Here is a 115,343-nt window from a genome sequence, read left to right as displayed (position 1 = left end):
CATCCGCTCCAGCACGTGCAGGCGCATCTGGCGCAGCCGCTCACGGTCGTGGGTCAGCCATTCGTCCGCCCAGTCCGGCAGCAGGTCCGCGCCGGTGCCCTCCGGGGACCAGGCCGCGGCCGGATCGGCCTCCCCGCCCCGGAACACCCGTAGCGCGTGGTCTACCAGCACGGCCACGTCCACGTCGGCGCGCGCGTGCAGGGCGACCTGGGCGCCGGAGCTGACCACCAGCCGCGGCGCGGCCTGGTTGACCCGCCAGATCGCGGTCCGCAGCCGCGCGAGGGCCCGGTGCTCCTCGGTCTCCGGCCACAGGGTCCCCGCGAGACGGCTCCGGCTGAGGCGTCCGCGCAGGGCGAGCACGGCGACGAGGCGCTGTGCTCCGGCGGGGAGTTCCACATCGCGGCCGTCGCGGCCGTCGCGGGTGAGCCGGAACCCGCCGAGGAGCTGGAGGGCGAGGCGCGGTGGCTCCGGCGGGGCGGACAGGGCGGTAGGGACGGGCGGGGCGGGCGGTAAGGGCTGTTCCGGAAGCGCCGACCGTTGCGCCGGGATGTCTGCTGTACCACCTCTGAGGACGGACATGGTTCCCCCAAACCGGGCACGTCGTACGGGTGCCGCATTCCCTTCATGAGGATGCCCGGTTTGTTAAGGGATGCCAAGGGATAGGTGGGGACGCCCGGTTCGGGGTGGGACTCCGGCCTGTCCGGCGCTCCAGGAGGCCGCGCGCAGGCCGGAACGGGACCCGGGGGCGCGGGCTCCCGGGCGCGGGAGGGAAAGGGCCGGAAAGCGCCCGCCCTCAGCCCCCCACCGCCGGCCCGCCCGCGTTCCCCCCCGGCGTCTCACCCCCGGACACCGCCCCCGCGCGTCCCACCGATTCCGTCAGCCAGCTCGGCGGTCCTCCGGCGTCGACGGCCGCGCCGGGGTCCGGTGACTCGCCGCCGGTGGGCGCCGCCGCCCCCGCGTCACCGCCCGCCGCCGTCGCCGGGGACCGCTCGGCCCCCGCCGGGGACGTGACCGCGACCGCCGCCTCGCCGTCCGCGACCGTGATCGTGACCTTCATGCCCGACTCCCTAATTGAGGACCGCGAAGCGGCCTTCGAACTGCAACTGGGCGCTGCTGAGGTTCCGCACCGTGAGCCAGTACGTCACCAGCGTCCCGGAGGCGCGCTCGACCTGGGTCTCCCATTCGAGCTGCGGTGCCCCCGGCTGCGGGCTCGTGGGCATGAAGTACCAGATGACGTGCCATTCCTGCGGCCAGCTGTGGGTGAACCAGCGGCCGGTCTGGCCCGGGGCCAGGGTTCCGGTGAACTGCGTGCCTACGCGCATGCCTGTCTCCTCTCACCAGCCGAGGACCGCGAACCGGGCCTCGAAGTCGACCGGGTCGGTCACGAGGTTGGTCACGTCGATCCAGTACGTCGCGAAGCCGTCGCTCGCCCGCTCGACCCGTACCTTCCAGCGGACCTGCGGGGCACCGGGGCGCGGACTGGTCGGCACGACCGTCCACACCACGTGCCAGTGGGCCGGCCAGCTGTGCGTGAACCAGCGGCCCGTCCGGCCGCCGGGCAGCGTGGCGCGGAACTGCACGCCCACCCACGTGGCCGTCTGGAGGGCCGCGGGGATCAGCTGCCGGAGGTTCGGCCGGTTGCCGATGCGCTGCGTGGCCGGCCGGCCCGGGGCGTCCTGCTGCGGCGAGCCCGTGGCCCGGAGCAGCTGCCGTGAGCGCGCGGGCGACAGCGGGATCCTGCCGTTCGCCCGCAGCACGCCCTGCGTGGCCGCCAGGGCCCCCACGACGATGGGGGAGGCGCTGGACGTGCCGCTGAACCGGTCGGTGTACCAGAGGTCCTGGCTCGTACCGCCCTGGAGGTCGCCGTAGCCGGTGGTGGTCACCTCGCGGCCCCAGCCCTGGGCGTCCACGCAGGCCCCGAAGTTGGAGAAGTCGAGCCGGGACCTGTCCGGCCCGTGGTCCGCCCCGTGGGTCCCCGGAGGCGGGGCCCCCGCGCCGACGATCACGGCTCCGGCGTCCAGCGCGGTGCGCCGGAAGGGGTTGCGCCACCAGGCGGGGAAGCCGGGCTGCGGGGTGTCGTAGGCGGGGTGGTCCAGGTCCTCCGCGCCGTTGCCCGCGGCCTCGACGACCGTGATGCCCCGGTCGACGGCGTAGCGGATCGCCAGGTAGTCGTCCGGCCACCACTCGACGGCGATGAAGCCCTGCTGGCCGGCGCCCGTGGCCCGGGGGCCCGGCCGGTGGATCTCCAGCAGGATGATGTCGCCCGGGCCGAGCCGGTCGGCCGCGTTGCGGATCGCGGTCGCCGTCGGGATCGAGAACGCCGAGGCGCTCGTCACCGCGTCCGGCGAGATCCCGGTGACCCCGAAGGCGTTGACGTCGCCGCCGATCTCCCCGAGCACCGCGGTGCCGTGGTTCACGAAGCCGGTGTCCGTGCTGCCGGTGCCCGAGACGATGCCGCCCTGGTTCCGCAGCAGGTCCTCGTGGGTGAAGCGCCAGCCCCACTCGCAGTCGATCACCCGGACCCCCGCGCCCCGGCCGCCCGGCAGCGTCCAGGCGTAACGGGCGTCGACCCCGCCCGGCGCGGCGTCCAGATAGCCCTGGCGGGCGGTGAAGTCCGGGGTGACGGGCGGGGCGTCGGCCACGTCCGGGGCCATGTCGTTGAGGACGGCGGCCGGGTCGGCGCCGCCGGGGCCGCCCTGCCGGCCCACCGTGCCGCCGGCCTTCCGGACGGCCTTCTTCACCGCCTTCTTCGCCGTCTTCGCGGCCTGCCGCGGCACCGTCTTCCGCTCCGCCCGCTGGACCGCCAGGTCCACTCCGGGCTTGACGTACGCGGCCTCGACGGCGTCCGAGGAGCGGAGCCGCTCGGCCAGCTCCTCCAGCCGGTCGGCCGGGGCGTCCACGTGGTAGAAGAGCGCCATCGTGTCGAGGGTCCGCCGGGCGGCGTCGTCGGCGGCCGGGCCGCCCGTCGCGACGGCACCGTCGGCGCCGCCTGTGCCGTCCGCGCCGCCCGCGCCGTCCGAGGGCGCGCGCGCCGCCCGCCGGTCCACGCCGAAGAGCGGCGTGATGACGACGTCGGACTCGGCCGCGACCGCGTCGAGGGCGCCCACCGCGACGTCCGCGTCCGCGGTCGCGCCGCTCGCCGTGATCCGCACCCCGGCGCCGGGGCGGGTCACGCACACCAACTCGGGCCGCCCGAAGAGCGATTCGGGCGGTGGCGGCGAGCCGCCGGAACTCTCCGCACCTGAGGACTGGGGCACGGCACTCTCCTCACCGCGTGAAGGGACTGCGTCACGGCAGGCCCGCCTGGGGTTTCACATAGGCGGCCGCGACGTCCGGACGGGCGCGCAGTGCCTCGGCGACCGACTCGGCGTCCACCCCGGCGGGCACGTCGACCGTGCGCCACACGAGGGCCTCCGGGTCGCCCGCGCCGGGGTGCAGGGGACGTGAGGCCAGCCCGAACCGCCGCCGCAGACAGCCGTCGACGCCGTCCCCGGCACCCTCGGTGCCGCCGGACGCCGGGCCGTCGGCCGAGGGACCGCGCGACGGCGTACGAAGCTGGACCACGACCTCGGCCATCGGGATACCTCCGACACCCCCGACCCCACGGCTGCCGCCGGATCACTGGGCCCGGCCGACGTTAGTGAAACCGACGTCACCGGCCCGTCACGGCGGCGTCACGGGGCCGCCGCGCGGCGGGGCGCCCGCCCCCGGCGCCCGGCCGCGTGCCGCCCGCCCGGCGGACGGGGCCCCGGGCGTGGGCGCCCCGCTCGCCAGCCCCTCCCACGCGGCCGCCTGTGGCCGGGGTCCCCGGCGCGTCACCCCGTACCCGATCGCCCCGGGCGTGGGCGTGCGGCAGGGGCGCCCGCCCCTGCCGCGCCGCCGCAGTGCCGCCTGCCGCCCGCCCGGCGGCCGCGGGCCCCCGGGCGTGGGTGCGTGGCCACGCGCCCGCCCCTGCCGCCCTGCCGCCCGCCCGCGGCCGGCCCCCGGCCCGTCACCGCGTACCCCGCCGCCCCGCCCGCCCGGCAGGGCGCCGGCATGCCGTCACGCCCCGACCGCTCTCACACCGGCCGGAACCACACCGTCGCCAGCGGCGGCAGCGTCACCGTGACGCTCGCCGGCCGGCCGTGGCTGCGCACCGCCTCCGTCTTCACCGGGTCCGGATGGGTCACGCCGCCACCGCCGTACCGCTCGGCGTCCGTGTTCAGGTACTCGCCCCACGCGGTGTACCGGGCCGGCACCCCCAGCGTGTACCCGTGCCGGACCACCGGCGAGAAATTGCTGACGGCGAGCAGCGGCGAGCCCTCCGCGTCGTAGCGCAGGAAGGCGAAGACGTTGTCCTCGCTCGCGTCGCCGTCCACCCACTCGAAGCCCTCGGGCACGGTGTCCCGCTGCCACAGCGCGGGCTCGGCGCGGTAGGCCGCGTTGAGGTCGCGGACCAGGTCGCGCACGCCCCGGTGGTCGGCCTCGGCGGAGTACGAGGGGTCCAGCAGCCACCAGTCGGGGCCGTGGCTCTCGGACCACTCCGCCCCCTGCGCGAACTCCTGTCCCATGAAGAGGAGTTGCTTGCCCGGGTGCGCCCACATGAAGCCCAGGTACGCGCGGTGGGTGGCGCGCCGCTGCCACCAGTCGCCCGGCATCTTGGAGACCAGGGAGCGCTTGCCGTGCACCACCTCGTCGTGCGAGATGGGCAGCACGTAGTTCTCGCTGTACGCGTAGATCATGGAGAAGGTCATCTCACCGTGGTGGTACTTCCGGTGGACCGGCTCCTTGGAGACGTAGACCAGCGAGTCGTGCATCCAGCCCATGTTCCACTTCAGCCCGAAGCCCAGGCCGCCGAAGCCCCCGGGGCCCACGTGGTGGGTGGCGCGGGTGACGCCGTCCCAGGCGGTGGACTCCTCGGCGATCGTGACCACGCCGGGGCAGCGGCGGTAGACGGTGGCGTTCATCTCCTGGAGGAACGCCACCGCGTCGAGGTTCTCCCGGCCGCCGTGGACGTTCGGCGTCCACTGCCCCGGCTCGCGGGAGTAGTCGAGGTAGAGCATCGACGCCACGGCGTCCACGCGCAGCCCGTCGATGTGGAACTCCTGGCACCAGTGGACGGCGTTGGCCACCAGGAAGTTACGGACCTCCGTGCGGCCGTAGTCGAACTCCAGCGTCCCCCAGTCCGGGTGGGCGGCCCGCCGCGGGTCCTCCGGCTCGTACAGCGGCCGGCCGTCGAACTCCGCCAGCGCCCAGTCGTCCCGGGGGAAGTGCGCCGGCACCCAGTCCATCAGCACCCCGATGCCGGCCGCGTGCAGCGCGTCCACCAGGTACCGGAAGTCGTCGGGAGTGCCGAGGCGCGCGGTCGGCGCGTAGAAGCCGGTGACCTGGTAGCCCCACGAGCCGCCGAAGGGGTGCTCGGCGACCGGCATCAGCTCGACGTGGGTGAACCCCAGGTCCTTGACGTACGCGGGGAGCTGGTCGGCGAGCTGCCGGTAGCTGAGGCCGGGGCGCCACGACGGCAGGTGCACCTCGTAGACGGAGAAGGGCGCCTCGTGCACGGGCGTGGCCGACCGGCGCGCCATCCACTCCTCGTCCCGCCAGACGTGGTGCGTGACGTCCACGATCGACGCGGTGGCCGGGGGCGCCTCGGTGCGGCGGGCCATCGGGTCCGCGCGCAGGGTGTACGAGCCGTCGGGGCGGGTGATCTGGAACTTGTACAGCGCGCCCTCGCCGATGCCCGGCAGGAACAGCTCCCACACCCCGGACGCGCCCAGGGACCGCATCGGGTGGCCCGTGGCGTCCCAGTAGTTGAAGTCGCCGGCCACGCGCACGCCCCGGGCGTTGGGCGCCCAGACCGTGAACCGGGTGCCGGGCACGCCGCCGTGCGTCATGGGCACCGCGCCGAGCGCCCGCCACAGCTCCTCGTGGCGGCCCTCGCGGACGAGGTGCAGGTCCAGGTCGCCGAGGGCGGGCAGGAAGCGGTACGGGTCCTGGAGCTCCAGCTCCGCGTCGTCGTACGTCACCAGGAGCCGGTAGTCGGGGATCTCGCGCAGCGGGAGCACCCCCGCGAAGAGGCCGTCCCCCTCGTCGTACAGCTCGGCCCGCAGGCCGGCGCCGGTGACCGCCACCGAGCGGGCGAACGGGCGCAGGGCCCGGAACGCCACCCCGCCGGGGACGGGGTGCGCGCCGAGCAGCGCGTGCGGGTCGTGGTGGGATCCGCCCAGCAGCCGCCCGCGCTCCTCGTCGCCGAGCGGCTCGGCGGGCCGCACGCCGCGCCGGGCCGCGGGCGCCGGGCGGCGCGGGCCGGTGGCGCCGGAGGGCCCGGCGGGGGAGCCGCCGTGCCTGTCGCCGGCCGGACCGGGTGCGTTCGGGCTCGCGCCCGGTGGAACCGCCGCTGGATCCGCCGCCGAGGGCCCGCCGCCCGCCCGCGGGCCCTCGGGCGCGATCCCGCCCGGGTCGGTTTCCCGCTCCGCCGGATCGAGGGCTACGGCGCCGCCGGGCCGGTCCCCGTCCTGGCCCCCGGCCCGGGGCCCGGCGGCCGGCGGGGTGGCCGGCGACGGGCCGTCACCGGCGCCGGGCTCCCGTGCCGCGCCGTCGTCTCCCGGCCCCGGGGACGGCGCGGCCCGCCGGGTCCGCGCCCCCTCCGGGAGGAAGGTCGCGGGGATCCCGGCCGGGCCGCCGGGAGGTTCGGCGCCGGGCTCGTGCGGCGGTCGGCTGGACGGCGGTCGAGCGGTCACGGGGCGGTCCTCCTCGCGGCCCCGGCCGGTGACCGGGGAGTCGTGTCTGGTGCGGGTCGACGGTTCACGTGGGTTCCTCGGGGCCCGGCGGCCCCGGGGGGCCGGGGGTGCTTCCGGGGCGGGCCGCGCCGTCCGCGCCGGGGCCGTGCCGGTACGTCACGGCGGCCGCCCGCGCGGCGGCGCCCGTGCCGGGCGCCCGGGCGGTGGACGGTCCCGGCCCGTCCCGTTCGTCCACGGCCCGGGGGTCCGCGAGCCGGCGGATCGCGGACATGGGGACCGGGAGCCAGTCGGGGCGGTGCCGGGCCTCGTAGAGGACCTCGTAGACGGCCTTGTCGGTCTCGTGGGCGCGCAGCAGCTGTGGGTCCTCGCGAGGGTCCTCGCGCACCCCGGCGTAGCCCTCGCAGAACGCGGCGCGGGCCCGGGCCGACCAGGTGGTGGCGGTCGCCCGGCCGACCGCCGCGGCGTAGTCGAAGGAGCGCAGCATGCCGGCCACGTCCCGGGCCGCGGGCTGCGGGCGGCAGCGCTCGGCCAGCGGGCGGGCGGGTTCGCCCTCGAAGTCGATGAGCGCCCAGCGGCCGTCCCGCGCCGTGCGCAGCGCCTGCCCCAGGTGCAGGTCGCCGTGGATGCGCTGGGCGCGCCAGGTGCGGCCCGCCCGGCCGAGCGCCGCCAGTTCGTCGTAGGCGCAGCGCAGCGCGGCCCGGTAGGGGCGCAGGGCGGGGACGGCGTCGGCCGCGGCGTCCAGCCGCCGGGCCATCGAGGCGGCCAGGTGTTCGAGCTGGGGGCGGCGCAGGACGACCGTGGGGAGCGCCTCGGCGAGCGCGCCGTGCACCTCGGCGGTGGCGTGGCCGAGGGCGCGCGCGGAGGCGGTGAAGTCGGCCCGTACCGCCAGCGCGCTGAGGGCCAGTTGCCAGCCGTCGGCGGAGCCCGGCAGGTAGGGCTGGAGCACGCCGAGGGTCATGGGCCCCGCGTCGCTGCCGGGCAGCTCGGCCTCGAACCAGGCGGCGGGCGGCGGCACCCGGTCGCAGGGGGTGCCGGCGAGCGCGAGGGGCAGTTCCAGATCGGGGTTGGTGCCGGGGCAGACGCGGCGGAAGAGCTTGAGGATATACGTTTCGCCGTAGACGACGGAGGAGTTGGACTGCTCGGCGCTGAGCATCCGCGGTGCCAGTCCGGCGGCGATGACGGCGCCCTCCTCGCGGGTGAAGCGCAGCGGCCCCAGCCGGCCGGGCACCCGCAGCCGCTCCAGGAGCAGGGCGGCCAGCCGGGGGTCGGCGAGGCCCTCGTAGACGGCGCGGCCGCGCAGCGGGCCGCCGGTGGGCCGGCCGATGAGGGCGGGGGCCAGGTGCGGCGGCAGGACGTCGTGGACGCCGAGGAGCAGTTGGTAGCAGTCGTCGGTACCCGCGTGCACGGCGGGGCCGCCGGCCGCCGTGGCTCCCGTGGGGCCCGTGTGGCCGGTGGGGGAGCCGGGCTGCTGGGCCCGGACGAGGACGTGGAGCAGGCCCGGCGCGGAGCCCCCGGCGGAGTGGGGGAGCAGCTCGGTGGCCGCGACGAGGGTGAACCCGGTGATCGGGCGGCCCTTTCCCGCGAACCACCGCTGACACGGCAGCCACTCGGACAGCAGCGGCACCAGCGAGCCGAGCAGCCCCGGCCCCTCGGCGTCCGGCCGGGGCGCGGCCGTGCCCGACCCGGCGCGGACCGAGGACAGCAGCGGTCCGGGGGGCGTCCCCCGGCGGGCGGTTTCCCGGCGGGACGGTGCAGCGTCCGACATGGCGTCGCGTCCTTTCCCCGGGCACACGACAGGTAGGGCAAAGTGTCCCGGATTGCGGCTTTGACCGGTGCGCGGTGCGGGACGTGTCGGGCGAGGATCGTCCGTACGGTCAGCCCCAGCGGCCTCTGCATGCGGTACGTGCGATGCGTGCGGTGCTAGCGGTGCGTGCGGAGGGCGGTCTGTGCGGCCGCCGCGGCGGATTCGAGCGATGGCGATCCGGTCGGCCCGGCCCGTGCGTAGTAGTGAGGGTTCCCAGGGTTCGGAAGGGAAAACCGCCCGTGCGCGGCCGATCGGGACGCGCACGGGGTCCGGCTCTCAGTGCCCGGCCGGCGGCGGCGCGCCGTGGCGCAGCCGGAACCAGTAGAAGCCGTGGCCGGCCAGGGTGAGCAGATAGGGCAGCTCGCCGATGGCCGGGAAGCGCACTCCACCGATGAGCTCGACCGGGTGGCGGCCGCTGAACATCTGGAGGTCGAGCTCGGTCGGCTGTGCGAAACGGGAGAAATTGTTCACACACAGGACCAGGTCGTCGTCCCGCTGCCCCGGCACGCGGACCTCGCGCAGGAAGGCGAGCACGGCGGGGTTGCTGGAGGCCAGCTCGGTGTACGAGCCGAGTCCGAAGGCGGGGTTCTGCTTCCGGATCTCGATCATGCGGCGCGTCCAGTGCAGCAGCGAGGAGGGGCTGCTCATGGCGGCTTCGACGTTGGTGACCTGATAGCCGTAGACCGGGTCCATGATGGTCGGCAGATACAGCCGGCCGGGGTCACAGGAGGAGAAGCCGGCGTTCCGGTCGGGCGTCCACTGCATCGGGGTGCGCACCCCGTCGCGGTCGCCCAGCCAGATGTTGTCGCCCATCCCGATCTCGTCGCCGTAGTAGAGGATCGGCGAGCCGGGCAGCGACAGCAGGAGCGCGGTGAACAGCTCGATCTGATTGCGGTCGTTGTCGAGCAGCGGGGCCAGGCGGCGCCGGATGCCGATGTTGGCGCGCATCCGCGGGTCCTTGGCGTACTCCGCGTACATGTAGTCGCGCTCTTCGTCCGTGACCATCTCGAGCGTGAGCTCGTCGTGGTTGCGCAGGAAGACGCCCCACTGGCAGCCGGACGGGATGGCCGGGGTCTTGGCCAGGATCTCCGAGACCGGATAGCGGGACTCCCGCCGGACGGCCATGAAGATGCGCGGCATCACGGGGAAGTGGAACGCCATATGGCATTCGTCGCCGCCCGCGGCGTAGTCGCCGAAGTAGTCGACGACGTCCTCGGGCCACTGGTTGGCCTCGGCCAGCAGCACGGTGTCCGGGTAGTGGGCGTCGATCTCGGCCCGGACGCGCTTGAGGAACTCGTGGCTGCGCGGGAGGTTCTCGCAGTTGGTGCCCTCCTCGGCGAAGAGGTACGGCACCGCGTCGAGCCGGAAGCCGTCGATGCCGAGGTCCAGCCAGAACCGGAGGGCGGCCAGGATCTCCTCCTGCACGGCCGGGTTCTCGTAGTTCAGGTCCGGCTGGTGGGAGAAGAAGCGGTGCCAGAAGTACTGCTTGCGGACCGGGTCGAAGGTCCAGTTCGAGGACTCGGTGTCCACGAAGATGATCCGCGCGTCCTGGTACTGCTTGTCGTCGTCGGCCCAGACGTAGTAGTCGCCGTACGGGCCGTCGGGGTCGGTGCGGGACTGCTGGAACCATTCGTGCTGATCGCTCGTATGGTTCATGACAAAGTCGATGATGACGCGCATGCCCCGCTGGTGCGCCGCGTCCACGAACTCCACGAAGTCGGCGAGGTCGCCGAACTCCGGAAGCACCGCGGTGTAGTCGGAGACGTCGTAGCCGCCGTCGCGCAGCGGGGACTGGAAGAACGGCGGCAGCCAGAGGCAGTCGACGCCCAGCCACTGAAGGTAGTCCAGCTTGGCCGTCAGACCCTTGAGGTCGCCGATGCCGTCGCCGTCGCTGTCCTGGAAGGACCGCACGAGCACTTCGTAGAAGACGGCGCGCTTGAACCAGTCGGGATCCAGGTCCTTGGCGGGGGTGTCCTCGAACGTGTCGTGGACGGGCTCATTGACGATCATGGTGTGGGTGACCCTCCGATCGGTGAGGACGGTCGCAGCGAGAACACGTGCGCGGGCGCGAGGGAACGGCCCGGCTCGAGGCGCACATAGTTGTCCCTGCCCCAGTGATAGGTCTCTCCGGTGAGCTCGTCGCGCACCGGGACGGACTCGTGCCAATCGAGGCCGAGTTCCGGCATGTTCAACGAGACCGTGGCCTCCTGGGTGTGGTGGGGGTCGAGGTTGACGACCATGAGGACGCACGAGCCGCCGGCCCGCTTGGAGTAGGCGATGACGGCGTCGTTGTCGGCGTCGTGGAAGCGCAGGTTGCGCAGCCGGCGCAGGGCTGGCTGACGCCGCCGCAGCCGGTTCAGGAGCGTCAGCAGCGGGGCCAGGCTGGTGCCCGCCCGCTCGGCCGCCGCCCAGTCCCTCGGGCGCAGCTGGTACTTCTCGGAGTCCAGGTACTCCTCGCTGCCCGGCCGCACGGGGGTGTTCTCGCACAGCTCGTAGCCGGCGTAGACGCCCCAGGAGGGGGAGAGCGTGGCGGCGAGCACGGCCCGGATCTCGAACGCCGCCCGGCCGCCTTCCTGGAGATAGGCGTGCAGGATGTCGGGGGTGTTGACGAAGAGGTTGGGGCGCATGGAGGCGGCCGCCTCGCCCGCCAGCTCGGTGAGGTAGTCGGTGAGTTCCCGCTTGCCGTTGCGCCAGGTGAAGTAGGTGTAGGACTGCTGGAAGCCGACCGCGCCGAGGGTGCGCATCATCGCGGGCCTGGTGAACGCCTCGGCGAGCAGGACCACGTCCGGGTCGGTGCGGCCCAGCTCGGCGATGACCTTCTCCCAGAAGACCACCGGCTTGGTGTGCGGATTGTCGACCCGGAAGATCCGCACGCCGTGGCCCATCCAGAAGCGCATCACCCGCAGCGTCTCCCGGACGATTCCGTCGAAGTCCTCGTCGAAGGCCAGGGGGTAGATGTCCTGGTACTTCTTCGGCGGGTTCTCGGCGTGGGCGATGGTCCCGTCGGCGCGGTGGTGGAACCACTCGGGGTGCTTGTGCACCCAGGGGTGCTCCGGGGAACACTGGAGCGCGAGGTCCAGCGCCACCTCCATCCGCAGCTCGCGCGCCCGCGCCACGAAGTGGTCGAAGTCCTCGAAGGTGCCGAGGTCCGGATGGAGCGCGTCGTGGCCGCCGTCCGCGGAGCCGATAGCCCAGGGGCTGCCGACGTCGTACGGGCCCGCTGTCAGGGAGTTGTTGGGGCCCTTGCGGAAGGCGGTGCCGATGGGGTGCACCGGGGGCAGGTAGACGACGTCGAAGCCCATCGCCGCGATCGCCGGCAGCCGTTCCGCCGCCGTGCGGAACGTACCGCTGACGGGCGGGCCGTCCGGTGGCAGCAGCGCGCCCTCGGAGCGGGGGAACAGCTCGTACCAGGAGCCGAAGAGGGCCCGCTCGCGCTCCACGAGCACCGGCACCGGGCGGCTGGTGGTGACCAGCTCGCGCAGCGGATGGGCGGCCAGGGCGGCCGAGACGGCGGGCGCGAGGGCCGCGGCGTACCGGGCGGCGGCCGGGCGGCCGGTGTCCCGCAGCGCGTCGACCGCCGCGAGCACGACCTCACGGCCCTCGTTCTTGGGCACCCCGGCGGCGGCCCGCTCATGGAGCAGGGCGCCCTCCTCCAGGACCAGTTCGGTGTCGATGCCCGCCGGGATCTTGATGCCCGCCTGGTGCCGCCAGCTCGCCACCGGGTCGCCCCACGCCTCCACCGCGTACGTCCAGCGGCCCTCGGTGCCGGGCGTCACCTCCGCGCCCCACCGGTCGGTGCCGGGCGAGAGCTCCCGCATCGGCGTCCAGGGGCCGCACCGGCCCGCGGGATCGCGCAGGACCACATTGGCGCCCAGCGCGTCGTGCCCCTCGCGGAACACCGTGGCGGTGACCTGGAAGGTCTCACCGGCCACCGCTTTGACGGGCCTGCGACCGCAGTCCACGAGCGGGCCGAGGTCCAGGACGGGGATGCGACCGATCATGGGATCACCTGGAGGTTCGACGGAATCGGGCGGCCTTACGGGTTCGGTTCTTTCTATCTGCTCCGTCGGCGGCCGGCCGGGTGCGGGCATGACCGCTCCGGTCCGCGTTCACCCGGGTGGGTGCGGAAGAAATGCGGAGACGACGGGACCGTGCGACGGGGGCGAGGGCGGAGGAGGCGATACGGCTGGCGCGTGACTTCCCTGCATACCGATGGAGCTTTCCCACCGGTCCCGGCCGGGCATGCCCGCCCCGGAGGAACTACCGGTGCGTAGTTCCCCTGGCACCGTGTGGGGAGGACGGACGGCACTCCGTCACCCGTATGAAGTCTCCTCGTTGAGCCGATCGTGTGCAATGAGCGAAAAGGGGGTAAGCGGCGGCCGGACGGGGTAACGCCCGCCCTGATCCGCCGCGGAAGGCCGTAGTACCGTCCGGCCGCCCGTGACCCGCGCGTACGCGTGGCGTATTTCCGGGTCGCCCCGCTGCATCAGCCGGTGATCCCCCGGGAGCGGTCCGCACCCATGCGCGGTCCACCATGCGGACGCGGAATGGCCGTCTCCGAGACCGACGCGGCCAGCAGCCGCAGCGCCGCCTCCGACGGGGAACCCGGCTCCGCGCTGAAGGCCAGCAGCCGCTGGCCGTCCGTGTCCGGCAGCCGCATCATCTCGAACTGGAGGGACATCGACCCCACCAGCGGATGGTGGAAGACCTTCGTCCCCGAGGTGCAGTCCCGCACCGGATGCCGCGCCCACAGCGCCGCGAACTCCTCGCTGCGCATGGAGAGTTCGCCGATCAGCTCCGCCAGCCGCCGGTCCTCCGGGCGGGCGCCCGCCGCCAGCCGCAGCGCGGCGACCGCCCGCTTGGCCTCCTCCTCCCACCGCGGGTAGAGCTCCCGCGCGTGGCTGTCCAGGAAGAGGATCCGCTGGGTGTTCGGCCGCTCCTCCGGACGGTCGGGCCCACCGGCGTCGAGGTGGCCCGCCATCAGGGCGTGGCCCAGCGGGTTCCAGGCCAGTACGTCGTGGCGCAGGTCCAGCACCATCGCCGGCGTGCCCATCGCCGCCACCAGCTGCCGCACCCCCGCCCCCGCGCTCTGCGGCCGTGCGCCGGCCCGCCGGCCCGTCCGGCCCGTCCGGCCCGGCCGGGCCAGGTTCCGCAGGTGCGCGTGCTCGTCCGGGGTCAGCCGCAGCGCCCGCGCCAGGGCGTCCAGCACGCCGTCCGAGGCGTTCCCCGACTGCCCCTGCTCCAGCCTGGTGTAGTACGCCACGCTCACCCCGGCGAGCTGTGCCAGCTCCTCGCGCCGCAGCCCCGGCACGCGCCGGCTCCTCCCGTACGCCACCAGGCCCACGTCCTCCGGCTGGAGGCGGGCCCGGCGCGTACGGAGGAAATCTCCCAACTCAGCAGGTGTGTCCATGCGCCCCAGTCAACATCAGGGGGCGCGGCGTCCGCCTGCCCCTGCCAGGGTCAGGCAGTTGCGTCCAACACGCGGAAACCGGAGCCGCCGCGCCGCTACCTTCGTGAGGGTGAAGGCCATTCGTCGATTCAGTGTGCGTCCCGTCCTTCCGGAGCCCCTACGACCGCTCAGTGAGCTGGCGCGCAATCTGCGCTGGTCCTGGCACCCCGAGACCCGTGAGCTCTTCCAGGCCGTCGACCCCGAGGGCTGGCGGGCCGCCGCCGGCGACCCGCTGCGGCTGCTGGGCGCCGTGCCCGCCACCCGGCTGGCAGCCCTCGCCGAGGACCGCCGCTTCCGGCGGCGGCTCGCCGCGGCCTCCGACGACCTGCACGACTATCTGACCGGCCGGCGCTGGTACCAGGAACAGCCCGAGGGGCTGCCCGCCGCCGTCGCCTACTTCTCGCCGGAGTTCGGCATCACCGCCGCCCTCCCGCAGTACAGCGGCGGACTCGGCATCCTCGCCGGCGACCACCTGAAGTCCGCGAGCGACCTCGGCGTCCCCCTCATCGGCGTCGGGCTGCTCTACCGCCACGGCTACTTCCGCCAGTCCCTCTCCCGCGAGGGCTGGCAGCAGGAGCACTACCCCCTGCTCGACCCCAACGAGCTCCCGCTCACCATGCTCCGCGAGCCCGACGGCACCCCCAGCCGCGTCACCCTCGCCCTCCCCGGCGGCCGCTCGCTGCTCGCCTACATCTGGCAGGCCCGCGTCGGCCGGGTGCCGCTGCTGCTCCTCGACTCCGACGTCGAGGAGAACGCCCCCGGCGAGCGCGAGGTCACCGACCGGCTCTACGGGGGCGGCGGCGAGCACCGGCTGCTCCAGGAGATGCTCCTGGGCATCGGCGGGGTGCGCGCCGTGCGCACGTACTGCCGGCTGACCGGCCACCCCGAACCCGAGGTGTTCCACACCAACGAGGGCCACGCCGGCTTCCTCGGCCTGGAGCGCATCCGCGAACTCGTGGAGCGCGGGGCGGACTTCGACGGCGCACTGGAGTGCGTACGGGCCGGCGCCGTCTTCACCACGCACACCCCCGTGCCCGCCGGCATCGACCGCTTCGACCGCGAGCTCGTCGCCCGGCACTTCGGGCACACCGGGGAGCTCCCCGGCATCGATGTCGAGCGGGTGCTCGAACTGGGCCTGGAGAGCTACCCCGGCGGCGAGCCCAACCTCTTCAACATGGCCGTGATGGGCCTGCGCCTCGCCCAGCGGGCCAATGGCGTCTCCACCCTGCACGGCCAGGTCAGCAGGCAGATGTTCGCCGGCCTGTGGCCGGGCTTCGACCCCGAGGAGGTGCCGATCACCTCCGTCACCAACGGGGTGCACGCCCCCACCTGGGTCGCCCCCGAGGTGCTCCGGCTCGGCGCCCGGCAGATCGGCGCCGGCCGCGCCGAGGACGCCCTGACCGTCGGCGGCTCGCAGCGCTGGGACGCCGTCGCCGACATCTCCGACGCCGACATCTGGGAGCTCCGCCGCACCCTGCGCGAGCAGCTGGTGGAGGAGGTCCGCGAGCGGCTGCGCGCCTCCTGGCGCGAGCGCGGGGCGGGCACCGCCGAGCTCGGCTGGATCGACGGCGTGCTCGACCCCGACGTCCTCACCATCGGCTTCGCCCGCCGCGTGCCGTCCTACAAACGGCTCACCCTCATGCTCCGCGACCGCGACCGGCTGATGGAGCTGCTGCTCCACCCCGAGCGGCCGGTCCAGATCGTCGTCGCGGGCAAGGCCCACCCGGCGGACGACAGCGGCAAGCGGCTGGTCCAGGAGCTCGTGCGGTTCGCCGACGACCCGCGCGTACGCCACCGCGTCGTCTTCCTGCCCGACTACGGCATGGCCATGGCGCAGAAGCTCTACCCGGGCTGCGACGTCTGGCTGAACAACCCGCTGCGTCCGCTGGAGGCGTGCGGCACCTCGGGCATGAAGGCCGCGCTCAACGGCTGTCTCAACCTCTCGGTGCTCGACGGCTGGTGGGACGAGTGGTTCGAGCCCGACTTCGGCTGGGCGATCCCCACCGCCGACGGTACGGCCACGGACGAGGACCGCCGTGACGACCTGGAGGCCGCGGCCCTCTACGACCTGCTGGCCGAGCGGGTCGCCCCGCGCTTCTACGACCGCGGGACGGGCGGCCTGCCCGGGCGCTGGATCGAGATGGTCCGCCGGACCCTGGCCACCCTGGGACCCAAGGTGCTCGCCGGGCGGATGGTGCGCGAGTATGTGGACCGGCTGTACACCCCCGCGGCCGAGGCCCAGCGGGCGCTGAACCCGGACGCGGCCCGGGAGCTGGCGGCCTGGAAGACCCGGGTGCGGGACGCCTGGCCGGGTGTCGCCGTGGACCATGTGGAGGCGGTGGCGGACACGGCCCTGAACGGCACGGCCGAGCTGGGCGCCACGGTCTCGCTGCGGGTGAGCGTGACGCTCGGCGCCCTGGACCCGGCGGACGTCGAGGTCCAGGCCGTGGCCGGCCGGGTCGACCCCTCCGACCGCCTCAGCCGCACCAGCACCTTCCCGCTCAAGCCCACCGCGGGCCCGGGCACCGACGGCCGCCGGATCTACGAGGGCCCGCTCACCCTCGACCGCACCGGGCCCTTCGGCTACACCGTCCGGATCCTGCCCGCGCACCGGCTGCTGGCGAGCGGCGCGGAGCTGGGGCTGGTCACGCTGCCGTCGGAGGCCGCGGACCGGGCGTCGGGGGTGCTGCTGCGCTGACGGGGGCGCCGTCCGGGACGTAGTGAGGCGCCGTCCGGGGGAGGTGGACTCACCCCGGACGGCGCCTGGTTCATGCGGTGCCGTGCGGTGGCCGGCCGGTGGGGGCACCGGACCGGTCAGCGGTACAGCGCGGCGTGGTCGTCCACGTCGGCCGGTTCCCGCGGGTCGCTCAGAAGCTCAGCTTCCAGCTGTTGACGGTGCCGTCGTCGCCGGAGTAGACGTCCTGGACCTGGAGCTTCCAGGTGCCGCTCGCGGAGGCGCCGGTGGCGTCGACGGTGTAGGTCTCCTTGACGTCCTCGGCGGAGTCCCACGGGTCGGAGGCCTTGAGCTGCCAGGACTTGCCGTCCGGGGCCACCAGGTCGATCTTGAGGTCACCGCGGTAGGTGTGCGTGATGTTCACGTCCACCTTCAGCGCCGAGGAGCCGTTGCCGCTGCGGGTCACGACGATCGGCGAGGTGACCGCGTCGCTCGCGTCCGGGATCGCCACCGGGGTGGTGTTCTCGAAGACGCTGCCGCCACCCGTGGTGTTCACGGTCCACTTGAAGGAGGACGTGCCGGTCTGGCCGGCCGAGTCCTTCACCGTCACGGTCACGTTGCTGGTGCCGGTGGCCGTCGGGGTGCCGGAGATCAGACCGGTCGAGGCGTTGATCGACAGGCCGGCGGGCAGGCCCGTGGCCGCGTAGGTCAGCGCGCCGGAGCTGGAGCTCGACGCCTTGATCTGGAGCTGTACGGCGGTGTTCACGATGCTGGTCTGGTCGCCGGGCGCGGTGACCGAGACACCGGTGGTGGCCCGGCTGCCGACGTTGATCGCGGCCCATGCGTTGGCGGTGTTGTTGTACGTCTCGCTGCCGACGCCGAAGAGCTCACCGGCGGCCCACAGCGTGGCGTCGCGCGCGCCCGCGTAGTTGGTGTTGGACTGCATCCGCTGGGTCAGCGCCTTGAACCAGATCTTGGCGGCGTTGTCCCGGCCGATGCCGGTCACGGGCTTGCCGTCGGAGGTCGGGGAGTCGTAGGAGACCCCGTTGACGACCTTCTGGCCGCTGCCCTCGGAGGCCAGGTAGAACCAGTGGTTGGCCGGGCCCGACGAGTAGTGCACGTCGATGGAGCCGATGCCCGAGTACCAGGCGTCCTTGGAACGGCTGTCCTTGCTGGGCTTGTCCATGTAGCGCAGCGGGGTGCCGTTGCTGTTGATGTCGATCTTCTCGCCGACCAGGTAGTCGCCCTTGTCGGTGGGGTTCTCGGCCCAGAACTCCACGGCGGCGGCGAAGATGTCCGAGGTGGCCTCGTTGAGACCGCCGGACTCACCGCTGTAGGTGAGGTTCGCGGTGGCCGAGGTGACGCCGTGCGTCATCTCGTGCGCGGCCACGTCGATCGAGGTCAGCGGCTTGGCGTTGCCGCTGCCGTCGCCGTACGTCATGCAGAAGCAGGTGTCCTGCCAGAACGCGTTCACATAGGCGTTGCCGTAGTGGACCCGGCTGTACGCGCCCTTGCCGTCGCCCTTGATGCCGCTGCGCCCGTGGACGTTCTTGTAGTAGTCCCAGGTGAGCTGTGCGCCGTAGTGGGCGTCGACGCCCGCCGTGGCCGGGTCGCTGGTGGTGCCGTTGCCCCAGACGTCGTCGGCGTCGGTGAAGAGCGTGCCGGTGCCGGACGTGCCGCGGTTGAGGTTGTAGGTCTTGTGGCCGCCGCGCGTGGGGTCGTTGAGCTGGAACGACGGGGCGGACCCCGAGGTGCCGATGGTGACCTTGCCGCTGTACTGGCTGTTGCCCACGCCCTGCTTGACGCCCTGGAACTCGAAGAGCTTCTTGCCGCTCCGCGCGTCCGTGATGACGTGCAGCTCGTTCGGGGTGCCGTCGTGCTGGAGGCCGCCGACCACGGTCTCGTAGGCGAGGACGGGCGTGCCGTTCGCCGCCCAGATCACCTTGCGGGGCGCCCGCTCCGCCTTGGTGGCCTTCGAGCCCTGCGCCTGAGCGGCCTTGACCGCGTCCTTCTCGGCGGTGCCGGCGGCGAACGAGGCGCTGGTCGTCGGGACCGCGAGGCGCGCCTTGGTCGCCTTGGCGACGGTCTTGGGGGTGCCGCCCTTGGTGGCGTCGACGACGAGGTCGCCGCCGAGGACCGGCAGGCCGTCGTAGGTGCGCTCGTAGCGGGTGTGCAGCGTGCCGTCGGCGTCCTTGCTGACGTCCCGGACGACCAGCCGCTCCTTGGCGCCGAGGCCCAGGGTCTTCGCGGTCGTCGCCTTCGTGGCGTTCGCGTCGCGTATCAGCTCGGCGCGCTGCGAGGGGGTGAGCTTGACGGGCAGGGCGCCCGGGTCGGCCTTGGCGACGAGGGTGCGGCCGGTGTCCTTCGCGTCGGTGCGGGCGGTGGCGGAACCGGTCTGCACGCCGACGGCCAGCATCGCCGTCACGGCGACCAGCGCGCCGGTGGCGACTGCGCGCCGATGGGGGGTGGGTCTCACGCTGACTCCTTCTGCGGTGACCACGGTGGGCGTGGCCTGAGGCGGCCGGGCGGCGAACTGGCCGTCCGGGCAGAGCGAGGCAGAACACGTGGAACGTCCCCGGACACGGTGGGCCGCCCGGTGCTGTCGGGCACTCGGGAGCGGCCGGCGTGAGCGGGGGGTGTGGGGGCCGGGGTACGGGCCGAGACGGCGGAGCCCAGAGCGCGCGGCGGAGCCGAAACAGCGAAGCCGATAAGGAGATATGGAGGTAGGCCGGCGCCCGGCAGTGGTGCCGTGGGGAAGCCGTGCGTCGGTGGAGGGAAGAGTGCCACCGCGGGCATGTACGTGTCAGGAGTGCGGCGGCAAGTTGGCCAAAATCCGTCCGTTGACGAAAGAACGTGGTCCGCATAGCGGTGCACGGCCCCTCGGGGCGGTCACGGTCGCCGCCGCCAGCGCGTACCCGGGGTCGCGGGGGGAAGGTGTGAGTCCCCTTCGTGGCACGGGCGCCGGGGAGGACGGAACCGCTGTTCGACCGGAAATGGTGTGGTCCAATGACGGCTTCCCGGGCCGGGTGGCGCGGTCACCACAGGGGCCGGGCGCGGCCCCGGACCGGCGGGCGACCCGGGTGCGGGCGGGAGGGCCGAGCGGGTGCGGCGGGAGGCCCCACCGCCCCCGCGTGCCTCGGCATGCCCCTTCCGGCAGCGCTGACACCGTGATCCGGGGCCCCGGAAATCAGACCAGGCTGTCCCGCCAGGCGCGGTGCAGCTCCGCGAAGCGGCCCGTCCCCGCGATGAGCTCGGCCGGGGTGCCGTCCTCCACGATCCGGCCGTCCGCCATCACCAGCACCCGGTCCGCGATCTCCACGGTCGACAGCCGGTGGGCGATGACCACGGCCGTCCGCCCGCGCAGCACCGTGCCCATGGCCCGCTGGACGGCCCGCTCGCCCGGGACGTCCAGCGAGGACGTGGCCTCGTCGAGGATGAGGACCGCCGGGTCGGCGAGCAGGGCCCGCGCGAAGCCGACGAGCTGCCGCTGACCCGCCGAGATCCGCCCACCGCGCTTGCGGACGTCCGTGTCGTAGCCGTCCGGCAGGGCCGTGATGAAGTCGTGCGCGCCGATCGCCCGGGCCGCCCGCTCCATCTCCTCACGGGTGGCCCCGGGACGGCCGATGGCGATGTTGTCGGCGACCGTGCCGGAGAAGAGGAACGACTCCTGCGTCACCATCACCACCCCGCGCCGCAGCTCCGGCCCGGCCAGCTCGCGCAGCGGAACGCCGTCCAGCCGGACCTCGCCCTCGGTCGGGTCGTAGAAGCGCGAAAGGAGCTTGGCGAGCGTGGACTTCCCCGCGCCCGTCGAGCCCACCACGGCCACCGTCTGCCCGGCGGGCAGCGTCAGGTCGAAGCGGGGCAGCACCTCGCCGCCCGTGCGGTAGGCGAACCGCACCCCGTCGAAGACCACCTCGCGGCCCGGGCCGCCGCCCGTCCGCTCCGGCAGCGGCCGCGGCTCCCGGGGCTCGGGGACCGACGGCCGCTGGGCCAGCAGACCCGCGATCTTCTCCAGGGACGCGGCCGCGGACTGGTAGGAGTTGAGGAACATCGCGAGCCGGTCGATCGGGTCGTACAGCCGGCGCAGGTACAGCACCGAGGCCGCCAGCGCGCCCAGCGCGAGCTCGCCGTCCGCCACCCGGTAGGCGCCCCACAGCACGATCCCCGCGAGCGCGGTGTTGGCCACCAGCCGTGACGTCACCACATAGCGGGCCATCTCCAGCATCGCCGCGCCGTTGGCCTTCAGGTGCCGGGCGTTGAGCGCGTCGAAGTCCTTCTCGTTGGCCCGCTCGCGGCGGAACGCCTGGACCGGCCGGATGCCGTTCATCGTCTCGGTGAACTTCACGATCACCGACGCGACCGCCGTGGACCGCTCCCGGTAGACCAGCATCGAGCGGCGCCGGTAGGAGCGCACCAGCAGATACAGCGGCGCGAAGGAGAGCACGGCCGCGCCACCGACGCCCCAGTCCAGGTACAGCAGCACCGCGGAGACGTAGACCACCGACAGGGCGATGCCGATCAGCTCCTGGAGGCCCTCGTTCAGCAGCTCGCGGATGGACTCGACGTCCGTGGTCGCCCGGGAGATCAGCCGGCCCGAGGTGTAGCGGTCGTGGAAGTCGACGCTGAGCGACTGGGCGTGGCGGAAGATCCGGCCGCGCAGGTCCAGCAGGACGTCCTGGCCGACGCGCGCGGTGATCCGGACGAAGGCGAACTGGAGCAGCCCGGAGGCCAGCGCGGAGACCAGATAGGCGGCGCCGATCAGCGTGAGCGGACCGTGGTCGCCCCGGCGGACGGCGGGCACGCCGCGGTCGATGGCGAACGCGACGAGCAGCGGCCCGGCCTGCACGGCGGCCTGCTGGAGCAGCAGCACCACGACGGCGATCCGCACCGGCCACCGGGCGGGCGCGAGCAGCGAGCGCAGCAGGGCGAGGGAGGCGCCCTTCGGCGCGGGCAGCACGTCCTTGTCGAAGGGATCGGAGGAGCCCGTGGAGTCCGTGGAGTCCGCGGAGTCCGTGGGGCCGGCGGGGTCTCCGGGACGGGGGGTGCCGGCCGGGCCGGAGGCGGTCCGGCCCGCGGCCGGTTCCTCCTCGGCGGTCCGTTGATCGGGGGCGCTGGTCGTCATCGGGTCCGCCCTTCCTCGCCGCGGGGCTCGCCGGACATCAGGGCGGCGTACTCGCGGTTGCCGTGGAGCAGTTCGTGGTGGGTGCCGACGGCGGTGACACGGCCCCCGGAGAGCAGCGCCACCCGGTCGGCCAGCAGGACCGTGGACGGGCGGTGGGCGACGATCAGCGCGGTGGTCGTCGCCAGCACCTTCCGCAGGGCCGCCTCCACCATGGCCTCGGTGTGCACGTCCAGGGCGGACAGCGGATCGTCGAGGACCAGGAAGCGGGGCTCGCCGACGACGGCGCGGGCCAGCGCCAGCCGCTGCCGCTGGCCGCCCGACAGGCTGAGGCCCTGCTCCCCGACCTGGGTCGCCGTCCCGTCCGGAAGGTCGTGCGCGAAGTCGGCCTGGGCCACGGCCAGTGCCCGTACGAGCTCGGGCTCGCCGGCCCCCTCGGCGCCCATCAGGACGTTCTCGGCGACGGTGGCGGAGAAGAGCGTGGGGTCCTCGAAGGCGACCGAGACCAGCCGCCGCAGCCGTTCGCGGGGCAGCGCGGCGATGTCCTGGCCGTCCAGGGTGATCCGCCCGGCCGTCGCCTCGTGGAGCCGGGGAATGAGCGCGGTGAGCGTCGTCTTGCCGCTGCCCGTGGTGCCGACGAGCGCCATGGTCTCGCCGGGCCGGATGTGCAGATCGACGCCCCGCAGCACGGGCGGCGCGTCCGCCGGGGCGTCGGGATAGCGGAACTCCACGCCCTCCAGGCGCAGTCCCGCCGCCTCGTCGCCCCAGGCGTCCGCTGCCTTCGCGGTCCCCGCACCGGCCTTCCCGGCCGCCGCCCGCGGCGCCGGCACCGACGCCGGCTCACCCGCGGGCGGCCGGGAGTCCATCACCTCGAAGAAGCGGTCCGCGGCCGTCGCCGACTCATTGGTGATCGCCAGCAGGAAGCCCATCGACTCCACCGGCCACCGCAGCGCCAGCGCCGTCGACAGGAACGCCACCAGCGTGCCCGCCGACAGATCGCCGTCGGCGACCCGCATCACGCCCAGCACCAGCGCCGCCCCGAGGGCCAGCTCCGGCAGGATCATGATCACCGCCCACACCGCCCCCAGCAGGCCCGCCTTGCGCAGCTCCGTGTCGCGCACCCCGCCGGCGAGCGCCGCGAACGCCCGCTCCTGGCCGCGGTGGCGGCCGAAGCCCTTGACGACGCGGATGCCGAGGACGCTCTCCTCGACGACCGTCGTCAGATCGCCGGTTCGGTCCTGTGCCGTGCGCGCCGCCTGGGAGTAGCGCTCCTCGAAATACCGGCACAGCACGATCAGCGGCACCACCGGGGCCAGCAGGACCAGCCCCAGCGTCCACTCCTGCGTCAGCAGGATGAGGAAACCGGCCACGATGGTCACGCCGTTGACCAGCAGGAAGGTCAGCGGGAACGCGAGGAAGATGCGCAGCAGCATCAGATCCGTCGTGGCCCGGGACAGCAGCTGACCCGAGGGCCAGCGGTCGTGGAAGGAGACGGGCAGCCGCTGGAGGTGGCGGTAGAGCGACGCCCTCATGTCCGCCTCGACCCGTGCCAGCGGCCGCGCCGTCAGCGCCCGGCGCGCCCAGAACAGCGACGCCTCCGCGCTCCCGAGCACCAGCAGCACCAGACCGCCCAGCCACACCCCGGAGGGTTCGCGGTCGGCGACCGGGCCGTCCACCATCCACTTGAGGGCCAGCGGGATGACCAGGGACATCAAGGACCCCAGGACCGCCATCAGGGCGGCCGCCAGCAAGCGGCCCCGCACCGGCCGGACATACGGCCACAGACGGAGCAGTGAACGGACGGTCGAGCGGCGCCGGGGCCGGGCGGGGTCTCCTCGGGTCTCAGTCATCAGGAGCGAGACTACGGTTCACCACTGACACCGTTCACTCGTTTTTCGGGCCCGGAACCTCCGTTACGGGGATCGCCGTTCCCCGGCTCCGCGCCCGCAGCAGCAGGACCGAGCGGGCCCGCACGGCGACGGGCGAGCCCGCGGCCCGCCGGTCGCCCGGGGCCGCGTCCTGCTTCTCCAGGGCGGTGTTCACCAGGAGTTCGTAGGTGTCCGCCCACGGCGGCCCGGGGAGAGTGAAGCGCACGGGCCCCTCGCCGGCGTGCAGCACCGCGAGGAAGCTGTCGTCCGTGACGGGCTCGCCCTGAGGGCCGCGCTCGCTGATGTCACGGCCGGAGAGGTACATCCCGAGGGTGGCCTTGGGGGCGTACCAGTCGTCGCGCGTCATCTCCGTGCCCTCCGCCGTGAACCACGCCAGGTCCCGCAGGCCGTCCGCCCCCTGCGGGCGGCCGGAGAAGAACGCCCGGCTGCGCAGCACCGGGTGGGCGCGGCGCAGCGCGAGCAGCCGGCCGGCCAGGTCCCGCAGCGCCCGCCAGCCCGGGTCCTCCAGCAGCGACCAGTCGACCCAGCTGGTGGCGTTGTCCTGGCAGTAGGCGTTGTTGTTGCCGCCCTGGGTGCGGCCCATCTCGTCGCCCGCGACCAGCATCGGCACGCCCGTCGACAGCAGCAGGGTGGTCAGCAGGTTCCGCAGCTGCCGCCGCCGCAGGGCCAGGACGCCCGGGTCGTCGGTCGGGCCCTCCGCGCCGCAGTTCCAGGAGCGGTTGTCGCCGGTGCCGTCGCGGTTGCCCTCGCCGTTGGCCTCGTTGTGCTTCTGTTCGTAGCTCACCAGGTCGCGCAGGGTGAATCCGTCGTGCGCGGTGACGAAGTTGACGGAGGCGTAGGGGCGGCGGCCGCCCCAGGCGTAGAGGTCGCTGGAGCCCGAGAGGCGGTAGCCGAGGTCGCGCACGTCCGGCAGGGCGCCGCGCCAGAAGTCCCGTACCGCGTCCCGGTAGCGGTCGTTCCACTCCGTCCAGAGCGGGGGGAAGGCGCCCACCTGGTAGCCGCCCGAGCCCACGTCCCACGGCTCGGCGATGAGCTTGACCCGGCGCAGCACCGGGTCCTGGGCGATGACCGCGAGGAACGGCGAGAGCATGTCGACGTCGTGCATGGAGCGGGCCAGGGCCGCCGCCAGGTCGAAGCGGAAGCCGTCGACGCCCATCTCCGTCACCCAGTACCGCAGCGAGTCGGTGATCAGCCGCAGGACGTTCGGCTGCACCACGTGGAGGGTGTTGCCGCAGCCGGTGTAGTCGGCGTAGCGGCGGGCGTCGCCCTGGAGGCGGTAGTAGCGGCGGTTGTCGACGCCGCGCAGCGAGAGCGTGGGGCCCAGCTCGCCGCCCTCCGCCGTGTGGTTGTAGACGACGTCGAGGATGACCTCGATGCCGGCCGCGTGCAGGGCCCGGACCATCCGCTTGAACTCGCCGACCTGCGGGCCCCGGGTGCCCGAGGCGGCGTAGCCGGCGTGCGGCGCGAAGTAGCCGATGGAGTTGTAACCCCAGTAGTTGCGCAGGCCCCGCCTCAGCAGGTGGTCCTCGTGGGCGAACTGATGGACCGGCAGCAGCTCCACCGCCGTCACGCCCAGCCGCGCCAGGTGCTCCACGGCCGCCGGGTGCGCGAGCCCGGCGTATGTGCCGCGCAGGTTCTCCGGTATGCCGGGGTGGCGCATGGTGAAGCCGCGGACGTGCAGTTCGTAGATGACCGAGTCGGCCCAGGGGGTCTTCGGACGCCGGTCGTCCGCCCAGTCGTCGCCGTCCGCGACGACCACGCCCTTGGGGACGTACGGCGCGGAGTCGCGCTCGTCGCGGACGGTGTCGGCGACGTGCTGCTGCGGCCAGTCGCGGACGTGGCCGTACACCTCGGGCGGCAGGGTGAAATCGCCGTCGACCGCGCGGGCGTACGGGTCCAGGAGCAGCTTGGAGGGGTTCCAGCGGGCGCCGGTCCACGGGTCCCAGCGGCCGTGGACGCGGTAGCCGTAGCGGCGGCCGGGGCGGACGCCGGGGACGAAGCCGTGCCATATCTCGTGGGTCAGCTCGGTGAGGAGGTGGCGGGTCTCGCGCTCCCGGCGGCGGGGGCCGCCCTCGCCACCGGTGCCGGGGCGGGCGCCGGAGCCGTCCGGGGCGTCCGGGCCGCCCGGGCGGCTGTCCGCCTCCTCGTCGGCGTCGTCGAAGAGACAGAGCTCCACGGCCTCGGCGCCGCCGGCCCACAGGGCGAAGTTCGTCCCCGCCACCCCGTCGGCGCCCGTCCTGAAGCGGGCGCCGAGCGGTTCGGAGCTGCCCGGCCACACCGCGGCGGGCGGCACCCCCGCCCGGCCGGCCCGGGGGGCCCGGGGCCGGCCGTTGGCCGCGGCCGTCACGGCCGCCGTGGCCGGGCCGGTGCCGCCGCCGGCCGTACGGGGCCGCTCCGGGGCGCGCCCGAACCCGTCGTCCTGTTCCGCCTCTTGCTCGGGTGCGCTCGACACGTCTTCGCCTCCGGCGGCTCTCGGCCGGCACGCCGGGCACCCGGCTTCCCGTACCGGGCGTCGGCGGTCCAGTCCTTCCCCCAGTTCTGCCCACATCCACGGGCGCGCTCACACATGTGATCGGGCCCGCCGCGCGGGCGCGCGGGCCGGTGCCGCCGACCCGACCCCCGGTGTCAGGCCCGTGGTTGGCCGGATTAAGATGCCTCACTCCGGCCACCGGCCGCACCTCATGCGCGCGGAGCGCGTCACCGTCCCCAGGGCCGTCGCCGAGCTATCCCATTCGGGACCGAACGGTGACATTCCCCAGGGGCCGAGCTGTCCCTGGCATGTGGTTATCTATCGCCGAAGCGCGAGCCGCGCTCTGGGGGCTCCGCTTGGCCGCGGGCCGTGCGAGGGGAGACGAACCGTAGTGAACGTGCAGCCGACATCGAGAGGGCGCGCGGGCCGCAAGGGCCTGTCGGCGCTGCTGCTCGGAATGGTGTTGCTGCTGGTCAGCGCCTGTGGTGGCGATGACGAAGGCAAGAAGAAGGGCGAGAAGGTCGTCGACGACGGCAAGCCCTCGAAGGCCGTCGTGGAGATCGCCCCGAAGGACGGCGCGAAGGACGTCGAGACGAGCGGCAAGCTCAAGGTCACCGCGGCCCAGGGCAAGCTGACGTCCGTCAAGGTCGCCGACGGCAAGGGCAGGACCGTCGAGGGCAGGATAACCGGGGGCGGTTCGGCCTGGGAGCCGACCGCCCATCTGGCGGCCTCCGCGAAGTACACGGTGGACGCGCTGGCCAAGGACGAGGACGGCCGCACGTCGGCCAAGCACGCGTCGTTCACGACGCTCACCCCGCAGAACACTTTCGTCGGCTACTTCACGCCGGAGGACGGCGAGACCGTCGGCGTCGGAATGCCCGTATCGATTACTTTCAGCCGCGGCATCACCGACCCGAAGGCCGTCGAGCGGGCCATCAAGGTGACCGCCGAGCCGGCCGTTCCGGTCAAGGCGCACTGGTTCGGCAACGACCGCGTCGACATCCGTCCCGAGAAGTACTGGGCCGCAGGGACCAAGGTGAAGGTCGATCTGAACCTCGACGGCGTCCAGGGCCGCGAGGGCGTGTACGGCTCGCAGACGAAGACCGTGAAGTTCACGGTCGGCCGCAGCCAGGTCAGCACGGTCGACGCCAAGTCCCACCAGATGACGGTGGAGCGGGACGGCAAGGTCATCAGGACCATCCCGATATCCGCCGGCGCCCCCGCCAACCCCACGTACAACGGCCAGATGGTCATCAGCGAGAAGCACGACGTGACGCGCATGAACGGCGCCACCGTCGGCTTCACCAAGGGCGACGGCAAGGGCGAGTACGACATCCCGGACGTGCCGCACGCGATGCGCCTCTCCACCTCCGGCACCTTCCTGCACGGCAACTACTGGTCCGGTTCGTCCACCTTCGGCTCGGAGAACGCCAGCCACGGCTGTGTGGGCCTGGAGGACCAGCGCGGCGGCGGCGACCCGAACACCCCGGCCGCCTGGTTCTACAAGAACTCCCTCGTCGGTGACGTCGTGGTCGTCAAGAACTCCGACGACAAGACGATCCAGCCGGAGAACGGCCTCAACGGCTGGAACATGCCGTGGTCCGAGTGGGGCAAGAGCACCCCCGCGGCCGGCTGACGACCCGTTCCCGTACGGCCCGCGGCCCGGAGCACTTGTGACCGAGTGCACCGGGCCGCGGGCCGTTAACCGGGATTAACCTGTTGTCATGACTGTGCATCTTGAGGTTTCCGAGGGTGTCGGCACGCTCCGTCTGGACCGGCCGCCGATGAACGCCCTCGACATCTCCACGCAGGACAGGATCCGCGAGCTCGCCGAGGAGGCGACCCGCCGCGAGGACGTCCGCGCCGTGGTGCTCTGGGGCGGCGAGAAGGTCTTCGCGGCCGGTGCGGACATCAAGGAGATGCGGGACATGGACCACGCCGCCATGGTGGCGCGGTCCCGCGGTCTCCAGGACTCCTTCACCGCCGTCGCCCGGATCCCCAAGCCCGTCGTCGCGGCCGTCGCCGGCTACGCCCTGGGCGGCGGCTGCGAGCTCGCGCTCTGCGCCGACTTCCGGATCGCCGCCGACAACGCCAAGCTCGGCCAGCCGGAGATCCTGCTGGGCCTCATCCCGGGCGCGGGCGGCACCCAGCGGCTGGCCCGGCTCGTCGGCCCGTCCAAGGCCAAGGACCTCATCTTCACCGGACGCCAGGTCAAGGCGGACGAGGCGCTGGCCCTCGGCCTCGTCGACCGGGTCGTACCGGCGGCGGAGGTCTACGAGCGGGCGCTCGAGTGGGCCACCAGGCTCGCCGCCGGGCCCGCGCTGGCGCTGCGCGCCGCCAAGGAGGCGGTGGACACCGGCCTGGAGACCGACATCGACACCGGACTCGCCATCGAACGCAACTGGTTCGCGGGGCTGTTCGCGACCGAGGACCGGGAGATCGGCATGCGGAGCTTCGTCGAGGACGGGCCGGGCAAGGCCAAGTTCGTCCGGCCGTCCGCCGGTTGACGGGCCCCCGCCCCGGCCCGGCGGCGCCCGGGCCGGGGCGGGTCCTGCGCGGGGTTGCCCCTTGTGGGGGAATTCCCGGACGGGCGGGCCTGTCCGCGCGGGCCTGTGGGGCCGCTCCGGGCGATCATTCTTACGGGGGCGGTCGCCGCAGGTCAGTATCGATTTTCCGGGCAACTGCCTGCCCATGGCATATGTCGTCCCGGCCCCTTGGAGGGCGGGATTCCGCTCAATCGAATCCCCCCGTTCCAGCCCATGACGTCTTTACGGCGGCCATGATGGGTGACATGGCGGGCCTGGATGGAACGGAGCAGCCGCGACAGCGGGGCGGGGCGGCCGCGGTGCGGTGGTCACCGGTAGTGGACGGCGAACCGGCGCTCAAGTCGTTCGACCTGTTCGGTAACCCCGCGCTCGGGGAGGTCCGGCTGCCCTCGCGCCCTCAGTCGGCCGTGGCCGCGCGCCGGCTGACGCAGGCGGTGGTGCAGCGGCAGTGGGGCCTCTCGGCCCAACTCACCGAGCACGCCGTCCTGCTGGTCTCCGAGCTCGTGGGCAACGCCGTCCGCCACACCGGGGCCCGGTTCTTCGGCCTGCGGATGCTGCGCCGCCGCGGCTGGCTCCGGATGGAGGTCCGGGACCCCTCCCGCGGGCTGCCGTGCCTGATGCCCGTCCATGAGATGGACACCAGCGGGCGGGGCCTGTTCCTGGTGGACAAGCTCTCGGACCGGTGGGGCGTGGACCTGCTGGCGCGGGGCAAGACGACCTGGTTCGAGATGCGGGTCGCGGACCGCTGACGGACTCCGGTGGTGAGCCTCGCCGACTCACTACGGCGACGGGCCCCGGTGACAGGCTCCGGCCGGGGAAAACGAAGAGGCCCCCATGCGTCGGAGTGCGACGGGCCGGGGGCCTCTTCGTGTCCGCCGCGGAGAATGGGGTGTGTTCCACGGCGGGATGCGCGACCTGGCCCGGGTCAAGGGAGGGTCGACGCGTCGACTATGACAGACGGCTCCGTTCCAGCCAAAGCGGCTATCACGTCATATTCGGGCAATCCGGATAAGCATTCTCGGTAATCCAAGGTGAGATGAGACACCTGCCTTGTAAACCATGAATGAACCAGCAGTAACTCCTATTTTTATGCGGAGTCCGTGTCGGTGCTCGCGGGCGTGGGCATTCTGGAGTGTCATGTCCCGGACCACCCTGGAGGGCCGTCTTGGAAGAGAACCCCGCCGCCGTGTATCCGCCCACCCACTGGATACCGGCGGACAGCGCCAACTACACGGTCTCCGGCCGCCCGGCCGCGTACCCGGTCGATCTCGTGGTGATCCATCTGACCCAGGAGACGTTCCCCGACGCGATGCGGATCTTCCAGGACCCGGCGGCCAAGGTCTCCGCGCACTACATGGTCGCCTCCGCCGACGGCTACATCGGCCAGTTCGTCCGGGAGAAGGACATCGCCTGGCACGCCGGCAACTGGAACCGCAACACCCGCAGCATCGGCATCGAGCACGAGGGCTGGATCGACCGGCCCGAATACCTCACGGACGTCCTCTACCGCGCGTCGGCGCGGCTGACCGCCGCCGTCTGCGACCGCTACGGCATCCCCAAGGACCGTACGCACATCATCGGCCACGACGAAGTCCCCGGATCCACCCATACCGACCCCGGTCCGTACTGGGACTGGGACCGCTATCTCAAGCTGGTGAGCGACGGCCGCTAATCTGTGCCGGTCACACCAGCACACAAGGGGAGGCCCACATGGCCGACATCGCCGACATCGAGGCGCGCAAGGCCGAGGCGCGGAAGGCTTTCGAGCGGTTCGACGTGGACGGGGACGGCCTGATCACGGCCGCCGAGTACAAGAGCGTGATGGCTCAGCTCGGCGACTTCCAGGTCACCGAGACGGTGGCCCAGGCCATCATCAACAAGAAGGACGGCAACGGCGACGGCGTGCTGTCCTTCGACGAGTTCTGGGCGTCCCTCAACGACTGACCCGGCCCCGGCGCGGCGGCCGGGTCAGCGCCAGCCCCTGCGCTGCGCGCCGGCCCGGCGCCGCCGGTCGTTGCACAGCAGACACCGGCCCCAGCCCGGGGGCAGCGGGTCCTCCGTGTCGCCGTAGAGCGGATCGACGGCTCCCTTGGGGTGCTCGGCGCATCCGGTGGCCGTCGCGCCGGCCCCCAGGGCATTGGCCGCGGCCAGCGCCCGGCGCAGGGCGTCGGCGAGCTGATCGGCCTCATGGGCCGCCGGTGCGGCGTCGAGAGCGAAGGCGATGTCCGAGGCGGTGTTGAGCGCGCTCTGGAGTTCGCGCAGGTCTGCGTAACTCATGCTCGTGAGCGTAACCGCCGGCACTGACAACGCCGCCCCCGGCCGGTGTACGGTCGGCGCCATGCCCGCCGCCGCGCCCGCCGCGTACCTCGCCGTGACGACCACGACCGACAGCGAGGAGCGCGCCCGGCTCCTCGCCACCACCGCCGTCGAGCGCCGCCTCGCCGCGTGCGCGCAGATCGACGGACCGATCACCAGCCACTACCACTGGCGGGGCAAGGTCGCGTGCGATACGGAGTGGCGGGTGCTGTACAAGACGACGGGGGAGCGGTACGCGGAGCTGGAAGCGCACATCAAGGGTGCGCATGGGTACGCGACGCCGGAGGTCATCGCCACGCCGATCGTGGCGGGGAGTGACGAGTACTTGGCGTGGGTGCGGGCGGAGACGACGGCGGAGGGGTGAGCGGTAGGGGGGCGGGGGTGCCGCTGCGCGGGGCTTTGTCCCCAGCACCGCCCCTTCCCGAAACCGGGCGAATTCAGCCCGGCCGGCGCTTGAGGCCACCGCGCGTCAGCGCGGAAAGGGGGCCCGGGGGCGAAGCCCCCGGTTTCGGGAAGGGGCGGGTAGGGGACAAAGCCCCGCGCAGCGGCACCCCCCCGGCTCAGACCGCGCCGATCCACCATCTCTGCGCCCCAGAACCCCCGTCACGACCGTCCCGCACCCCCTCCCCCCACGCACCCCGCCGCGCGACCTGCTCCCACACCCGCCCATCCGCCTCCGCCACGACCTTCACCCGGCCGCCACCACTCCCGCTCACCCGCTCCACCCGGAAGCGCTGCGCCGCCGAGTCCGCGTCGCACAGGGACGTCACCAGCAGCCCGCCCCGTCGCTCGACGCAGCGGTAGGGCTCGGCGACGGACTGGTACTGGCGGGTGTCCGGGCTGTAGCGCCAGGACTGGCGGTACGCCGGGGCGTCCTCGCAGGGCTGGAGGGCCACGAGCCAGGGCCGTGAGGTGCCGCGCGGGTCGCGGTACGCCGAGCCCTCGGCCGTGAGGCAGCCGCCGTACGCGGCGCTGTGGATCCGTACGGCGGACGCCGGTGCGGGGGCGTCCGCCACGGCGGCGGGGGAGGCGAGGCCGAGGGCGGCGACGGCGGTGCCGAGGAAGGCGACGGTGGAACGCAGGGGACGGCTCATGGCGGGAACTCCTCGGATCAGGGGGACGACGAGGAACTGCGAGAGGGCGTTGACATTACTGACGGCGTCAGGGTGCTGACACGCTGTTTCCGGCCATGGTCATCTGCCGGTGAAACCGCTGGTCGGACGGGATATCCTCACCGAAACTTTACGAAATACGAATAAAGGACGGTAAGGGCCTTGAAGGCGATACGTAAGACCGTCGTGGCGGCCACCGGCGTCGCGCTCGCCCTGAGCCTCGCCGCGTGCGGCGGCGGTGACGGCGGGAACACCTCGGACGGTTCCGGCGCAGGCGACAGCGCGGGGCGGAAGGACGACGGCGCGGACAAGGCGCTCAAGTCGGCGGATCCGGTGACGGCCCTCAAGGCCGCCGCGGCCAACGGCGCGCGGCAGAACACCTACCGTGCCAAGGGGACGCTGAAGGACGAGCAGGGCGACTCCGTCACCGAGGGCGCCTTCCAGGTGAAGCCGCACGCCTCCGACATGAAGGAGACCGGCCGGAAGACGGCCGAGGCGCCCGACGGCGTCACCCACGTCATCGCGGTGGGCGACAAGATGTACTTCAACTCGCCCATGGTCCCCGGCAAGAAGTGGTGGGCCTTCGGCGTCGGCGGCGCGAAGGACACCGACCCGTCGGAGCCCTTCGTCCGGATGGCGGCCACCCTCACGACCGCCAAGGACCTCCGGCACGCCGGTGTCGAGACGGTCGGCGGCCGCCGCGTGGCCCACTACCAGGGCACGGTCGTCGTGTCGGAGCTCGCCGCGTACAAGGGCGACGCGATGAAGGAGAACGACCGCGACTTCACCGTGAACGCCTGGAAGGAGAAGGGCCTGGAGAAGATCGCCCTCGACGTCTGGGTCGACAAGGACGGTGTGATCGCCAAGACCCGGGAGGCCGGCAAGGGCTCCAAGGGCGAGTACGCCGCGGCCGACGAGTACAGCGACTTCGGCGCCGACCTGAAGATCCAGCCGCCGCCGGCCGCGGAGACCGCGACCGAGAAGGAGGCCATGGAGGCCCAGGCGAAGAAGAACAAGTAGCGGGAGCGCGCGCGAGGCGGACGGCCTCCGGGCCCCGGGCGTGCGCGTCACCGTGTCGCCCACACGCCGAGTGCGGCCCGGGGCCTCCACCCTCACCGCACACGCGCGGAGGGCGGGCGCCGGGTCCCGGCGCCCGCCCTCCGGCGGTGTGGATCAGTACGCGTACGCGCTCAGCACTCGATGACGTTGACCGCGAGACCGCCCCGCGCCGTCTCCTTGTACTTGACCTTCATGTCCGCGCCCGTCTCCTTCATGGTCTTGATGACCTTGTCCAGGGAGACGTGGTGGCGGCCGTCGCCGCGCAGGGCCATCCGGGCCGCGGTGACGGCCTTGGCCGCGGCCATGCCGTTGCGCTCGATGCACGGGATCTGCACCAGGCCGCCGACCGGGTCGCAGGTGAGGCCCAGGTTGTGCTCCATGCCGATCTCGGCGGCGTTCTCGACCTGCTCGGGGGAGCCGCCGAGGACCTCGGCGAGGCCGCCGGAGGCCATCGAGCAGGCGGAGCCGACCTCGCCCTGGCAGCCGACCTCGGCGCCGGAGATGGAGGCGTTCTCCTTGAAGAGCATGCCGATCGCGCCCGCGGCGAGGAGGAAGCGGACGATGCCCTCCTCGTCCGCGCCGGGCACGAAGTTCATGTAGTAGTGCAGCACGGCCGGGATGATGCCCGCGGCGCCGTTGGTCGGGGCCGTCACGACGCGGCCGCCCGCGGCGTTCTCCTCGTTGACCGCCATGGCGTAGATCGTGATCCACTCCATCGCACGGGCCTGCGGGTCGCCCTCGGCGCGCAGCTGGCGGGCGGTGTTCGCGGCGCGGCGGCGGACCTTGAGACCGCCCGGCAGGATGCCCTCGCGGGACAGGCCGCGCGAGACGCACGCCTGCATGACGCGCCAGATCTCCAGGAGGCCCTCGCGGATCTCCGTCTCCGTGCGCCAGGCCTTCTCGTTCTCCAGCATCAGGGCCGAGATCGACAGGCCCGTCTCGCGGGAGAGGCGGAGCAGCTCGTCACCGGTGCGGAAGGGGTACTTCAGCACGGTGTCGTCGAGGACGATCCGGTCCTCGCCCACCGCGTCCTCGTCGACGACGAAGCCGCCGCCGACCGAGTAGTAGGTCTTCTCCAGCAGGGGCGCGCCGTCCTCGTCGTAGGCGAAGAGGGTCATGCCGTTGGCGTGGTACGGCAGGGAGCGGCGGCGGTGCAGGATCAGCTGCGTCGACTCGTCGAAGTCGATCTCGTGGGTGGAGCCGATCTCCGCGCCGAGCAGCCGCAGCCGCTTCGTCGCACGGATCCGCTCGACCTCGTCGTCCGCGGTCTCCACGTCGACGGTGCGCGGGGAGTGGCCCTCCAGGCCGAGCAGGACGGCCTTGGGCGTGCCGTGGCCGTGGCCGGTGGCGCCGAGGGAGCCGAAGAGCTCGGCGCGCACGGAGGTGGTGTGGGCCAGGAGGCCCTCGTTCTTCAGACGGCGCGTGAACATCAGCGCGGCCCGCATGGGACCGACCGTGTGGGAGCTGGACGGGCCTATGCCGATCGAGAAGAGATCGAATACGGAGATGGCCACGGTGGCTGCTCCCTCTGGTCGGTGGTACGGGGGTGACGCGTCGGTGATGCGGGGGTGACGCAGGGGTACTGCGGTGCTGACGTGGTTCGGGGCACCGGGCTCACCTTCCAGTGTGCCCAGTGCCCCGAACCAACGGGTGAATCCGGTGCCGCTCTGTTACTTCAGACCGGCGTACAGCGGGTGCTTGTCCGCCAGGGCGGTGACGCGGCCGCGCAGCGCCGCCACGTCGTAGGACGGCTTCAGCGCCTCGGCGATGATGTCCGCGACCTCACGGAAGTCCTCGGCCTGGAAGCCGCGGGTGGCCAGCGCCGGCGTGCCGATCCGCAGACCCGAGGTGACCATCGGCGGTCGCGGGTCGTTCGGGATGGCGTTGCGGTTGACCGTGATGCCGACCTCGTGGAGGCGGTCCTCGGCCTGCTGACCGTCAAGCTCGGAGTTGCGCAGGTCCACGAGGACCAGGTGCACGTCCGTGCCGCCGGAGAGGACGGAGACGCCCGCCTCGGCCACGTCCGGCTGCACCAGGCGCTCCGCGAGGAGCCTGGCGCCCTCCAGCGTACGCTGCTGGCGCTCCTTGAACTCCTCGCTGGCCGCGACCTTGAAGGAAACGGCCTTGGCGGCGATCACATGCTCCAGCGGACCACCCTGCTGACCGGGGAAGACGGCAGAGTTGATCTTCTTGGCGAGCTCCGCCGTGGAGAGGATCACACCACCGCGCGGGCCGCCCAGCGTCTTGTGGGTGGTCGTGGTGACGACGTGGGCGTGCGGCACCGGGTTGGGGTGCAGACCCGCGGCGACGAGGCCCGCGAAGTGGGCCATGTCGACCATGAGGTACGCGCCGACCTCGTCCGCGATGCGGCGGAAGGCCGCGAAGTCCAGCTGACGCGGGTACGCCGACCAGCCGGCGATGATCAGCTTCGGGCGGTGCTCCTTGGCGAGGCGCTCGACCTCGTCCATGTCGACCACGCTGGTCTGCTCGTCGACGTGGTACGCGACCACGTTGTAGAGCTTCCCGGAGAAGTTGATCTTCATGCCGTGGGTCAGGTGACCGCCGTGGGCGAGGTTCAGGCCCAGGATGGTGTCGCCGGGCTTGATCAGCGCGAACATCGCGGCGGCGTTGGCCTGCGCACCGGAGTGCGGCTGGACGTTCGCGGCCTCGGCGCCGAAGAGCGCCTTGATCCGGTCGATGGCGATCTGCTCGACGACGTCGACGTGCTCGCAGCCACCGTAGTAGCGGCGGCCCGGGTAGCCCTCGGCGTACTTGTTGGTGAGGACCGAGCCCTGGGCCTCCATGACGGCGACCGGAGCGAAGTTCTCCGACGCGATCATTTCGAGGGTGGACTGCTGGCGGTGGAGTTCGGCGTCGACTGCGGCGGCGACGTCGGGGTCGAGCTCATGGAGGGAGCTGTTCAGAAGCGACATGAGTTCTTCCTGGACTTCCTGGGCGGAGGAGGGCGGGATCAGCCTGCGGTGAAGGCGGTGTACTCGTCGGCCGACATCAGCTCGTCCGGCTCGTCCGTGATCTTCACCTTGAACAGCCAGCCGCCCTCGAAGGGGGCGGAGTTCACCAGCGAGGGGTCGTCCACGACGTCCTGGTTGGCCTCGGTGACCTCACCGGTCACCGGTGCGAACAGGTCGCTGACCGACTTGGTCGACTCCAGCTCGCCACAGGACTCGCCCGCGGTGACCGTGTCGCCGACCGCCGGGAGCTGGGCGAAGACCACGTCACCGAGCGAGCTCGCCGCGAACTCGGTGATTCCGACCGTCGCCACGCCGTCCTCGGCGGCCGACAGCCACTCGTGCTCCTTGCTGTAGCGCAGCTGCTGGGGGTTGCTCATGGCTTGATTCTCCTGGATGCGCGTGGGTGCTTGTGCAACGGGTCTTGACAGGTGGGACGGAAGGGGTCAGCGCTCGCGCTTGTAGAAGGGCAGGGCGACGACCTCGTAAGGCTCATGGCTGCCGCGAATGTCCACGGACACACCCTTTGTACCGGGCGCGGCGTGCGCGGCGTCGACATACGCGATGGCGATCGGCTTGCCGAGGGTGGGGGAGGGGGCGCCGGACGTGACCTCGCCCACCACCGCGCCGTCCGCGACCACGGAGAACCCCGCGCGCGGCACCCGGCGGCCCTCGGCGATCAGTCCGACCAGCTTGCGCGGCGGGGCGGTCGCGGCGCGCTCGGCGGCGGCCGCGAGGGCCTCCCGGCCGACGAAGTCGCCGTCGTTCGTGGTCTTGTCGAACTTCACCACCCGGCCCAGGCCCGCGTCGAAGGGCGTGGTCGCGGTCGTCAGCTCGTGCCCGTACAGCGGCATGCCCGCCTCCAGGCGCAGCGTGTCGCGGCAGGAGAGGCCGCAGGGCACCAGGCCCGCGCCGGTGCCGGCGTCGGTCAGCGCCCGCCACAGCCGCTCGGCGTCGCCCGGCGCGACGAACAGCTCGAAGCCGTCCTCGCCGGTGTAACCCGTACGGGCGATCAGCGCCGGGACGCCCGCGACGGTGCCCGGCAGGCCCGCGTAGTACTTCAGCCCGTCCAGGTCGGCGTCGGTGAGGGACTTCAGGATGCCCGGGGCCTCGGGGCCCTGGACGGCGAGCAGCGCGTAGTTCTCCCGGTCGTCGCGCACCTCGGTCTCGAAGCCGGCGGCGCGCTCGGTCAGGGCGTCCAGCACCACCTGGGCGTTGGAGGCGTTGGCGACGACCATGTACTCCTGCTCGGCCAGCCGGTAGACGATCAGGTCGTCCAGGATGCCGCCGCCGGCCTCGCAGATCATGGTGTAGCGGGCGCGGCCGACGGCCAGCGCGGAGAGGTTGCCGACGAGCGCGAAGTCGAGGGCCTGGCCGGCCTGCGGGCCGGTGAGGGTGATCTCGCCCATGTGGGAGAGGTCGAAGAGGCCGGCGCGGGTGCGGACCGCGACGTGCTCGTCACGCTCGCTGCCGTACCGCAGGGGCATGTCCCAGCCGGCGAAGTCGGTCATGGTGGCGCCGAGCGTGCGGTGCAGCGCGTCGAGGGCCGTACGGCGAGGGGCGTCGGTCATGGTGTGGGCTCCCAGGCATGGCGGTGAGGACGTCCTCCCCATCTGTCATCGGAACCTGAGAGGTTCACCGGAGCCGCGTCGACACGCGGGGCCCCGGCTTGCACCTTGGGTGGGGCCGCACACGGCGGCCCGCTTTTCAGATCTGCCTCACCCACGCGGTACGGGGCCTGAGAGATTCAAGGGAGGAACTTGCTCCTTCGGCGTCCAGCACGGGACGGCTGGAACTCTCCCGCGCGGATTCGAGCGGCCGGTATGCAGTTGGTATGCGCTTGGCGCGCACATCATTGCATGGACCGGCCCGCGAAAGACTGCTCACGGCCCTCTTAATTGCATTACCTTTTCTTTACATTTCGTGGGTAGGGGGCAGGGACCGGACCGGGGGAGGGCGAACGTCATGGGGACGCGGGGCGCTGGAGTGAGACGGGCGGAGCCCGCGCCACGGGGCTGTCCGGCGCGCGACGGACGGGACGACCCGGGCGGTCCCGGCGGCCGGGCCGGGGTGCTCGATCTGCGCGACGGCGCGGGCCGGGCGGAGCTGCGCTTCCCCCCGGGCGACGTGCTGATCGTCTCCGGCCTGCCGGGCAGCGGGAAGTCCACGCTGATCCGGCGCGTGGTGCCACCGCTCGACGACCGGGGCGGCCTGGTGTGGTGCGTCGACTCCCAGGACTCCCGCGAGCGGCTGGAGCGCAGGCTGCCCGGCCGGCTGCCGTACGGGCTCTACCGCCCCGTCGCCCGCCTCGCCCACTACGCGGCCCTGCGCCGCGCCCTCCGCTCCGGCTCCAGCGCCGTCGTCCACGACTGCGGTGAGCGCGGCTGGGTGCGCCGCTGGCTGGCCCGGGACGCGCGGCGGCGCGGCCGCGCCGTCCACCTCCTGCTGCTGGACGTCGCCCCCGGTACGGCCCTCGCCGGCCAGGCCGCCCGCGGCCGCCGGGTCTCCCCGCGCGCCTTCGGCCGCCACCGGAGGGCGATGTCCCGCCTGGTGGCGGAGGCGGCGGCGGGCCGGCTGCCGTGGGGGACGGCGTCCGCGGTGGTGCTCGACCGGGAGGCGGCGGACACGCTGCGACGGATCGCGTTCGAGGAGGTTCGCCCTTTTCCGGAGGGAGCGGGCTGAGGGAGCCCCCTGGGATGCCGCCGGAAGGTCCCGGTGGCGGCGCGCAACCGATCACGCCCCGTGGACGTCCTCGCCTGCGGCGGCGGCGACCACGGCACTCCCGTTAAAGTGCGCTTGCGGCCCGCACAAGACGTGGCGAGACGGTGGTTGAACGGCGTTGGAAGAGATGAGCATCCCCCAGCAGTACGACGGCACCCATGGCGGCACCCCGGCCGGCACCCCCGGCGGAGCCCCGAGCGGCGGCACCCACCCCGGGTGGCCCGCCAACGAGCTCGAAGCGGTGCTAGCCGCCTCCCTCGGCGTCCCCGACGCCGGCCCCCGCATCGTCGAGGTGCTCGGCCGCAGCCAGGTCTGGGTCCCGCTGCCCAACGGCGGCGGCCCCGCCAGCCCCGACCTCGACCTGCCGACCGTGGAGCTCGACGGCGCGGCGTTCGTCCCGGTCTTCAGCTCCGAGGGCGAGTTCCTGCGGGTCGCCGGGGACCGGATGTCCTTCGCCGTGGCCCCGGCCGTCGAGTTCGCCCGCGGCCTGCCGCCGCAGGTCGGCATCGTCGTCAACCCCGAGGGCGCCGTCGGCGTGCCCCTCCCGCCGCCCGCCGTCGCCGCGCTCTGCCGGGCCGGCCGCACCCCCTTGGACGGGCATGGCGGAGGGGCCACCGGCGGCCGGGTCCGCCTCTTCGAGCCCGACTGGCAGGACGAGCCCACCGCCTTCCTCGCCGCCGCCGGCCTGGAGTTCGCCGCCGCCCGGGTCGTCCGGACCGCGCGTCGCGCCCTCGCCAGCGTCGAGGGCGGCGCCCCGGCCCTCTTCGTCGGCGTCGAGCTCGACCTGCCCGACCCGGGCAGCCGCGGCGCCGTCATGGACGCCCTCGGCCGCGCCCTCGGCGCCGTGCCCGTGCCCTGGCCCGTCCAGCTCGTCTTCCTCGACGTGGCGCAGGACCCGGTCACCGACCGGATGCGCTCCCGGATCCGCCCGTTCTACGACCGTGACCTGTGACTCCTCTCCTGCTCGCCGCCGCGGGCTCGTAAGCTGGTTGGATGACCGCAGGGGGTGCGTCGGCGTGCCCCGCTGCGGTGGAGAGACGGCCGAGAGAAGAGGCGGACCCAGGTGAGCGCGGGCGCGGAGAGCGGCGTGGAGCAGATGCTGCGCCAAGTGGCGCCCGGCCGGTACGACGCGTACGAGGGCCTGCTGAGGGCCCTCGCCGAGGGCACCGTCTGGATGCTGCTCTGGCACGGGCAGTCCGGAGCGCCCGACGCCCAGTACGGCAACATGGAGGTCGACGGCCTCGGCTACGCCCCGTGCGTGACCTCCGCGCAGGAGCTCGCCGCCAGCGGCTGGAACCGCGCCCATGAGGTGATCTCCGGCCACGCCGTCGCCACCTCCCTCTACCCCGGCCGCTGGGGCCTGTGGCTCAACCCGCACGCCCCCGGCGGCGGCGTCGGCGTGCCCTGGCTCGACCTGCGGCGGATCGCCGCCGGCATGGACCGGCTGCCGGCCGGCCCGCTCCTGCTGAGCGAGCCCGCGATAGAGATCCCGCAGTTCTACGCCCTGCTCGGGCAGAACGCCCACCGCACGCCCGCGGTCCGGGCGCTGCGCCGCGCCTGGGTGCAGCCCTCCCTGGGCAGCCCGTACCTGGCGATCGGGCTCGACCTCTACGACACCTCCCCGGCCGCCGTGGAATCGGTGCGGTCGATGATGCGGCAGTCGGTCGGCGCGGTGCCGGAGGGGCTGCCGGTGTCCACGGTCGCGATGTCCGACGAGCACGACCCCGTCGCGATGTGGATGCGCGCCAACGCCCGCCCCTTCTTCGACCGCGACGCCTACGGCGGCGGCGCGCCCGCCCCGGCGGCCGGCTACGGCTACCCACCCCAGGGCGGCGGCCGCACCGGCGCGTACTGACCGGCGCGTATCCGCCGTCCACCCTCCGTCCACGGAGCGTCAGGGGCGCGGCGGCGGCCCGGAAAAGGCTCGCCGGGGGCTCGGCAGCGGCTCGTCGGGGCTTCGGCAGCGGCTCGTCGGGGGCTCGGTGGCGGCTCGTCAGCGGCCGGTCCGGGGCCGGTCGGGGGCCCGTCGGCCGGCCCGCCGACGGATCCGCGCTGTCCAGATAACGGAAGCCCTCTCCGCACATCACGGTTGCGCATCCTTTGTGAATGAGGGCTGGCGGGTGATCGCGGGGCCGTTGAAGACTCCCGCCCACAAGGACCTCCGGTCCTCTGTACGACCTGCTCCGCGTGTACGCACCGCACCATCGCACCTTTCGCACCAGTGATGTGAACCAGTCGCATGCGCGCTGGGCGTCGGGCCGGCCAGCACCGGCCGAGAGGGGTCCTCCAGACGATGACGGCACCACTGCACGACACGGGCGCGGAGACCGCGGCCGTCGATGTCACCGCCGGCGCCCCGGCCGAGGCCATCGAGGGCCGCTCCCCCTGGCGCATCGCCTGGATCCGCCTCAAGCGCGACAAGCTGGCGCTGGCCGGCGGGGTCGTCGTCCTGCTGCTGATCCTGGTCGCGGTCTTCGCGCCGCTGATCGTGAGCGTCCTCGGGCACCCGCCGAACGAGTTCCACGAGGAGGAGATCGACCCGCTGTTCAGCGTGCCCAAGGGCTCCTGGGGCGGCATCAACTCGGACTTCCTCCTGGGCGTCGAACCACGCAACGGGCGCGACGTGTTCAGCCGCATCGTCTACGGGGCGCGGGTCTCGCTGCTCGTCGCCTTCCTCGCGGCGGTCGTCGCGGTCGTCCTGGGCACGCTGTTCGGGATCGTCGCGGGCTTCTTCGGGGGCTGGGTGGACACGGTCGTCAGCCGCCTCATGGACCTGCTGCTGGCCTTCCCCCAGCTGCTCTTCATCATCGCGCTGGTCTCCGTCGTCCCCGACTCCCTCTGGGGGCTGACGGGTTCGGGCGTCCGCATGGGGGTGCTGATCGTGGTGATCGGCTTCTTCGGCTGGCCCTACATCGGGCGCATCGTGCGCGGCCAGACGCTCTCGCTCAGAGAGCGGGAGTACGTGGAGGCCGCGCGCAGCCTGGGCGCCGGGCGGGGCTACATCCTGCTCCGGGAGCTGCTGCCCAACCTGGTCGCGCCGATCACCGTCTACACCACGCTGATGATCCCCACCAATGTGCTCACCGAGGCCGCCCTCAGCTTCCTCGGTACGGGCGTCAAGCCGCCCACGGCCTCCTGGGGCGACATGCTCTCCCGGGCCGTCGACCACTACGAGGCCGACCCGCTGTTCATGATCATCCCGGGTCTCGCCATCTTCGTCACCGTCCTGGCGTTCAACCTCTTCGGTGACGGGGTGCGGGACGCCCTGGACCCCAAGGGCTCCCGTTAGTCACGCCCGTAACACGCCCTGAACTCCCCCGTATGAGAGTGCCCCTGTCGATCCGTCAGGAGGCCGTCTACCGAACCGCCGGCCCGTTCCCCGGGCGGCGTCGATCACGGAGGTCGCTGCATCGTGACAACCCAGAGAACTTCGAGGCGGAGGGCGGCCGCAGGGGCGGCCCTCGTGGTCGCGGCCCTGGTCTCCACCGCGGCCTGCGGCGGTGGCGGCGGCAAGGACGACGGCGGCGGCGACGGCAAGGCCGCGGGATTCAACGCGGGCATCGGCAAGGTGGCCTCGCCCTCGGACAAGGAGGGCGGCGAGCTGAAGTTCATCGGCACGCAGGACGCCGACTCCTGGGACCCGCAGCGCGGTTACTACGGATTCATGTGGGACTTCGCCCGCTACTACACCCGCACCCTGGTCACCGCCAAGGCCGCCCCCGGCCCGGAGAGCACCACGGTGGTGCCGGACATGGCCACCGACACCGGCAAGATCTCGGACGACAAGAAGACCTACACCTTCACCCTCCGCCCCGGTCTGACCTGGGAGGACGGGCAGCCCATCACCGCCCAGCACATCAAGTACGGCATCGAGCGCACCTGGGCCACGGACAAGATCTCCGGCGGCCCCACCTGGCTGATGCAGGTCCTGGACCCGGACAAGGAGTACAAGGGCCCGTACAAGGACCAGAGCAAGGACAAGCTGGGCCTGAAGGCGATCGAGACGCCCGACGAGAAGACGATCGTCTTCAAACTGCCCAAACCCAACGGCGACTTCCTCCAGATGCTGGCGCTGCCCGCGGCCGCCCCGGTGCGCCCGGACAAGGACACCGCGGAGCGCTACGGCCTCAAGCCGTTCTCCAGCGGCCCGTACAAGTTCGTCTCGTACGGTCCGAACAAGGGCCTGGAGCTGGTCCGCAACGACAAGTGGGACAAGGCCTCCGACCCGGTCCGCAAGGCCCTGCCGGACAAGATCTCCCTCACCCTGATCACCAACGCCGAGGACATGGACAGCCGGCTGCTCGCCGGTGACTACGACCTCGACATCAACGCGACGGGCATGGGCTCGGCGGGCCGCCAGAAGGCCCTCAAGGCCCACAAGGGCAACGTCGACAACCCGCAGACCGGATTCATCCGCTACGCGGCCTTCCCCAAGACCGTGGCGCCGTTCGACAACGAGCACTGCCGCAAGGCGGTCATCTACGGCGCGGACCACACCTCGCTCCAGACCGCGCGCGGCGGCCCCCAGGCGGGCGGTGACATCGGCCTCAGCATGCTGCCGCCGGCCGTCGTGGGCTTCGACGAGTCCTACGACCCGTACAAGCTCAAGCAGGGCAAGCCCGACATCGCCAAGGCCAAGGAGGAGCTGAAGGCCTGCGGCAAGCCGAACGGCTTCTCGACCACGATCGCGGTCCGCAACAACAAGCTCGCCGAGGTGGCCACCGCCGAGTCCCTCCAGGCGTCCCTGAAGGCCATCGGCATCGAGGCGCAGATCGACAAGTACGACGGCGCCCAGTCCACCGGCATCATCGGCTCGCCGCAGAACGTCAAGGCCAAGAACTACGGGATCATCATCATGGGCTGGGGCGCCGACTTCGCCAGCGGCCAGGGCTTCCTCCAGCCGATCGCGGACGGCCGCTTCATTCAGCAGAGCGGCAACCAGAACTACCCCGAGCTCAACGACCCCGCGATCAACAAGCTCTTCGACGACGCCATCGCCGAGATCGACCCGGCCAAGGCCGGAAAAATCTTCCAGGAGGCCAACAAGAAGGTCATGGAGGGCGCCTGGTACCTGCCCTTCACCTACGAGAAGAACATCATCTGGCGCAGCTCGCGACTGACCAACGTCTACACGGCCGACGCCTGGAACGGCCGTTACGACTACGCCTCGCTGGGTGTCGTCAAATGACCGTCCGTCCGCTCCGCCGGCGCGCCCGCCGCTAGGCCCGAAGGGCAGGTGATGGCCGAGCGCGGCGGCCGGGGAGCCCCTCACCGGGAGGCTCCCCGGCCGCCGCCGGGCCGACCGCTGTGTTCGCATACATCGTCAGGCGACTGTTCGCCGCCATCGTGATGCTGCTCGTCGTCATCCTCGTGACCTTCGGCATCTTCTTCGCGATCCCGAAGTTCACCGGGACCGACCCCGCGCTGATGTACGTCGGCAAACAGGCGGACCCGGAGGCCATCGAGGGCATCCGGCAGAAGCTGGGCCTCGGCAAACCCATCCTCGGCCAGTTCTGGGACTTCGTCTCCGGACTCTTCGCCGGCCGTGACTACAGCGGCGGCGGCACGAGCGCCCACTGCCCGGCCCCCTGCTTCGGCTACTCCTTCAAGCACGACCTGCCCATCTGGCCCGAGCTCAAGGACAAGCTGCCCGTCACCCTGACGCTCGCGGGCGGCGCCTGTGTGCTCTGGGTCATCGGCGGCGTCCTCACCGGGGTCGTCTCCGCCCTCAAGCGCGGCACCCTGTGGGACCGCACCGCGATGACCGTGGCGCTGGCCGGCGTCTCGCTGCCGATCTACTTCACGGCGCTGCTCTCCCTCGCCGTCTTCAAGTACCAGCTCGGCTGGGCCGAGAGCGCCGGCACCGCGTTCGGCGACGACCCGGTGGGGTGGTTCCGGGGGATGATCCTGCCCTGGGTCACCCTCGCCTTCCTCTACGCGGCGATGTACGCCCGCCTCACCCGGGCCACCATGCTGGAGGTCCTCGGGGAGGACTACATCCGCACCGCCCGCGCCAAGGGACTGCGGGAGCCGGTGGTCATCGGCAAGCACGCGATGCGCTCCACCATGACCCCGATCCTCACCATCCTCGGCATGGACCTGGGCGCGCTGGTCGGCGGCGCGATCCTCACCGAGACCGCCTTCAGCATCAAGGGTCTCGGCGCGGCGGCGGTCACCGCGATCAACGAGCGGGACCTGCCGATGATCCTCGGCGTCACCCTGATCACGGCCTCCGCCGTCGTGTTCGCCAACGTCGTCGTGGACCTGCTGTACGCCGTGATCGACCCGCGAGTGAGGCTCTCATGACCGACCTGCACAAGACGGGGGCCGTCGGCGAGCCCGTACGCCCGGACACCGCGCCGCCCACCGCCTACCTCGACGTACGCGACCTGCGCATCCACTTCCCCACCGACGACGGCCTGGTGAAGTCCGTCGACGGGCTCTCCTTCCGGCTGGAGCGGGGGAAGACCCTCGGCATCGTCGGGGAGTCCGGCTCCGGGAAGTCCGTCACCTCGCTCGGCATCATGGGCCTGCACACCGTCGGCCAGTACGGGCGCGGCAAGGCCCGGATCTCCGGGGAGATCTGGCTGAACGGCAAGGAGCTGATGACCGCCGACCCGGACGAGGTGCGGCGGCTGCGCGGCCGCGAGATGGCGATGATCTTCCAGGACCCGCTGTCGGCCATGCACCCGTACTTCACCGTCGGCCACCAGATCGTCGAGGCGTACCGCGTCCACAACGACGTCGACAAGAAGACCGGGCGCAAGCGCGCCGTCGAGCTCCTGGACCGGGTCGGCATCCCCCAGCCCGACCGGCGCGTGGACGACTACCCGCACCAGTTCTCCGGCGGTATGCGCCAGCGCGCGATGATCGCGATGGCACTGGTCAACAACCCCGACCTGCTCATCGCGGACGAGCCGACCACCGCCCTGGACGTCACCGTGCAGGCGCAGATCCTCGACCTGATCCGTGACCTTCAGAAAGAGTTCGGCTCGGCGGTCATCGTCATCACCCACGACCTGGGCGTCGTCGCCGAGCTCGCCGACGACATCCTGGTGATGTACGGCGGCCGGTGCGTCGAACGCGGCCCGGCGGAGCAGGTCTTCCACACCCCGCAGCACCCCTACACCTGGGGGCTGCTCGGCTCCATGCCGCGGATCGACCGGGAGCAGACCGAGCGGCTGATCCCGGTCAAGGGCTCCCCGCCCAGCCTGATCAACGTCCCGTCCGGCTGCGCCTTCAACCCGCGCTGCCCGTACGCCGACGTCCCCGCGGACGGCATCACCCGCACCGAGCGCCCCGAGCTGCGGCCCGTCGCCGGCGCCGAGGGCGGCCGGCACCACTCCGCCTGCCATATGTCCCAGGAGGAGCGGACCCGCATCTGGACCGAAGAGATCGCGCCCAAGCTGTGAAGGACCACGAGATGAGCATCCCCGGACAGCAGGCGCCCGGCGGGCCGGAGCCGATCCTCAAGGTGAAGGGCCTGGTCAAGCACTTCCCGATCACCAAGGGGCTGCTCCGCCGGCAGATCGGCGCGGTGCAGGCCGTGGACGGCCTCACCTTCGACGTCCTGGCGGGGGAGACCCTGGGCGTGGTGGGGGAGTCCGGCTGCGGCAAGTCCACCATGGGCCGGCTGATCACCCGGCTGCTGGAGCCCACCGGCGGGACCGTGGAGTTCCAGGGCAAGGACATCACCCACCTCGGGGTGGCGGGCATGCGCCCGATGCGCCGCGACGTACAGATGATCTTCCAGGACCCGTACTCCTCGCTGAACCCCCGGCACACCGTCGGCACCATCGTCGGCGCGCCCTTCCGGCTCCAGCGGATCACGCCCGAGGGCGGGGTGAAGAAGGAGGTCCAGCGGCTGCTGGGACTGGTCGGCCTCAACCCGGAGCACTACAACCGCTACCCGCACGAGTTCTCCGGCGGCCAGCGGCAGCGCATCGGCATCGCCCGGGCGCTCGCCCTCAAGCCGAAACTGGTGGTCGCGGACGAGCCCGTCTCCGCGCTCGACGTGTCGATCCAGGCGCAGGTGGTCAACCTGCTGGACGACCTCCAGACCGAACTGGGCCTGACCTACGTGATCATCGCCCACGACCTGTCGGTCATCCGCCATGTCTCGGACCGGATCGCGGTGATGTACCTGGGCAAACTGGTGGAACTGACCGACCGCTCGTCCCTCTACACACGGCCCATGCACCCGTACACCAAGGCGCTGCTGTCGGCGGTGCCGGTGCCGGACCCGGGACGGCGTATCAAGCGGGAACGCATCCTGCTCAAGGGCGACGTGCCCTCGCCGATCTCCCCGCCGTCCGGCTGCCGCTTCCACACCCGGTGCTGGAAGGCGACGGAGGTGTGCAAGGCGCAGGAGCCGCCGCTGGTGGCGCTGGAGCCGGGGCACCAGGTGGCCTGCCACCACCCGGAGTCCGTACCGGAGCCGGTGGCGGCCGTGTCCACGGTCTGAGCGCCTGTCCGAGTGTGTGTGCGGGACGAGTAAGAATGTCGCGTGCTCACCGATCTGTTCAGTCCCTCCGTCCAGCACTCGCTGGACCTCGCCGGGATCTTCGTCTTCGCGATCTCCGGCGCCCTCCTCGCCGTCCGCAAGAATTTCGACGTCTTCGGCATGGCGGTGCTGGCGGAGGTCACGGCGCTGGGCGGAGGTCTCCTGCGGGACCTGATCATCGGTGCGGTGCCGCCCGCCGCCTTCACCGACCTCGGCTACTTCCTGACCCCGCTGTTCGCCACGCTGATCGTCTTCTTCCTGCACCCGGAGGTCGAGCGCATCACCAAGGCGGTGGGGGTCTTCGACGCGGCGGGGCTCGGGCTGTTCTGCGTGGCCGGCACGGTCAAGGCGTACGAGCACGGGCTCGGCCTCACCTTCGCCGCCACGCTGGGCCTGGCCACGGCCGTCGGCGGCGGTGTGCTGCGCGACATCCTCGCCCACGAGGTGCCCTCGCTGCTGCGCTGGGACCGCGACCTCTACGCGGTGCCGGCCATGGTGGGTTCGGCGATGGCCGCGCTGCTGATCCACTTCGAATCGCTCGACGGGACGACGATCGTGGCCCCGGTGCTCACGGCGTTCGTGCTGCGGCTGATGGCGATGAAGTTCCACTGGCGGGCGCCGCGGGCGTGGCACCGGCGGAGTGCGGCGACGGAGGAGGTCTGAGGGGCGTCCGGGGTGCGCGGGGGTGCGCTCGGGGTGTGTGGGAGCGGTGCTGTCGCAGTGCCTGTCGAACCCGCCTGTTGAACCTTCATGAACACCGCGCGAAAAGCCTACCCATGAGTAACTTTCCGGTGTAGCGTCGGATCATGGCACAGGCAACCATCGGTAACAGCGAGTTCGACCGGGACACCGCCCTCCGTCCGCGGATGCCCGGCGAGGGCGACGGCGCGGCCCCCGGCACCGCCGTGTACGACGTGGATCTCTCCGAGGGATGGACCATCCTCGGCGCCGTCAACGGCGGCTACCTCCTGTCCGTACTGGGCCGCGCCCTGGGCGACGCCCTGCCGCACCCGGACCCCTTCACGATCACCGCGCACTACCTGACGACCTCCCGGTCCGGGCCCGCCGTGGTCCGCACACAGATGGCCCGCACCGGCCGCAGGCTCTCCACGGGCCAGGCGAGCCTGTTCCAGTTCGCCGAGGACGGCACCGAGGTCGAGCGGATCAGGGTCCTCGCGACCTACGGCGACCTGGACGCGCTGACGGACGACGTCCGCACCACGGCCAAGCCGCCCGCCATGCCGCCCCTGGAGCACTGCCTCGGCTCCGACGCCGTCCCGCCCCACCTGATCAGCGAACTGACCGGCCGCCTCGACCTCCGCCTCGACCCCGCCACGGCGAACTGGATCAAGGGTGAGCCCAGCGGCCGGGGCGAGACCCGCGGCTGGTTCGGCCTCGCCGACGGGCGGCCCGCCGACGCGCTGTCCCTGCTGCTGGCCGTCGACGCGCTGCCGCCGACCACCTTCGAGATGGGCCTGCCCGGCTGGGTCCCGACCGTCGAACTCACGGCCCACATCCGCCGCCGTCCGGCGCCGGGGCCGCTGCGGGTCACGGTGACCACGCGGAATCTGGCGGGCGGGTTTCTGGAGGAGGACGTGGAGGTCTGGGACACGGAGGATCGGCTGGTGGCGCAGGCTCGGCAGCTGGCGGTGACTCCGCGGGGGTAGGGGGCGGGGGTGGGTGCGGGTGGGGTGGCCGGTGCGGGTGGGTGCCGCTGCGCGGGGCTTTGTCCCCTACCCGCCCCTTCCCGTAACCGGGGGCTTCGCCCCCAGGCCCCCGTTCCGCGCTTCGCGCGGTGGCCTCAAACGCCGGCCGGGCTGAAAATCAGCCCGTCCGGCGATTGAGGACCGGGGTCCGGGGCGGAGTCCCGGTTGGGGAAGGGGCGGGGTGGGGAACAAGCCCGCCGCAGGCGCCCCCTCCCGGCACGCACCACCCCCGTTCAGACCTCGCGCCCCAGCCACCCCGCCAGCCGGTCGTACGCGTCCGCCCCCGCCGGCACGGGCCGCACCGCCTCGAACGGCACCCCCTCACCCCGCCGTCCCGCCGGAAGGAACCGCTCCGCCCAGCCCAGCATGAGCTCCGCGAGCTCCTGGTCCAGCGGGAGCGGATGGCCCAGGGCCCGGGAGAGGTCCCAGGTGTGGGTGACGGTCTCCAGCACCATCCCCGACGTCAGATAGACCGCGCCCGGGAACTCTCCCCACTCCACCTTCACCGTCCGCGCCAGCTTCGCGTCGTCCGCCCATGCCGCGACCAGCCGCGCGCGGGCCTCCTCGTAGGCGGCGGACCAGCCGTCGTCCGCCACGCCCTCCGGCGGCCCGCTCCACTCGACCGTGCCCGTCTCGCCCAGCTCCGCGCCGTCGTGCGCACCCGCCACGAGGTGGCCGAGCAGGGCGCGGACGTCGAACTCGGTACAGGGGGTCGGGTCGCCGAGCCGGTCCGCGGGCACGACCGCGACGAGTCCGGCCAGCTGGGCGACGGCGCGGTCGAGGAGCGGGCGGGGGTCGGCGGTGACGCCGGTCGTGACGTCGGTCGTGGCGCTCATGGGGATCTCCAGATGAGGGTGCGGGACGGAAGGGGAGCGGGAACCGTCTCCGGCTCCCGGCGTGTGCCGAGCGTCCCGCCCTAACCTGACAACGGCCGTCAGGTTTTCCCGAGTCCTTCCCGGGCGCTTCCCGGGTGCGTCCCGGGCCATCCTTGGCGGGTGAAATCCGACCGCCTGCTGTCGATACTGCTGCTCCTCCAGACCCGGGGCCGGGTCACCGCGACCGAGCTCGCCGAGCGCCTCGACGTCTCCGTACGCACCATCTACCGCGACATCGAATCCCTCTCCACGGCCGGCGTGCCGGTCTACGCCGAGCGGGGCCGGCACGGCGGCCTCGCGCTGCTCCCCGGCTTCCGCACGGACGTCACCGGCCTGACGGCCGACGAGGCGCGGGCCCTGTTCGTCCTCGCCTCGCGGAGCGCGCACGCCGACCTGGGGCTCGACGGGGCCCTCGGCTCCGCCCTGCGCAAGGTCATGGCCGCGCTGCCCGCACCGCACCGCCCGGCCGCCGAGGCCACCAGCCGGCGCATCCTCGTCGACCCCGTCCGCTGGCTTACCGGCCCGCCCGCCGAGGTCCGGCTGGACGAGCTGAACGCCGCCGTCTTCGCCGACCGGCGGCTGCGGCTGCGCTACCGCCACGGTGGCGAGAGCGAGCCGAAGACCTACACCGTCGATCCGTACGGGCTCGTGGCCAAGGCCGGTGTCTGGTACCTGGTCGCCGACCGGCGCGCACGGCCGCAGCTCTTCCGCGCCGACCGGGTGGCCGCCGTGAAGGTCACCGAGGAGCCCGTACGCCACCGGGCGGGCGTGGAGCTGGCGGACGCGTGGGAGGTACTGCGGCGGCAGGTCGAGCGGCGCCCAGCGGAGTTCCGGGTGACGGTGGCGGTGCGGCGGGCCCGGCTCGGCATGTTCCTCCGCCTCCTCGGCCACCAGGTCGCCGGACCGCCCTCGGACGGTGATCCGGCCACGGTCGAACTCCTCCTGCAGGAGGGCCGGGCGGCGCGGCAGCTGCTGTCCTTCGGCCCGGATGTGGAGGTTCTCCGGCCGGAGTCCGTGCGGGAGGACCTCGCGGGGGTGGCGAGGCGGACGGCGGAGCTGTACGGCGGGGGTGGGGGTCGGGCGTGAACGGTGGGGGCCGCTGCGCGGGGCTTCTTCCCCACCCCGCCCCTTCCCGACCCGGGGCTCCTCCCCGGACCCCGGTCCTCAAACTCCCCCGGCTACCTCCCCCAGCTACCGCTGGGGGTGCCCCCAGGAGGTGCCCCCAGACGGGCTGAATCGTTGCCCGGAACCGGGCGAGAAGGCCCCCGGGCAGAGGGGAGGCCGCCTTGATACGGGGGAAAGTCGCCCTCGGGCAGGGGCGAGATCAAGCCCGGCCGGGGGCACCCCCAGCGGTAGCCGGGGGAGTTCGAGGCCACCGCGCGGTAGCGCGGAACGGGGCCCGGGGACCTCCCCGCCACGCGGCGGAGCCGCACATCGGATGCAGCGGGAAGGGGCGGGGCCGGGGAAAGGCGGCCGCGAGGGCACGGCCGCGGACACCGCCCCCGTTCCCCCGCAGACCGGGAACACCCGCTACACCCCCGCCCCCCAGCTCGTAGAATCGTGCGCACCATGGCCTACCTCGACCACGCCGCCACCACCCCGATGCTTCCGGAGGCGGTGCAGGCGATGACCGCCCAGCTCGCCCTCACCGGAAACGCCTCGTCGCTGCACGCCGCGGGCCGGCGTGCCCGCCGCACCGTCGAGGAGTCGCGCGAATCGCTCGCGGCGGCGCTCGGCGCCCGGCCCAGCGAAGTGGTGTTCACCTCGGGTGGCACCGAAGCCGACAACCTCGCCGTCAAGGGCCTGTTCTGGGCCCGCCGGGACGCCGATCCGGCCCGTACGCGCGTCCTCGCCTCCCCCGTGGAGCACCACGCCGTCCTCGACGCCGTGCACTGGCTCGGCGAGCACGAGGGGGCGACCGTCGAGTACCTCCCGGTCGACTCCTACGGCCGGGTGCACGCGGACGCCCTGCGGGAGGCGATCGCCCGCAACCCCGACGACGTCGCCCTCGTCACGGTGATGTGGGCGAACAACGAGATCGGCACGATCATGCCGGTCCGCGAACTGGCCGGGGTCGCCGCGGAGTTCGGCATACCCGTGCACGCCGACGCGGTGCAGGCGTTCGGCCAGCTCGACCTCGACTTCGCGGCCTCGGGCCTCGCCGCCATGACCGTCAGCGGCCACAAGGTCGGCGGCCCCTACGGCATCGGGGCCCTGCTGCTGGGCCGCCAGTACACGCCCGTACCCGTGCAGCACGGCGGCGGGCAGGAGCGGCACGTGCGCTCCGGGACGCTCGACGTGCCGGCCGTCGCCGCGTTCGCGGTGGCGGGCGCCCTCGCCGCCGAGCGCCGGGAGGAGCACGCCCGGGAGGTCGGCGCCCTGCGCGACGAGCTGATCGAGACGGTCCTCGCGGCCGTCCCGGACGCCGTCCTCGGCGGCGACCCCGACCCGGCGGGCCGGCTGCCCGCCAACGCCCACTTCTCCTTCCCCGGCTGCGAGGGCGACTCCCTGCTGCTCCTGCTGGACGCCCGGGGCATCGAGTGCTCCACGGGCTCCGCCTGCACGGCGGGCGTCGCCCAGCCCAGCCACGTCGTCCTCGCCACGGGCACGGACCCGGACCTGGCCCGCGGCACCCTGCGCTTCTCCTTCGGGCACACGTCCTCGCGCGCGGACGTAAGGGCGGTGGCCGACGCGATCGGCCCGGTGGTCGAGCGGGCGCGCTCGGCGGGCCTGAGCTAGCTCGGCGGGGGGCGGGCGCGAGCCGGCCCGGCGGGGGAGCGAGCCTGAGCCCGCCCGCGGGGAGCGCGCGACCGCTCGAAATCAAGCCTGGCCGGCGTTTGAGGCCACCGCGCGGAGCGCGGAAAGGGGGCCCGGGGGCTCGCCCCCGGTTCCGGGAAGGGGCGGGTAGGGGACAAGGCCCCGCGCAGCGGCACCCCCACCGGCCGCCCCCACCACCCCCGCCCCCACACCCCGTACCCTGGTATCGCTATGACTGATTCCCTCGGCTTCCCCGGTGCCCCCGACCCCACGGCCCCCCGCAAGGGACTGCGCGTCCTCGCCGCCATGTCCGGCGGCGTCGACTCCGCCGTCGCCGCGGCCCGCGCCGCCGAAGCCGGGCACGACGTGACGGGCGTGCACCTCGCGCTCTCCGCGAACCCGCAGTCCTTCCGCACGGGCGCCCGCGGCTGCTGCACCATCGAGGACTCGCGCGACGCCCGCCGCGCCGCCGACGTGATCGGGATCCCCTTCTACGTCTGGGACCTCGCCGAGCGCTTCCGCGAGGACGTCGTCGACGACTTCGTCGCGGAGTACGAGGCGGGCCGCACCCCCAACCCCTGCCTCCGCTGCAACGAGAAGATCAAGTTCGCGGCGCTGCTGGACAAGGCGCTCGCGCTGGGCTTCGACGCGGTCTGCACGGGGCACTACGCGACGGTGGTCCTCAAGGGCGACGGCAGCCGTGAGCTGCACCGCGCCAGCGACATGGCGAAGGACCAGTCGTACGTCCTCGGCGTGCTGGACGAGAAGCAGCTCGCCCACGCGATGTTCCCCCTGGGTGACACGCTCACCACCAAGGAGGAGATCCGGGCGGAGGCGGAGCGGCGCGGCCTGGCCGTCGCCAAGAAGCCGGACAGCCACGACATCTGCTTCATCGCGGACGGCGACACCCAGGGCTTCCTGGCGTCCCGGCTGGGCAAGGCGGAGGGCGACATCGTCGACGAGTCCGGCGCCAAGGTGGGCACGCACGAGGGCGCGTACGGCTTCACCATCGGCCAGCGCAAGGGCCTGCGCATCGGGCACCCGGCCCCGGACGGCAAGCCGCGCTACGTCCTGGACATCTCCCCGGTGAACAACACCGTGACGGTCGGCCCGGTGGAGGCCCTGGACGTCATCGCGTTGACCGCGATCAAGCCTCGCTGGTGCGGCGTGGCCCCGGCCGGCCCCGGCACGTACACCGCGCAGCTGCGCGCCCACGGCGGCGAGACGGAGGTCTCGGCCGAACTGACCGGCGGCGAGCTCCGGGTGTCCTTCGCCGAGCCGGTCCGCGGCGTGGCCCCCGGCCAGGCCATCGTGCTCTACGACGGCACCCGCGTGGTCGGCTCGGCCACGATCGCGACCACGGAGCGGGCCGCCGCGCGCACGCCGCAGAGCGCCTGAGGCGCGGCCTCCGTATGACGCACCGCACCCGCCGGGCAGGCCGCCCGGCGGGTGCGTCGTCTCTCGGGGCGCGTGGCGCGCGCGGCGCGGTCGTCAGCGGCCGTTGATCGTCCGCGTGACGTTCGTGACCTCGCACTTGCCGCCGCTGGTCGGGCCGCCCGCCTTGGGGACGTACGGGGTCGACACGTCGAGGTTGCTGGTCTTACCCGGGCCGACCCACATGATCGACGGGTTGCGGGTGGACAGGAGCGCGCCGTCCGGGCCGGTGAACTTCACCGTGAGGCGGTAGTCGTAGGTCAGCGTCGAGCTGCTGTTGGTGGCGCTCAGCTTCGCCGTGATGCCGAGGCGGTCGGTGTACGCACAGTCGACGATCTTGATGTCCCGCATGGCGCTGTTGCGGCTGCCGCTGCCGCCGGACGAGCCCAGCGTGGAGGAGCCGCCGGAGGTCGTGGAGTCGCCGCTGGTGCCGGAGGTGGTGCCGCTGGTCGTGCCCGAGCTCGTCGTGCCGCCGGTGGTCGAGCCGCCGAAGGTGCCGCCGGTGCTGTCACCGCTGGTGCCCCCGGACGTGCTGCCGCCGGAGCCGGAGGAAGAGCTGCTGCCGTGGCTGGAACCGCCGCCACAGCTGCCGCCGTGGCTGCCGCGGGCACCGGTGAGAGCGACGACTGCAATGGCGAATACCGCGGCGGCGCGGACATGACGAAGCTTCACGCTGAAGAACTCCCCCGAGAAGTGGCTTGAATTCATGCTCGCTTGACGAGCGCACGTCAGGCTAACAACGGCTTTACAAGCCGCCAAACCAGGCCGCTGTCTGTGACGAACCCGCAACCGAACGGGGCCCTAACCCTGACAGCAGAACACCCAAAACCGGCCAGATGGGGGCGGTGGTGGTGACGGCGTACGGTGACCCGTATGAACATCACCGTCTTCTGCTCCGCCGCCGACCTCGACGACCGCTACACCGTCCCCGCCCGCGAGTTCGCGACGCTCCTCGGCCGGGGCGGGCACACCATGGTCTGGGGCGGATCCGAGTCCGGGCTGATGAAGGTGATGGCCGACGGCGTGCAGGACGGCGGCGGCCGGCTGGTCGGCGTGTCCGTCGAGTTCCTCGCGGCGAAGGCCCGCCGGGGCGCCGACGAGATGGTGATCACCAGGGATCTCGCCGAGCGGAAGGCGCAGTTGCTCGCGCGCGGCGACGCCGTCGTCATCATGGTCGGCGGCACGGGCACGCTGGACGAGGCGACGGAGATCCTGGAGCTGAAGAAGCACGGGATGCACGCCAAGCCCGTGGTCCTGCTGAACACCGCCGGGTTCTACGACGGGCTCAAGCGGCAGTTCCAGCGCATGGAGGCGGAGGGCTTCCTGCCGCTTCCCCTCACCGACCTGGTGTTCTTCGCCGAGGACGGGGTGGGCGCCCTGGCCTACCTGGAGGAGTCGGCCGGAGTGCGGTAGGGCAAGGTGGGGGTATGGCAACACACCTGATCACCGGCGCCGGCTCGGGCATCGGCGAGGCCGTCGCGGACCACCTGCTCGCGCGCGGCGACGAGCTCTACCTCTTCGCGCGCGACGCCGGCCGGGCCAAGGAGCTCGCGGCCCGGTTCCCCGGCGCCCGTACGCTCGTCGCCGACCTCGGCAACCCCGACCGGATCGCCTGGGCCCTGAGCCAGCAGACCCTGCCCGACCACGTCGACTCGCTGCTGCACATCGCGGGCGTGTGCGACCTCGGCCACATCGGCGAGCTGACCACCCGCGCCTGGAACCGCACGCTCGCCGCCAACCTCATCGCCCCCGCCGAGCTCACGCGTCTCTTCCTGCCGCAGCTGCGGGTCGCGCAGGGGCACGTCGTCTTCGTCAACTCCGGCGCAGGCATGCACGCCCACGCCAACTGGGGCGTGTACGCGGCGAGCAAGCACGGCCTGAAGGCCGTCGCGGACTCGCTGCGCGCCGAGGAGCACGCCAATGGCGTCCGTGTCACCAGCGTCTACCCGGGCCGCACGGCCACGCCGATGCAGGCGAAGGTGCACCAGCAGGAGGGCAAGGAGTACGACGCCTCGCGGTGGATCGACCCCGAGTCGGTCGCCAAGACCATCCTGCTCTCGCTCGACCTGCCGCGCGACGCGGAGATCAACGACCTGACGGTCCGCCCCGGCCGCTGAGGCGGGGAGAGGGAGCGGCCCCCGTCTCGTACTCTTCCTGGGTGAGCGAGAAGAGCAACGTGAGCTGGGGCGCGGGGGCCGCCACCGGGATCGGTTCGATGCCCGGCGGTGACGCCCGCGAGGCCGTGAAGACCGTCACGGGGTCGCTGGAGGCCCTGCCGTACCTCCCGGAGCTGCCCGCCCGCGGGCCCGGCGCGGACATGATCGGACGGACCGCCGGGATGCTGGTGGACGTCTTCGCCCGCGTCGAGCCCAGCGGCTGGCGGATCGGCGACCGGCCGGGCCGCGACACCAAGCGGGCCCGCTCCTGGCTGGGCGAGGACCTCGACGCCCTGGAGGAGTTCACCCAGGGGTACGAGGGCGCGCTCAAGGTCTCGGCCGTCGGTCCCTGGACGCTGGCCGCCGCCCTGGAGCTGCGCGGCGGCGAGGCGGCGCTCGGCGACCCCGGGGCCTGCCGGGATCTGACCGCCTCCCTCGCCGAAGGGCTGCGCGAACACCTCGCCGACGTACGGCGCCGGGTGCCCGGCGCCACGGTGGTGCTCCAGCTGGACGAGCCGTCGCTGACCGCCGTGCTGACCGGCCGGGTGCGCACCGCCAGCGGCTACCGCACCTACCGGGCCGTCGACCGCGCCGTCGTCGAGGGCGCCCTGCGCGACCTGGCGGCCGTGGCGCGCGAGGCCACCGGCGCGTCCCCCGTCGTGCATTCGTGCGCCCCCGGTGTGCCCTTCGCGCTGCTGCGCCGCGCCGGAGTCCAGGGCGTCTCCTTCGACTTCTCGCTGTTCACCGAGCGTGAGGAAGAGGCGGTCGGAGAGGCCGTGGAGGCGGGCACCAAACTGTTCGTCGGTGTGGTGCCCGGTGTGGACGGCCCATTGTCAGACCCTGCCGGTAGCGTCATGGGTGTCAGGACGCTGTGGCGCAGGCTGGGGCTGTCGCCGGGGACCCTCGCGGAGTCCGTGGTGATCACCCCCGCGTGCGGGCTCGCGGGCGCTTCGCCCGCGTATGCCCGTACGGCCCTCGCCCACTGCGCCCGGGCGGCGAGATCGCTCGCGGACAACCCTGAGTGACGGCGCTCACGGGCCCGCCCATGGAACAACGGGAGGACGAGACGGTGGCTGGCGGACAGCACGGCGACGAGAAGCTCGCGGCGGAGGCCGCGCTTGCCGGAGCACCCGCGGAGGTGCGGGAGCAGCACGCGCGGCTCGCCGAGCAGATCGAGGAGCACCGCTTCCGGTACTACGTCAAGGACGCCCCGGTCGTCAGCGACACCGAGTTCGACCAGCTGCTGCGCTCCCTGGAGGCGCTGGAGGAGGAGTATCCGCAGCTGCGCACCCCGGACTCGCCCACCCAGAAGGTCGCGGGGGCCTATGAGACGGAGTTCACGGCGGTCGAGCACCGCGAGCGCATGCTCTCCCTCGACAACGCCTTCGACGACGAGGAGCTCACCGCCTGGGCCGAGCGCGTCGCCAAGGATGTCGGCGAGGGCTCCGCGTACCACTTCCTGTGCGAGCTCAAGGTCGACGGCCTCGCCGTCAACCTGACCTACGAGCACGGCCGGCTCACCCGCGCCGCCACCCGGGGCGACGGCCGCACCGGCGAGGACATCACGCCCAACGTCCGGACGATCGCCGAGATCCCGGACCGGCTCCAGGGCGACCGGATCCCGGAGCTCGTCGAGATCCGCGGCGAGGTCTACTTCCCGATGGAGAAGTTCGAGGCGCTCAACGCCTCCCTGGTGGAGGCCGGCAAGCCCCCCTTCGCCAACCCGCGGAACGCGGCGGCCGGTTCGCTCCGCCAGAAGGACCCCAGGGTCACCGCCACCCGCCCGCTGCACATGGTGGTGCACGGCATCGGCGCCCGCGAGGGCTTCGCCATCGAGCGCCAGTCGCAGGCGTACGACCTGCTCCGCGAGTGGGGCCTGCCGACGGCCGCGCACAACCGCGTCGTCGCGTCCCTGGCGGACGTCCGGGAGTTCATCGCCCACTACGGCGACCCCGCCGTCCGGCACTCCATGGAGCACGAGATCGACGGCGTCGTCGTCAAGCTCGACGAGATCCCCCTCCAGGGGCGCCTCGGCTCCACCTCCCGCGCGCCGCGCTGGGCCATCGCCTGGAAGTACGCCCCGGAGGAGGTCAACACCAAGCTGGTCGACATCCGCGTGGGCGTCGGCCGCACCGGCCGCGTCACGCCGTACGCGGTGGTCGAGCCGGTCACGGTCGCCGGCTCCGAGGTCGAGTTCGCCACCCTGCACAACCAGGAGGTCGTCAAGGCCAAGGGCGTCTTCATCGGGGACACCGTCGTACTGCGCAAGGCGGGCGACGTCATCCCCGAGATCCTGGGCCCGGTGGCCGACCTGCGGGACGGCACGGAGCGGGAGTTCGTGATGCCCGCGGAGTGCCCCGAGTGCCGCACGCCGCTGCGGCCCATGAAGGAGGGCGACATCGACCTCCGCTGCCCCAACGCCCGCGCCTGCCCCGCCCAGATCCGCGAGCGCCTCTTCTACCTCGCCGGCCGCCAGTGCCTCGACATCGAGAACCTCGGCTACGTGGCCGCCACGGCGCTCACCCAGCCCCTGGAGCCCGCCGAGCCGCCGCTGCGGGACGAGGGCGACCTGTTCGGCATGACCATCGAACAGCTGCTGCCCATCAAGTCCCACGTCGTGGACCCGGACTCCGGCCTGCCCAAGCGCGACCCGAAGACGGGGGAGGAGAAGGTCGTCACCTTCTTCGCCAACCAGAAGGGCGAGCCGAAGAAGAACGCCCTGGCCATGCTGGAGAACATCGGGGCGGCCCGGCAGCGCCCCCTCGCCCGGATCATCAACGGCCTGTCCATCCGCCACGTGGGCCCCGTCTCGGCCGCCGTCCTCGCCCGCGAGTTCCGCTCCGTCGACCGCATCGCGGAGGCGAGCGAGGAGGAGCTGGCCGCCGTCGAGGGCGTCGGCCCGATCGTCGCCGCCGCCGTCAAGGAATGGTTCGCCGAGGACTGGCACCGCGAGATCATCGAGAAGTGGCGCGCCGCCGGCGTCCGGATGGAGGAGGAGGCCGCGGAGGACGCGGGCCCGCGCCCCCTCGCCGGCCTGACGGTCGTCGTCACCGGCACGCTCGCCTCGCACACCCGCGACGGCGCCAAGGAGGCCCTCCAGAGCCAGGGCGCCAAGGTGACCGGCTCGGTGTCCAAGAAGACGGACTTCGTGATCGTCGGCGACAACCCCGGCTCGAAGTTCGACAAGGCGATGGCGCTGAAGGTCCCGGTCCTGGAGGAGGACGGCTTCGCCGTGCTCCTCGCCGAGGGGCCCGAGGCGGCCCGCGAGGCGGCCGTGGCACAGCCGTGAGCCGAGCGGCACGTGGCGGGGGGAGGGGAGCGGGCCCTCCGGAAGCTCCGGTCCGGCGGCTCCCCTCCGGCACCCCCGCCCCCTCCCCGCACCCCCGCGGCCCCCGCACCGGAACAGCGCGCCACGGCCACTCGAACCCAGGTCGCCACCCCGCCGGAGTAATGCCCGCATAGTCAGTGGGCATTACCCCTACAGCGCTTACCAGATGGCTACAAGAGGCCGTATCCCAATCGGGCAACCGCTGCCGATCGCTGCCCGTCGTAGCCTTCTGCGGCCTACTGTTGAGATGTGCGCCTGCCGTGGCGCGGGCACCGCCGGCTGTGAGAGGGACGGGCATGAAACCCACCGACAGCGCCGAACCGGTATCTCGGCTGCGCCGGGTCCCTCCGCCCGCGCTGCCGACCGTCTGCGTCACCGTGGCCGCGGTCGCCCTGGCGGCCGGTATCTGCCGTGTCCTCGGCGCGGGCCACGCCGTGTTCCCCCGGCACACCGTCGGCTGGGCCCTCGCCACCCTCACCGCCCTGATCGTCGCCCACCTCGTCGCCCTCGGGCGGGACCGCTGGTGGGGCGGCACGGGCTCGGGAGCCGCGCTCACCCTCGCCGTCCTGCTGCTCTACGGCTGGCTGCCCGCCGTCCTGATCAGCATGGCCGTGGTGCTGCTCGTCGCCACCGCGCGCCGCCACCGATGGCGGCAGGCGTTACTCCACGGCGCCGTCGACATCCTCGGCATCGGGGCCGCGGGCCTGGCCCTCGCCGCCTGCGGGGTCGTCGCCACCGTCGAGCACCCCTGGCTGCCCGACACCTGGCCGCTCACCGCCATCCCCAAGATCGCCCTGGCCGCGTTCATGTACCTGGCCGTCACCCGGGCCCTGCTCTGGTACTCCATGGCCCCGCGCACCGGCCTCACCAGCATCGCCCGCACCGCGCTCGTCCGGCAGGCCCTGGTCGGCGGCGCCCTGCTCGGCATCGCCCCGCTGATCGCCGTCGTCGCCGACCACGCGCCGCTGCTGCTGCCGCTCTTCGCCGTCCCGCTGATCGCCCTCGACTCCACGCTGTGGATCGCCCGCGCCCGCGCCGAGGAGCAGCTCCGGGACCCGCTCACCGGGCTGCCCAACCGCCAGTGGCTGCTGGAGCGCACCTGGACCGCGCTCGACGAGGCCGAGCGGGCCGGGTCCCGGTCCGCGCTCGTCCTGATAGACCTCGACCGCTTCCGGTCCGTCAACGACACCCTCGGCCACCTCGCCGGGGACCGGCTGCTCCTCCAGATAGCCGAACGCCTCCGCCTCGCCCTGCCGCGCGACGCGGAGGCGGCCCGGCTCGGCGGCGACGAGTTCGCGGTGCTGCTCCCCGTCGCCGACTCCCTCACCAGCGCCCAGCGCGTGGCGCGTTCGCTCGTCGCCGCCCTCGGCTCCCCCCTCGACCTGGACGGGCTCACCCTCGTCCTGGAGGCCAGCGCCGGTGTCGCCGTCTACCCCGACCACGCGCTCGACGCGGAGGGCCTGCTCCGCCGCGCGGACGTGGCGATGTACCAGGCCAAGCGCGACCGCAGCGGCGTCGAGGTCTACGAGGCCCGCCGCGACGGCAACACCCCCGACCGGCTGGGCCTGTTGGGCGACCTGCGCCGCGCGCTCGACGCGGGCGACGTGGAGCTGCACTACCAGCCGAAGGTCGGCTTCGACGGCCATGTGGAGGGCCTGGAGGCGCTGGTCCGCTGGGTGCACCCCGAGCGGGGCCGGGTCTCGCCGGACGAGTTCATCGCGATAGCCGAGTCCTCCGGACTGATGCCGCGGCTGACCGAGTACGTCCTGGAGACGGCGCTCGGCCAGGTCGCGAAGTGGCGGGCGATGGGCCTGGAGGTGCCGGTGGCCGTCAACGTCTCGCCCCGCGACGTTCACACCCCCGGGTTCGCGGGTTCGGTCGCGGCCCGGCTCGCCCGCCACGGGGTCCCGCCGGGGGCGCTCCAGCTGGAGATAACGGAGCACGTCCTCCTGGAGGACCCGCAGCGCGCCGCGGACACGCTCGCCGGGCTGACCGGGCACGGCGTGAAGATGTCCCTGGACGACTTCGGCACGGGCTACTCCTCGCTCGTGCACCTGCGCCGCCTCCCGGTGAGCGAGCTGAAGATCGACCGCTCCTTCGTGGCCCGCCTCGCCATCGACAACGAGGACGCGGAGATCGTCCGCTGCACGCTGGACCTCGCACACTCGCTGGGCCTGCTCGTCGTCGCGGAGGGCGTCGAGGACGACGAGACCTGGGAGCGCCTGCGCGACCTGGGCTGCGACGCCGTCCAGGGCTGGCTGGTCGCCGCCGCGATGCCGCCGGACGAGACGACGGCGTGGCTCCGCCTGCGCGGGGAGAGCGGCTGGCACCGCGAGGCCGACCGCGTCCCGGCGGCGCAGCCGGCGGACCGGCCGGTGCTCCAGCCGTCGGAGGAGGAAGCGGATCAGCCGGTGACGTGACCTTGTCCGGGGCGGGGTGGGTGACGGGTGTCCGGGCGTTCCGGCGGGCTCGCGTTCCGGCGGGCTTTTCCCCAGCCCCGCCCCTTCCCGAAACCGGGGAGGCCCCCGGGCCCCCGGTTCCGCGCTGACGCGCGGTGGCCTCAAACGCCGGCCGGGCTGGATTTTCGCCCGGTCCGGGCTCGCCTTTCCGCCCGTGCCGGGCGACAACTCAGCCCGTCCGGCGTTTGAGGACCGGGGTCCGGGGCGGAGCCCCGGTTCGGGAAGGGGCGGGGCTGGGGAAAGGCCGCCCGCGGGGCGCGCCCGGGAGCCCGCCGCCGGCCGCCGAGGCCCCCGCCGCGCACCCCCATGCCGGACCGGAAGGAAAGCGTTTCGCGGGCACATGCCGCGGCGCCATAGGATTGGGCGCACAACCCGCCCAGAAACCGTCACGAACCCTGAGGATCGCCGCATGCCTGGCATCACGCGCGAGGAGGTCGCCCACCTCGCCCGGCTGGCACGTCTGGAGCTCAAGGACGAAGAGCTCGACCACTTCGCCGGACAGCTCGACGACATCATCGGCGCGGTCGCCCGCGTCTCCGAGGTCGCCGACCAGGACGTACCGCCGACGTCCCACCCGCTGCCGCTGACCAACGTCATGCGCCCGGACGAGATCCGTCCGTCGCTGACCCCGCAGGAGGCGCTCTCCGGCGCCCCGGCCCAGGAGCAGCAGCGTTTCAAGGTGCCGCAGATCCTGGGGGAGGACTGACCATGACTGACCTGATCAAGCTGACCGCGGCCGAGATCGCCGCGAAGATCGCCTCGGGCGAGGTCACCGCCGTCCAGGTGACCGAGGCCCACCTGGCCCGTATCGAGGCCGTCGACGAGAAGGTCAACGCCTTCCTGCACGTCGACCGCGAGGGCGCCCTCGCGCAGGCCCGCGCCGTCGACGAGAAGCGCGCCCGCGGCGAGAAGCTCGGCCCGCTGGCCGGCGTCCCGCTCGCGCTCAAGGACATCTTCACCACCAAGGGGATCCCGACCACCGTCGGTTCCAAGATCCTCGAAGGCTGGATCCCGCCGTACGACGCGACGCTGACCCGCCGGCTCAAGGAAGCCGACGTCGTCATCCTCGGCAAGACCAACATGGACGAGTTCGCCATGGGGTCCTCGACCGAGAACAGCGCCTACGGCCCCACCGGCAACCCCTGGGACCTGACCAAGATCCCCGGCGGTTCCGGAGGCGGCTCCTCCGCCGCCCTGGCGTCGTACGAGGCCCCCCTGGCCATCGGCACGGACACCGGCGGTTCCATCCGCCAGCCCGCCGCCGTCACCGGCACCGTCGGCGTCAAGCCGACCTACGGCGCGGTCTCCCGCTACGGCATGGTCGCCTTCTCGTCCTCCCTCGACCAGGGCGGTCCCTGCGCCCGTACGGTCCTGGACGCGGCCCTGCTGCACGAGGTCATCGCCGGCCACGACCCGCTGGACTCCACCTCCATCGACGCCCCGGTCCCGCCGGTCGTCGAGGCGGCCCGGAACGGCGACGTCAAGGGCATGCGCGTCGGCGTCGTCAAGCAGTTCCGCGGCGAGGGCTACCAGGCCGGTGTCCTCCAGCGCTTCGACGAGTCCGTCGAGCTGCTCAAGGAGCTCGGTGCCGAGGTCGTCGAGGTGGACTGCCCCTCCTTCGACCTCGCCCTGGCCGCGTACTACCTGATCGCGCCGTCCGAGTGCTCCTCCAACCTGGCCCGCTTCGACGCCATGCGCTACGGCCTGCGGGTCGGCGACGACGGCACGAAGTCCGCCGAGGAGGTCACCGCGCTCACCCGCGAGGCCGGCTTCGGCGACGAGGTCAAGCGCCGTGTGATCCTCGGTACGTACGCCCTGAGCTCCGGCTACTACGACGCGTACTACGGCTCCGCGCAGAAGGTCCGCACCCTCATCACGCGGGACTTCGAGAAGGCGTTCGGCGAGGGCGGTGTCGACGTGCTGATCTCGCCGACCACGCCCACCACGGCGTTCCCGATCGGCGAGCGCGCGGACGACCCGATGGCGATGTACCTCGCCGACCTGTGCACCATCCCGACCAACCTGGCCGGCAACGCCGCCATGTCGCTGCCCTGCGGCCTGGCGCCCGAGGACGGCATGCCGGTCGGTCTGCAGATCATCGCGCCCGCCATGGCCGACGACCGGCTCTACCGGGTGGGCGCCGCGGTCGAGGCCGCGTTCAACGCCCGTTGGGGACACGCTCTGCTGGAGGAGGCACCCGCACTGTGAGCGACGCACATGCGGCCGCCGGGTCGCAGATCACCCTGATTGCCGCACCTCTGCGCCGCGTGGGCGGAGATGGGGGCACCTCCCAGGCCGTTCAGGCTCTGGGGGAGAACGAGGAGGCAGAGTGAGCAAGCTGGAGAAGGCCAAGGGCTTCAAGAAGTCCAAGCCCGGTACCTACCTGTCCATCGGCACCACGCTGTTCGGCGCGGTGAGTGTCATCAAGCAGGCGAAGAAGGCCCGCGGCGAGAGCGACACGCTCCAGCTCGTGGACGCCGTCGTCTCCGCCGCCGCCATCGCCACCGGTGTCGCCCTGCTCGTGCGTGAGCTGCGCCGGATGAGCAGCGACGACGTCCTCGCGGACTGAAGGGTTATTTTCCGTGACCGTCACTGAACTGGTGTCGTACGAGGACGCGCTGGCTTCCTACGACCCCGTCATGGGCCTTGAGGTCCATGTCGAGCTCGGCACCAAGACCAAGATGTTCTGCGGGTGCTCCACGGAGCTGGGCGCCGAGCCCAACTCGCAGACCTGCCCCACCTGCCTCGGCCTGCCCGGCTCGCTGCCGGTCGTCAACGCGGTCGGCGTCGAGTCGGCCGTGAAGATCGGTCTCGCGCTGCACTGCGAGATCGCCGAGTGGTGTCGCTTCGCCCGGAAGAACTACTTCTATCCGGACATGCCGAAGAACTTCCAGACCTCCCAGTACGACGAGCCCATCGCCTTCAACGGCTACCTCGACGTGCAGCTGGAGGACGGCGAGGTCTTCCGCGTGGAGATCGAGCGCGCCCACATGGAGGAGGACACCGGCAAGTCCACCCACGTGGGTGGCGCGACCGGCCGCATCCACGGCGCCTCGCACTCCCTGCTGGACTACAACCGCGCGGGCATCCCGCTCATCGAGATCGTCACCAAGCCGATCGAGGGCGCGGGCGAGCGGGCCCCCGAGGTCGCCAAGGCGTACGTCGCCGAGCTGCGCGAGCTCATCAAGGCGCTCGGCGTCTCCGAGGCCCGCATGGAGCAGGGCCAGATGCGCTGCGACGTGAACCTCTCCCTGCGCCCGAACGGGACCAAGGAGTTCGGTACCCGCTCGGAGACGAAGAACGTCAACTCCCTGCGCTCCGTCGAGCGCGCGGCGCGCTTCGAGATCCAGCGGCACGCGGCGGTGCTGTCCTCCGGCGGCACGATCGTGCAGGAGACCCGGCACTTCCACGAGGAGGACGGGTCGACCACGGCGGGTCGCATCAAGGACAACGCCGAGGACTACCGCTACTTCCCCGAGCCGGACCTGGTGCCGGTCGCTCCCGCCCGGGAGTGGGTGGAGGAGCTCCGCAAGGAGCTGCCCGAGCTGCCGCGCGTGCGCCGCAACCGGCTCCGCGAGGAGTGGGGCGTCTCCGAGCACGACATGCAGTCGATCCTCAACGCCGGTGCCGTCGACCTGATCGTCGCCACGATCGACGCGGGTGCCGACGCGGCCTCCGCCCGTAAGTGGTGGATGGGCGAGCTGGCCCGCCGGGCCAACGAGGCCGGTACGGACCTCGCGGCGCTGGAGATCACCCCGGAGCAGGTCGCGCGGGTGTGCGCCCTGGTCGCCGAGGGTTCGCTCAACGACAAGCTGGCCCGCCAGGTCATCGAGGGCGTGCTCGCGGGCGAGGGCGACCCGGACGCGGTCGTCGCCGGGCGCGGTCTCGCGGTCGTCTCCGACGAGGGCGCGCTGGGCACGGCCGTCGACGAGGCCATCGCGGCCAACGCCGGCATCGCCGACAAGATCCGCTCCGGCAAGGTCGCGGCGGCGGGCGCGCTCGTCGGCGCGGTCATGAAGGCCACCCGCGGCCAGGCCGACGCGGCGCGGGTGCGCGAGCTGATCCTGGAGAAGCTGGGCGTCGAGGGCTGATCCGTCCTCCGGGCCGCCCGGTGCACGAGGGCCGTCCCTTCCTCTGGAAGGGGCGGCCCTCGGCGTTCACACTGTCGTATAACCGAAATCAGCTGCGATCAGCCATAGTTGGCCGGAATTGAACGGTGTGTCCCACGCGCGTCGAACCGGTCCGGCATGATCGCGAGGTGCGGGCCCACAATGTGTCCGCGATCGATGCCTGGGGGTAGTTATGCGACGGTGGAGCAGAGCGCTGACGGCGCTCGTGCTGGCGGGCGCGGGGATCACCGCCACGACGGTTTCGGCCACCGCGGCCGAGCGGGACCAGGCGGCCACGGCGCGCTGCGACGTGGGCTGGGGAAGCCTCACCAAGGTCAGCAGGGACACGTCGTACAAGCCGCTGACGGACATCAGGGCCGGGCAGCACGAGTGCTACGACCGTCTGGTCTTCGACGTGCCGACCGCGGACGGCCGCCCGGTCGGGTACCGCGTGGCCTACGTCGACAAGCTGTTCCAGGACGGCTCGGGCGAGCCGGTCCCGGTCGGCGGCGGCGCGATCCTGGAGGTCAGGGTGGCCGCGCCGAGCTACGACCCGCTCTCGGGCAAGCAGACCTACCCCGGCCGCGTCGGCCAGCCGCTCCGCGGCGTGGACGTCTCCGGCTACCGCACGTTCCGCGACACGCGCTATGCGAGCAGCTTCGAGGGCGACACGCAGATCGGGCTGGGGGTCCGGGCGCGGTTGCCGTTCCGGGTGTTCCAGTGGGGGGACCGGGTGGTGGTGGATGTGGCGCACGGGTGGAACACGGTGCGGTAGGGGGTGACGGGGGCTGTCCGGGCGGGGCGGTGCCGCTGCGCGGGGCCTTTCCCCAGCCCCGCCCCTTCCCGAAGCATCCGATGTGCGGCTCCGCCGCGTGGCGGGGCTCCGCCCCGGGCCCCGGTCCTCAAGCTCCCCCAGCTACCTCCCCCAGCTACCGCTGGGGGTGCCCCCAGGAGGTGCCCCCGGACGGGCTGAACTCGCCCGGTTCCGGGCAACAACTCAGCCCGTCCGGCGTTTGAGGACATTCGGGAAGGGGCGGGTAGGGGAAAGGCCCCGCGCAGCGGCACCCCACCGCGCGCCCCCACCCCGCACCCTCACCCCCGCCCACCCGACCGCGAACCCCGCCGTTCACCCCCGCTCCCACCCCACGCCTTCCCTCCGTCACCCCACCGAACTACCGTCCCCGCCGGTAGCCCACGCCGCCCCGGACCCCCCGGGCCGGGACCGTCGGCCGCCGAAGGGGAGGCACACGTGTCGTACGGAGACGGAAACCCGCGGCCCGGCACGGAAACCGGCACGGAAACCGGCACGGACACCGCCACAAGCGGCGGCACCCGCACCCACATCTCCCGCACCCACATCTCCCGCAGACGCGCCCTCGCGCTCGGCGCCGGCGCCGCCGGCCTCGCCGCCGCGGGCTCGCTGCTGCCGCCCTCCCTCCGCGAGGCGATCGCGGCCCGGCCCGCCGCCCCGGGCCGGGGGAGCGGCCTCGCCGACATCCGGCACGTCGTCGTCCTGATGCAGGAGAACCGTTCCTTCGATCACTACTTCGGCACCCTCCGCGGCGTACGCGGCTACGCCGACCGCAACGCCGTCCGGCTGCCCGACGGCGCGAGCGTCTTCGAGCAGCCCGGCCCGGCCGGCCGCGTCCTGCCCTTTTCGGTCCGGGAGGCCGCCGCCGCGCAGCGCAAGGACCTCCAGTACATCGGCGCCCTCGACCACAGCTGGAACGGTGGCTTCAAGGCCTGGCGCGACGGCTGGACGGACGGCTGGGTCGGCGCCAAGTCCGCCGCGACCATGGCCCACTACGACCGCGCCGACATCCCGCTGCACCACGAGCTCGCGGACACCTTCACCATCTGCGACGCGTACCACTCCTCGATCCACTCCTCCACCAGCCCCAACCGCAACCACCTGGTCAGCGGCTGGACCGGCTTCGAGCCGGGCGGCGCCCGCGCCGTCGGCAACGACGCCTACGCGGAGGACACCCACCCCGGCTACTCCTGGACCACCTACGCCGAGCGCCTCCAGAAGGCGGGCGTCGGCTGGCAGGTCTACCAGGAGTGGGACAACTTCACCGACAACAACCTGGAGTTCTTCGCGAGCTTCAAGGCCGTCGCGCGCAAGGCCCTCGCCAAGGTCGGCGGCGTGCGCACCATGACCGCGTTCTACGAGAAGGCGGCCGCCGCGGACGAGGCCGGTCGCAAGCGGCTGCTGGCCCTGCTCGACGAGGGCGTGAACGCCCTGGACCCCGCCGACCGCACCCTCTTCCGGCGCGCCCTGCACCGCGGCGAGCCCGGCTCCCTGGCCACCGCCTTCGCCGCCGACGTGGCCGCCGGGACGCTGCCGCGGGTCTCCTACCTCGTCCCCTCCGCCGCCGACTCCGAGCACCCCGGCTCGTCCTCGCCCGTCGCCAGCGCCTCGATCGTCTACAAGGTGCTCGACGCGCTCGGCCGTAACCCGGAGGTCTGGCGCCGCACGGCGCTCTTCCTCACCTACGACGAGAACGACGGCTTCTTCGACCACGTGCCGCCGCCGGTGCCCCCGGCCGGTACCCCCGGGGAGTTCTGGCAGGGCCGCCCCGTCGGCCTCGGCGTCCGGGTGCCCATGCTCGTCGTCTCCCCCTGGTCGCTCGGCGGCTACGCCTGCTCCGAGGTCTTCGACCACACCTCGGTCGTCCGCTTCCTGGAGCGCTGGACAGGGGTCCGGGAGCCCAATATCAGCGCCTGGCGGCGCACCGTCTGCGGCGACCTGACCGGCGCCTTCGACTTCACCCGCGGCCGCCCGCTGCCCTCCGTGACGGCCCCCGGCCCCGTACCGCCCTTCACCGGGCGCTGGAGCCCGAAACCGCCCGCCGAGCAGCGCGTGCCCCGCCAGGAGCCCGGCACCCGCCCGGCGCGTGCGCTGCCGTACCAGCCCGACGCGGACGGCGCGCAGTCCGCCGACGGCTCCGTCTTCGCCCTGGAGCTGCGGAACACCGGCACCTCCAGCGCGCACTTCGCCCTGTACCCGTACGCCGGCGAGTACGCGGCGCCCCTCCACCGCGACGTCCGGGGCACCGCCTCCGTGTCCGTACCGCTGAAGAAGGGCGCGTACCGCTTCACGGTGACCGGGCCGAACGGCTTCCGGCGCGAGTACGAGGGCACGGCGCGCGGCGCGGCCGCCCGGCTGCGCCTGGCCACCCGCCTCGACGCGGCCCGGCGCGAGCTCCACCTCACCCTCACCCACCAGGGTGTCGAGGGCGACAAGCCCCTCACGCTCACCCTGGGCGCCGACGGCTACGGCGGTGGCGCGCCCCGCACGGTGACGCTCGCGCCGGGCTCGACGCGCACCCTGCCGCACCCCGCGGGCCCGGCGGGCGGCTGGTACGACCTCGTTCTCACGGCGGCGGAAGACCCCTCGTTCAAGCGACGCCTGATGGGACACATCGAGAACGGGGAGGAATCCGTCACCGGCTGACACGTCCGCTCCCCGGCCCGCGCCCCTTCGTCCCCTGTGTGGGGTAACCCACAAAGGGGACAAAGGATCTTTTTCCCCTGCCACAGTGGCGAGAGAGCCCCCCTCCCGAACCGCTCAGCCGCCGGTCCGGACGCCGGTGGGGCCATCCGCTCCAGAAGCCCCAGCGCTCGGCACCACGGGTCATTTCCCGGCGAGATCGACGCGATACCCGGGAAGAGCAGGGAATGACCTCACTTGCCCGGTGGTGCCTGCGCCGCCGCTTCGCCGTCATCGTCCTCTGGCTCGTCGCCCTGCTGGGCACCGGCGCCGCCGCGACGTTCGCCGGCTCGAGCTACTCCAACGACTACGGCGTGCCCGGCACCGAGTCCGCCCGGGCCACCGCCCTGCTCCACAAGGCGTTCCCCGACGGCACCGGCGACGACACGGTCGTCTGGCACACCGACTCCGGCACCGTGCGCGCCGCCGCCGTCGAGCAGCGCATGACCACCGCCCTGCGCGAGATCGCGGAGCTCCCGGGGGTCACCGCCGTCAGCGGCCCGTACGGCGCCGACGGCGCCGCCCGCGTCAGCCCCGACGGGCACACCGCCTACGCCTCCCTGACCTTCGCCGTCGACGCCGGCGGCCCGGACAAGAAGCTGGTCCGGAAGGTCGTCGACACCGCGCGCGGCGCCGCCACGGACGATCTCCAGGTCGCGCTGGGCGGCAGCTCGATCGCGACGACGGAGGCCAGGAGCGGCCACCTCAGCGAGATCATCGGCGTGCTGGTGGCGGCGGTGGTGCTGTTCGTCGTCTTCGGCTCGCTCGCCGCCAGCCTGCTGCCCATCGCCACGGCGCTCGTCGGCGTCGGCACGGCCGCCATGGGCACCGTCCTGCTCGGCCACCTGATGAAGGTCGCCGACTTCGCGCCGATGCTCGGCACGCTCATCGGGCTCGGCGTCGGCATCGACTACGCCCTGTTCATCGTCACCCGGCACCGCAAGGGCCTGCGGGCCGGCCTGTCCGTGGCCGAGGCGGCCGAGCGGGCCGTCGCCACCACCGGGCGGGCCGTCGTCTTCGCGGGCGGCACCGTATGCGTGGCGCTGCTCGGCATGCTCATCCTGCGGCTCAGCTTCCTCAACGGCGTCGCGATAGCCGCCTCGCTCACGGTCGTCCTCACCGTCGCCGCCTCCGTCACCCTGCTGCCCGCGCTGCTCGGCCTGATCGGCCACCGGGCCCTCAGCCGCCGCGAGCGCCGCCGGCTGGCCGAGCGGGGACCGCGCACCGAGGCGCTCACCGGGCTCGCCGCCCGCTGGTCCGGCTTCGTCGAGCGCCACCCCAAGCTGCTGGGCACGGTCGCGGCGGGCGTCATGCTCGTCCTCGCCCTGCCGACGCTCTCCCTCCACCTCGGCACCTCCGACCAGGGCAACAACCCGGCCACCAGCACCACCCGCCAGGCCTACGACATGCTCGGCGCGGGCTTCGGCCCCGGTGTCAACGGCCCGCTGACCCTGGTCGCCGACCTCGACGGCGCCGCCGACCGGCTCGCCTTCAACCGCCTGCCCGACACCCTGCGCCACACCGAAGGCGTGGCGTCCGCGAGCCCCTCGGTCCTCAGCGGCAGCGGTGATACCGGCGTGATCACCGTGGTCCCGACCACCTCGCCCCAGTCGAGTGACACCAGCGAGCTCGTGGAGCGGCTGCGCGGCACGGTCCTGCCCCGGGCCATGGACCGCACCGGCGTGGACGTCCATGTCGGCGGCCTGACCGCGAGCTACGACGACTTCGCCGGTGTCATCCTCGGCAAGCTGCCGCTCTTCGTCGGTACGGTCGTGGGCCTGGGCTGCCTGCTCCTGCTGCTGGCCTTCCGCAGCATCGGCATCCCCCTGAAGGCCGCGGTGATGAACATCGCCGCCGTCGCCTCCTCCTTCGGCCTGATCGTCGCGATCTTCCAGTGGGGCTGGGGCAGCGAGCTGCTCGGCCTCGGCGGCGCGGGCCCGATCGAGCCGTTCCTGCCGGTCGTCATGGTCTCGGTGCTCTTCGGCCTCTCCATGGACTACCAGGTCTTCCTGGTCAGCCGGATGTACGAGGAGTGGCTGGCCACCCGGGACAACCGCCGCGCGGTCCGGGTGGGCCTCGCGGAGACCAGCCGCGTGATCAACTCCGCCGCGGTCATCATGATCTCGGTCTTCCTCGCGTTCGTGCTGAGCGGTGACCGCGTCATCGCGATGTTCGGCATCGGCCTCGCGGCGGCGGTGGCCCTGGACGCCTTCGTCCTCCGGACGCTGCTGGTGCCGGCCCTGATGCACATGCTGGGCAGTGCGAACTGGTGGCTGCCGGGATGGCTGGACCGGCTGCTGCCGCGCGTGAGCATCGAGCCGCCGGAGCCGGTGGGGGTGCCTGTGGTGGTGCCGGTGCGGGTGGTTTCGGAGGGGGCTGCGCGGGAGCGGGAGCGGGTGCGGGTGTAGGTGCGGGTGGGGGTACGGGGGTGCGCCTGCGGCGGGCCTTTTCCCCTACCCGCCCCTTCCCGAATGTCCTCAATCGCCGGACGGGCTGAAATCAGCCCGTCCGGCGCTTGAGGACACCGCGCGGTAGCGCGGAAAAGGGGGCCCGGGGGCGAAGTCCCCGGTTACGGGAAGGGGCGGGGCTGGGGAACAAGCCGCCGCCGTCACCCCCGCCGGGGCCGTATCACCACATGACCCGAGTCGAGGTCCACCGGCCCCTTCCCGGGATCCGCGTCCCCCGCGTCCTCCCGTACCAGCTCCAGGCGGTTCCGCTCCTCCTCGGTGTGCTTGCGACCCGGCACGAAGAGCTCTTCCATCAGGTTGAACATGTCAACTCCCGTCGCGGCACCGTCACTCCAGTGTACGCAGACGGTTGTACGGGCCATGTGAATCCGCGCGGAGGCCGTCAGCTCACTTCCAGCCGCAGGACGCGGTCGTCCTCGCCGCCCGGCCGCCCCCGGCCGTCCGTATTGCTCGTCGTCAGCCACAGCCCGCCGTCGTCCGTGGCGACCACCGTGCGGAGCCGGCCGTACTCGCCCTTGAGGAACGCCTGCGGCTCCGCCACCGGCTTCGCGCCGCGCAGCGGGATCCGCCACAGCCGTTCGCCCCGCAGGCCCGCCATCCACAGGGAGCCCTTCGCCCAGGCGAGGCCGCTGGGCGACGCGTCGGCCGTGCTCCACTGCTCCACGGGGTCCTTGAACCCCTGCTCACCGGCCTTGCCCGCCTTGCCCTCCACCGTCGGCCAGCCGTAGTTCCCGCCCGGCACGACGAGGTTGAGCTCGTCCCAGGTGTTCTGGCCGAACTCCGAGGCCCACAGCCTCTTCTCCGCGTCCCAGGCCAGGCCCTGCACATTGCGGTGGCCGGACGACCAGACCACCGAGTCCACCCGCGGGTTGCGGGGTGCCGGGGCGCCGTCCGGCGTCATCCGCAGGATCTTCCCGCCGAAGGACTCCGGGTCCTGGGCGAGGCCGCGCTCGCCGCTCTCGCCGGTGCCCGCGTAGAGCATCCGGTCCGGGCCGAAGGCGATCCGGCCGCCGTTGTGGACCGCGCCCTTGGGGATGCCCCGGAAGACCGTGCTCGGCGCGCCCAGCCGCCGGTCCGCGGGCTTGCCGTCGTCGTAACGCATCCGCGCGATCCGGTTGTCCGAGTCGGTGGTGAAGTACGCGTACACCAGGCGATCGGTGGCGAAGCCGGGGGAGACGGCCAGACCCAGCAGGCCGCCCTCGCCGCCGTCGCCTCCCGCGGCGACCCCGGGCACCGTACCGACCTCGCTCTGCGCGCCGTCCTTCGCCGAGATCCGGACGATCTTCCCCGTGTCCCGGGAGCCCACCAGCAGATCCCCGCCGGGCAGCGCGGCCAGCCCCCAAGGCGACGTGAGCTTGGCGGCGAGCGTACGCACGACCTTCACGGAACCCTTGGCGGGGGCGGCGGGCGGCTCGGTGGCCGCGGCACCCGAAGGGCCGCCCGCGCCCGGCGACTTGGCGCCGGAGGACGCGCCGGGCAGATCGCGGCCGGGGAGGGGAGCGCCGTCGTCGGAGCAGCCGGCGGCGGCCAGGAGGCCGGTCAGCGCGGCGACGGCGAGGAGAGTGCGGGGGGTGCGGCGCATGGGCGGTCCTCTCGCCGTGGCGGGTGCGGCTGCTGTTCCTTATACACGGTCGCCCGCGCGTACGAGCGTGTCGAGCCGGCGGCCCTTGGCGGTGGTCCGGAACGACGTCCCCGCGTCCGAACGCGTCACGCCGCGCGTGCTCTTCCCCGGCCCCGCCCCTTCCCTCCCGCGGCTACCGCCGGGAGCTGCCCCCAGCCGCTGTGCGGCTCGGCCGCGTGCGGTCCCCCGTCACCTCTCCGCCCCGGTCCCCGGCCCTTGACTGCCGGACAGGCCGGCCCCCGTCACCTCTCCGCCCCGGGCCCCGGTCCTCGAACGCCGCCCGGGCCGGATCCCCCGCCCGTTCGCGTCCCGCTTCAGTCCCACGACCCCATCGCCCGCGGCAACGCCCCTATCTCCGCCAGGTCCTCCGCCTCCAGCCGGACGCCGGAGGCCCCCGCGTTCTCCACCGCCCACCGCTCCTTCTTCGTGCCCGGCACCGGCACCACGTGCCGCCCCTGCGCCAGCACCCACGCCAGCGCGACCTGCGCCGCCGTCGCCCCGTGGCGGCGCGCGACACGCCGGAGACCGGCCACGACCGGCTGGTTGGAGGCCATCATCTCGGCCGTGAAGCGCGGGTGGCGGGCCCGGACGTCCTCCGGTTCGAAGCCCTGGCCCGGGGTGAGCGTGCCGCTGAGGAAACCGTTCCCCAGGGGCATCGCCGCCAGCACGCCGACGCCCCGCGAGGCGCACCACGGGACCAGGGAGTCCAGCGCCTCGCGCGACCACACGGACAGCTCCGCCTGCACACAGCTCACCGGGAAGACCTGCTGCACCCGCTCCAGCTGCCGGATCGTGGCGTCGTACAGCCCGGCCCGCGACCTGCGGTGCGTACGGGCGCCGATCGCGCACCAGCCCAGGGCGCGCACCTTCCCCGCGGAGACCAGCTCCGCCATCGCGCCCCAGGTCTCCTCGACCGGCACCTCCGGGTCGGGCCGGTGCAACTGGTAGACGTCGATGACATCGGTCTGGAGCCGGCGCAGCGAGGCGTCGCAGGCCCGCTTCACATAGCCCGGCCGGCCGTTGGCGACCACGTGCTGCTCACCCACCAGCAGGCCGCACTTGGTCGATATGAACGCCTCCGAACGCCGCTCCCGCAACGCCCGCCCCACCAGGAGCTCATTGGTGAACGGCCCGTACATGTCCGCGGTGTCCAGCAGCGTCGTCCCGGCGTCGAGCGCCGCGTGCACCGCGCGCAGCGCGCCCTCGCCGCTCCGCTGAGAGGCCGTGTACGCCCAGTGCATGGGCATGCAGCCCAGGCCGATCGCCCCCACCTCGAGCGCCGACGCGCCGATTGTCCTGCGCTCCACCGGCCGTTCCCCTCCCGTTCCTCGCCCTCAAAACTAACCTCTGCGGGCGGTGCCTCTTCGCATAGCCTCCAGGCATGAGTGCAGATGACAGCGGTTCCGCCCGCCCTCTGGCCTGGCTGCCCATCCCGCCCGGCGAGATCGAAGGGCTCCCGGCGGGCCTGGACTACGCCTACTGGAACGGCGAGCCCGACTACCCCACCGATCCCGCCCGGTGCGCCTTCTACGTCCCGCCCTACGTGACGAGCGGTGACGTCTGTGTCCGCCCCCTGTCCCGGATGACCGGCCTGCGCGTCGTGCAGACGCTCACCGCGGGCCTCGACCACATCCTGCCGTCCGTGGGTCTGCTGCCCTCGGGCGCCCTGCTGTGCAACGCCCGCGGCCTGCACGACACCAGCACCGCCGAGCTGGCGCTCGCCCTCACCCTCGCCTCCCTGCGGGACATCCCGGGCTTCGTCCGGGCGCAGGACGCGGGGGAGTGGCGGCAGGGCTTCCGGCCCGCGCTCGCGGACCGGTCCGTGCTCATCGTCGGCTACGGCTCGATCGGCCGCGCCATCGAGGACCGGCTCCTGCCCTTTGAGTGCGCGCGGGTCGTGCGCGTCGCGCGCTCCCCGCGCGAGGCCGAGCTCGGACCCGTACACGCGATCACGGAGCTGCCCGGCCTGCTCCCCGACGCCGACGTCGTCATCCTCGCGACCCCGCTCACCGAGGAGACCCGCGGCCTGGTGGACGCGGACTTCCTCGCCCGGATGAAGGACGGCGCCCTGCTGGTGAACATCGCGCGCGGGCCCGTCGTCGACACCAAGGCCCTGCTCACCGAGGTGGAGAGCGGCCGGCTGCGCGCGGCCCTGGACGTCACCGACCCCGAACCGCTGCCTTCCGGCCATCCGTTGTGGAGCGCCCCCGGAGTGCTCATCACCCCCCATGTGGGTGGTCCTTCTTCGGCCTTTCCGCCGCGCGCCAAGAGGCTGTTGCGTGATCAGCTGGCCAGATTCGCCCTGGACGCGCCACTGCAAAATGTCGTAGTCACCGCACCCTAGTTACCACGTAGAGGTACCGTTCGACTGCACTGAGTGTCCATAACGCCGCTGCCGATTACGCTATGTATATGAACTATGTCCCTGAGTGACGAGTCTGGTGTATCGTCCCGACCGGGGGCTGCGCCGGGCACCGTACGGCCGCAGCGAAGTACCGGAACTCGAGGGGGGCGACGGGCGATGCACGGCCAATGGACGATCTACCCGACGCGGCTCACGTACCGACCACGGCACCGCTGCGCGGCGCCACCGCCCGGCCCCCGGACAGGCCCCCTCCCCGGGCCCCGGCGCGGGACGGCGGCGCGGTGAGCGCCCCCGGAGCGGCGCTGCCCCGCCGCGCCGGCGGCGGCTCCGGGCCGGCCTCGCCGCTGCTCCTCGCCCTCGTCTGCGGCGGCTACGCCACGGGCGCCCTCTTCGGCTGGGGGTCGAGCGAGCTCGCCTCGGCCATGGGCGACTTCGGCCTGGGCGGCGCGGCGGCCCTCGCCGCCGTCTCCTGCTTCTGGTACGGCAGGACGCACAAGACCAGGTTTCGGCTCGCCTGGCTCCTCTTCGCGGCCTCCTCCGCCATGGCCGGCCTCGGCAACCTCATCTGGGGCTGGTACGAGGTCGTCCTCGACCAGGACGTGCCCGCCCCGTCCCCGGCCGACTTCTGCTTCCTGCTCTTCGCGCCGCCCGCCATCATCGGGCTCCTGGTCCTCGCCCGCCGGCCCGTCACCCGCGCCGGCTGGGTCTGCCTGGCCCTCGACGCCTGGCTGACGGGCGGCTCGCTGCTGACCCTCTCCTGGAGCCTGGCCCTCGCACACACCGCCCAGTTCCAGGGCGAGAACGTCGCGCACGCCGCCCTCTCGCTGGCCTATCCGCTGCTCGACATCGCCCTGGTCTCCATGGTCCTGGCGCTCCACTTCCGGCGCTCCACGGCCAACCGCTCGGCCATCAACACCGCCATCGCCGCCCTCGCCCTGACCGTCCTGTGCGACGCCCTGTTCACCTCGCCCCTGCTGCGCTCGCACTACCGCTCCGGCCAGATCCTCGACGCCGGCTGGTTCGCGGGCTACATGCTGATGGCCTACGCCCCCTGGGTGGCCCGGGAGAAGGGCGACGACACCGGCGCCGCGGGCCGCAGGGCCGCGCACACCCCGAGCCGTCCCATCGCCGGCTCCCTCGCCGCCCTCACGCCGTACCTGGCCGCGGCGGTCTGCACCCTGGGGATCCTCTACACCTTCCTCAACGGCCACCACGCCGACCGCGTCGTCATCCTCACCGGCTGTTCGGTCGTCCTGGCCCTGGTCATCCGCCAGGGCATCATGCTGCTCGACAACATCTCCCTCACCCAGGAACTGGCCCAGAAGGAGAACCACTTCCGCTCCCTGGTGCAGGGCTCCAGCGACGTCATCATGATCGCCGCGCCCACCGGCATACTGCGCTACGTCAGCCCCGCCGCCGCCGGCGTCTACGGCCGGGACGCCGAGGAGCTCGTGGGCTCCGAGCTGGCCTCGCTGATCCACCCGGAGGACCTCGGCAGGGTCGTCCACGAGGTGCGCCGCTTCCTCGCCGCGCCACCCGCGGAGGAGCCCACCACCCGCATCGAGTGCCGCTTCCGCTCCGGCACCGGCGACTGGCTCAACGTCGAGTCCACCGTCAACCGCCACCACGGCGGCCTGATCTTCAACAGCCGCGACGTCACCGAGCGCGTCCGTCTCCAGGCCCAGCTCCAGCACACCGCCGAGCACGACCCGCTCACCGACCTGCCCAACCGCGCCCTGTTCACCAAGCGGGTCCAGCAGGCCCTCACCGGCCGCAGAGCGACCGACGCCGGCACGGCCGTGCTCTTCATCGACCTGGACGGCTTCAAGGCGGTCAACGACTCCGTGGGCCACCAGGCGGGCGACGAACTCCTGGTCCAGGCCGCCCGCCGGCTCCAGGACTCCGTGCGGGCCGGCGACAGCACCGCCCGCTTCGGGGGCGACGAGTTCGCCGCGCTGATCATCGGCGACGGCACCCGCGACCCCGAGGCCCGTGAGTACCGCATCCACGAGATCGCCGACCGGCTGCGGCTCACCCTCTCCCAGCCCTACCGCGTGGAAGGAGGCACCGAGGTCCGCGTCGCCGCCAGCATCGGCGTCGCCTTCGCCGAGCCGGGCATCACCCCCGGCGCGCTGATGCGCAACGCCGACCTCGCGATGTACCGCGCCAAGCAGGCGGGCAAGGGCCGCGTCGAGCTCTACGCCCCCCAGATGCAGGCCGACGTGGTGCGCCGCGCCGAGCTCGCCACCCGGCTGCGCACCGCGCTGCACGAAGGCGAGTTCGCCCTGCTCCACCAGCCGGTCGTGGAGCTCGGCACGGGCCGGATCACGGCCGTCGCCGCCCAGCCGCGCTGGCGCTCCGCCCAGGGCGTCCTCTTCACCCCAGCCGAGTACCTCCGGGTGGCCGAGACCGAGCGGGGCGGCGAAGGCGCGCGCGCCGCCGAGCTGGGCCGCTGGACGGTGGAGAAGGCCGTCGAGCAGGCCGCCCAGCGCTGCCGCGCGGGGCACGCCGCGCCCGTGTACGTCCGGCTCACCGCGGGCCGGCTGATGGACAAGTCGCTGCCGCCCAAGTACCTCGAAGGGCTGCTGATCCGGCACGGCCTGCCCTCCGGCGCGCTCGTCCTGGAGCTGTCCGGAAGCGATCCCCGTGTGCCCCTGGACGAGCTGGAGCGGCGGCTCGTCGCGCTGCGCCGGCTGGGCGTGCGGATCGCCCTGGACGGTTTCGGCAGCGGATACGCCGCGATCAGCGCCCTGCGCCGGCTGCCCGTCGATACACTCAAGCTCGATCGCGGACTGGTCGACGGAGTGGTCGAGTCCGCACGGCTGCACAAGATCACCGCAGGGTTGCTGAGGATCGCCACCGACCTCGGCATGCAATCCGTCGCCGACGGCGTCGACGTCCCCGAGCAGGCGCTCGCCCTCCGGGCCATGGGGTGCACCCACGGCCTGGGCGCGGCCTTCGCCGGACCGCTCGACGAGCACCGGCTGCGGCACGCCCTCGACCTCGGTGCCTATCCGGTACCGGGCCCGGCCGTGGACGGCGGGAGCGTCCTCGTGGGCGGCGCGGTGCCGGGGCACGCCGGAGGGCACCTCCCGGTCGGCATCCCGGTGCACCTCGCCGTGAACGCCCCGGTGAACGCGGTCAACGTCCCGCTCAACGCCGTCAACGCGGCCCTTTCCCCGGTCGTCCGATCGGGGGCCGCGGGGGGCGCCGGATCACTCGCCCATGCTCCATTGCGTTCAAATAATGAGACGCCCGTCCCACCCACTTGACACTGCATATGCGCCGGGTGGAGGGTCAACCACATGCGCACCCGAATTCTCGTACTTGGAAAGCGCGTCGGCTGAAGCAGGCCTTCTCGACAAGCCCTGCTGACCACCCCGGCGCGCTCCCCTCGCTTGCCTCATGGCACGAGGGGTTTTTTGTTGCACCGGAACCACGCGGAACTACGCAGACCCACCCAAACTCATCCGTCGAATCCTTCGAGAAGAGAATGTCGATGACCGAGCAGGCCACCGGGGCCCACCATCCGCAGCCGCGGGCCCGTAGCGGCGCGGCGCAGCAGCAGCCCGCCACCGTCGAGCACGTCACGGGTGCGCAGTCCCTCATCCGTTCGCTGGAGGAGGTAGGGGCGGAGATCGTCTTCGGTATCCCGGGTGGGGCGATCCTTCCGGCCTACGACCCGATGATGGACTCGTCGAAGGTGCGGCACGTCCTGGTCCGCCACGAGCAGGGCGCGGGGCACGCCGCGACGGGTTACGCGCAGGCCACCGGCAAGGTCGGCGTGTGCATGGCGACGTCGGGCCCGGGCGCGACGAACCTGGTGACGCCGATCGCGGACGCGCACATGGACTCGGTGCCGCTGGTGGCGATCACGGGTCAGGTGGCGTCGAAGGCGATCGGCACGGACGCCTTCCAGGAGGCGGACATCTGCGGCATCACCATGCCGATCACCAAGCACAACTGGCTGGTCACCGATCCGGCGGAGATCCCGCGGACGATCGCCGAGGCCTTCCACGTCGCCTCCACCGGCCGCCCCGGCCCGGTCCTGGTCGACATCGCCAAGGACGCCCTCCAGGCGCGCACCACGTTCAGCTGGCCGCCGCACACGGACCTGCCGGGCTACCGGCCGGTCACCAAGCCGCACGCCAAGCAGATCCGCGAGGCCGCGAAGCTGATCGCGCAGGCCCGGCGCCCGGTGCTCTACGTGGGCGGCGGCGTGCTGAAGGCGCGGGCGACGGCGGAGCTGAAGGTGCTGGCCGAGCTCACCGGCGCCCCGGTCACGACGACGCTGATGGCGCTGGGGTCCTTCCCCGACAGCCACCCGCAGCACCTGGGCATGCCCGGGATGCACGGGTCGGTCGCGGCGGTGACCGCGCTCCAGAAGTCCGACCTGATCGTGGCACTCGGCGCGCGGTTCGACGACCGGGTCACGGGCAAGCTGGACTCCTTCGCCCCGTACGCCAAGATCGTCCACGCGGACATCGACCCGGCGGAGATCGGCAAGAACCGGGCGGCCGACGTGCCGATCGTCGGGGACGCCCGGGAGGTGATCGCGGATCTGATCGTGGCGATCCAGGCCGAGCACGCCGACGGTCACACCGGCGACTACAGCGCCTGGTGGAACGACCTCAACCGGTGGCGGGAGACCTACCCGCTGGGCTACACCCTCCCGGAGGACGGCAGTCTCTCGCCGCAGCAGGTCATCCAGCGCATCGGGCAGCTCGCGCCGAAGGACACCGTCTACGCCGCGGGCGTGGGCCAGCACCAGATGTGGGCCTCGCACTTCATCGACTACGAGCAGCCGCGCACCTGGCTGAACTCCGGCGGCGCGGGGACCATGGGCTACGCGGTCCCGGCGGCGATGGGCGCCAAGGCCGGCGTGCCGGAGCGCACGGTGTGGGCGATCGACGGCGACGGCTGCTTCCAGATGACCAATCAGGAGCTGGTCACCTGCGCGCTGAACAACATCCCGATCAAGGTCGCGATCATCAACAACGGCGCGCTGGGCATGGTCCGCCAGTGGCAGACGCTGTTCTACAACGAGCGCTACTCCAACACCGTGCTCCACTCCGGCCCCGGCTCGGACGGCACCGAGGCGCACCTGGGCACCCGGGTCCCGGACTTCGTGAAGCTCGCGGACGCGATGGGCTGCGTGGGTCTGCGCTGCGAGCGCCCGGAGGACCTGGACTCGGTCATCGAGAAGGCCAACGCCATCAACGACCGCCCGGTCGTCGTGGACTTCATCGTCCACCAGGACGCCATGGTCTGGCCGATGGTCGCCGCCGGCACCTCCAACGACGAGATCCTCGCGGCCCAGGGCGTCCGCCCGGACTTCGGCGACACCGAGGACGACTGAGAGCCCGCGAGAAGAGAGAGAACAAGCAGATGACCAAGCACACGCTCTCCGTCCTGGTGGAGAACACCCCCGGCATCCTGGCCCGGATCGCCGCGCTCTTCTCCCGCCGCGGTTTCAACATCGACTCCCTCGCCGTCGGCGTCACCGAGCACCCCGACATCTCCCGCATCACCATCGTGGTCAACGTCGAGTCGCTGCCGCTGGAGCAGGTCACCAAGCAGCTCAACAAGCTCGTCAACGTCCTGAAGATCGTGGAGCTGGAGGACAGCGCCGCCATCCAGCGCGAGTTGGTGCTGGTGAAGGTGCGCGCCGACAACGAGACCCGCTCCCAGATCGTCGAGATCGTCCAGCTGTTCCGCGCCAAGACCGTGGACGTCTCCCCGGAGGCCGTCACCATCGAGGCCACCGGCGGCAGCGACAAGCTCGGCGCGATGCTCAAGATGCTGGAGCCGTTCGGCATCAAGGAGCTGGTGCAGTCCGGGACCATCGCCATAGGGCGCGGCGCCCGTTCCATCACGGACCGGAGCCTGCGCGCCCTGGACCGCTCGGCCTGAGCCGAGCGGCCGGAAACCAACGGTCCGGCGCACCGCGACCCGGCCCGTACACCCCTTCCACTTCGACACCCGCCCACCCGTCATACGGTGGGACGCACAACCGGAAACCCGGAAACAAGGAGATACCTCACGTGGCTGCCGAGCTGTTCTACGACAACGACGCCGACCTGTCCATCATCCAGGGCCGCAAGGTCGCGGTTCTGGGCTACGGCAGCCAGGGCCACGCCCACGCGCTGTCGCTGCGCGACTCCGGCGTCGATGTCCGGGTGGGCCTGCACGAGGGCTCCAAGTCCAAGGTGAAGGCCGAGGAGCAGGGCCTGCGCGTCGTCACCCCCGCCGAGGCGGCGGCCGAGGCCGACGTCATCATGATCCTGGTGCCGGACCCGATCCAGGCCAAGGTCTACGAGGAGTCGGTCAAGGACCACCTCAAGGACGGCGACGCCCTCTTCTTCGGCCACGGCTTCAACATCCGCTTCGGCTTCATCAAGCCCCCGGCCGGCGTCGACGTCTGCATGGTCGCCCCCAAGGGCCCGGGCCACCTGGTCCGCCGTCAGTACGAGGAGGGCCGCGGCGTGCCGTGCATCGCGGCCGTCGAGCAGGACGCCACGGGCAAGGCCTTCGCGCTGGCCCTCTCCTACGCCAAGGCCATCGGCGGCACCCGCGCCGGCGTCATCAAGACGACCTTCACCGAGGAGACCGAGACCGACCTCTTCGGCGAGCAGGCCGTGCTGTGCGGCGGCGCCTCCGCGCTCGTCAAGGCCGGCTTCGAGACCCTGGTCGAGGCGGGCTACCAGCCGGAGATCGCGTACTTCGAGTGCCTCCACGAGCTGAAGCTGATCGTGGACCTGATGTACGAGGGCGGCCTGGAGAAGATGCGCTGGTCGGTCTCCGAGACCGCCGAGTGGGGCGACTACGTCACCGGCCCCCGCATCGTCACCGACCAGACCAAGGCCGAGATGAAGAAGGTCCTGGGCGAGATCCAGGACGGCACCTTCGCCAACAACTGGATGAAGGAGTACCAGGCCGGTCTGCCCAAGTACAACGAGTACAAGAAGGCGGACGAGGACCACCTGCTGGAGACCACCGGCAAGAAGCTCCGCAAGCTGATGAGCTGGGTCGACGACAAGGAGTAGTCGCGGCCCCGGCGCCCGGTGCGCGGTGACGGGGTCCCCGGGGGCGTGCGCGGGCGCGCCTCCCGGGGCCCCGTCGCCCTCCTTGTCCACGCTGTCCACCTCCCGTGGGTGACGTTTACGAATCGGCACCGGGCGGTCCCGTAACCCCCGATACACTGCGGAGCACAAACGCGTCAGGCTCACAGCGTCGTGCGTCACACGCGGCTGCCCTTCACCGCCTTCGGCCGTCGGGACGGCCGTCCGCAGAGGACTAGTGAGGACTGAGGACCACGTGAGCACTGCTTCGCCCCGCAAACCCGTCGTACTCATCGCGGAAGAGCTGTCCCCCGCGACCGTCGACGCCCTGGGCCCCGACTTCGAGATCCGCCACTGCAACGGTGCCGACCGAGCCGCGCTGCTGCCCGCCATCGCCGATGTGGACGCCGTCCTCGTCCGCAGCGCCACCAAGATCGACGCCGAGGCCGTCGCGGCCGCCAAGCGGCTGCGGGTCGTCGCCCGCGCCGGCGTCGGCCTCGACAACGTGGACGTCGCCGCCGCCACCAAGGCCGGCGTGATGGTCGTGAACGCCCCGACCTCCAACATCGTCACCGCCGCCGAGCTCGCCTGCGGCCTGCTGATCGCCACCGCCCGCAACATCCCGCAGGCCAACTCCGCGCTGAAGAACGGCGAGTGGAAGCGCTCCAAGTACACCGGCGTCGAGCTGTCCGAGAAGACCCTCGGCGTCGTCGGCCTCGGCCGCATCGGTGTGCTCGTCGCCCAGCGGATGTCCGCCTTCGGCATGAAGATCGTCGCCTACGACCCCTATGTGCAGCCCGCGCGGGCCGCGCAGATGGGCGTCAAGCTCCTCACGCTCGACGAGCTGCTGGAGGTCGCCGACTTCATCACCGTGCACCTCCCCAAGACCCCCGAGACCCTCGGTCTCATCGGTGACGACGCGCTGCACAAGGTCAAGCCGAGCGTCCGCATCGTCAACGCCGCCCGAGGCGGGATCGTGGACGAGGCCGCGCTGGCCACCGCCCTGAAGGAGGGCCGGGTCGCGGGCGCGGGCCTGGACGTCTACGCCTCCGAGCCCTGCACCGACTCCCCGCTCTTCGAGTTCGACAGCGTCGTGGCCACCCCGCACCTGGGCGCCTCGACGGGCGAGGCCCAGGAGAAGGCGGGCATCGCCGTCGCCAAGTCGGTGCGCCTCGCGCTCGCCGGCGAGCTGGTGCCGGACGCGGTCAATGTCCAGGGCGGTGTCATCGCCGAGGACGTCAAGCCGGGCCTGCCGCTGGCCGAGAAGCTCGGCCGGATCTTCACCGCGCTCGCGGGCGAGGTCGCGGTCCGCCTCGACGTCGAGGTCTACGGCGAGCTCACCCAGCACGATGTGAAGGTCCTCGAACTCTCCGCGCTGAAGGGCGTCTTCGAGGACGTCGTCGACGAGACCGTCTCGTACGTCAACGCCCCGCTGTTCGCCCAGGAGCGCGGTGTCGAGGTCCGGCTGACCACCAGCTCCGAGTCGACCGAGCACCGCAACGTGGTGACCGTGCGCGGCACGCTCTCCGGCGGCGACGAGGTGTCCATCTCCGGCACCCTGGCCGGCCCGAAGCACCTCCAGAAGATCGTTGCCGTCGGCGACCACGACGTGGACCTGGCCCTCGCCGACCACATGGCCTTCCTCCGCTACGGCGACCGCCCCGGCGTCGTCGGCACGGTCGGCCGCATCCTCGGCGAGGCGGGCATCAACATCGCCGGCATGCAGGTCTCCCGCGCTACGGAGGGCGGCGAGGCGCTGGTCGCCCTCACGGTCGACGAGTCGATCCCGGCCCCGGTCCTCGCGGAGATCGCGGAGGAGATCGGCGCGGTGTCGGCGCGCGCGGTGAACCTCACGGACTGACGGTTCTCCACGGGCGGAGGCCCGGCGTCCCCCTTGCGGCGGGGCGGCCGGGGCTCCGGTCCGTACCGGCTGGTCTCAGCCCTTGGCGCCGCCGCTCGAGGGGCCCTTGTCGTAGGACTCCTGCGCGAACTGGTCGAGCGTGATGGAGTCCTTGAGCGCGGGCACCTGGATCTTGGGGTCGACCCCGTAGTCCGTGTACTCCTCGGTGGTGTCGCGCGGGCCCTTGGAGTCCTTGCCGGACTCCTGGGCCTTGAGGGGGAGGTCGTCGCGGCCGATCCAGACGTCGACGTCGACCTTGTCGTGCCCTCGCTTGCGGCGCTCCTTCACGAAGGACTCGCGCAGCCAGTCCCGCATCGCGTCGCCCTTGTACTTCTCCAGCTCGTCGAGGACGACGGTGCCCTTGAAGTGCGCGGCGGGCTTCCCGCCGACCTTCTCCTCGCCGACCTTGGTGACGCCCTTGGACGCGCCCAGGACCCCCAGCCAGTTGGGCAGCTCGCCCTCGGCCCGCTTCTGGATCTCGCCCTTCCGGGTGGCCTCCTTCTCCGCGGCCTTGTCCTTGACATCCGTCCGTAGCCACCGGCCGTCGGCCAGCCCGGCGTTCCTGGTGAAGAGCGCGTCCTCGGTACCGACCATCTGGTCGTAGTTGTCGAGCCCGTTCTTCTTGGGCTCGCGGGGGTAGTCCCAGCTCTTCTTGTCGGTGAGGTCCGGCTCCCGCGAGAAGGCGTACTCGACGCGCTCGTGGCCTTCCGAATCCTTGGCCAGCCGCTTCGTCTTGTACGAGTTCTGCTTCGCGACCTTCGCCTTGGCCGCCTTGAGCACGGCGTAGGGGTCGCGGGTGTCGGCCTTGGCGCCGTTCTTGGCGGCCCCGCCGCCGCTGCTTTCGCTTCCACCTCCGCCGCCGCATGCCGCGAGGGTCAGGGCGAGGACGGCGCCCGTGGCCGCCAGGAAGCTCTTCTGTATCGCCTTCAAGGGCTTTGCTGTCCTTTGTCGCTTATAAATTCCTCCGCAGAGAGTAACCCTCCGGTCACGGAGCCTGGTGGCCGCCCCCGGGACGGGCGGGGAGGCCGGGGGGCCTTCGAACGGGTCCGTGGCCCCGGCGCGGTCACTCCGACCGCGGACATCGTCCACGTCCGGGCGGGCCGTCGGGTCGATAGAGTCGTGCATGTCGACGCTCCTCTTGCAGCGTTGGCCATGCCCCGGGGCCGTGCGTGCGGCCGCCGGGGTTTCCGATGGCTCGGGAGCGTAGCAGTAGGACCCTATAGAACACCTAGGATGCTTAGGAGTCGAAGATATCTGTGTCTTGCACGAACATACATGGCACACGTAGCGTTCTCATGTGATCGAATTCGTTCCTGACATCCCGCGCTGGCGTCAAGTGGCCGAAGTGATGCGGCAGCGGATAGAAGACGGCACCTACCCGCCTCGATCGCGAGTCCCTTCCGTTGTCCAACTCACGGAAGAGTTCGGTATCGCCAGCATGACGGCCCACAAGGTGCACCGGGCGTTGCGCGAGGAAGGCCGGATCTACACGGAGCCAGGTCTGGGATCGTTCGTCTCCCGGCAGCAGCCGCAGGGGACCGAGGGTTCCTCCGAGGCGTGAGGTTCGGTCAGCGACGAGTCGTTCGACCCTTGCTGAGGGGCCGTTTCCGTAGGCCGTGCCTGTGAGCGGCCCGTTGCGCGGCATCCGCTGACACGGGATCGTCAGGCATCAGGTCGCCTCGGCTCGACTGCCCAGGCGGCGTACGACAGGCCGGCTCCGTCACCCCGTGAACTTCCATCCGCTCCAGACGGCCACTTCGATCGCCACGACGGGCCCCTCCGGCGGCCGTTCCGCGTATTGCGCGTACTTCTCCTGCAGCAGCTTGACCGCGGTGGAGCGTGCCGGGTCCGTCCGGATCTCGGCCCGCCCGTCCGCCCGTGCCCACCAGAGGGCCGTCCAGTCGGCCGCGTAGTGGTCGACGAGGACCGAGACCCGACGGTTCGCGCGAATGTTCTGAAGGCGCCGGAGGTTCTGCGTGCTCTTCGGCTTGTGGTCGATGGCGAAGTACAGGACGTTCCGGCCGAGGGCGAACGTGATGGGGACGACGTGTGGCCGGCCCGCTTCGTCGGCTGTGGCGAGCCGGGCCACCGGCTCCCCCTCGAAACGCGCCCGAGCCTCGACAGGTCCAAGCATCATGGCTCCGACCGTACCCGTGAACGGGTCGTCTCCGCGCCCCCGCCGGGCGTCCCGCGCGCCCGGTGGCGCCGTCGCCGACCACCCGATCTCTATGCTGACGAGCATGATCGACATACCGCTTTCGGCTCTCGAAGTCGCGATGGTCCAGACGGGCACCCGCGCCCTCGAAACCCTCCGCGACACCGCGGCCTTCGCACAGGAGATGGAACGTCTGGGCTACCACCGGATCTGGTACGCCGAGCACCACCACTCGCCCGCCATCGGCGCGTTCCCGCCCGTCGTGCTCACCGCGCACGCCGCCGCCTCGACCTCGGTCATCCGGCTCGGTTCGGGCGGGGTGCTGGCGCCCAATCACGCGCCCCTCGCGCTCGCGGAGCAGTTCGGGACGCTGGCCGCCCTGCACGAGGACCGTGTCGACCTGGGGATCGGCCGGGGGCCCGGGACGTTCGACGAGGGGATCGCGCGGGCGCTGCGCAGGGGCGCGGGGCCGACGACGGACGAGGAGTACCGGGGCGACGTGGCCGCGATCCTGTCCTTCCTGGTGGACGAGGTCGCCCTCGGGCCGCTGCCCGAGCCGTGGCTGCTGGCGTCCAGCGTCGCCGGTGCCGGCCTCGCCGCGGAGCTCGGTCTGCCGATCGCCCTCGCGCACCACATCCGGCCGGAGAACACCCTGGCGGCGGTGGAGCGTTACCGGGCGGCGTTCACCCCGTCCCGCTGGTGCGCGGAACCCCGCGTGCTGGTGTGCGTGGAGACCGTGTGCGCCGAGACGGAGGGCGAGGCCGCGCGGCTGCTCGGGCCGATGGAGGTTGTCAAGGCCGGGCTCCTCAAGGGCCGGAGCGACTTCCCCTTCCCGACTCCCGAGGAAGCGGCCGCCCACTCCTTCACGCCGGAGGAGCGGCGCGCGCTGGACGGATTCCGCGCGCAGCAGGCCGTCGGCACGCCCGAGGCGGTCGTGGAACGGCTCGCCCGGCTGGCCGAGGAGACCGGGGCGGACGAGCTCATGCTCACGACGCCCGTCTACGACCTGCGCGACCGTGTCAGCTCGTACGAACTCATCCACCAGCACCTCGGGGCGGCTTCGGCGCGCGAGTAACCTGCCCGCATGGGCGCACCAGAACGGTCGGCGGCCCCCGCCCCGGCCCCCTACCTCCGGATCGCCGCGGAGCTCCGTGGCCGCATCGTCTCCGGCGAACTGCGCGCGGGTGAGCGGATCCCCTCCACCCGGCGGATCACGCGGGAGTGGGGCGTCGCCACGGCCACCGCCACCAAGGTCCTGGCGGTCCTCCGGCAGGAAGGGCTCGTACGGGCCGTGCCCGGCGTCGGCACCGTGGTGGAGGCCCCCGGCGCCCTGCCGGGGCACCCGGCGCGTACGACCCGGCGCAACGGCGCCCGCGACGGAACGCGTCACGGCGCGCGCGACGGCGAATCCGCCCTCACCCGGGAGCGCGTCGTGCGCACCGCCGTCCGCATCGCCGACGCCCAGGGCGCCGCGGCCCTGTCCATGCGCGCCCTCGCCGCCGAGCTCGGCGTCTCCACGATGGTGCTGTACCGCTACGTCCCCGGAAAGGACGAACTCGTCCTGCTGATGGCCGACGCCGTCTTCGGGGAGGTCGAGCTGCCCGCCGGGGCCCCCGCGGACCGGCGCGGCCGGCTGGAGGCCGCCGCCCGGCTCCAGTGGGCGGTCTACCGCCGCCACCCCTGGCTGGCCCGGGCGGTGTCCTTCACCCGCCCGCTGCTCTCCGGGAACGCCCTCGCCCTGATGGAGTGGATGATGGCCCCGGTGCGCGAACGCGTCACCGATGCCTCGGAGTTGCTGTACATCATGGTCGCCGTGGCCGGTTACGTGCGCGGCGTCGCCGTCAATCTTGAGGAGGAGGCGGAGGCCGAACGGGGCGCGGGCGTCACGGGCGAGCGGTGGCTGGAGGGCCGGGGGGAGCGCCTGGAGGCGATCATCCAGGACGGGAACTACCCGATGTACGCGCGGATCGCGGCGCGGCGGGACCTCGCCTTCGACCTCGACTCCATGTTCGCGTTCGGGCTGGCCCGGATGCTGGACGGGCTGGAACCGCTCCTGGAGGGGCTTCCGGAAGGACGCGGAACCGGCCCGTCCGGGGAGGACACGTAATCCTCGTGGCATCCACGCGCCCAGGCCCGGACGCGTAGCGCCCGCGCCCGTACGCCTCCGGGCCCGTACGCCTCCGCGCCGTACGTCCGGCGCTCGTGCGCGCTCCGGTCCGTACGCCCCGCGCCCGTAAGCCCCCGCCCGCCCCTCAGCGGTACGAGTCGATCAGCCGCGCCAGATGCCGCCCCGCGATCAGCAGCGGCGCCTCGTCCCGCGCCAGCTGGGCCGCCAGTTCCGCGCCCTCCAGGGTGCTGATCACGGTGTGCGCGAGCTCGTACGCGCTCTCCTCGCCGAAGCCGGCCGCGCGGAGCTTCTCCTCGACCAGGCCCCGCCAGCGCGCGAACGCCTCGGCCGCCGCCCGCTGGATGTCGGGCGCCCGCTCGGCGGTGCCGATGCTGGTGGCCGTGACCGGGCAGCCGTCGACCCAGTCCGAGGCGCGCAGGGCCTCGGCGACCGTCCCGGCGCAGGCGGCGATCGCCTCGGCCGGGTCGTCCGTGCCGTCCAGCGCCGCCCGCAGGATGTCGGTGAACTCCTGATCGCCGTGGCGGATCGCCTCCGCGGCCAGCTCCTGCTTGCCGCCGGGGAAGAAGTGGTAGACCGAGCCGAGCGTGGCCCCGGCCTCCCGGGAGATCTGCTTGATCCCGGTGCCCTCGTAGCCCTGGCGCTGCATCAGCCGTGAGGCCGCCCGCACGATGCGCTCGCGGGTGCCGAGGGCGGCGTCCGGGCCGGGTCCTGCCTCCGTGGTCGTGTTCACGCCCCAAGAATATCGGATAGAGCGTTCGTTCTAGAGCGTGCTACGTTCTTCTCTAGATAGAGCGTTCGTTCTAGAGGGGAACCTTCTGTGTCTTCCATGCCCGCTGTCTCCGTGCCCGCCGCCGCGTCCTCCGTCACCGTCATCGGCCTCGGCCCCATGGGCCGCGCCATGGCCGGCGTCCTCCTGGACAGCGGCCGCCGCGTCACCGTCTGGAACCGCACCGCCGCCAAGGCCGACGAGCTGGTGGCCCGGGGCGCCGAGCGCGCCGCCACCGTCGAGGAGGCGCTGGCCGCCAACGAACTGGTGATCCTCAGCCTCACCGACTACGACGCGCTGTACGCGATCCTCGGCCCCGCCACCGGCTCCCTGGCCGGCCGCGTCCTCGTCAACCTCAGCTCCGACACCCCGGCCCGGGCCCGCGAGGCCGCCGAATGGGCCGCCCGTCACGGCGCCGTCCACCTCACCGGCGGGGTGCAGGCGCCCCCTTCGGGCATCGGGAGCCCGGAGTCGTCGACCTTCTACAGCGGCCCCGAGGACGCCTTCGAGGCCCACCGGCCCACCCTGGAGATCCTCACCGGCACCGACTACCGCGGCGCCGACCCGGGGCTGGCCGCGCTGTTCTACCAGCTCCAGATGGACATCTTCTGGACCACGATGGCGAGCTACGTGCACGCCGTCGCCGTCGCCCGCCGCAACGGCATCACCGCCGAGGAGTTCCTGCCGTACGCCTCCTCCACGGCGGCGTCCGTCCCGGGCTTCCTCGCCTTCTACACCCCGCGCATCGACGCCGGCCGGTACGACGGCGACGTCGACAACCTCGCCATGGGGGCGGCCAGCGTCGAACACATCGTCCACACCACCGAGGACGCGGGCGTCGACACCACGCTGCCCGCCGCCGTCCTGGGCCTCATGCGGCGCGCCGTGGAGCAGGGGCGGGCGGGGGAGAGCTTCACCAGCCTGGTGGAGATGTTCGCCCCGCGGGCCGCCGGGGAGGTGTCGGCCGCGTAGGGCGACCGTTCGTAAGGGGCCTGGAGGTCTTGAGGGGGCTGAGGAGGCCCCCAAGAGGCCCCAAGAAACCCGAAGAGGCCCGAAGAGGGGCCCGTGAGACATATTCAGCCGTTCTGCGGGATATGGCTGAACTATGCGTGGCGTACGGCGGCCGGGAAGCCTGGACTGGACTTACTGGATGTAGAGGACATCGTTCCGAGCGCCCGGAGGTTGCCCATGACCGACACCGGCCGAGTCCACGCCACCCTTCCGTCGGGTCCGCCGACCCCCTCCTTCCCCCGCGACCGCACGTGCCCGTACCGGCCGCCGGAGAGCTACGACGCGCTGGCCGCCGACGGTCCCGTCACCCGCGTCGCGCTGTACAACGGGCGCGTGGTGTGGCTGGTGACAGGGCACGCGGAGGCGCGCGCCCTGCTCACCGACCCCCGGGTCTCCACCAGCAGGCAGAACCCGGACTTCCCCATGGTCGCGCCGCGCACCGAGTCGCAGAGCACCGTCGTCCTCCCGCTGCTCGGCGTCGACGACCCCGAACACGCCCGTCAGCGCCGGATGCTGATCCCCCGCTTCGGCCTCAAGCGCGTCAACGCGATGCGCCCGCAGATCCAGGCCGTCGTGGACCGGCTCCTCGACGCCATGCTCGACGCCGGGCCCGGCGCGGACCTCGTCCCCGCCTACAGCCTGCCCGTCCCCTCGACGGTCATCTGCTCTCTGCTCGGCGTCCCCTACGCCGACCACGACTTCTTCGAGTCCAGGTCGCGGCGGCTGTTCCTGGCGCGGACCGCCGCCGCTTCCACGGGCGCCCTCGACGAACTGCGCGACTACCTGCGGGGCCTGATCGCCCGCAAGGAGGCCGAGCCGGGGGAGGGGCTGCTGGACGAGCTCATCGCCGAGCGGCTCGCCGAGGGGGAGGTCGACCGCGAGGAACTGGTCATGATGGCCGTGCTGTTGCTGGTGGCCGGGCACGAGACCACCTCCAACATGATCTCCCTCGGCACGTACACCCTCCTGGAGCACCCCCAGGAGCTCGCCGCGCTGCGCGCCGATCCGGCGCTGATGCCCGGCGCCGTCGAGGAGCTGCTGCGCTTCCTGTCGATAGCCGACGGGCTCGTGCGCGTCGCCGTCGAGGACTTCGACCTCGGCGGGCGGACGGTGCGGGCCGGCGACGGCGTCATGATCAGCACTTCCGTGGTCAACCGTGACACCGCCGCCTACGACCACCCCGAGGACCTCGACGTGCACCGCTCGGCCCGGCACCACGTCGCCTTCGGGTACGGCGTCCACCAGTGCCTGGGCCAGAACCTGGCCCGCGCGGAACTGGAGATAGCCCTCACCACGCTCGTCCGCCGCGTCCCCACGCTGCGGCTGGCCGTGCCGCCCGGCGAGGTGCCGGTGAAACCCGGCGACACGCTCCAGGGGCTTTTCGCCCTGCCCGTCACCTGGTGAACTACCCGCAGCGGCAAAGAGATCAAGAGAACAAGAGATCAAGCGACAAGAGAACGGAACCGCGTCATGAGCAGCATCCGCGTCAGCATCGACTCCGACAACTGCATCGGCTCCGGCCAGTGCGCCCTGACCGCCTCCAAGGTCTTCACCCAGGACGACGACGGCTTCGGCATGGTCCTGCCCGGCCGCGAGGACGGCGCCGGTGAGCCGCTCGTACGGGAGGCGGTAAGGGCCTGTCCGGTCCAGGCGATCACGATCGAGGAGAACTGACCGGAGGACCGGCCGGCGGCCTCGTCACGGGGCCGTCAGCATCGGCAGCGAGGACAGGTGCTCCTCCGGTACGTCGAAGGCCTCCGTCAGCGCCGCCAGGTGCGGCGCGAGCCGGGCGGTCAGGTCGCGCCGGATCCGGGGGAGCGCGCGGACGTGCCCGGCGGTGAGCACCTCCTCGGCGAGGAGCGGACCGCTCCGGGAGTCCACCCGGCCCAGCAGGAACAGCGCGTACAGGTCGTCCAGGACCGCGCGTACGGCCGGGTCGGCGGCACGGGCGAGGGCCGAGGCGAAGGCGTCGGCGGCCGCGCCCACCGCGTACGCCTCGACCAGGCCCAGGGCGGCGCCGGACGCGTTGTTCCAGCGCCCGAGCGCGTCCCCCGCCTCGCCGCCGCGCAGATCGCTCCGGGCGGTGGCGTGCCAGTGGCGCTCGACGGCGGCGACGGCCCGCCGGAGGAAGCCGGGGTCCGCGGCGTCCTCCCGGCCGGTGGCCTTCACGGGCTCCGGGGCGAGCGTGTGACCAAAGATCATCTCGGCTCCCGCCTTGCACCAGATCGCCAGGTTGTCCCCCTCCGCGGTGATCGCCCCGTCCGCGTTGGCGGCGAACTCCGCCAGCCCGTTCACCGGGAACAGGGCCCTGGCGCCGCAGCGCTCCCGGCTCTCGACCGTGATGTCCCGGGCCCGCCAGGTGATCCAGCCCTTGGCGACCGCCACGAGACGCTCGGCCTCGGCCCGCTCCCCGGGCCCGTGGGTGACCCAGCGCTCGGTGACCTCCCGGTGCAGGAAGGTCATGGCATAGGCGATGGCCACGTGTTCGAGCAGCCGCGCGTGGTGGCTGCGGTGGGCGGCCAGCGGGACCCGCTGTCCCGCCACCGGGCCGGAGATCCGCCGGGTGTGCGCGTAACGTACGGCGATGGCCAAGGCCGCCCGGCAGCCGCCGAGCGTGCTCGCGCTCATGCACAGCTTCCCGACCGTCACCCGGCCGATGGCGTGCAGGAACCGCTTGCGCGGGCTGCCCACCGCGCTGGTGAACGCGCCGTCCGCCGACAGCCGTCCGTGCTCGCCCTGGACGAGCGCGGTCCGGGGCAGGAACACCTGGTCGAAGCTGGTGACACAGTGGTCCACGGGGCTGCCGATCCGTTCCGGAAGCATCGTCACGGTGATGCCCGGCAGGGTCCCCCGGTGATCGCTCAGCGGGGTGAGGAAGAGGAAGACCCCCTGGTCCTGGCCGTCGATCAGCAACCGGGCCGCCACGACCGCGGTCTTCGGCCCGCCGGCCGGGCTGGTGTTGGGCATGTACTTCTGCGCACCCTCGTGCGGGGTGTGCAGCACGAACCCGTCGCGCTCGCGGTCGTACCGGGCGACGGTCTCCAGCGCGGCGGCGTCGTTGCCGTGCCCGCGCTCGGTGCACAGGAAGGTGCCGGTACGGGCCAGGGCGGCGAACTCGCTCACGTCGCGTGACGGCGAGATCACGTCGTCCAGCAGGCTCCCGAGGAAGAGGTTGTAGTGGATGCCGGCCACGGTCGCCGTGGCGCCGTCCACCACCGAGGCCCACTCGTGCAGGGCCGCCAGCCCGCGCGGATCCCGGGCCAGGCGCTCGGGCGAGGACAGTTCTTCGTTCAGGGCCCGCAGGCGGTCGTAGGAGAGCTGCCACCTCTCCTCGGTGCGGGCGTCGCCGGGGTGCCGGAAGAGTTCCGTCGAGATCGCCTTGCGCCAGCGGCCGTGGGCGTCGGGGCCCTCGGGGCCGTCGTGGAACAGGAGTCGGGTGAGCCCGGAGGTGTCGAGAGCGGGCGAGGAATCGGTCACGGGGGCAGTGTTGATCAACACGACTCGACCAACGACGAGGACCGGCCATCGGAAACCATCCGAAATCACTGTCGGTCAATAGTCGTTGAGGTTGGCGCGCGGCGTGGCGCGGCCCGCTGACCATGCGCCGACCGGGTCCCCGCCGCCCCCGTCAGAGCCGCGCCGCCTTCAGCCCCATGTGGAGCAGCAGCCGGTCCTCCCCCTCGTCCAGATCGAGGCCCGTGAGCTGTTCCACGCGGGCCAGGCGGTAGTAGAGGGTCTGGCGGTGGATGCCGAGGGCCGCGGCCGTGCGGCCGGCCTGGCCGGCGCAGTCGAGGAACGCCTCGGCGGTGCGGGCCAGTTCGGCGTGGGCCGCGGCCAGCAGGGGGCGTACGGAGGGGTCCGCGGCGGCCTCCGGGGGCAGCGCGGCCAGCGCGCGGTACGGGCCGATGTCCGCCCACTCCGCGACCGGGCCCAGCCGGGGCTCCGCCGCCGCGGCGCGCGCCGCGGACAGCGCCTCCACCCAGGCGGCCGACAGCTCGGCGAGGCCGCGGCGCGGCGCGGCGAGCCCGGCCGTCGCGGACACGGGCGCGACGCCCGCCGCCGGCGGGCCGCCCGCGCGCGGTGAGCGCAGCAGCCGGTCGGCGGCCGTCCGCGCCGGCGCCGGGGTGGTCAGGGCCCGCAGCCTGATCAGCGCGGCCAGGGCAGGCGAGCCGTCCGGCAGGCTGTCCGGCACCGCGCACAGCGCCGCCACGCCCGACTGCGCCGCCAGCGCCGAACCGCCGCCCTCGGCCTCCTCGCCCTCGGCGTCGCCCGCCGCCCGCCACGGCGTCACGGCCGCCAGGGCCAGCGGCCCGTCGCCCGAAGGGCCGAGCGCCTCCCGCAGCGCGGCCCGCGCCGCGTCCCGCCCCGCCGGCCGGCCGATCAGCAGTTCCCTCAGGAGCTCGCCCAGCTCGGCCTCCGCGCGGGCCTCGGCGGCCAGCAGCGCCCCGATCCGGGCGGCGGTCTCCATCGCCTGCGCGAGCCGCGGGTCGGCCGGCGGGCCGCTCAGGTCCAGGCCCGCCAGGTGCTCGTCGTCCAGCAGCCACACATAGCCGTGGACCACACCGCGATGGCGTACGGGCAGGCAGATGCGGCCCTTGAACACCCCGGCCGCCGGGTCCGGCGGGATCCGCAGCGGCGCCTGCGCCCGCGCGATGCCGAACGCCTCGAACCACGCCCGTACGGCCGCCGTCGAGCGCCGCTGGAGGATCGAGCGGGTGCGCACCGGGTCCATCGTCAGCTCGAGGTCGTCGTCGCCGCCGTGCGCGCCGAAGGCGATCAGGACGAAGTCACGGTCCTCCAGCGTCGCGGGCGCGCCGAGCGCCGCCGAGATGTCGTCCACGAGCTGCTGATAGTCGCCCCGCATACGAGCCCCCGCTCCTTTCCCCAGATGTTCCCTATGCCGGTTCTCTTATTGTCATACATCTGTCTGAGATCCCGGCCACGGATGCGTGACAGCTGTCGATGGTGGCGCGGTGGTGCGAACTCTACGTTTTACGTTGAGTTACTTATGCCGTCTCCCCAGGTGGGGGCGGCCGTCATCGTGGAGGTGCCCGTGCTGGGTCCCGTGATTCTCGCTGCGTCGCGCAGCGACAAGATGCGCCGCTTCGTGTCGGCAGCCCCGGGCACCAAGCAGGTCGTCGACCGGTTCATCGCCGGCGAGACCGTCGACCAGGTCGTCCCGATCGTCCGGGACGCCGCGGACAAGGGCCTCGAGGTCACCCTGGACGTCGTGGGCGAGGACATCACCACCGTCGAGCAGTCGTACGCCGCGCGCGACGCCTACCTGGAGCTGGTCGGCCGGCTGAAGGAGCTCGGCCTCGGCACCCGCGCCGAGATGTCCGTCAAGCTCTCCATGTTCGGCCAGGCGCTGGAGGGCGGCCACGAGCTGGCGCTCGCCAACGTCCGCCCGGTCGTCGAGGCCGCCGCCGCCATCGGCACCACGGTCACCCTGGACGCCGAGGACCACACCACCCTCGACTCCATGTTCGCCATCCACGAGGAACTGCGGAAGGACTTCCCGGAGACCGGTTGCGTCATCCAGGCCTACCTCTTCCGCACCGAGGACGACGCCCGCCGCCTGGCCGCCGCCGGCAGCCGGGTGCGTATCGTGAAGGGTGCGTACAAGGAGCCGGCCTCCGTCGCCTACCAGGACAAGGCCGAGGTCGACAAGGCGTTCGTCCGCATCGTCAAGATCCTGATGGCGGGCGAGGGCTACCCGATGATCGGGTCGCACGACCCGCGCCTGATCACCATCAGCCAGGAGCTGGCCCGCCAGGCGGGGCGCAAACTGGACGAGTACGAATTCCAGATGCTGTACGGCATCCGCAGCGACGAGCACGTCCGCCTGGCCGCCGAGGGCCACCGGATGCGCGTCTACACGGCGTACGGCACCGACTGGTACGGATACTTCATGCGCCGTCTCGCCGAGAAGCCGGCGAACCTGCTGTTCTTCGGCCGCTCCATCCTCACCAAGGGCTGAGTCCCACCCCACCCCCCCCGCATAGCCCCCAAGGAGACACGGAACTCATGGACGCAGTGACCCAGGTCCCCGCCCCGGTCAACGAGCCGGTGCACAGCTACGCGCCCGGCAGCCCGGAGCGCGCCCGCCTCGAGGCCAAGCTCAAGGAGCTGGCCGGCAACCCCATCGACCTCCCGATGACCATCAACGGTGAGAAGCGCATGGGCGGCGGCGAGCCGTTCGACGTCGTGCAGCCGCACAACCACTCGGCCCGGATCGGCACCTTCCGCAACGCCACCACCCAGGACGCCCAGGACGCGGTCGACGCCGCCCTGGCCGCCGCCCCGGCCTGGCGCGCGATGTCCTTCGACGACCGCGCCGCGATCATCCTGCGCGCCGCCGAGCTGCTGGCGGGCCCCTGGCGCGAGACGCTGGCCGCCTCCACCATGCTGGGCCAGTCGAAGACCGCCCAGCAGGCCGAGATCGACACCCCGTGCGAGCTCGTCGACTTCTGGCGCTTCAACGTGCACTTCGCGCGCCAGATCCTCGCCGAGCAGCCGGTCGCCAACTCCGCCGGTGTGTGGAACCGCAGCGACCACCGCCCGCTCGAGGGCTTCGTCTACGCGATCACGCCGTTCAACTTCACCGCGATCGCCGGCAACCTGCCGACCGCCCCCGCCCTCATGGGCAACGTGGTCGTGTGGAAGCCGTCCCCGACCCAGACCCACTCCGCCGTGCTCCTGATGGAGCTCCTGGAGGAGGCGGGCCTGCCCAAGGGCGTCATCAACCTGGTGACGGGCGACGGCATCGCCGTCTCCGAGGTGGCCCTGAACCACCCCGAGCTGGCCGGCATCCACTTCACCGGCTCGACCAAGACCTTCCAGTACCTCTGGAAGACGGTCGGCAACAACATCGAGAAGTACAAGTCCTACCCGCGCCTGGTCGGCGAGACCGGTGGCAAGGACTTCGTCGTCGCCCACCCGAGCGCCGACCGCGAGATCCTCAAGACCGCCCTGACCCGCGGTTCCTTCGAGTTCCAGGGCCAGAAGTGTTCGGCCTCCTCCCGCGCCTACGTCCCGCGCTCCCTGTGGGAGAACGGCTTCAAGGAGGAGTTCGCGGCCGAGGTCGACGGCATCACCATGGGTGACGTCACCGACCTGGGTCACTTCATCGGCGCCGTCATCGACGAGCGCGCCTTCGCCAAGAACAAGGCCGCGATCGACCGCGCCAAGTCCGACCCGACCTGCACCATCGTGGCCGGCGGCACCTACGACGACTCGGTCGGCTACTTCGTCCGCCCGACGGTCATCGAGTGCACCGACCCGGCGAACGAGGTCTTCACGACCGAGTACTTCGGCCCGATCCTGGCCGTGCACGTCTACGAGGACGCCGACTTCGACGCGATGCTCGCCCAGATGGAGTCCGTCTCGGCGTACGCGCTGACCGGCTCGATCATCGCCCAGGACCGCTACGCCGCGGCCGACGCGATGGAGAAGCTCCGCTTCGCCGCGGGCAACTTCTACATCAACGACAAGTCGACCGGCGCCGTCGTCGGCCAGCAGCCCTTCGGCGGCGGCCGCGCCTCCGGCACCAACGACAAGGCCGGTGCCGCGTCCAACCTGATGCGCTGGACCTCGACCCGCTCCATCAAGGAGACCCTGGTCCCGCCGACCGACTACCGCTACCCGCACATGGGCTGATCCCGGCCCTTTGCTGAGCCCCGCCCCCGTCCGGCCCCCCAGCCGGACGGGGGCGGTGTCGTATGCCGGGCCCTTCCCGGGGGCCCGGCACAGGTCTCACAGATCGCTCTTACAGACCGTTCTTACAGGCCGTTCTTACAGACCGCCGCAGTAGGGCGGGATGATGTTCGAGTGGGCCACCCAGCCGGTGGTGCCCTTGGGCAGCCCGCCCCGGCTCTTGGCCTTGAGGACGACGCGGTCCCAGCCGCCCGACTTGCCGGTGATCCGGATCGGGTCCTTGAAGTAGAGCTGGCCCTTGACGGCGCCGGACGAGCTCGCCTTGGCGCGCAGCCGGGTGCCGTCGGTGTAGATCATCGCGTTGTCCTCGTTGCAGACCTTGGCGGCGGCCTGGGCCGGGGCGGCGATGACAGCGGTGCCGCCGATGAGCGCGGCCGTGGTGAGCGTGAGGGATACGAGGGATATTCGGCGCACGGAAGCGTCCTCCGGTGTTCGGGTCAAGCGGGCTTTCGGACAAGATCGCGGCGTTGCCGCGGCGATCACCATAGGCGGCGGGGCATGGAGTTCTTGTGGAGACGTTGTCACGCCCCTGTCACGACTCTCCGGCGTGTCAGCGCCGGGGCCCGTGCGCGCGGACGTCGCGGAAGTCGCGTCAGGCGTCCTCACAGGGTCACCACCATCGCGAGCAGCAGCGCCACCAGCAGCGAGTCGATCCGGTCGAGGAGGCCGCCGAAGCCCGGCAGCCGGGTGCCCGCGCCCTTGACGCCGGCCTCGCGCTTGATCATGGATCCGAGGAGGCCGCCGAAGACGCAGCCGGCCAGCACCGCCGCCCACAGGGTGACCGTGAAGGCCCCGGCCACCTCCAGACCCGCGGCCACGCCGATGCCCGCGCCGAACACCCCCGCCCAGGTCCTGTCCGGGGAGAGCGGGGACAGCGGCCGGGCGAGCCCGCCGCCCATCCGGGTCAGCAGCGCGCCCCCGCACCAGGCACCGATGTCGCCGAAGGCGACGGCCACGCCGAGGGCGACCACCGTCTTGTCCAGCACCACGAGCCCGGTCAGCGCGACCGGGATCCACAGCAGTCCGAAGACCGTCCGCGCCGCCCGCTCACCGCCCCGGGCGGTGTCACCGGACAGCAGCGCGGGCAGCGCCCCCGCGACGAGCAGCAGGGCCACGAGACGCAGGTCGAAGGCGCGCGGTGTCGCGTACGTCAGGATGCCCAGCATCGGGACGAGCACGGCCGCGCAGCCCAGCACCACTCGCTCGCCCCGGCCCAGACGGACCATCCGCGCGTACTCGGCGACCGCGACCAGGCCCAGGACCACGGCCAGCAGCGCCCCGCCGAACGGGCCCATGCACAGCGCGCCGAGGAACAAGGGCGCCGCCAGGGCCCAGGTGCACCAGCGGCGGCGCAGCTCACGGCGCGTCCCCACGCGCGCGGGGAGGGCCGCCACGGCCACCCCGCCCACGACGAGCGCCGCCGCGACGACGGGGACGACACGGGTGAGGACGTCCTCGTTGGCTATGTACGTGCTCACTGGCCCTCACCCAGCTCGCGCCACAGCCACCCCGGCCGGAACAGCGCCGTCAGCGCCGAGCCCACCGCGACCACGACGAGCACCGGTACGGCCCGGCCCGTCGCCGCCGCCACGACCGCAGGCAGCCACAGCGGCGCGAGGCCGGCGAAGGCGAGGCGCGCGGCGAGGAGTGACACGACGGGGGCGGCTGCCAGGGGCGCCGGCAGCAGTGCGAGCGCCGCCCCCGCGCCGGCCGCGCTGAGCACGCCGGCGGCGATCGGGGTGTCCGGTGGCACCCCGCGCCGGGCGAGCGCGGCGCGCGGCCCGCCGAGGCGGGCCGCGTACCAGGGCTTGAGTGCGTACAGGCCGTTCATGGGCCTACTGTCGCCCACCGGTCCGCGGGCCGGATCGGCGCGGGTACTCAGCACCGCTACTCGGCACCGCTACTCGGATCGATCATGCGCGCGCTGAGCAGGCGGCCGTCCCGGGGCGCTCCGTACCGCCCGTTCGGAGGCGGCGGTAGCCCGGACGGCCGAGCCTCCGTCTCAGATAGTAGGAAGACCGAGTAATTGTGCAGACAGCTCGCGCGGGCTGTCCTAGCGTGGAAGAAGCCGAACGTTGCGCTCCATCGAGCGATCAGCGGTTGTGGCCCCGTGCGCGAGCGCAGGTGATCCCTGCGGCGCCCCGGCCCCCGCGTCCCTTCCGGCTCTCCGGCCCACCACGCCCCGGCCCCGGCGCTCCCACCTTCCGCCGCCGCCGGGAACGGCGGGCCGGAGACAGGCAGCCACACCCGACGCCGCGCGCCTCGTAAGCGCGCTCCCACGCAGAGGAGACGTGACCCCATGGCCGACACCACCGCCCGCAGGACCCGCCGCTCCGTACGCCGCGCCGACAGCACCCAGCGCGCGGCCGACCGCGTGAACGCCGCCGCCGCGCTCCAGCGGGCGCTGGACCGCCGCGACAACGGCGGCGTCACCGGTCACTGAACGCCGCCGGCCCCGAGAGGGGCCCGGGCGCCGGCGGGCCCGCGTGTCGTCCGGCCGGGTTCAGCGCCCCGGCCGGACGACGTCGAAGTGGTCGATCCGCTCGCCGTTCTCCGCCAGGGCCGTCACCCGCAGCCGCGGCCGCCCGCCCGGTACGGCCGGTTCCACGTCGACGGCGAGGAAGGAGTAGCCGGTGTAGCGCACCCGCGACCACTCCACCGTCTCCGGTCGCTTCACCCCGCCCTTGCCCCAGGAGTAACTGGCGACGCCGTCCAGGTCCTTGACGTGGCCCTCGTAGCTGTCCGGCGCCGGGAAGTCGTACAGCGACTTCCCGGCGCCCCCGGCGGTGACGTACACGATGCCGTCGCGCGGGGATTCGACGGTCGCCCCGATGGGCACCGGCTTCGTGACCCGCCCGCCCCGGATCGCGTCGGTCCGTTCGTAGACGTGGTTGTGGCCGTTGATGACGAGATCGACCTGGTGCTTCTCGAACAGCGGCAGCCATTCCTCGCGCACGGCGCCGTCCGAGGCGTGCGCCTTCGTCGTGGAGAAGGCGCAGTGGTGGAAGAAGACCACGAGGAAGTCGAGGTCCCGGCGCCCGCGCAGCTCGCCGAGGCGCCGGTCGAGCCAGCGGGTCTGCCGGCCGCCGGTGTAGCCGGTGTTGGCCGTGATCTCGTACGAGATGTCGTTGGCGTCGAGCGCGACGACACCGGTGTTGCCGTAGGCGAAGGAGTAGACGCCGGGCGCGGTCCGCGGGTCGACGCCGTTGTCCGGCAGCGTCCAGCGGGCGCTCTGCCCGCCGTAGCCGTTGGGGGAGTACCACGCCTCCATGTCGTGGTTGCCCGTGGTCACCATCCAGGGCACGGACCCGGCCACCGACTCGGTCTGGGCGAGGAACTGGTCCCACACCCGCGCGTCGTAGACGTCCGTCGGCTTCCCGGCGCCGCTGTCGTCGGCGTAGCAGATGTCGCCGGCGTGCAGGTGGAAGGCCGGGTCCCGGCCCAGGATCAGCTGGTCGTTGGCGAGCGCGTGATAGCTGACGCCCTGGTCGCCGAAGGCGGTGAAGGTGAACCTCTCGGCGTGCGCCGGGGCGGTGCGGAAGGTGCCGATCGTCCGGAAGTGGCGCGGGTCGGCCGGGTCGTGGCCTTCGTGGCCGACGCCGTAGTAGTACGTCCGGCCGGGGCGGAGGCCGTCCAGGGCCGCGTGCAGATAGAACTGGTCGACGGCGGGCAGCTTCCCGGACAGGGACGGGGTGTGCAGGTTCCGGACCTCGGCCTCGATCCGCCGCCCGAGGTCCCAGGGCTCGGCCCCCACCCGGACGAACGGCTTCCGGACGGCGGACGGCACCTGCCAGGAGATCCGCATCCGGGTCCGCGGGTCGGAGCCGAAGGCGAGGTGCCGGCCGAAGGGCGCGACGTGCCGGCCGTCCACCAGGCCGGTGGCGGGTGTGGTCAGCAGGCCGGGAGAGGCGAGCGCGCGGGCGGCGGGCCGCCGGGCGTACGCACCGGGGGCGCCGCCGATCAGGCCCGTGCCCGCGACGGCGCCGGCCGCCGCGGCCCCGGCGCGGAGCGCGCCCCGCCGGGTCAGCCGCGTACGGAGGTACTCGTGTTGTTCCGGCATGGTCATACGGCTCGCGAGGTGCTCCGGGATGCCTACCCGTGGTGTGTCCATGCGGCCGAACGTGCCAGGAACCGACGGCTCCGGTATGGACTTCGGGTGAATACGGCCTTTCCGGATCGCGATACGTCCGCATGGTGGACGGTGTGTGTCAACCAGCGGGACGGGGGAGTACGGTCCGCGTATGTCTCGCAGCATTCGCCTCGCAGTGATCCCCGGTGACGGTATCGGCCCGGAGGTCGTGGCCCAGGGCCTCAAGGTCCTCTCGGCCGCCCTCCCTTCGGACGTCAAGCTGGAGACCCGGGAGTACGACCTCGGCGCCCGCCGCTGGCACGCCACCGGGGAGACCCTGCCGGACGCCGAGCTCGCGTCCCTCAAGGACCACGACGCGATCCTGCTCGGCGCGATCGGCGACCCCTCCGTGCCCTCCGGCGTCCTGGAGCGCGGGCTGCTGCTCAAGCTGCGCTTCGCCTTCGACCACTATGTGAACCTGCGCCCCTCACGGCTCTTCCCCGGCACGGCCACCCCGCTCGCCGGCCGCCCCGAGATCGACTTCGTCGTCGTCCGGGAGGGCACCGAGGGCCCGTACGTCGGCAACGGCGGCAGCCTGCGCACCGGCACCCCCGCCGAGGTCGCCACCGAGGTCAGCCTCAACACCGCGTACGGCGTGGAGCGCGTGGTGCGCGACGCCTACGAGCGCGCCCAGGCCCGGCCGCGCAAGAAGCTGACCCTCGTCCACAAGAACAACGTCCTCGTCCACGCGGGCCACCTGTGGAAGAACATCTTCGACCGCGTCGGCCGTGAGTACCCCGAGGTCACCACCGACTACCTGCACGTCGACGCCGCGACGATCTTCTTCGTCACCCGGCCCGAGCGCTTCGACGTGATCGTCACCGACAACCTCTTCGGCGACATCCTCACCGACCTCGCGGCCGCCGTCACCGGCGGCATCGGCCTCGCCGCCTCCGGCAACATCAACCCGGCCGGCACCTACCCCTCGATGTTCGAGCCGGTGCACGGCTCCGCGCCGGACATCGCGGGCACCGGCAAGGCCGACCCGACGGCCACCGTCCTCTCCGTGGCACTGCTGCTCCGCCACCTCGGCCACGCGCCGGAGGCGGCCCGTATCGAGGCCGCCGTCGAGGCGGACCTGGCCGCCCGCGACGGCTCCCCGAGGACGACCGAGCAGGTCGGGGACGCCCTGGCGGCGCGAGTAACGGGCTGACCCGGCCGCTGTGCTACCGCGCGGCCGGGTGCGACCATCGACCCTGGGCCGCGCACACGTTTCCGTACCCGGCCCCACGCGAGCGATAATCGAACGTGGGGCCGCGGCATGAGAGGAAGCTCGGACGTCCTGGAGCCACCTGGACGGAGTGAGCGCGGTCCGCCACACACAAATGTGAAGGACACGCATCCATGACGACGCCCACGATCGAGCTCAAGCCCTCCGCGCACCCGCTGTCCGACGCAGAGCGCGAGCGGATCCTCGCCAACCCCGGTTTCGGCCGCCACTTCACCGACCACATGGTCACCATCAAGTGGACCGAGGGCCGCGGCTGGCACGACGCCCAGCTCGTTCCGTACGCGCCCCTGTCGCTCGACCCGGCGAACATGACCCTGCACTACGCGCAGGAGATCTTCGAGGGCCTGAAGGCGTACCGCGGCCCCGACGGCTCGGTCGCCACCTTCCGCCCCGAGGCCAACGCCGAGCGCTTCCGGAAGTCCGCCCGCCGCCTGGCCATGCCCGAGCTGCCGGTCGAGACCTTCATCGCGGCGTGCGACGCGCTCGTCCAGCAGGACAAGGCGTGGGTGCCGGCGCACGGCGGCGAGGCGTCCCTTTACCTGCGTCCCTTCATGATCGCCACGGAGGTCGGCCTCGGCGTCAAGCCGGCCAACGAATACCTCTTCATCGTGATCGCCTCGCCCGCCGGCGCCTACTTCCCCGGCGGCGTGAAGCCGGTCTCCGTCTGGCTGTCGGAGAACTACGTCCGCGCCGTCCCCGGCGGCATGGGCTTCGCCAAGACCGGCGGCAATTACGCGGCCTCCCTGCTGGCCCAGGCCGAGGCGGCCGAGAAGGGCTGCGACCAGGTCGTCTGGCTCGACGCCCTGGAGCACAAGTGGGTCGAGGAAATGGGCGGCATGAACCTGTACTTCGTGTACGGGTCCGCGTCCAATGAGAAGCCTGTGATCGTCACCCCCGAGCTCACCGGCTCCCTCCTCGCCGGCATCACCCGTGACTCGCTGCTCACCGTCGCCAAGGACCTCGGCTTCGAGTCCGCCGAGGGCCGTATCTCCACCGAGGACTGGAAGCGCGACACCGAGAACGGCACCCTCACCGAGGTCTTCGCCTGCGGCACGGCCGCGGTCATCACCCCGGTCGGCTCGGTCAAGTCGGCGGGCGCCGACTGGACGCAGGGCGACGGGACGCCGGGCGAGGTCACGATGAAGCTCCGCAAGGCGCTCCTCGACATCCAGACCGGTGCCGCCGAGGACACCCACGGCTGGATGCACCGCCTGGGCTGAGGCCGCGACCACAACGCACGCAAGTACGCGTGATCGTTGCCGGCCGGACCCTTGTCCGAACCCGGACTGTTCCGTCACCGTGATCGCTCATGGGACAGCACTGGAAGAAGATCTGGGTCGGCTCGGCCGGCAACATGGTCGAGTGGTTCGACTGGTTCGTCTACGCCAGTTTCGCCACCTATTTCGCAGGGTCCTTCTTCCCCGAGGGCAATGACACCGCCAAGCTCATGAACACCGCCGGGATCTTCGCCGTCGGTTTCTTCATGCGGCCGGTCGGCGGCTGGCTGCTGGGCCGGGTCGGCGACCGGCGCGGCCGGAAGGCCGCGCTCACGCTGACCGTCACCCTGATGTCCGCGTCCGCCGTGCTGATCGCCGTCGCCCCCACCTACGCGGTCGCGGGCTACGGCGGCGTCGCCGTCCTGCTCGTCGCCCGGCTGCTCCAGGGCCTCTCCGTCGGCGGCGAGTACGCGGCCAGCGCCACGTACCTCACCGAGGCGTCCGCGCCCGGCCGGCGCGGCTTCGCCTCCAGCTTCCAGTACGTGTCCATGACCGCGGGCCAGATCCTCGGCCTGGGCATCCAGATCATCCTCCAGCGCACGCTCACCAGCGGCGAACTGCACAGCTGGGGCTGGCGCATCCCCTTCGTCGTGGGGGCGCTCGGCGCGGCCGTCATCTTCTACCTACGGCGCAACATGCTGGAGACGGAGGTGTACGACGCGGCCGACGACACCCCGGAGCGGGAACGCGGCACGATGCGGGCGCTGCTGCGGCACAAGCGCGAGGCGTTCCTGGTGATCGCGCTGACCATGGGCGGCACCCTCGCGTACTACACGTACACCACCTATCTGACGAAGTACCTCTCCAACAGCGTCGGCCTGCCCAAGCAGACCGCCACCCTCGTCAGCTTCTGCGCGCTGCTGGTCTTCGCCTGCCTCCAGCCGCTGGCCGGCGCGCTGTCGGACCGGATCGGCCGCCGGCCGCTGCTGATCACCTTCGCGGTGGGCGCCACCTTCCTGACCGTGCCGATCATGTCGCTGCTCAAGCACGCCGGGTCCTTCTGGCCGGCGCTGGGCCTGTCCCTGGTCGCGCTGGTCGTCATCACGGGCTACACGTCGATCAACGCGTGTGTGAAGGCCGAGCTGTTCCCGACGGGCGTACGGTCGCTGGGCGTCGCCCTGCCGTACGCGATCGCCAACGCGCTCTTCGGCGGGACGGCGGAGTACGTGGCGCTGTGGTTCAAGAACAGCGGTATCGAGTCGGGCTTCTCCTGGTACGTGGCGGGTTGTGCGGCGGTGTCCCTGGTCGTCTATCTGACGATGCGGGAGACGCGCGACATCGACCTGAAGCGGGTGGGGGAGGAGGGGGAGCGGGGAGGACCGGCGGGCCGGCCGGACCAAGGGGGTCAGCCGGACCAGGCGGCGGACCAGGCGGGCCAGGCGGCGGACCAGGCGGGCCAGGCGGCGGACCAGGCGGGTCAGGCCGCGCGTCCGGCCTGACCGGTCATCCGGCTCACCGGATGCTCAGGGCATCGGTGACCGCATGGTGAGACCAATCCCCACAAACCCGGGAACCCTGCCAGGATGGCCACCATGCTCTCGTTCGCCATGATTATTGGCAGCAGGCGCGCCGGTCCGCAGTGATCGCCTCGTACCACCCGTACGTCGCGGCCACCGTCGTCCCAGACCCGCGCGCAGACCTCTCGCACCCGCGAGGGGTCTTTTCGTTTCCCGGCCCACCTTCAGCCGGGGCGGAGCGCACGCGGGACCATCAGGGGATGGTGGAGCCGGTCATTCCGGTAGACCGAGATCCCGACAGGAGTCAGAGCAGCATGACGGACGCAACCGACGACAGCCTTCGGCCCGACGGCCCGCATGACGGCCTCCATGACGGCCTCCATGTGGACGACAGCTTCCACGTGTTCGACACGACGCTGCGCGACGGCGCGCAGCGCGAGGGCATCAACCTGACCGTCGCGGACAAGCTGACCATCGCCCGGCACCTGGACGACTTCGGCGTCGGCTTCATCGAGGGGGGCTGGCCCGGCGCCAACCCCCGTGACACCGAGTTCTTCCAGCGCGCCGCCGAGGAGATCGACTTCCGGCACGCACAACTCGTGGCGTTCGGCGCCACCCGTAAGGCGGGCGTACGCGCCGAGGACGATCCGCAGGTCGCCGCCCTGCTCGACTCCGGGGCCCCGGTGATCACCCTGGTCGCCAAGTCCCACGACCGGCACGTCGAACTCGCCCTGCGCACCACCCTGGACGAGAACCTCGCGATGGTCCGGGACACCGTCGCGTACCTGCGGGGGCGTGGCCGCCGCGTCTTCGTCGACTGCGAGCACTTCTTCGACGGCTACCGCGCCAACCCCGACTACGCGCTGAGCGTCGTCCGCGCCGCGCACGAGGCCGGCGCCGACGTCGTCGTCCTCTGCGACACCAACGGCGGGATGCTTCCGGCCCAGGTGGAGGCCGTGGTCCGGGCGGTGCTCGACGGCACCGGCGCCCGGCTGGGCATCCACGCGCAGGACGACACGGGCTGCGCGGTGGCCAACACCCTGGCCGCCGTGGACGGCGGCGCCACCCACGTCCAGTGCACGGCCAACGGTTACGGCGAGCGGGTCGGCAACGCCAACCTCTTCCCGGTGGTCGCCGCGCTGGAGCTGAAGTACGGCCGTACGGTGCTGCCCGCGGGCGCGCTCACGGAGATGACCCGGATCTCGCACGCGATCGCCGAGGTCGTCAACCTCACGCCCTCCACTCATCAGCCGTACGTGGGGGTCTCCGCCTTCGCGCACAAAGCCGGACTGCACGCCTCCGCGATCAAGGTCGATCCGGACCTCTACCAGCACATCGACCCCGAGCGGGTCGGCAACACCATGCGGATGCTCGTCTCGGACATGGCGGGCCGCGCGTCCATCGAACTCAAGGGCAAGGAACTGGGCGTCGAGCTCGGCGACGACCGCGCCCTGGTCGGCCGGGTCGTCGAGCGGGTCAAGGAGCGCGAGCTCGCGGGCTACACATACGAGGCGGCGGACGCCTCCTTCGAACTGCTCCTGCGCCAGGAGGTCGAGGGCGGGGCCCGCCGCTACTACCGGGTGGAGTCCTGGCGGGCGATCGCCGAGGACCGCCCGGACGGTACGCACGCCAACGAGGCGACGGTGAAGCTCTGGGCCAAGGGCGAGCGCATCGTCGCCACGGCGGAGGGGAACGGTCCGGTCGACGCGCTGGACCGTGCGCTGCGGGTGGCGCTGGAGCGCATCTATCCGCAGCTGGCCGAGCTGGAACTGGTCGACTACAAGGTCCGCATCCTGGAAGGCAGGCTGGGCACCGGCTCGATCACGAGGGTCCTGGTGTCGACGAGCGACGGACGGAGTGAGTGGTCGACGGTGGGCGTGGCGGAGAACGTCATCGCGGCGTCGTGGCAGGCGCTGGACGACGCGTACGCGTACGGGCTGCGGCGGGCGGGGGTGGAGCCGCAGGAGTGAGGACTGACAGCCCGTCCGGGGGCACCTCCCAGCGGTAGCTGGGGGAGTTTGCGGTCCGGGGGGTCCGGGGGGTCCGGGGGGCGGACCCCCCCCGCCACGCGGTGGAGCCGCACATCGGATGCGGCGGGAAGGGGCGGGGCTGGGGAAATCCGCCGGAGGCCACGTCAGAGCCCCCGCACACCCAGCCCGTCCCCGAGCAGCTCGTACGCCCGGTCCGCATCCATGTGCGCGTCCCCCAGGACCGCCGCCGCGGAAGCCCCGTCGGCCAACCGCTCCCAGTTCCCCCGCGCCAGCACCTGATGCACCGTGATGATCTGCGCCGCTCCCAGCCGCGCCGTCATCCCGTCCGCGCCCGCCTCCCCCAGGGCCGCCGCCAGCTCCCGCTCGTCCTCCAGCGCGTAGAGCGTCAGCCGCGCCAGCAGGCCGGGCGTGCCGTACAGCAGATCCCGGTAGGCCAGCACGGCGGGGACGTCGCACAGCCCCGTGATCGGGTCGTGCGCGTCGAGCCGCTCGTGGAAGTGGGCGCGCAGGGCCGCCAGGGGCCGCTCGCCGGGGGCCCGGCCGCGCACGACGCGCGCCGCCTCGCCCTGGTGGTCGGCGATGCCGTGCAGGACCAGGTCCTCCTTGGCGGGGAAATAGCGGAAGAGCGTCGGCTTCGACACCTCCGCCGCGGCCGCGACCTCGGCGACCGACACCTGATCGAAGCCGCGCTCCAGGAAGAGCTCGATGGCGGTCTTCGACAACAGCTCCCGGGTGCGCTGCTTCTTGCGCTCCCGCAGTCCCGTCTCCTCGTTCACGCCCTCACCCTATCAGGTGGACGTTACTCAGAATCTTTTGTTACTCGGTTGCGTTTTCTGTTCCGCCGGTCTTTCATGGAGGAACCGAACGACGGAGGGAAACCGCATGACCACCTCAGTGCTGATCGTGGGCGCCGGACCGACCGGGCTCACCCTCGGATGCGTTCTCGCGCGGGCCGGAGTGCCGGTCCGGATCATCGACAAGTCCCCGGAGTTCCACCGGACCTCGCGGGGCAAGGGGCTCAATCAGCGCAGCCGGGAGCTGCTGGAGGACCTGGGCGTCGCGGAGGAGGCCGCGGAGTCGGGGATCGAGCACATCGCGCTGCGCAAATACCGTGACGGCGCGGCGGTCGCCGACCATGTGGCGTTCGGGGACCGCGTCCCCACGCCCGACGCTCCGTACGCGAGCGGGCTGATCATCCCGCAGTGGCGCACCGAGGAGATCCTCCGCGGCCGGCTCGCCTCGTACGGCGTGGAGGTCGAGCTGGGCCGTGAGATGACGGGGTTCACCCAGGACGAGCGGGGGGTGACGGTCACGCTGGCCGACGGGGGGCGCGTCGAGGCCGGTTATCTCGTCGGCTGCGACGGCGGCCACAGCCCGGTGCGCAAGGCGCTCGGGGTCGGCTTCGAAGGGGCGACCGAGGCCGAGGAGTGCATGGTCATCGGGGATGTGGAGGTCGACGGCCTCGACCCGGAGTTCTGGCACCAGTGGTTCGACGAGGACGGCGCCGTGATGCTCTGCCCCTTCCGGGGCAGCCGGCACTGGCAATTGCAGGGCGCGGTCGAGCGGGACGCCGCCGGCCACCTGGTCGAGCCCTCGCTCGCGGCCTTCCAGCGGCTCTTCGACCGGCATGTGCGGATGCCCGGGCTGCGGCCCACCAATCCGACCTGGCTGTCGAGCTACCGCATCAACGTCCGGATGGCCGACCGGTTCCGCGTGGGCCGGGTCTTCCTCGCCGGTGACGCGGCGCACGTCCATTCGATAGCCGGCGGTCTGGGGATGAACACCGGGATCCAGGACGCCTTCAACCTGGGCTGGAAGCTCGCGCTCGTCGCGCGCGGCGTGGCGGGCCCCGGCCTGCTGGCCACCTATGAGGAGGAGCGGCTGCCGGTCGCCGCGTGGACGCTGAAGCTGACCGACGAGCGGCTGCGGGCGGTGCGCGAGGGCGTCATGACGGCGGGTGTCGGCACGGAGGCGGTCGTCACCGACGACATCACCACGCTGGGCGTCGGCTACGGCTGGTCCTCACTGGCCTGGGGCGGGGGGACGTCGGGTGAGCGGGCGCCGGACGCCCCGTGCGTCGAGGCGGGGACCGGGCGGCCGGTCCGGCTCTTCGAGGTCTTCGCGGGCCCGCACTTCACCCTGCTGGGCTTCGGGGCCGACAGCGCGGCAGCCCTGGCGGAGGTGTCGCGAGCGTGCGGAGATCTGGTGCGCACCTGCCTCGTCGACGGGCGCGGGGGAGCGGCGGACATCGCCGGAGCGCGGGGGGTGGCCGCGTGGTCGGCGGGAGGGGCCGGTCATGTGGAGCTGGTGGACGCCGGGGGGCACGCCCGCAGGGCGTACGGAGGGGAGGCCGGGGTCGGTGGCTTCGCGCCCGGGCTCGTGCTGATACGGCCGGACAACCACATCGCGATGAGCGCGGCGGCGGACCGAGGCGCCGAGGTCGTCGACCGTCTGAGGCGCCTCGGTCGCTGACACCGCACGGGGGTCAGGCCTGGGGAGCGGACTTGACGGCGGAGATGTCGAAGGTGAGCTTCACCTTGTCGCTCACCATCACGCCACCGGTCTCCAGGGCCGCGTTCCAGGTCAGGCCCCAGTCGGAGCGCAGGATCTCGGCGCCGCCCTCGAAGCCGACGCGCTCGTTGCCGTAGACGTCGGTGGCCGAGCCGTTGAACTCCAGGTCGATGGAGAGCGGGCGGGTGACGTCCTTGATGGTGAGGTCGCCGGTGAGGCGGTAGCGGTCCCCGCCGAGCTGCTCGGCGGCGGTGGAGCGGAAGGTCATCAGGGGGAAGCGGCCGGCGTCGAAGAAGTCCTCGCCGCGCAGGTGGGCGTCGCGGTCCTTGATGCCGGTGTCCACGCTCTCGATCCTGACGTCCAGCGAGGCGGTGGAGCGGGAGGGGGCGGAACCGTCGAGGTGGAGGCTGCCCTCGTGCTCGGCGAAGGAGCCCTTGACGTTGGTGACCATGGCGTGGCGGACGGTGAAGCCGATGCTGCTGTGCGCCGGGTCGATGGTGTAGTCGCCGGTCAGGGCGGCCAGCGCCGGGTCGACGGGGGTGGCCGTGCCGGCCGGGGCGGCGGTGGAGGGGGTCGCCGTGCGCTTGCGGGTGAAGAGGCCCATGACTGCTCCTTTAGGGAAACGGTGTCGTTGAATGTTCAACGAGAATGACGGTAGCGCGATCTGGTTAAAGTTTCAACATCTGAGGGTCCCCGCCCCTTCCCGCTGCCTCCGACGTGCCGGACCCCGGTCCTCAATCGCCGGACGGGCTGATTTTCAGCCCGTCCGGCGATTGAGGACACCGCGCGGAGCGCGGAACGGGTTCGGGGGCCTGCCCCCGCCACGCGGCGGAGCCGCACGTCGGATGCGGCGGGGAGGGGCGGGTAGGGGAAGAACGCCGCCCCCTACCCCGCGGATCGCGACACACACGTCACGACCATTGCGGCCGTGCCACCACCGTGCCACCGTGCCTTCCGCAACCGGTTCCCCGCGCTCGCGCCCCGTACGCCGTCGCACCTCCGCCCACCAGGGAAGGCTTCGCCGTGCCGTCTGCCCCGGCCTGGACCCGCCGTGGATTTCTCGCCGCTTCCTCCGCCTCCGCCGCCGGCCCGCTCGGCCTGGCCCGTGCCCGGCCCGCGCGCGCCGTCACCCCGGACGACTTCGCCGCACTCCGCCGGCGGTGGCGCGCGCTCATGCTCGGGGACGGCTTCGACGGCTCGGCCGAGCCCTACGCCTCGGTGCTGCGCCGCACCGGCGACCTCGCCCGCGCCCACCGCGCGGCCATGAGCCCCGGGCCCGCCTCCCTCTGGCCCGACGCCCCCTTCGACCCGCCCTCCGGGATCACCCGCAGCTACTCCCGGCTGCACACCATGGCCCAGGCGTACGTCCAACCCGGCACCGGCCTCACCGGGGACGGCGGACTCGCCGCGGACGTCCTCGCCGGACTCGACCACCTCCACCGGCGCGTCTACCACCCCGGCACCACCCGCTACGGCAATTGGTGGGAGTGGCAGATCGGCAGCCCCCGGCTGCTCCTGGACACCCTGACCCTGCTCCACGACGCGGCCGGCCCCGGCCGCCGGTCCGACTTCCTCGCCGCCGTCGGCCACTTCGTGCCCGACACCGTCCTCGCCGACTACACCGGCACGAGCACCGGCGCCAACCGCGTCGACCTCTGCCGCGTCGTCGCCTTGCGCGGCATCCTCGGCGCCGACCCCGCCAGGACGGCCCTCGCCCGTGACGCCCTGTCACCCGTCTTCCCCCATGTGACGAAGGGCGACGGCCTCTACGCCGACGGCTCGTTCGTCCAGCACACCTGGGTCGCCTACTCCGGCACGTACGGCCAGGTGCTGCTCGACGGGCTCGGGCGGCTCTTCGCCCTGCTGCGCGACTCCCCCTGGGAGGTCACCGACCCCGCCCGGCAGGTGATCCTCGACAGCGTCGAGCACGCCTACGCGCCCCTGATCCACGACGGCCTGATGATGGACAGCGTCTCCGGGCGCGCCGTCAGCCGCGGTGTGCAGAGCGCCGATCCGCGCCGGCTCGCGCAGAGCGACCACCAGCGGGGGCGCGCCGTCATCGCCGCCGTCGCCCTGCTCGGCGACAGCGCGAGCGCCGCCGAGCGGGCCCGCTGGCACGGCATGATCAGGGGCTGGGCCGCGCGCGACACCACCTGCTCCCTGCGCGCCGACCCGCAGTTCGGCACCGCCGAACTCGCACGCCTCGCCGCGGTCCTCGACGCCCCGGGCCCCGCCACGCCCGAACCCACGGGCCACCGCCTGTTCGCCGCCATGGACCGCGCCGTGCACCGCCGCCCCGGCTGGACCGCGTCGATCGCCATGGCCTCCGACCGCATCACCTACTACGAGAACGGCAACGGCGAGAACCCGCGCGGCTGGCACACCGGCGCCGGCATGCTCAGCTGGTGGGGACCGCCGGCCACCACGGACCAGTACGGCGACGCCTTCTGGCCCACCGTCGACCCCTACCGGATGCCCGGGACCACCGTCTCCGCCAAGCGGCTCGCCGACGACGAAGGCGGCGGCTGGGGCGTACCCAAACCCGACGCGCGCTGGGTCGGCGGGGTCACCGACGGCGAGTTCGCGGTCGTCGGACAGCACCTCAAAGGGCTGTCCTCCACGCTGGAGGCCCGCAAGTCCTGGTTCTGCGCGGCCGATACGGTCATCTGCCTGGGTGCGGGCATCACCGCCCGCGACGGCACCCCCGTCGAGACGGTCGTGGACAACCGCAACCTCGGTGAGCGCGGGGCGCCCCTGCTCACCGTGGACGGGGAGGCCCAGCCGCGTGACACCGGCTGGTCGCGCTCCTTCCCCCGCGCCCACTGGGCCCACCTCGAAGGACACGGCGGCTATGTCTTCCCCGGCGGCGCGCCCCTGGAGGCCCTGCGCGAGGCCCGCACCGGAGCGTGGCGGGACATCAACACCGGCGGCGCCCCCGATCCGCTCACCCGCCGCTACCTCACCCTCCGGCACCCGCACGGCACCGACCCGGTCGACGCCTCGTACGCCTACCTTCTGATGCCCGGCGCCGGACCGCGCGCCCTCGCGGCCCGCGCCGCGGACCCGCGCTGGCTCACGGTCCTCGCCAACACCCGGGACCGGCAGGCCGTCGCCCTGCCCTCGCTCGGCCTCACCGCCGCCGCCTTCTGGGCACCCGGCGCGGTGGGGGCGCTCGCCGTGACCGCCCCGGCCGCCGTGCTCGTCCGGACGCGCGGTCGCACGGCCACCCTCAGCCTGAGCGAGCCCCCGCGCACCGGCGTACCCCTGGACGTCGTCTGGTCCCGGCCCGTGCGCCGGGTGACCGCACAAGACCCCTCGGTGCGGGTGCTGTCCACAGGCTCCGCCCTGCGGCTGCGGGTCACCCCCGGCACGGCGTGCGCGACGCATCGCTGCACGGTATCCCTGGGAGACCGGGGGTGACGGCCGCGGAGCCGCCGGGCGCGCGCGGGGGCGTCAAGCTGCGCAGCCTACGGCTCCTACTGAAGAGTTTTGTGGGGTGTGGACAGCGACCACCCCCGATCGGGGGTGGCCCACTGGGAAGCGCCTGTGTACTTCTGTTCCGCCTGCCCACCAAATCGCACATGACGTTGTATGGAACCGACATGAGGTTCGGGCGCCCCGGCCACGTACCGTCTATGCATGAGCAATCTCGAAGGTGCGCCCGTAGAGGCGAGTGACGTCCGTGGGCGCGTCGCCGAGCTGCACGCCATCCGCGAGCAGGTCCGGCGAGGTCCGAGCGAGCGGGCGACCCAGGCCCAGAAGGCCAAGGGGAAGCTGACCGCCCGGGAGCGGATCGACCTGCTCCTGGACGAGGGTTCCTTCTCCGAGGTGGAGCCGCTCCGCCGGCACCGTGCCACGGGGTTCGGCCTGGAGAGCAAGAAGCCCTACA

The 115,343-nt window shown here is 72.6% G+C and carries 91 protein-coding genes and 1 riboswitch (1 of these 92 running past the window's edge); of the genes, 55 read left to right on the top strand and 36 right to left on the bottom strand.

Features of this window, described 5'->3' with window-relative positions; genetic code table 11:
• The 10 genes from LUZ64_RS22005 to LUZ64_RS21960 form a co-directional block, all read right to left on the bottom strand.
• Positions 1-579, bottom strand: the 5' portion of a protein-coding gene (locus LUZ64_RS22005; RefSeq protein ID WP_095583791.1) for an AfsR/SARP family transcriptional regulator. Its footprint begins 330 nt before the window's first position; the window shows 579 of its 909 coding nt (coding positions 1-579); the start codon lies at positions 577-579; its stop codon lies beyond the left edge, outside the window.
• A gap of 214 nt (positions 580-793) precedes the next feature.
• Complete coding sequence (locus LUZ64_RS22000) at positions 794-1,057, bottom strand: hypothetical protein (protein ID WP_232389955.1); 264 nt, start codon at positions 1,055-1,057, stop codon at positions 794-796.
• Between the two features lie 10 nt (positions 1,058-1,067).
• The gene (locus LUZ64_RS21995; protein WP_095579480.1) at positions 1,068-1,322 is read right to left on the bottom strand and encodes a hypothetical protein; all 255 of its coding nucleotides are present in this window, start codon (positions 1,320-1,322) and stop codon (positions 1,068-1,070) included.
• Between the two features lie 12 nt (positions 1,323-1,334).
• On the bottom strand, positions 1,335-3,257 hold the full coding sequence (locus LUZ64_RS21990; RefSeq protein ID WP_232389956.1) for a S8 family peptidase: 1,923 nt from the start codon (positions 3,255-3,257) through the stop codon (positions 1,335-1,337).
• A 31-nt stretch (positions 3,258-3,288) separates the two neighbouring features.
• The gene (locus LUZ64_RS21985; protein ID WP_095579481.1) at positions 3,289-3,576 is read right to left on the bottom strand and encodes a hypothetical protein; all 288 of its coding nucleotides are present in this window, start codon (positions 3,574-3,576) and stop codon (positions 3,289-3,291) included.
• Positions 3,577-4,058: 482 nt separating this feature from the next.
• Positions 4,059-6,251: a 1,4-alpha-glucan branching enzyme gene (gene glgB, locus LUZ64_RS21980; protein WP_232389982.1), complete on the bottom strand. Its 2,193-nt coding sequence runs from the start codon at positions 6,249-6,251 to the stop codon at positions 4,059-4,061.
• Positions 6,252-6,783: 532 nt separating this feature from the next.
• Positions 6,784-8,484 (bottom strand): maltokinase N-terminal cap-like domain-containing protein, encoded by a 1,701-nt coding sequence (locus tag LUZ64_RS21975; protein WP_232389957.1) that lies wholly within the window; start codon positions 8,482-8,484, stop codon positions 6,784-6,786.
• 315 nt (positions 8,485-8,799) lie between these two features.
• A complete protein-coding gene (gene treS, locus LUZ64_RS21970; RefSeq protein ID WP_095582554.1) occupies positions 8,800-10,533 on the bottom strand; it encodes a maltose alpha-D-glucosyltransferase in 1,734 nt (577 codons plus the stop codon).
• Positions 10,530-12,524, bottom strand: coding sequence for an alpha-1,4-glucan--maltose-1-phosphate maltosyltransferase (locus tag LUZ64_RS21965; RefSeq protein WP_170116819.1), 1,995 nt, complete (start codon positions 12,522-12,524; stop codon positions 10,530-10,532). The genes treS and LUZ64_RS21965 overlap by 4 nt, the downstream gene beginning before the upstream one ends.
• A gap of 485 nt (positions 12,525-13,009) precedes the next feature.
• Positions 13,010-13,933 carry a helix-turn-helix transcriptional regulator gene (locus LUZ64_RS21960; protein ID WP_095582556.1) on the bottom strand — a complete coding sequence of 308 codons (924 nt, stop codon included), beginning with the start codon at positions 13,931-13,933 and terminating at the stop codon, positions 13,010-13,012.
• Positions 13,934-14,042: 109 nt separating this feature from the next.
• Here LUZ64_RS21960 and glgP point away from each other — a divergent pair, with 109 nt between their 5' ends.
• A complete protein-coding gene (gene glgP, locus LUZ64_RS21955) occupies positions 14,043-16,670 on the top strand; it encodes an alpha-glucan family phosphorylase (protein ID WP_095582557.1) in 2,628 nt (875 codons plus the stop codon).
• A 169-nt stretch (positions 16,671-16,839) separates the two neighbouring features.
• On the opposite strand, the gene LUZ64_RS21950 is transcribed toward glgP, so the two are convergent.
• The 4 genes from LUZ64_RS21950 to glgX form a co-directional block, all read right to left on the bottom strand.
• On the bottom strand, positions 16,840-19,122 hold the full coding sequence (locus tag LUZ64_RS21950) for a M4 family metallopeptidase (RefSeq protein WP_095582558.1): 2,283 nt from the start codon (positions 19,120-19,122) through the stop codon (positions 16,840-16,842).
• 711 nt (positions 19,123-19,833) lie between these two features.
• Complete coding sequence (locus LUZ64_RS21945) at positions 19,834-21,768, bottom strand: ABC transporter ATP-binding protein (RefSeq protein ID WP_095582559.1); 1,935 nt, start codon at positions 21,766-21,768, stop codon at positions 19,834-19,836.
• A complete protein-coding gene (locus LUZ64_RS21940) occupies positions 21,765-23,615 on the bottom strand; it encodes an ABC transporter ATP-binding protein (RefSeq protein WP_095582560.1) in 1,851 nt (616 codons plus the stop codon). Before LUZ64_RS21940 ends, LUZ64_RS21945 begins: the two co-directional genes overlap by 4 nt.
• A 34-nt stretch (positions 23,616-23,649) precedes the next feature.
• Complete coding sequence (gene glgX / locus LUZ64_RS21935) at positions 23,650-26,106, bottom strand: glycogen debranching protein GlgX (RefSeq protein WP_372471965.1); 2,457 nt, start codon at positions 26,104-26,106, stop codon at positions 23,650-23,652.
• 409 nt (positions 26,107-26,515) lie between these two features.
• Here glgX and LUZ64_RS21930 point away from each other — a divergent pair, with 409 nt between their 5' ends.
• The 5 genes from LUZ64_RS21930 (at position 26,516) to LUZ64_RS21910 (ending at position 30,614) form a co-directional block, all read left to right on the top strand.
• Complete coding sequence (locus tag LUZ64_RS21930; RefSeq protein WP_372471966.1) at positions 26,516-27,760, top strand: L,D-transpeptidase; 1,245 nt, start codon at positions 26,516-26,518, stop codon at positions 27,758-27,760.
• Between the two features lie 88 nt (positions 27,761-27,848).
• Positions 27,849-28,631 (top strand): enoyl-CoA hydratase/isomerase family protein, encoded by a 783-nt coding sequence (locus tag LUZ64_RS21925; protein WP_095582561.1) that lies wholly within the window; start codon positions 27,849-27,851, stop codon positions 28,629-28,631.
• Between the two features lie 284 nt (positions 28,632-28,915).
• Positions 28,916-29,419 carry an ATP-binding protein gene (locus LUZ64_RS21920; protein WP_095582565.1) on the top strand — a complete coding sequence of 168 codons (504 nt, stop codon included), beginning with the start codon at positions 28,916-28,918 and terminating at the stop codon, positions 29,417-29,419.
• 416 nt (positions 29,420-29,835) lie between these two features.
• Positions 29,836-30,342, top strand: coding sequence for an N-acetylmuramoyl-L-alanine amidase (locus LUZ64_RS21915; RefSeq protein ID WP_232389958.1), 507 nt, complete (start codon positions 29,836-29,838; stop codon positions 30,340-30,342).
• A 47-nt stretch (positions 30,343-30,389) separates the two neighbouring features.
• The gene (locus LUZ64_RS21910) at positions 30,390-30,614 is read left to right on the top strand and encodes an EF-hand domain-containing protein (RefSeq protein ID WP_095582566.1); all 225 of its coding nucleotides are present in this window, start codon (positions 30,390-30,392) and stop codon (positions 30,612-30,614) included.
• A 24-nt stretch (positions 30,615-30,638) separates the two neighbouring features.
• Here LUZ64_RS21910 and LUZ64_RS21905 read toward each other — a convergent pair whose 3' ends face one another.
• Complete coding sequence (locus tag LUZ64_RS21905) at positions 30,639-30,947, bottom strand: hypothetical protein (protein ID WP_087926168.1); 309 nt, start codon at positions 30,945-30,947, stop codon at positions 30,639-30,641.
• A gap of 61 nt (positions 30,948-31,008) precedes the next feature.
• On the opposite strand from LUZ64_RS21905, the gene cutA reads away from it, so the two are divergent.
• Positions 31,009-31,350 (top strand): divalent-cation tolerance protein CutA, encoded by a 342-nt coding sequence (gene cutA, locus LUZ64_RS21900; RefSeq protein ID WP_095582567.1) that lies wholly within the window; start codon positions 31,009-31,011, stop codon positions 31,348-31,350.
• A 196-nt stretch (positions 31,351-31,546) separates the two neighbouring features.
• On the opposite strand, the gene LUZ64_RS21895 is transcribed toward cutA, so the two are convergent.
• A complete protein-coding gene (locus LUZ64_RS21895; protein ID WP_232389959.1) occupies positions 31,547-32,080 on the bottom strand; it encodes a ricin-type beta-trefoil lectin domain protein in 534 nt (177 codons plus the stop codon).
• Between the two features lie 180 nt (positions 32,081-32,260).
• Here LUZ64_RS21895 and LUZ64_RS21890 point away from each other — a divergent pair, with 180 nt between their 5' ends.
• The gene (locus tag LUZ64_RS21890; protein WP_095583748.1) at positions 32,261-33,118 is read left to right on the top strand and encodes an SCO4651 family lipoprotein; all 858 of its coding nucleotides are present in this window, start codon (positions 32,261-32,263) and stop codon (positions 33,116-33,118) included.
• Between the two features lie 170 nt (positions 33,119-33,288).
• Here the strand turns inward: LUZ64_RS21890 and LUZ64_RS21885 are convergent, their stop codons facing one another.
• From LUZ64_RS21885 to gcvT, 4 genes are all read right to left on the bottom strand, one after another.
• Positions 33,289-34,671: an L-serine ammonia-lyase gene (locus LUZ64_RS21885; protein ID WP_095583747.1), complete on the bottom strand. Its 1,383-nt coding sequence runs from the start codon at positions 34,669-34,671 to the stop codon at positions 33,289-33,291.
• Between the two features lie 156 nt (positions 34,672-34,827).
• Entirely contained in the window at positions 34,828-36,090 is a 1,263-nt protein-coding gene (gene glyA, locus LUZ64_RS21880) for a serine hydroxymethyltransferase (RefSeq protein WP_095583746.1), read from the bottom strand.
• Between the two features lie 38 nt (positions 36,091-36,128).
• Positions 36,129-36,506 carry a glycine cleavage system protein GcvH gene (gcvH, locus tag LUZ64_RS21875; RefSeq protein WP_095583745.1) on the bottom strand — a complete coding sequence of 126 codons (378 nt, stop codon included), beginning with the start codon at positions 36,504-36,506 and terminating at the stop codon, positions 36,129-36,131.
• A 66-nt stretch (positions 36,507-36,572) separates the two neighbouring features.
• Positions 36,573-37,697: a glycine cleavage system aminomethyltransferase GcvT gene (gcvT, locus tag LUZ64_RS21870; protein ID WP_095583744.1), complete on the bottom strand. Its 1,125-nt coding sequence runs from the start codon at positions 37,695-37,697 to the stop codon at positions 36,573-36,575.
• Positions 37,698-37,843: 146 nt separating this feature from the next.
• Positions 37,844-37,939: riboswitch (glycine riboswitch) on the bottom strand.
• Between the two features lie 152 nt (positions 37,940-38,091).
• Between gcvT and LUZ64_RS21865 the strand changes: the two genes are divergently transcribed.
• The 10 genes from LUZ64_RS21865 to LUZ64_RS21815 all read left to right on the top strand — a co-directional run bounded on the left by LUZ64_RS21865 (position 38,092) and on the right by LUZ64_RS21815 (position 49,017).
• A complete protein-coding gene (locus tag LUZ64_RS21865) occupies positions 38,092-38,808 on the top strand; it encodes an AAA family ATPase (protein WP_095583743.1) in 717 nt (238 codons plus the stop codon).
• 166 nt (positions 38,809-38,974) lie between these two features.
• The gene (locus LUZ64_RS21860; protein WP_095583742.1) at positions 38,975-39,799 is read left to right on the top strand and encodes an enhanced serine sensitivity protein SseB; all 825 of its coding nucleotides are present in this window, start codon (positions 38,975-38,977) and stop codon (positions 39,797-39,799) included.
• A 144-nt stretch (positions 39,800-39,943) separates the two neighbouring features.
• On the top strand, positions 39,944-40,702 hold the full coding sequence (locus tag LUZ64_RS21855) for an enhanced serine sensitivity protein SseB C-terminal domain-containing protein (RefSeq protein ID WP_095583750.1): 759 nt from the start codon (positions 39,944-39,946) through the stop codon (positions 40,700-40,702).
• Between the two features lie 438 nt (positions 40,703-41,140).
• Entirely contained in the window at positions 41,141-42,136 is a 996-nt protein-coding gene (locus LUZ64_RS21845) for an ABC transporter permease (RefSeq protein WP_095583741.1), read from the top strand.
• A gap of 123 nt (positions 42,137-42,259) precedes the next feature.
• Positions 42,260-44,035 carry an ABC transporter substrate-binding protein gene (locus LUZ64_RS21840; RefSeq protein ID WP_095583740.1) on the top strand — a complete coding sequence of 592 codons (1,776 nt, stop codon included), beginning with the start codon at positions 42,260-42,262 and terminating at the stop codon, positions 44,033-44,035.
• A gap of 119 nt (positions 44,036-44,154) precedes the next feature.
• Positions 44,155-45,153, top strand: a complete 999-nt coding sequence (locus LUZ64_RS21835) for an ABC transporter permease (RefSeq protein ID WP_095583739.1) — start codon at positions 44,155-44,157, stop codon at positions 45,151-45,153.
• The gene (locus LUZ64_RS21830; protein WP_095583738.1) at positions 45,150-46,259 is read left to right on the top strand and encodes an ABC transporter ATP-binding protein; all 1,110 of its coding nucleotides are present in this window, start codon (positions 45,150-45,152) and stop codon (positions 46,257-46,259) included. The genes LUZ64_RS21835 and LUZ64_RS21830 overlap by 4 nt, the downstream gene beginning before the upstream one ends.
• A gap of 11 nt (positions 46,260-46,270) precedes the next feature.
• Positions 46,271-47,311: an ABC transporter ATP-binding protein gene (locus tag LUZ64_RS21825; protein WP_095583749.1), complete on the top strand. Its 1,041-nt coding sequence runs from the start codon at positions 46,271-46,273 to the stop codon at positions 47,309-47,311.
• Positions 47,312-47,353: 42 nt separating this feature from the next.
• Positions 47,354-48,013, top strand: a complete 660-nt coding sequence (locus tag LUZ64_RS21820) for a trimeric intracellular cation channel family protein (RefSeq protein WP_095583737.1) — start codon at positions 47,354-47,356, stop codon at positions 48,011-48,013.
• Positions 48,014-48,156: 143 nt separating this feature from the next.
• A complete protein-coding gene (locus tag LUZ64_RS21815) occupies positions 48,157-49,017 on the top strand; it encodes a thioesterase family protein (protein ID WP_095583736.1) in 861 nt (286 codons plus the stop codon).
• 272 nt (positions 49,018-49,289) lie between these two features.
• Here the strand turns inward: LUZ64_RS21815 and LUZ64_RS21810 are convergent, their stop codons facing one another.
• Positions 49,290-49,892, bottom strand: coding sequence for a TIGR03086 family metal-binding protein (locus LUZ64_RS21810; RefSeq protein WP_095584648.1), 603 nt, complete (start codon positions 49,890-49,892; stop codon positions 49,290-49,292).
• A 159-nt stretch (positions 49,893-50,051) separates the two neighbouring features.
• Between LUZ64_RS21810 and LUZ64_RS21805 the strand changes: the two genes are divergently transcribed.
• The 3 genes from LUZ64_RS21805 to mnmA all read left to right on the top strand — a co-directional run bounded on the left by LUZ64_RS21805 (position 50,052) and on the right by mnmA (position 54,086).
• The gene (locus tag LUZ64_RS21805; protein WP_232389960.1) at positions 50,052-51,017 is read left to right on the top strand and encodes a helix-turn-helix transcriptional regulator; all 966 of its coding nucleotides are present in this window, start codon (positions 50,052-50,054) and stop codon (positions 51,015-51,017) included.
• Positions 51,018-51,500: 483 nt separating this feature from the next.
• Entirely contained in the window at positions 51,501-52,670 is a 1,170-nt protein-coding gene (locus LUZ64_RS21800) for a cysteine desulfurase family protein (RefSeq protein WP_095579876.1), read from the top strand.
• Positions 52,671-52,919: 249 nt separating this feature from the next.
• Positions 52,920-54,086, top strand: coding sequence for a tRNA 2-thiouridine(34) synthase MnmA (mnmA, locus tag LUZ64_RS21795; RefSeq protein WP_232389961.1), 1,167 nt, complete (start codon positions 52,920-52,922; stop codon positions 54,084-54,086).
• 93 nt (positions 54,087-54,179) lie between these two features.
• Here mnmA and LUZ64_RS21790 read toward each other — a convergent pair whose 3' ends face one another.
• The gene (locus LUZ64_RS21790; protein ID WP_095580946.1) at positions 54,180-54,794 is read right to left on the bottom strand and encodes a hypothetical protein; all 615 of its coding nucleotides are present in this window, start codon (positions 54,792-54,794) and stop codon (positions 54,180-54,182) included.
• 201 nt (positions 54,795-54,995) lie between these two features.
• Here LUZ64_RS21790 and LUZ64_RS21785 point away from each other — a divergent pair, with 201 nt between their 5' ends.
• The 12 genes from LUZ64_RS21785 to LUZ64_RS21730 all read left to right on the top strand — a co-directional run bounded on the left by LUZ64_RS21785 (position 54,996) and on the right by LUZ64_RS21730 (position 72,075).
• The gene (locus LUZ64_RS21785) at positions 54,996-55,535 is read left to right on the top strand and encodes an LOG family protein (RefSeq protein WP_095580947.1); all 540 of its coding nucleotides are present in this window, start codon (positions 54,996-54,998) and stop codon (positions 55,533-55,535) included.
• A gap of 14 nt (positions 55,536-55,549) precedes the next feature.
• Positions 55,550-56,239, top strand: a complete 690-nt coding sequence (locus tag LUZ64_RS21780) for an SDR family oxidoreductase (protein WP_095580948.1) — start codon at positions 55,550-55,552, stop codon at positions 56,237-56,239.
• A 41-nt stretch (positions 56,240-56,280) separates the two neighbouring features.
• Positions 56,281-57,303 carry a methionine synthase gene (locus LUZ64_RS21775; protein WP_095580949.1) on the top strand — a complete coding sequence of 341 codons (1,023 nt, stop codon included), beginning with the start codon at positions 56,281-56,283 and terminating at the stop codon, positions 57,301-57,303.
• A 20-nt stretch (positions 57,304-57,323) separates the two neighbouring features.
• On the top strand, positions 57,324-59,567 hold the full coding sequence (gene ligA / locus LUZ64_RS21770; RefSeq protein ID WP_095580953.1) for an NAD-dependent DNA ligase LigA: 2,244 nt from the start codon (positions 57,324-57,326) through the stop codon (positions 59,565-59,567).
• Positions 59,568-59,902: 335 nt separating this feature from the next.
• Positions 59,903-62,026: a putative bifunctional diguanylate cyclase/phosphodiesterase gene (locus tag LUZ64_RS21765; protein WP_095580950.1), complete on the top strand. Its 2,124-nt coding sequence runs from the start codon at positions 59,903-59,905 to the stop codon at positions 62,024-62,026.
• Between the two features lie 448 nt (positions 62,027-62,474).
• Complete coding sequence (gatC, locus tag LUZ64_RS21760; protein ID WP_087926138.1) at positions 62,475-62,771, top strand: Asp-tRNA(Asn)/Glu-tRNA(Gln) amidotransferase subunit GatC; 297 nt, start codon at positions 62,475-62,477, stop codon at positions 62,769-62,771.
• 2 nt (positions 62,772-62,773) lie between these two features.
• Positions 62,774-64,273 carry an Asp-tRNA(Asn)/Glu-tRNA(Gln) amidotransferase subunit GatA gene (gatA, locus tag LUZ64_RS21755; RefSeq protein ID WP_095580951.1) on the top strand — a complete coding sequence of 500 codons (1,500 nt, stop codon included), beginning with the start codon at positions 62,774-62,776 and terminating at the stop codon, positions 64,271-64,273.
• 121 nt (positions 64,274-64,394) lie between these two features.
• Positions 64,395-64,634, top strand: coding sequence for a hypothetical protein (locus LUZ64_RS21750; protein ID WP_087926136.1), 240 nt, complete (start codon positions 64,395-64,397; stop codon positions 64,632-64,634).
• 13 nt (positions 64,635-64,647) lie between these two features.
• Positions 64,648-66,156 carry an Asp-tRNA(Asn)/Glu-tRNA(Gln) amidotransferase subunit GatB gene (gatB, locus tag LUZ64_RS21745; RefSeq protein WP_095580952.1) on the top strand — a complete coding sequence of 503 codons (1,509 nt, stop codon included), beginning with the start codon at positions 64,648-64,650 and terminating at the stop codon, positions 66,154-66,156.
• 211 nt (positions 66,157-66,367) lie between these two features.
• Complete coding sequence (locus tag LUZ64_RS21740; protein WP_211304989.1) at positions 66,368-66,949, top strand: AMIN-like domain-containing (lipo)protein; 582 nt, start codon at positions 66,368-66,370, stop codon at positions 66,947-66,949.
• 582 nt (positions 66,950-67,531) lie between these two features.
• On the top strand, positions 67,532-69,631 hold the full coding sequence (locus LUZ64_RS21735; RefSeq protein ID WP_095583628.1) for a phosphocholine-specific phospholipase C: 2,100 nt from the start codon (positions 67,532-67,534) through the stop codon (positions 69,629-69,631).
• A 224-nt stretch (positions 69,632-69,855) separates the two neighbouring features.
• Positions 69,856-72,075 (top strand): MMPL family transporter, encoded by a 2,220-nt coding sequence (locus LUZ64_RS21730; protein WP_095583627.1) that lies wholly within the window; start codon positions 69,856-69,858, stop codon positions 72,073-72,075.
• A 200-nt stretch (positions 72,076-72,275) separates the two neighbouring features.
• On the opposite strand, the gene LUZ64_RS21725 is transcribed toward LUZ64_RS21730, so the two are convergent.
• From LUZ64_RS21725 to LUZ64_RS21715, 3 genes are all read right to left on the bottom strand, one after another.
• Positions 72,276-72,440, bottom strand: coding sequence for a DUF6191 domain-containing protein (locus LUZ64_RS21725; protein WP_170116627.1), 165 nt, complete (start codon positions 72,438-72,440; stop codon positions 72,276-72,278).
• A gap of 77 nt (positions 72,441-72,517) precedes the next feature.
• Complete coding sequence (locus LUZ64_RS21720) at positions 72,518-73,717, bottom strand: PQQ-dependent sugar dehydrogenase (RefSeq protein WP_095578463.1); 1,200 nt, start codon at positions 73,715-73,717, stop codon at positions 72,518-72,520.
• Between the two features lie 353 nt (positions 73,718-74,070).
• The gene (locus tag LUZ64_RS21715; protein ID WP_095578464.1) at positions 74,071-75,063 is read right to left on the bottom strand and encodes an aldo/keto reductase; all 993 of its coding nucleotides are present in this window, start codon (positions 75,061-75,063) and stop codon (positions 74,071-74,073) included.
• Between the two features lie 74 nt (positions 75,064-75,137).
• Here LUZ64_RS21715 and LUZ64_RS21710 point away from each other — a divergent pair, with 74 nt between their 5' ends.
• From LUZ64_RS21710 to serA, 6 genes are all read left to right on the top strand, one after another.
• Positions 75,138-76,100 carry a 2-hydroxyacid dehydrogenase gene (locus LUZ64_RS21710; protein ID WP_095578465.1) on the top strand — a complete coding sequence of 321 codons (963 nt, stop codon included), beginning with the start codon at positions 75,138-75,140 and terminating at the stop codon, positions 76,098-76,100.
• Positions 76,101-76,402: 302 nt separating this feature from the next.
• The gene (locus LUZ64_RS21705; protein ID WP_372471979.1) at positions 76,403-79,393 is read left to right on the top strand and encodes a putative bifunctional diguanylate cyclase/phosphodiesterase; all 2,991 of its coding nucleotides are present in this window, start codon (positions 76,403-76,405) and stop codon (positions 79,391-79,393) included.
• Positions 79,394-79,620: 227 nt separating this feature from the next.
• Entirely contained in the window at positions 79,621-81,480 is a 1,860-nt protein-coding gene (locus tag LUZ64_RS21700) for an acetolactate synthase large subunit (RefSeq protein ID WP_211304900.1), read from the top strand.
• 29 nt (positions 81,481-81,509) lie between these two features.
• Positions 81,510-82,034: an acetolactate synthase small subunit gene (gene ilvN, locus LUZ64_RS21695; RefSeq protein ID WP_087926127.1), complete on the top strand. Its 525-nt coding sequence runs from the start codon at positions 81,510-81,512 to the stop codon at positions 82,032-82,034.
• Positions 82,035-82,165: 131 nt separating this feature from the next.
• Entirely contained in the window at positions 82,166-83,167 is a 1,002-nt protein-coding gene (gene ilvC / locus LUZ64_RS21690) for a ketol-acid reductoisomerase (RefSeq protein ID WP_087926126.1), read from the top strand.
• Positions 83,168-83,438: 271 nt separating this feature from the next.
• Positions 83,439-85,043 carry a phosphoglycerate dehydrogenase gene (serA, locus tag LUZ64_RS21685; RefSeq protein ID WP_095578468.1) on the top strand — a complete coding sequence of 535 codons (1,605 nt, stop codon included), beginning with the start codon at positions 83,439-83,441 and terminating at the stop codon, positions 85,041-85,043.
• A 75-nt stretch (positions 85,044-85,118) separates the two neighbouring features.
• Here the strand turns inward: serA and LUZ64_RS21680 are convergent, their stop codons facing one another.
• Positions 85,119-86,012, bottom strand: coding sequence for an SCO4651 family lipoprotein (locus LUZ64_RS21680; protein WP_095578469.1), 894 nt, complete (start codon positions 86,010-86,012; stop codon positions 85,119-85,121).
• Between the two features lie 367 nt (positions 86,013-86,379).
• Here LUZ64_RS21680 and LUZ64_RS21675 point away from each other — a divergent pair, with 367 nt between their 5' ends.
• On the top strand, positions 86,380-86,643 hold the full coding sequence (locus LUZ64_RS21675; protein ID WP_232389962.1) for a GntR family transcriptional regulator: 264 nt from the start codon (positions 86,380-86,382) through the stop codon (positions 86,641-86,643).
• A gap of 159 nt (positions 86,644-86,802) precedes the next feature.
• Here the strand turns inward: LUZ64_RS21675 and LUZ64_RS21670 are convergent, their stop codons facing one another.
• Complete coding sequence (locus LUZ64_RS21670) at positions 86,803-87,219, bottom strand: TIGR03668 family PPOX class F420-dependent oxidoreductase (protein WP_095578477.1); 417 nt, start codon at positions 87,217-87,219, stop codon at positions 86,803-86,805.
• Between the two features lie 103 nt (positions 87,220-87,322).
• Here LUZ64_RS21670 and LUZ64_RS21665 point away from each other — a divergent pair, with 103 nt between their 5' ends.
• Both LUZ64_RS21665 and LUZ64_RS21660 read left to right on the top strand, forming a co-directional pair.
• The gene (locus LUZ64_RS21665; protein WP_095578470.1) at positions 87,323-88,312 is read left to right on the top strand and encodes an LLM class flavin-dependent oxidoreductase; all 990 of its coding nucleotides are present in this window, start codon (positions 87,323-87,325) and stop codon (positions 88,310-88,312) included.
• A 9-nt stretch (positions 88,313-88,321) separates the two neighbouring features.
• Positions 88,322-89,344, top strand: coding sequence for a TetR/AcrR family transcriptional regulator C-terminal domain-containing protein (locus LUZ64_RS21660; RefSeq protein WP_095578471.1), 1,023 nt, complete (start codon positions 88,322-88,324; stop codon positions 89,342-89,344).
• 145 nt (positions 89,345-89,489) lie between these two features.
• Here LUZ64_RS21660 and LUZ64_RS21655 read toward each other — a convergent pair whose 3' ends face one another.
• Positions 89,490-90,095, bottom strand: coding sequence for a TetR/AcrR family transcriptional regulator (locus LUZ64_RS21655; RefSeq protein ID WP_095578472.1), 606 nt, complete (start codon positions 90,093-90,095; stop codon positions 89,490-89,492).
• A 96-nt stretch (positions 90,096-90,191) separates the two neighbouring features.
• Here LUZ64_RS21655 and LUZ64_RS21650 point away from each other — a divergent pair, with 96 nt between their 5' ends.
• From LUZ64_RS21650 to LUZ64_RS21640, 3 genes are all read left to right on the top strand, one after another.
• Positions 90,192-91,103 carry an NAD(P)-dependent oxidoreductase gene (locus LUZ64_RS21650; protein WP_095578473.1) on the top strand — a complete coding sequence of 304 codons (912 nt, stop codon included), beginning with the start codon at positions 90,192-90,194 and terminating at the stop codon, positions 91,101-91,103.
• Positions 91,104-91,319: 216 nt separating this feature from the next.
• Positions 91,320-92,546: a cytochrome P450 gene (locus tag LUZ64_RS21645; RefSeq protein WP_095578474.1), complete on the top strand. Its 1,227-nt coding sequence runs from the start codon at positions 91,320-91,322 to the stop codon at positions 92,544-92,546.
• Between the two features lie 75 nt (positions 92,547-92,621).
• Positions 92,622-92,816 (top strand): ferredoxin, encoded by a 195-nt coding sequence (locus tag LUZ64_RS21640; RefSeq protein WP_095578478.1) that lies wholly within the window; start codon positions 92,622-92,624, stop codon positions 92,814-92,816.
• Between the two features lie 24 nt (positions 92,817-92,840).
• Here the strand turns inward: LUZ64_RS21640 and LUZ64_RS21635 are convergent, their stop codons facing one another.
• Both LUZ64_RS21635 and LUZ64_RS21630 read right to left on the bottom strand, forming a co-directional pair.
• Positions 92,841-94,619, bottom strand: coding sequence for an acyl-CoA dehydrogenase family protein (locus LUZ64_RS21635; protein ID WP_211304901.1), 1,779 nt, complete (start codon positions 94,617-94,619; stop codon positions 92,841-92,843).
• A gap of 151 nt (positions 94,620-94,770) precedes the next feature.
• Positions 94,771-96,006: a helix-turn-helix domain-containing protein gene (locus tag LUZ64_RS21630; protein ID WP_232389963.1), complete on the bottom strand. Its 1,236-nt coding sequence runs from the start codon at positions 96,004-96,006 to the stop codon at positions 94,771-94,773.
• A gap of 189 nt (positions 96,007-96,195) precedes the next feature.
• On the opposite strand from LUZ64_RS21630, the gene LUZ64_RS21625 reads away from it, so the two are divergent.
• Both LUZ64_RS21625 and pruA read left to right on the top strand, forming a co-directional pair.
• Positions 96,196-97,122 (top strand): proline dehydrogenase family protein, encoded by a 927-nt coding sequence (locus tag LUZ64_RS21625; RefSeq protein ID WP_095583728.1) that lies wholly within the window; start codon positions 96,196-96,198, stop codon positions 97,120-97,122.
• Between the two features lie 47 nt (positions 97,123-97,169).
• Positions 97,170-98,801, top strand: coding sequence for an L-glutamate gamma-semialdehyde dehydrogenase (gene pruA, locus LUZ64_RS21620; protein ID WP_095583725.1), 1,632 nt, complete (start codon positions 97,170-97,172; stop codon positions 98,799-98,801).
• Between the two features lie 135 nt (positions 98,802-98,936).
• On the opposite strand, the gene LUZ64_RS21615 is transcribed toward pruA, so the two are convergent.
• The 3 genes from LUZ64_RS21615 to LUZ64_RS21605 form a co-directional block, all read right to left on the bottom strand.
• On the bottom strand, positions 98,937-99,272 hold the full coding sequence (locus LUZ64_RS21615; protein ID WP_170116887.1) for an SH3 domain-containing protein: 336 nt from the start codon (positions 99,270-99,272) through the stop codon (positions 98,937-98,939).
• 188 nt (positions 99,273-99,460) lie between these two features.
• Entirely contained in the window at positions 99,461-100,336 is an 876-nt protein-coding gene (locus LUZ64_RS21610) for a phosphatidate cytidylyltransferase (protein WP_095583724.1), read from the bottom strand.
• Positions 100,333-100,689 (bottom strand): hypothetical protein, encoded by a 357-nt coding sequence (locus LUZ64_RS21605; protein WP_095583723.1) that lies wholly within the window; start codon positions 100,687-100,689, stop codon positions 100,333-100,335. The genes LUZ64_RS21610 and LUZ64_RS21605 overlap by 4 nt, the downstream gene beginning before the upstream one ends.
• A gap of 468 nt (positions 100,690-101,157) precedes the next feature.
• On the opposite strand from LUZ64_RS21605, the gene LUZ64_RS21600 reads away from it, so the two are divergent.
• Positions 101,158-101,301 carry a hypothetical protein gene (locus LUZ64_RS21600; protein WP_095583722.1) on the top strand — a complete coding sequence of 48 codons (144 nt, stop codon included), beginning with the start codon at positions 101,158-101,160 and terminating at the stop codon, positions 101,299-101,301.
• Positions 101,302-101,361: 60 nt separating this feature from the next.
• Here LUZ64_RS21600 and LUZ64_RS21595 read toward each other — a convergent pair whose 3' ends face one another.
• On the bottom strand, positions 101,362-102,969 hold the full coding sequence (locus LUZ64_RS21595; protein ID WP_095583721.1) for a purple acid phosphatase family protein: 1,608 nt from the start codon (positions 102,967-102,969) through the stop codon (positions 101,362-101,364).
• 130 nt (positions 102,970-103,099) lie between these two features.
• On the opposite strand from LUZ64_RS21595, the gene LUZ64_RS21590 reads away from it, so the two are divergent.
• The 4 genes from LUZ64_RS21590 to cimA all read left to right on the top strand — a co-directional run bounded on the left by LUZ64_RS21590 (position 103,100) and on the right by cimA (position 108,922).
• The gene (locus LUZ64_RS21590) at positions 103,100-104,140 is read left to right on the top strand and encodes a 3-isopropylmalate dehydrogenase (protein ID WP_095583720.1); all 1,041 of its coding nucleotides are present in this window, start codon (positions 103,100-103,102) and stop codon (positions 104,138-104,140) included.
• A 191-nt stretch (positions 104,141-104,331) separates the two neighbouring features.
• Complete coding sequence (locus LUZ64_RS21585) at positions 104,332-105,438, top strand: branched-chain amino acid aminotransferase (RefSeq protein ID WP_095583719.1); 1,107 nt, start codon at positions 104,332-104,334, stop codon at positions 105,436-105,438.
• An 89-nt stretch (positions 105,439-105,527) separates the two neighbouring features.
• Positions 105,528-106,934, top strand: coding sequence for an MFS transporter (locus LUZ64_RS21580; protein WP_232389964.1), 1,407 nt, complete (start codon positions 105,528-105,530; stop codon positions 106,932-106,934).
• A gap of 332 nt (positions 106,935-107,266) precedes the next feature.
• Positions 107,267-108,922 carry a citramalate synthase gene (gene cimA, locus LUZ64_RS21575; RefSeq protein WP_232389965.1) on the top strand — a complete coding sequence of 552 codons (1,656 nt, stop codon included), beginning with the start codon at positions 107,267-107,269 and terminating at the stop codon, positions 108,920-108,922.
• A 164-nt stretch (positions 108,923-109,086) separates the two neighbouring features.
• Here the strand turns inward: cimA and LUZ64_RS21570 are convergent, their stop codons facing one another.
• The gene (locus LUZ64_RS21570; protein WP_095582309.1) at positions 109,087-109,719 is read right to left on the bottom strand and encodes a TetR/AcrR family transcriptional regulator; all 633 of its coding nucleotides are present in this window, start codon (positions 109,717-109,719) and stop codon (positions 109,087-109,089) included.
• Positions 109,720-109,825: 106 nt separating this feature from the next.
• On the opposite strand from LUZ64_RS21570, the gene LUZ64_RS21565 reads away from it, so the two are divergent.
• Positions 109,826-111,415: an FAD-dependent monooxygenase gene (locus LUZ64_RS21565; RefSeq protein WP_095582308.1), complete on the top strand. Its 1,590-nt coding sequence runs from the start codon at positions 109,826-109,828 to the stop codon at positions 111,413-111,415.
• A gap of 13 nt (positions 111,416-111,428) precedes the next feature.
• Here the strand turns inward: LUZ64_RS21565 and LUZ64_RS21560 are convergent, their stop codons facing one another.
• On the bottom strand, positions 111,429-112,058 hold the full coding sequence (locus LUZ64_RS21560) for a YceI family protein (protein ID WP_095582307.1): 630 nt from the start codon (positions 112,056-112,058) through the stop codon (positions 111,429-111,431).
• 419 nt (positions 112,059-112,477) lie between these two features.
• Between LUZ64_RS21560 and LUZ64_RS21555 the strand changes: the two genes are divergently transcribed.
• Positions 112,478-114,874, top strand: a complete 2,397-nt coding sequence (locus LUZ64_RS21555) for a polysaccharide lyase 8 family protein (protein WP_095582306.1) — start codon at positions 112,478-112,480, stop codon at positions 114,872-114,874.
• 219 nt (positions 114,875-115,093) lie between these two features.
• The coding region (locus LUZ64_RS21550) for a carboxyl transferase domain-containing protein (RefSeq protein ID WP_276522587.1) at positions 115,094-115,343 on the top strand (250 nt) is incomplete at its 3' end.

This window comes from Streptomyces albireticuli (assembly GCF_021228125.1).
Classification (GTDB): Bacteria; Actinomycetota; Actinomycetes; order Streptomycetales; family Streptomycetaceae; genus Streptomyces; species Streptomyces albireticuli.
The sequence above is the reverse complement of the archived record's forward strand: the minus strand, read 5'-3'. Positions and strand labels throughout refer to the sequence as shown.

Coding starts and splice junctions, on each gene's coding strand:
- LUZ64_RS22000 (WP_232389955.1), bottom strand. CDS start 1,057: ATGAAGGTCACGATCACGGTCGCGGACGGCGAGGCGGCGGTCGCGGTC.
- LUZ64_RS21995 (WP_095579480.1), bottom strand. CDS start 1,322: ATGCGCGTAGGCACGCAGTTCACCGGAACCCTGGCCCCGGGCCAGACC.
- LUZ64_RS21985 (WP_095579481.1), bottom strand. CDS start 3,576: ATGGCCGAGGTCGTGGTCCAGCTTCGTACGCCGTCGCGCGGTCCCTCG.
- LUZ64_RS21975 (WP_232389957.1), bottom strand. CDS start 8,484: ATGTCGGACGCTGCACCGTCCCGCCGGGAAACCGCCCGCCGGGGGACG.
- treS (WP_095582554.1), bottom strand. CDS start 10,533: ATGATCGTCAATGAGCCCGTCCACGACACGTTCGAGGACACCCCCGCC.
- LUZ64_RS21965 (WP_170116819.1), bottom strand. CDS start 12,524: ATGATCGGTCGCATCCCCGTCCTGGACCTCGGCCCGCTCGTGGACTGC.
- LUZ64_RS21960 (WP_095582556.1), bottom strand. CDS start 13,933: ATGGACACACCTGCTGAGTTGGGAGATTTCCTCCGTACGCGCCGGGCC.
- LUZ64_RS21945 (WP_095582559.1), bottom strand. CDS start 21,768: ATGACGACCAGCGCCCCCGATCAACGGACCGCCGAGGAGGAACCGGCC.
- LUZ64_RS21940 (WP_095582560.1), bottom strand. CDS start 23,615: ATGACTGAGACCCGAGGAGACCCCGCCCGGCCCCGGCGCCGCTCGACC.
- LUZ64_RS21925 (WP_095582561.1), top strand. CDS start 27,849: ATGACTGTGCATCTTGAGGTTTCCGAGGGTGTCGGCACGCTCCGTCTG.
- LUZ64_RS21920 (WP_095582565.1), top strand. CDS start 28,916: ATGGCGGGCCTGGATGGAACGGAGCAGCCGCGACAGCGGGGCGGGGCG.
- LUZ64_RS21905 (WP_087926168.1), bottom strand. CDS start 30,947: ATGAGTTACGCAGACCTGCGCGAACTCCAGAGCGCGCTCAACACCGCC.
- cutA (WP_095582567.1), top strand. CDS start 31,009: ATGCCCGCCGCCGCGCCCGCCGCGTACCTCGCCGTGACGACCACGACC.
- LUZ64_RS21895 (WP_232389959.1), bottom strand. CDS start 32,080: ATGAGCCGTCCCCTGCGTTCCACCGTCGCCTTCCTCGGCACCGCCGTC.
- glyA (WP_095583746.1), bottom strand. CDS start 36,090: ATGTCGCTTCTGAACAGCTCCCTCCATGAGCTCGACCCCGACGTCGCC.
- gcvH (WP_095583745.1), bottom strand. CDS start 36,506: ATGAGCAACCCCCAGCAGCTGCGCTACAGCAAGGAGCACGAGTGGCTG.
- gcvT (WP_095583744.1), bottom strand. CDS start 37,697: ATGACCGACGCCCCTCGCCGTACGGCCCTCGACGCGCTGCACCGCACG.
- LUZ64_RS21865 (WP_095583743.1), top strand. CDS start 38,092: ATGGGGACGCGGGGCGCTGGAGTGAGACGGGCGGAGCCCGCGCCACGG.
- LUZ64_RS21860 (WP_095583742.1), top strand. CDS start 38,975: ATGAGCATCCCCCAGCAGTACGACGGCACCCATGGCGGCACCCCGGCC.
- LUZ64_RS21855 (WP_095583750.1), top strand. CDS start 39,944: ATGCTGCGCCAAGTGGCGCCCGGCCGGTACGACGCGTACGAGGGCCTG.
- LUZ64_RS21845 (WP_095583741.1), top strand. CDS start 41,141: ATGACGGCACCACTGCACGACACGGGCGCGGAGACCGCGGCCGTCGAT.
- LUZ64_RS21830 (WP_095583738.1), top strand. CDS start 45,150: ATGACCGACCTGCACAAGACGGGGGCCGTCGGCGAGCCCGTACGCCCG.
- LUZ64_RS21825 (WP_095583749.1), top strand. CDS start 46,271: ATGAGCATCCCCGGACAGCAGGCGCCCGGCGGGCCGGAGCCGATCCTC.
- LUZ64_RS21815 (WP_095583736.1), top strand. CDS start 48,157: ATGGCACAGGCAACCATCGGTAACAGCGAGTTCGACCGGGACACCGCC.
- LUZ64_RS21810 (WP_095584648.1), bottom strand. CDS start 49,892: ATGAGCGCCACGACCGACGTCACGACCGGCGTCACCGCCGACCCCCGC.
- LUZ64_RS21800 (WP_095579876.1), top strand. CDS start 51,501: ATGGCCTACCTCGACCACGCCGCCACCACCCCGATGCTTCCGGAGGCG.
- mnmA (WP_232389961.1), top strand. CDS start 52,920: ATGACTGATTCCCTCGGCTTCCCCGGTGCCCCCGACCCCACGGCCCCC.
- LUZ64_RS21785 (WP_095580947.1), top strand. CDS start 54,996: ATGAACATCACCGTCTTCTGCTCCGCCGCCGACCTCGACGACCGCTAC.
- LUZ64_RS21780 (WP_095580948.1), top strand. CDS start 55,550: ATGGCAACACACCTGATCACCGGCGCCGGCTCGGGCATCGGCGAGGCC.
- ligA (WP_095580953.1), top strand. CDS start 57,324: ATGGAACAACGGGAGGACGAGACGGTGGCTGGCGGACAGCACGGCGAC.
- LUZ64_RS21765 (WP_095580950.1), top strand. CDS start 59,903: ATGAAACCCACCGACAGCGCCGAACCGGTATCTCGGCTGCGCCGGGTC.
- gatC (WP_087926138.1), top strand. CDS start 62,475: ATGCCTGGCATCACGCGCGAGGAGGTCGCCCACCTCGCCCGGCTGGCA.
- gatA (WP_095580951.1), top strand. CDS start 62,774: ATGACTGACCTGATCAAGCTGACCGCGGCCGAGATCGCCGCGAAGATC.
- LUZ64_RS21740 (WP_211304989.1), top strand. CDS start 66,368: ATGCGACGGTGGAGCAGAGCGCTGACGGCGCTCGTGCTGGCGGGCGCG.
- LUZ64_RS21730 (WP_095583627.1), top strand. CDS start 69,856: ATGACCTCACTTGCCCGGTGGTGCCTGCGCCGCCGCTTCGCCGTCATC.
- LUZ64_RS21725 (WP_170116627.1), bottom strand. CDS start 72,440: ATGTTCAACCTGATGGAAGAGCTCTTCGTGCCGGGTCGCAAGCACACC.
- LUZ64_RS21720 (WP_095578463.1), bottom strand. CDS start 73,717: ATGCGCCGCACCCCCCGCACTCTCCTCGCCGTCGCCGCGCTGACCGGC.
- LUZ64_RS21710 (WP_095578465.1), top strand. CDS start 75,138: ATGAGTGCAGATGACAGCGGTTCCGCCCGCCCTCTGGCCTGGCTGCCC.
- LUZ64_RS21700 (WP_211304900.1), top strand. CDS start 79,621: ATGACCGAGCAGGCCACCGGGGCCCACCATCCGCAGCCGCGGGCCCGT.
- ilvN (WP_087926127.1), top strand. CDS start 81,510: ATGACCAAGCACACGCTCTCCGTCCTGGTGGAGAACACCCCCGGCATC.
- LUZ64_RS21670 (WP_095578477.1), bottom strand. CDS start 87,219: ATGATGCTTGGACCTGTCGAGGCTCGGGCGCGTTTCGAGGGGGAGCCG.
- LUZ64_RS21665 (WP_095578470.1), top strand. CDS start 87,323: ATGATCGACATACCGCTTTCGGCTCTCGAAGTCGCGATGGTCCAGACG.
- LUZ64_RS21660 (WP_095578471.1), top strand. CDS start 88,322: ATGGGCGCACCAGAACGGTCGGCGGCCCCCGCCCCGGCCCCCTACCTC.
- LUZ64_RS21650 (WP_095578473.1), top strand. CDS start 90,192: ATGCCCGCTGTCTCCGTGCCCGCCGCCGCGTCCTCCGTCACCGTCATC.
- LUZ64_RS21645 (WP_095578474.1), top strand. CDS start 91,320: ATGACCGACACCGGCCGAGTCCACGCCACCCTTCCGTCGGGTCCGCCG.
- LUZ64_RS21630 (WP_232389963.1), bottom strand. CDS start 96,006: ATGCGGGGCGACTATCAGCAGCTCGTGGACGACATCTCGGCGGCGCTC.
- pruA (WP_095583725.1), top strand. CDS start 97,170: ATGGACGCAGTGACCCAGGTCCCCGCCCCGGTCAACGAGCCGGTGCAC.
- LUZ64_RS21605 (WP_095583723.1), bottom strand. CDS start 100,689: ATGAACGGCCTGTACGCACTCAAGCCCTGGTACGCGGCCCGCCTCGGC.
- LUZ64_RS21600 (WP_095583722.1), top strand. CDS start 101,158: ATGGCCGACACCACCGCCCGCAGGACCCGCCGCTCCGTACGCCGCGCC.
- LUZ64_RS21595 (WP_095583721.1), bottom strand. CDS start 102,969: ATGGACACACCACGGGTAGGCATCCCGGAGCACCTCGCGAGCCGTATG.
- LUZ64_RS21590 (WP_095583720.1), top strand. CDS start 103,100: ATGTCTCGCAGCATTCGCCTCGCAGTGATCCCCGGTGACGGTATCGGC.
- LUZ64_RS21585 (WP_095583719.1), top strand. CDS start 104,332: ATGACGACGCCCACGATCGAGCTCAAGCCCTCCGCGCACCCGCTGTCC.
- LUZ64_RS21580 (WP_232389964.1), top strand. CDS start 105,528: ATGGGACAGCACTGGAAGAAGATCTGGGTCGGCTCGGCCGGCAACATG.
- cimA (WP_232389965.1), top strand. CDS start 107,267: ATGACGGACGCAACCGACGACAGCCTTCGGCCCGACGGCCCGCATGAC.
- LUZ64_RS21565 (WP_095582308.1), top strand. CDS start 109,826: ATGACCACCTCAGTGCTGATCGTGGGCGCCGGACCGACCGGGCTCACC.
- LUZ64_RS21560 (WP_095582307.1), bottom strand. CDS start 112,058: ATGGGCCTCTTCACCCGCAAGCGCACGGCGACCCCCTCCACCGCCGCC.